Source organism: Streptomyces sp. MMBL 11-1 (genome assembly GCF_028622875.1).
In the GTDB taxonomy this organism is placed as follows: domain Bacteria; phylum Actinomycetota; class Actinomycetes; order Streptomycetales; family Streptomycetaceae; genus Streptomyces.
In genome coordinates, this window is record NZ_CP117709.1 from 6,434,357 (window position 1) to 6,547,197 (window position 112,841).

At 71.8% G+C, this 112,841-nt stretch carries 107 protein-coding genes (2 of these 107 running past the window's edge); 69 read left to right on the forward strand and 38 right to left on the reverse strand.

Annotated elements, in window-relative coordinates; genetic code table 11:
• The 6 genes from PSQ21_RS28585 to PSQ21_RS28610 all read left to right on the forward strand — a co-directional run.
• Nucleotides 1–1,088, forward strand: the 3' portion of a protein-coding gene (locus PSQ21_RS28585) for a beta-ketoacyl-[acyl-carrier-protein] synthase family protein (protein WP_274034158.1). It extends 178 nt beyond the left edge of the window; only the last 1,088 of its 1,266 coding nucleotides appear in the window; its start codon lies beyond the left edge, outside the window; it ends in the stop codon at nt 1,086–1,088.
• Nucleotides 1,085–2,329, forward strand: a complete 1,245-nt coding sequence (locus PSQ21_RS28590) for a ketosynthase chain-length factor (protein ID WP_274034160.1) — start codon at nt 1,085–1,087, stop codon at nt 2,327–2,329. Before PSQ21_RS28585 ends, PSQ21_RS28590 begins: the two co-directional genes overlap by 4 nt.
• A gap of 136 nt (nt 2,330–2,465) precedes the next feature.
• Entirely contained in the window at nt 2,466–2,738 is a 273-nt protein-coding gene (locus tag PSQ21_RS28595) for an acyl carrier protein (protein WP_097869479.1), read from the forward strand.
• An 85-nt stretch (nt 2,739–2,823) separates the two neighbouring features.
• Entirely contained in the window at nt 2,824–3,936 is a 1,113-nt protein-coding gene (locus PSQ21_RS28600) for an acyltransferase domain-containing protein (protein ID WP_274034161.1), read from the forward strand.
• Entirely contained in the window at nt 3,933–5,417 is a 1,485-nt protein-coding gene (locus tag PSQ21_RS28605; RefSeq protein ID WP_274034162.1) for an NDP-hexose 2,3-dehydratase family protein, read from the forward strand. Before PSQ21_RS28600 ends, PSQ21_RS28605 begins: the two co-directional genes overlap by 4 nt.
• 10 nt (nt 5,418–5,427) lie before the next feature.
• The gene (locus tag PSQ21_RS28610) at nt 5,428–5,754 is read left to right on the forward strand and encodes an antibiotic biosynthesis monooxygenase family protein (RefSeq protein WP_274034163.1); all 327 of its coding nucleotides are present in this window, start codon (nt 5,428–5,430) and stop codon (nt 5,752–5,754) included.
• 24 nt (nt 5,755–5,778) lie between these two features.
• On the opposite strand, the gene PSQ21_RS28615 is transcribed toward PSQ21_RS28610, so the two are convergent.
• From PSQ21_RS28615 to PSQ21_RS28630, 4 genes are all read right to left on the reverse strand, one after another.
• A complete protein-coding gene (locus PSQ21_RS28615) occupies nt 5,779–6,969 on the reverse strand; it encodes a cytochrome P450 family protein (RefSeq protein WP_274035991.1) in 1,191 nt (396 codons plus the stop codon).
• Nucleotides 6,966–8,156: an MAB_1171c family putative transporter gene (locus tag PSQ21_RS28620; RefSeq protein WP_274034164.1), complete on the reverse strand. Its 1,191-nt coding sequence runs from the start codon at nt 8,154–8,156 to the stop codon at nt 6,966–6,968. Before PSQ21_RS28620 ends, PSQ21_RS28615 begins: the two co-directional genes overlap by 4 nt.
• Nucleotides 8,153–8,680, reverse strand: coding sequence for a regulator component (locus PSQ21_RS28625; protein ID WP_274034165.1), 528 nt, complete (start codon nt 8,678–8,680; stop codon nt 8,153–8,155). The genes PSQ21_RS28620 and PSQ21_RS28625 overlap by 4 nt, the downstream gene beginning before the upstream one ends.
• Before the next feature lie 158 nt (nt 8,681–8,838).
• Nucleotides 8,839–9,294 carry a helix-turn-helix domain-containing protein gene (locus PSQ21_RS28630; RefSeq protein ID WP_274034166.1) on the reverse strand — a complete coding sequence of 152 codons (456 nt, stop codon included), beginning with the start codon at nt 9,292–9,294 and terminating at the stop codon, nt 8,839–8,841.
• A gap of 529 nt (nt 9,295–9,823) precedes the next feature.
• Between PSQ21_RS28630 and PSQ21_RS28635 the strand changes: the two genes are divergently transcribed.
• Nucleotides 9,824–10,873: a polyprenyl synthetase family protein gene (locus PSQ21_RS28635; protein ID WP_274034167.1), complete on the forward strand. Its 1,050-nt coding sequence runs from the start codon at nt 9,824–9,826 to the stop codon at nt 10,871–10,873.
• 157 nt (nt 10,874–11,030) lie between these two features.
• On the opposite strand, the gene PSQ21_RS28640 is transcribed toward PSQ21_RS28635, so the two are convergent.
• From PSQ21_RS28640 to PSQ21_RS28715, 16 genes are read right to left on the reverse strand one after another with little or no spacing between them, the layout of a single operon-like run.
• On the reverse strand, nt 11,031–11,246 hold the full coding sequence (locus PSQ21_RS28640; protein ID WP_274034168.1) for an MbtH family protein: 216 nt from the start codon (nt 11,244–11,246) through the stop codon (nt 11,031–11,033).
• 53 nt (nt 11,247–11,299) lie between these two features.
• Complete coding sequence (locus tag PSQ21_RS28645) at nt 11,300–12,022, reverse strand: 2-hydroxychromene-2-carboxylate isomerase (protein WP_274034169.1); 723 nt, start codon at nt 12,020–12,022, stop codon at nt 11,300–11,302.
• 35 nt (nt 12,023–12,057) lie between these two features.
• Nucleotides 12,058–12,804: a 3-oxoacyl-[acyl-carrier-protein] reductase gene (fabG, locus tag PSQ21_RS28650; protein WP_274034170.1), complete on the reverse strand. Its 747-nt coding sequence runs from the start codon at nt 12,802–12,804 to the stop codon at nt 12,058–12,060.
• A 57-nt stretch (nt 12,805–12,861) separates the two neighbouring features.
• Nucleotides 12,862–13,359 (reverse strand): 3-hydroxyacyl-ACP dehydratase FabZ family protein, encoded by a 498-nt coding sequence (locus PSQ21_RS28655; protein WP_274034171.1) that lies wholly within the window; start codon nt 13,357–13,359, stop codon nt 12,862–12,864.
• Nucleotides 13,356–13,763, reverse strand: coding sequence for a 3-hydroxyacyl-ACP dehydratase FabZ family protein (locus tag PSQ21_RS28660; RefSeq protein WP_274034172.1), 408 nt, complete (start codon nt 13,761–13,763; stop codon nt 13,356–13,358). Before PSQ21_RS28660 ends, PSQ21_RS28655 begins: the two co-directional genes overlap by 4 nt.
• A complete protein-coding gene (locus PSQ21_RS28665; protein WP_274034173.1) occupies nt 13,760–14,038 on the reverse strand; it encodes an acyl carrier protein in 279 nt (92 codons plus the stop codon). Before PSQ21_RS28665 ends, PSQ21_RS28660 begins: the two co-directional genes overlap by 4 nt.
• 34 nt (nt 14,039–14,072) lie before the next feature.
• Nucleotides 14,073–15,182: a beta-ketoacyl synthase N-terminal-like domain-containing protein gene (locus PSQ21_RS28670; protein WP_274034174.1), complete on the reverse strand. Its 1,110-nt coding sequence runs from the start codon at nt 15,180–15,182 to the stop codon at nt 14,073–14,075.
• A gap of 17 nt (nt 15,183–15,199) precedes the next feature.
• Nucleotides 15,200–15,616 (reverse strand): hypothetical protein, encoded by a 417-nt coding sequence (locus PSQ21_RS28675; protein ID WP_274034175.1) that lies wholly within the window; start codon nt 15,614–15,616, stop codon nt 15,200–15,202.
• Between the two features lies 1 nt (nt 15,617).
• On the reverse strand, nt 15,618–16,025 hold the full coding sequence (locus tag PSQ21_RS28680) for a hypothetical protein (RefSeq protein WP_274034176.1): 408 nt from the start codon (nt 16,023–16,025) through the stop codon (nt 15,618–15,620).
• Nucleotides 16,025–16,378, reverse strand: coding sequence for a DsrE family protein (locus PSQ21_RS28685; protein ID WP_274034177.1), 354 nt, complete (start codon nt 16,376–16,378; stop codon nt 16,025–16,027). Before PSQ21_RS28685 ends, PSQ21_RS28680 begins: the two co-directional genes overlap by 1 nt.
• Nucleotides 16,379–16,382: 4 nt before the next feature.
• Nucleotides 16,383–17,402, reverse strand: a complete 1,020-nt coding sequence (locus tag PSQ21_RS28690; protein ID WP_274034179.1) for a hypothetical protein — start codon at nt 17,400–17,402, stop codon at nt 16,383–16,385.
• A complete protein-coding gene (locus tag PSQ21_RS28695) occupies nt 17,399–18,307 on the reverse strand; it encodes an alpha/beta fold hydrolase (protein ID WP_274034181.1) in 909 nt (302 codons plus the stop codon). The genes PSQ21_RS28690 and PSQ21_RS28695 overlap by 4 nt, the downstream gene beginning before the upstream one ends.
• On the reverse strand, nt 18,307–19,248 hold the full coding sequence (locus tag PSQ21_RS28700; RefSeq protein ID WP_274034182.1) for a beta-ketoacyl synthase N-terminal-like domain-containing protein: 942 nt from the start codon (nt 19,246–19,248) through the stop codon (nt 18,307–18,309). The genes PSQ21_RS28695 and PSQ21_RS28700 overlap by 1 nt, the downstream gene beginning before the upstream one ends.
• On the reverse strand, nt 19,245–20,384 hold the full coding sequence (locus PSQ21_RS28705; protein ID WP_274034183.1) for a beta-ketoacyl-[acyl-carrier-protein] synthase family protein: 1,140 nt from the start codon (nt 20,382–20,384) through the stop codon (nt 19,245–19,247). Before PSQ21_RS28705 ends, PSQ21_RS28700 begins: the two co-directional genes overlap by 4 nt.
• Nucleotides 20,381–21,622 (reverse strand): beta-ketoacyl-[acyl-carrier-protein] synthase family protein, encoded by a 1,242-nt coding sequence (locus PSQ21_RS28710; RefSeq protein WP_274034184.1) that lies wholly within the window; start codon nt 21,620–21,622, stop codon nt 20,381–20,383. The genes PSQ21_RS28705 and PSQ21_RS28710 overlap by 4 nt, the downstream gene beginning before the upstream one ends.
• Before the next feature lie 58 nt (nt 21,623–21,680).
• Nucleotides 21,681–21,932, reverse strand: a complete 252-nt coding sequence (locus PSQ21_RS28715; RefSeq protein ID WP_274035992.1) for an acyl carrier protein — start codon at nt 21,930–21,932, stop codon at nt 21,681–21,683.
• A 771-nt stretch (nt 21,933–22,703) separates the two neighbouring features.
• On the opposite strand from PSQ21_RS28715, the gene PSQ21_RS28720 reads away from it, so the two are divergent.
• From PSQ21_RS28720 to PSQ21_RS28760, 9 genes are all read left to right on the forward strand, one after another.
• Nucleotides 22,704–23,426, forward strand: coding sequence for an IclR family transcriptional regulator (locus PSQ21_RS28720; protein WP_274034185.1), 723 nt, complete (start codon nt 22,704–22,706; stop codon nt 23,424–23,426).
• Nucleotides 23,427–23,509: 83 nt separating this feature from the next.
• Nucleotides 23,510–24,256, forward strand: a complete 747-nt coding sequence (locus PSQ21_RS28725; RefSeq protein ID WP_274034186.1) for a thioesterase II family protein — start codon at nt 23,510–23,512, stop codon at nt 24,254–24,256.
• Nucleotides 24,257–24,427: 171 nt separating this feature from the next.
• Nucleotides 24,428–25,201: an ABC transporter ATP-binding protein gene (locus tag PSQ21_RS28730; protein ID WP_274034187.1), complete on the forward strand. Its 774-nt coding sequence runs from the start codon at nt 24,428–24,430 to the stop codon at nt 25,199–25,201.
• The gene (locus tag PSQ21_RS28735; protein WP_274034188.1) at nt 25,201–27,747 is read left to right on the forward strand and encodes an ABC transporter permease; all 2,547 of its coding nucleotides are present in this window, start codon (nt 25,201–25,203) and stop codon (nt 27,745–27,747) included. Before PSQ21_RS28730 ends, PSQ21_RS28735 begins: the two co-directional genes overlap by 1 nt.
• Before the next feature lie 222 nt (nt 27,748–27,969).
• The gene (locus PSQ21_RS28740) at nt 27,970–30,042 is read left to right on the forward strand and encodes an ABC1 kinase family protein (protein ID WP_274034189.1); all 2,073 of its coding nucleotides are present in this window, start codon (nt 27,970–27,972) and stop codon (nt 30,040–30,042) included.
• 341 nt (nt 30,043–30,383) lie between these two features.
• Nucleotides 30,384–30,638, forward strand: coding sequence for a LysR family transcriptional regulator (locus tag PSQ21_RS28745; protein ID WP_274034190.1), 255 nt, complete (start codon nt 30,384–30,386; stop codon nt 30,636–30,638).
• A gap of 183 nt (nt 30,639–30,821) precedes the next feature.
• Complete coding sequence (locus PSQ21_RS28750; RefSeq protein WP_274034191.1) at nt 30,822–32,378, forward strand: acyl-CoA carboxylase subunit beta; 1,557 nt, start codon at nt 30,822–30,824, stop codon at nt 32,376–32,378.
• Entirely contained in the window at nt 32,375–32,605 is a 231-nt protein-coding gene (locus tag PSQ21_RS28755; protein ID WP_274034192.1) for an acyl-CoA carboxylase epsilon subunit, read from the forward strand. Before PSQ21_RS28750 ends, PSQ21_RS28755 begins: the two co-directional genes overlap by 4 nt.
• Nucleotides 32,606–32,684: 79 nt before the next feature.
• Nucleotides 32,685–33,125 (forward strand): hypothetical protein, encoded by a 441-nt coding sequence (locus PSQ21_RS28760; RefSeq protein ID WP_274034194.1) that lies wholly within the window; start codon nt 32,685–32,687, stop codon nt 33,123–33,125.
• Nucleotides 33,126–33,175: 50 nt separating this feature from the next.
• Here PSQ21_RS28760 and PSQ21_RS28765 read toward each other — a convergent pair whose 3' ends face one another.
• Genes PSQ21_RS28765 through PSQ21_RS28780 form a run of 4 tightly spaced genes read right to left on the reverse strand, consistent with a single transcriptional unit; the run spans nt 33,176 to nt 38,378 of the window.
• Complete coding sequence (locus tag PSQ21_RS28765) at nt 33,176–33,658, reverse strand: nuclear transport factor 2 family protein (RefSeq protein WP_274034195.1); 483 nt, start codon at nt 33,656–33,658, stop codon at nt 33,176–33,178.
• A 16-nt stretch (nt 33,659–33,674) separates the two neighbouring features.
• Nucleotides 33,675–34,628 carry an NAD-dependent epimerase/dehydratase family protein gene (locus PSQ21_RS28770; protein WP_274034196.1) on the reverse strand — a complete coding sequence of 318 codons (954 nt, stop codon included), beginning with the start codon at nt 34,626–34,628 and terminating at the stop codon, nt 33,675–33,677.
• A complete protein-coding gene (locus PSQ21_RS28775; RefSeq protein ID WP_274034197.1) occupies nt 34,615–37,488 on the reverse strand; it encodes a non-ribosomal peptide synthetase in 2,874 nt (957 codons plus the stop codon). The genes PSQ21_RS28770 and PSQ21_RS28775 overlap by 14 nt, the downstream gene beginning before the upstream one ends.
• A 50-nt stretch (nt 37,489–37,538) precedes the next feature.
• A complete protein-coding gene (locus PSQ21_RS28780; protein ID WP_274034198.1) occupies nt 37,539–38,378 on the reverse strand; it encodes a 4'-phosphopantetheinyl transferase family protein in 840 nt (279 codons plus the stop codon).
• 760 nt (nt 38,379–39,138) lie between these two features.
• On the opposite strand from PSQ21_RS28780, the gene PSQ21_RS28785 reads away from it, so the two are divergent.
• On the forward strand, nt 39,139–39,900 hold the full coding sequence (locus PSQ21_RS28785; RefSeq protein WP_274034199.1) for a helix-turn-helix transcriptional regulator: 762 nt from the start codon (nt 39,139–39,141) through the stop codon (nt 39,898–39,900).
• A 299-nt stretch (nt 39,901–40,199) separates the two neighbouring features.
• Nucleotides 40,200–41,111 carry a TrmB family transcriptional regulator sugar-binding domain-containing protein gene (locus tag PSQ21_RS28790; protein ID WP_274034200.1) on the forward strand — a complete coding sequence of 304 codons (912 nt, stop codon included), beginning with the start codon at nt 40,200–40,202 and terminating at the stop codon, nt 41,109–41,111.
• A gap of 87 nt (nt 41,112–41,198) precedes the next feature.
• On the opposite strand, the gene PSQ21_RS28795 is transcribed toward PSQ21_RS28790, so the two are convergent.
• Both PSQ21_RS28795 and PSQ21_RS28800 read right to left on the reverse strand, forming a co-directional pair.
• A complete protein-coding gene (locus PSQ21_RS28795) occupies nt 41,199–41,417 on the reverse strand; it encodes a DUF6269 family protein (protein ID WP_274034201.1) in 219 nt (72 codons plus the stop codon).
• Between the two features lie 171 nt (nt 41,418–41,588).
• The gene (locus tag PSQ21_RS28800; protein WP_274034202.1) at nt 41,589–42,242 is read right to left on the reverse strand and encodes a TetR/AcrR family transcriptional regulator; all 654 of its coding nucleotides are present in this window, start codon (nt 42,240–42,242) and stop codon (nt 41,589–41,591) included.
• A 124-nt stretch (nt 42,243–42,366) separates the two neighbouring features.
• On the opposite strand from PSQ21_RS28800, the gene PSQ21_RS28805 reads away from it, so the two are divergent.
• A complete protein-coding gene (locus tag PSQ21_RS28805) occupies nt 42,367–43,764 on the forward strand; it encodes an MFS transporter (protein ID WP_274034203.1) in 1,398 nt (465 codons plus the stop codon).
• A complete protein-coding gene (locus PSQ21_RS28810) occupies nt 43,761–44,987 on the forward strand; it encodes an FAD-dependent monooxygenase (protein WP_274034204.1) in 1,227 nt (408 codons plus the stop codon). The genes PSQ21_RS28805 and PSQ21_RS28810 overlap by 4 nt, the downstream gene beginning before the upstream one ends.
• Here the strand turns inward: PSQ21_RS28810 and PSQ21_RS28815 are convergent.
• On the reverse strand, nt 44,971–46,605 hold the full coding sequence (locus tag PSQ21_RS28815) for an aldehyde dehydrogenase (NADP(+)) (RefSeq protein ID WP_274034205.1): 1,635 nt from the start codon (nt 46,603–46,605) through the stop codon (nt 44,971–44,973). The genes PSQ21_RS28810 and PSQ21_RS28815 overlap by 17 nt on opposite strands.
• A gap of 146 nt (nt 46,606–46,751) precedes the next feature.
• Here PSQ21_RS28815 and PSQ21_RS28820 point away from each other — a divergent pair, with 146 nt between their 5' ends.
• Genes PSQ21_RS28820 through PSQ21_RS28850 form a run of 7 tightly spaced genes read left to right on the forward strand, consistent with a single transcriptional unit; the run spans nt 46,752 to nt 52,888 of the window.
• Nucleotides 46,752–47,912, forward strand: a complete 1,161-nt coding sequence (locus PSQ21_RS28820; RefSeq protein ID WP_274034206.1) for an NAD(P)/FAD-dependent oxidoreductase — start codon at nt 46,752–46,754, stop codon at nt 47,910–47,912.
• A gap of 14 nt (nt 47,913–47,926) precedes the next feature.
• The gene (locus tag PSQ21_RS28825) at nt 47,927–48,181 is read left to right on the forward strand and encodes a (2Fe-2S)-binding protein (RefSeq protein WP_274035993.1); all 255 of its coding nucleotides are present in this window, start codon (nt 47,927–47,929) and stop codon (nt 48,179–48,181) included.
• The gene (locus tag PSQ21_RS28830) at nt 48,174–49,670 is read left to right on the forward strand and encodes an FAD/NAD(P)-dependent oxidoreductase (protein WP_274034207.1); all 1,497 of its coding nucleotides are present in this window, start codon (nt 48,174–48,176) and stop codon (nt 49,668–49,670) included. The genes PSQ21_RS28825 and PSQ21_RS28830 overlap by 8 nt, the downstream gene beginning before the upstream one ends.
• Before the next feature lie 9 nt (nt 49,671–49,679).
• Nucleotides 49,680–50,594: a dihydrodipicolinate synthase family protein gene (locus PSQ21_RS28835; RefSeq protein WP_274034208.1), complete on the forward strand. Its 915-nt coding sequence runs from the start codon at nt 49,680–49,682 to the stop codon at nt 50,592–50,594.
• A 1-nt stretch (nt 50,595) separates the two neighbouring features.
• Nucleotides 50,596–51,597, forward strand: coding sequence for a proline racemase family protein (locus PSQ21_RS28840; RefSeq protein ID WP_274034209.1), 1,002 nt, complete (start codon nt 50,596–50,598; stop codon nt 51,595–51,597).
• Nucleotides 51,594–51,932: a proline racemase family protein gene (locus PSQ21_RS28845; protein WP_274034210.1), complete on the forward strand. Its 339-nt coding sequence runs from the start codon at nt 51,594–51,596 to the stop codon at nt 51,930–51,932. The genes PSQ21_RS28840 and PSQ21_RS28845 overlap by 4 nt, the downstream gene beginning before the upstream one ends.
• A complete protein-coding gene (locus PSQ21_RS28850) occupies nt 51,929–52,888 on the forward strand; it encodes an ornithine cyclodeaminase family protein (RefSeq protein ID WP_274034211.1) in 960 nt (319 codons plus the stop codon). Before PSQ21_RS28845 ends, PSQ21_RS28850 begins: the two co-directional genes overlap by 4 nt.
• 233 nt (nt 52,889–53,121) lie before the next feature.
• On the opposite strand, the gene PSQ21_RS28855 is transcribed toward PSQ21_RS28850, so the two are convergent.
• Nucleotides 53,122–53,832, reverse strand: a complete 711-nt coding sequence (locus PSQ21_RS28855; RefSeq protein ID WP_274034212.1) for a GntR family transcriptional regulator — start codon at nt 53,830–53,832, stop codon at nt 53,122–53,124.
• Between the two features lie 574 nt (nt 53,833–54,406).
• Here PSQ21_RS28855 and PSQ21_RS28860 point away from each other — a divergent pair.
• From PSQ21_RS28860 to PSQ21_RS28890, 7 genes are all read left to right on the forward strand, one after another.
• Complete coding sequence (locus PSQ21_RS28860) at nt 54,407–56,152, forward strand: ABC transporter substrate-binding protein (RefSeq protein ID WP_274034213.1); 1,746 nt, start codon at nt 54,407–54,409, stop codon at nt 56,150–56,152.
• Between the two features lie 20 nt (nt 56,153–56,172).
• Complete coding sequence (locus PSQ21_RS28865; RefSeq protein ID WP_274034214.1) at nt 56,173–57,144, forward strand: ABC transporter permease; 972 nt, start codon at nt 56,173–56,175, stop codon at nt 57,142–57,144.
• The gene (locus PSQ21_RS28870) at nt 57,141–58,127 is read left to right on the forward strand and encodes an ABC transporter permease (protein ID WP_274034215.1); all 987 of its coding nucleotides are present in this window, start codon (nt 57,141–57,143) and stop codon (nt 58,125–58,127) included. Before PSQ21_RS28865 ends, PSQ21_RS28870 begins: the two co-directional genes overlap by 4 nt.
• 1 nt (nt 58,128) lies before the next feature.
• On the forward strand, nt 58,129–59,202 hold the full coding sequence (locus tag PSQ21_RS28875) for an ABC transporter ATP-binding protein (protein WP_274034217.1): 1,074 nt from the start codon (nt 58,129–58,131) through the stop codon (nt 59,200–59,202).
• Nucleotides 59,199–60,230: an ABC transporter ATP-binding protein gene (locus tag PSQ21_RS28880; protein ID WP_274034218.1), complete on the forward strand. Its 1,032-nt coding sequence runs from the start codon at nt 59,199–59,201 to the stop codon at nt 60,228–60,230. The genes PSQ21_RS28875 and PSQ21_RS28880 overlap by 4 nt, the downstream gene beginning before the upstream one ends.
• A 370-nt stretch (nt 60,231–60,600) precedes the next feature.
• Complete coding sequence (locus tag PSQ21_RS28885) at nt 60,601–63,114, forward strand: collagenase (RefSeq protein WP_274035995.1); 2,514 nt, start codon at nt 60,601–60,603, stop codon at nt 63,112–63,114.
• Between the two features lie 225 nt (nt 63,115–63,339).
• A complete protein-coding gene (locus tag PSQ21_RS28890; protein WP_097869783.1) occupies nt 63,340–64,398 on the forward strand; it encodes a vWA domain-containing protein in 1,059 nt (352 codons plus the stop codon).
• A gap of 26 nt (nt 64,399–64,424) precedes the next feature.
• On the opposite strand, the gene PSQ21_RS28895 is transcribed toward PSQ21_RS28890, so the two are convergent.
• On the reverse strand, nt 64,425–65,075 hold the full coding sequence (locus PSQ21_RS28895; RefSeq protein WP_274034219.1) for a LysE family translocator: 651 nt from the start codon (nt 65,073–65,075) through the stop codon (nt 64,425–64,427).
• A gap of 170 nt (nt 65,076–65,245) precedes the next feature.
• Here PSQ21_RS28895 and PSQ21_RS28900 point away from each other — a divergent pair, with 170 nt between their 5' ends.
• Nucleotides 65,246–66,589: an aminotransferase-like domain-containing protein gene (locus tag PSQ21_RS28900; protein WP_274034221.1), complete on the forward strand. Its 1,344-nt coding sequence runs from the start codon at nt 65,246–65,248 to the stop codon at nt 66,587–66,589.
• A 25-nt stretch (nt 66,590–66,614) separates the two neighbouring features.
• On the opposite strand, the gene PSQ21_RS28905 is transcribed toward PSQ21_RS28900, so the two are convergent.
• A complete protein-coding gene (locus PSQ21_RS28905; protein ID WP_274034223.1) occupies nt 66,615–67,049 on the reverse strand; it encodes a hypothetical protein in 435 nt (144 codons plus the stop codon).
• 116 nt (nt 67,050–67,165) lie between these two features.
• Between PSQ21_RS28905 and PSQ21_RS28910 the strand changes: the two genes are divergently transcribed.
• The 6 genes from PSQ21_RS28910 to PSQ21_RS28935 all read left to right on the forward strand — a co-directional run bounded on the left by PSQ21_RS28910 (nt 67,166) and on the right by PSQ21_RS28935 (nt 73,467).
• Nucleotides 67,166–67,981, forward strand: coding sequence for a helix-turn-helix transcriptional regulator (locus PSQ21_RS28910; protein ID WP_274034225.1), 816 nt, complete (start codon nt 67,166–67,168; stop codon nt 67,979–67,981).
• A gap of 378 nt (nt 67,982–68,359) precedes the next feature.
• A complete protein-coding gene (locus PSQ21_RS28915; RefSeq protein ID WP_274034227.1) occupies nt 68,360–69,331 on the forward strand; it encodes a hypothetical protein in 972 nt (323 codons plus the stop codon).
• 289 nt (nt 69,332–69,620) lie between these two features.
• The gene (locus tag PSQ21_RS28920) at nt 69,621–70,670 is read left to right on the forward strand and encodes an iron-siderophore ABC transporter substrate-binding protein (protein ID WP_274034229.1); all 1,050 of its coding nucleotides are present in this window, start codon (nt 69,621–69,623) and stop codon (nt 70,668–70,670) included.
• A 50-nt stretch (nt 70,671–70,720) separates the two neighbouring features.
• Complete coding sequence (locus tag PSQ21_RS28925; RefSeq protein WP_274034230.1) at nt 70,721–71,767, forward strand: FecCD family ABC transporter permease; 1,047 nt, start codon at nt 70,721–70,723, stop codon at nt 71,765–71,767.
• A complete protein-coding gene (locus PSQ21_RS28930; RefSeq protein ID WP_274034231.1) occupies nt 71,764–72,840 on the forward strand; it encodes a FecCD family ABC transporter permease in 1,077 nt (358 codons plus the stop codon). The genes PSQ21_RS28925 and PSQ21_RS28930 overlap by 4 nt, the downstream gene beginning before the upstream one ends.
• 57 nt (nt 72,841–72,897) lie before the next feature.
• Entirely contained in the window at nt 72,898–73,467 is a 570-nt protein-coding gene (locus tag PSQ21_RS28935) for a hypothetical protein (protein ID WP_274034233.1), read from the forward strand.
• Nucleotides 73,468–73,703: 236 nt separating this feature from the next.
• On the opposite strand, the gene PSQ21_RS28940 is transcribed toward PSQ21_RS28935, so the two are convergent.
• The gene (locus PSQ21_RS28940; protein ID WP_274034235.1) at nt 73,704–74,369 is read right to left on the reverse strand and encodes a DedA family protein; all 666 of its coding nucleotides are present in this window, start codon (nt 74,367–74,369) and stop codon (nt 73,704–73,706) included.
• Nucleotides 74,370–74,383: 14 nt separating this feature from the next.
• Nucleotides 74,384–75,271: an SIS domain-containing protein gene (locus PSQ21_RS28945; protein WP_274034237.1), complete on the reverse strand. Its 888-nt coding sequence runs from the start codon at nt 75,269–75,271 to the stop codon at nt 74,384–74,386.
• Between the two features lie 229 nt (nt 75,272–75,500).
• On the opposite strand from PSQ21_RS28945, the gene PSQ21_RS28950 reads away from it, so the two are divergent.
• The 11 genes from PSQ21_RS28950 to PSQ21_RS29000 all read left to right on the forward strand — a co-directional run bounded on the left by PSQ21_RS28950 (nt 75,501) and on the right by PSQ21_RS29000 (nt 88,511).
• Entirely contained in the window at nt 75,501–76,298 is a 798-nt protein-coding gene (locus tag PSQ21_RS28950; RefSeq protein WP_274034239.1) for a DeoR/GlpR family DNA-binding transcription regulator, read from the forward strand.
• Nucleotides 76,299–76,494: 196 nt separating this feature from the next.
• Entirely contained in the window at nt 76,495–76,899 is a 405-nt protein-coding gene (locus tag PSQ21_RS28955; RefSeq protein ID WP_006128240.1) for a cell division protein SepF, read from the forward strand.
• A gap of 187 nt (nt 76,900–77,086) precedes the next feature.
• Complete coding sequence (locus tag PSQ21_RS28960; protein ID WP_274034242.1) at nt 77,087–77,446, forward strand: nucleotide pyrophosphohydrolase; 360 nt, start codon at nt 77,087–77,089, stop codon at nt 77,444–77,446.
• A gap of 124 nt (nt 77,447–77,570) precedes the next feature.
• Nucleotides 77,571–78,071, forward strand: coding sequence for a DUF6099 family protein (locus tag PSQ21_RS28965; RefSeq protein WP_274034244.1), 501 nt, complete (start codon nt 77,571–77,573; stop codon nt 78,069–78,071).
• Nucleotides 78,072–78,309: 238 nt separating this feature from the next.
• Complete coding sequence (locus PSQ21_RS28970; RefSeq protein WP_274034246.1) at nt 78,310–79,233, forward strand: LLM class F420-dependent oxidoreductase; 924 nt, start codon at nt 78,310–78,312, stop codon at nt 79,231–79,233.
• A gap of 57 nt (nt 79,234–79,290) precedes the next feature.
• The gene (mmuM, locus tag PSQ21_RS28975) at nt 79,291–80,220 is read left to right on the forward strand and encodes a homocysteine S-methyltransferase (RefSeq protein ID WP_274034248.1); all 930 of its coding nucleotides are present in this window, start codon (nt 79,291–79,293) and stop codon (nt 80,218–80,220) included.
• A 95-nt stretch (nt 80,221–80,315) separates the two neighbouring features.
• Nucleotides 80,316–81,824 carry a 3' terminal RNA ribose 2'-O-methyltransferase Hen1 gene (locus PSQ21_RS28980; protein WP_274034250.1) on the forward strand — a complete coding sequence of 503 codons (1,509 nt, stop codon included), beginning with the start codon at nt 80,316–80,318 and terminating at the stop codon, nt 81,822–81,824.
• A complete protein-coding gene (locus PSQ21_RS28985; RefSeq protein WP_274034251.1) occupies nt 81,821–84,403 on the forward strand; it encodes a polynucleotide kinase-phosphatase in 2,583 nt (860 codons plus the stop codon). Before PSQ21_RS28980 ends, PSQ21_RS28985 begins: the two co-directional genes overlap by 4 nt.
• A 63-nt stretch (nt 84,404–84,466) precedes the next feature.
• Nucleotides 84,467–85,702, forward strand: a complete 1,236-nt coding sequence (locus tag PSQ21_RS28990) for an arginine deiminase (protein ID WP_274034252.1) — start codon at nt 84,467–84,469, stop codon at nt 85,700–85,702.
• A gap of 113 nt (nt 85,703–85,815) precedes the next feature.
• Entirely contained in the window at nt 85,816–86,820 is a 1,005-nt protein-coding gene (argF, locus tag PSQ21_RS28995; RefSeq protein ID WP_274034254.1) for an ornithine carbamoyltransferase, read from the forward strand.
• A gap of 203 nt (nt 86,821–87,023) precedes the next feature.
• Nucleotides 87,024–88,511 (forward strand): amino acid permease, encoded by a 1,488-nt coding sequence (locus PSQ21_RS29000; protein ID WP_274034256.1) that lies wholly within the window; start codon nt 87,024–87,026, stop codon nt 88,509–88,511.
• Here the strand turns inward: PSQ21_RS29000 and PSQ21_RS29005 are convergent.
• Nucleotides 88,462–88,911 (reverse strand): ATP-binding protein, encoded by a 450-nt coding sequence (locus PSQ21_RS29005; RefSeq protein ID WP_097867015.1) that lies wholly within the window; start codon nt 88,909–88,911, stop codon nt 88,462–88,464. The two genes, PSQ21_RS29000 and PSQ21_RS29005, sit on opposite strands and share 50 nt — an antisense overlap.
• Before the next feature lie 282 nt (nt 88,912–89,193).
• Between PSQ21_RS29005 and PSQ21_RS29010 the strand changes: the two genes are divergently transcribed.
• Together PSQ21_RS29010 and PSQ21_RS29015 are read left to right on the forward strand one after the other, a co-directional pair.
• Nucleotides 89,194–90,021 carry an enoyl-CoA hydratase family protein gene (locus PSQ21_RS29010; protein ID WP_274034258.1) on the forward strand — a complete coding sequence of 276 codons (828 nt, stop codon included), beginning with the start codon at nt 89,194–89,196 and terminating at the stop codon, nt 90,019–90,021.
• 5 nt (nt 90,022–90,026) lie between these two features.
• Nucleotides 90,027–92,363, forward strand: a complete 2,337-nt coding sequence (locus PSQ21_RS29015) for a bifunctional salicylyl-CoA 5-hydroxylase/oxidoreductase (RefSeq protein ID WP_397988685.1) — start codon at nt 90,027–90,029, stop codon at nt 92,361–92,363.
• Here the strand turns inward: PSQ21_RS29015 and PSQ21_RS29020 are convergent.
• The 3 genes from PSQ21_RS29020 to PSQ21_RS29030 form a co-directional block, all read right to left on the reverse strand.
• Nucleotides 92,350–92,814 (reverse strand): hypothetical protein, encoded by a 465-nt coding sequence (locus PSQ21_RS29020; RefSeq protein ID WP_274034259.1) that lies wholly within the window; start codon nt 92,812–92,814, stop codon nt 92,350–92,352. The two genes, PSQ21_RS29015 and PSQ21_RS29020, sit on opposite strands and share 14 nt — an antisense overlap.
• A gap of 132 nt (nt 92,815–92,946) precedes the next feature.
• Nucleotides 92,947–93,768: a PaaX family transcriptional regulator gene (locus PSQ21_RS29025; protein ID WP_274034260.1), complete on the reverse strand. Its 822-nt coding sequence runs from the start codon at nt 93,766–93,768 to the stop codon at nt 92,947–92,949.
• A 9-nt stretch (nt 93,769–93,777) separates the two neighbouring features.
• Nucleotides 93,778–95,466: an AMP-binding protein gene (locus tag PSQ21_RS29030; RefSeq protein WP_274034261.1), complete on the reverse strand. Its 1,689-nt coding sequence runs from the start codon at nt 95,464–95,466 to the stop codon at nt 93,778–93,780.
• A gap of 145 nt (nt 95,467–95,611) precedes the next feature.
• On the opposite strand from PSQ21_RS29030, the gene PSQ21_RS29035 reads away from it, so the two are divergent.
• The 11 genes from PSQ21_RS29035 (at nt 95,612) to PSQ21_RS29085 (ending at nt 105,812) form a co-directional block, all read left to right on the forward strand.
• The gene (locus PSQ21_RS29035; RefSeq protein ID WP_274034262.1) at nt 95,612–96,841 is read left to right on the forward strand and encodes an acyl-CoA dehydrogenase family protein; all 1,230 of its coding nucleotides are present in this window, start codon (nt 95,612–95,614) and stop codon (nt 96,839–96,841) included.
• Entirely contained in the window at nt 96,838–97,239 is a 402-nt protein-coding gene (locus PSQ21_RS29040; protein ID WP_274034263.1) for a RidA family protein, read from the forward strand. The genes PSQ21_RS29035 and PSQ21_RS29040 overlap by 4 nt, the downstream gene beginning before the upstream one ends.
• 57 nt (nt 97,240–97,296) lie before the next feature.
• Nucleotides 97,297–97,755, forward strand: coding sequence for a (4Fe-4S)-binding protein (locus PSQ21_RS29045; protein ID WP_274034264.1), 459 nt, complete (start codon nt 97,297–97,299; stop codon nt 97,753–97,755).
• Nucleotides 97,756–97,882: 127 nt separating this feature from the next.
• Nucleotides 97,883–100,786, forward strand: a complete 2,904-nt coding sequence (locus tag PSQ21_RS29050; RefSeq protein WP_274034265.1) for a Na+/H+ antiporter subunit A — start codon at nt 97,883–97,885, stop codon at nt 100,784–100,786.
• Nucleotides 100,783–101,400, forward strand: a complete 618-nt coding sequence (locus PSQ21_RS29055; protein WP_274034266.1) for a Na(+)/H(+) antiporter subunit C — start codon at nt 100,783–100,785, stop codon at nt 101,398–101,400. The genes PSQ21_RS29050 and PSQ21_RS29055 overlap by 4 nt, the downstream gene beginning before the upstream one ends.
• Complete coding sequence (locus PSQ21_RS29060) at nt 101,397–103,052, forward strand: Na+/H+ antiporter subunit D (protein ID WP_274034267.1); 1,656 nt, start codon at nt 101,397–101,399, stop codon at nt 103,050–103,052. Before PSQ21_RS29055 ends, PSQ21_RS29060 begins: the two co-directional genes overlap by 4 nt.
• Nucleotides 103,049–103,675 carry a Na+/H+ antiporter subunit E gene (locus PSQ21_RS29065; RefSeq protein ID WP_274034268.1) on the forward strand — a complete coding sequence of 209 codons (627 nt, stop codon included), beginning with the start codon at nt 103,049–103,051 and terminating at the stop codon, nt 103,673–103,675. Before PSQ21_RS29060 ends, PSQ21_RS29065 begins: the two co-directional genes overlap by 4 nt.
• Nucleotides 103,672–103,998 carry a monovalent cation/H+ antiporter complex subunit F gene (locus PSQ21_RS29070; RefSeq protein ID WP_274034269.1) on the forward strand — a complete coding sequence of 109 codons (327 nt, stop codon included), beginning with the start codon at nt 103,672–103,674 and terminating at the stop codon, nt 103,996–103,998. Before PSQ21_RS29065 ends, PSQ21_RS29070 begins: the two co-directional genes overlap by 4 nt.
• Nucleotides 103,995–104,348: a monovalent cation/H(+) antiporter subunit G gene (mnhG, locus tag PSQ21_RS29075; RefSeq protein ID WP_274034270.1), complete on the forward strand. Its 354-nt coding sequence runs from the start codon at nt 103,995–103,997 to the stop codon at nt 104,346–104,348. The genes PSQ21_RS29070 and mnhG overlap by 4 nt, the downstream gene beginning before the upstream one ends.
• A gap of 89 nt (nt 104,349–104,437) precedes the next feature.
• Entirely contained in the window at nt 104,438–104,983 is a 546-nt protein-coding gene (locus PSQ21_RS29080; RefSeq protein ID WP_274034271.1) for an MOSC domain-containing protein, read from the forward strand.
• Nucleotides 104,984–105,071: 88 nt separating this feature from the next.
• Entirely contained in the window at nt 105,072–105,812 is a 741-nt protein-coding gene (locus tag PSQ21_RS29085; protein WP_274034272.1) for a CDP-alcohol phosphatidyltransferase family protein, read from the forward strand.
• Here PSQ21_RS29085 and PSQ21_RS29090 read toward each other — a convergent pair.
• Nucleotides 105,781–106,230: an adenylyltransferase/cytidyltransferase family protein gene (locus PSQ21_RS29090; protein WP_274034273.1), complete on the reverse strand. Its 450-nt coding sequence runs from the start codon at nt 106,228–106,230 to the stop codon at nt 105,781–105,783. The genes PSQ21_RS29085 and PSQ21_RS29090 overlap by 32 nt on opposite strands.
• A gap of 150 nt (nt 106,231–106,380) precedes the next feature.
• Between PSQ21_RS29090 and PSQ21_RS29095 the strand changes: the two genes are divergently transcribed.
• Genes PSQ21_RS29095 through PSQ21_RS29105 form a run of 3 tightly spaced genes read left to right on the forward strand, consistent with a single transcriptional unit; the run spans nt 106,381 to nt 110,572 of the window.
• Nucleotides 106,381–107,643 (forward strand): glycosyltransferase, encoded by a 1,263-nt coding sequence (locus tag PSQ21_RS29095; protein WP_274034274.1) that lies wholly within the window; start codon nt 106,381–106,383, stop codon nt 107,641–107,643.
• Nucleotides 107,640–109,331, forward strand: a complete 1,692-nt coding sequence (locus tag PSQ21_RS29100) for a tyrosine-protein kinase domain-containing protein (RefSeq protein WP_274034275.1) — start codon at nt 107,640–107,642, stop codon at nt 109,329–109,331. The genes PSQ21_RS29095 and PSQ21_RS29100 overlap by 4 nt, the downstream gene beginning before the upstream one ends.
• On the forward strand, nt 109,328–110,572 hold the full coding sequence (locus tag PSQ21_RS29105; RefSeq protein ID WP_274034276.1) for a hypothetical protein: 1,245 nt from the start codon (nt 109,328–109,330) through the stop codon (nt 110,570–110,572). The genes PSQ21_RS29100 and PSQ21_RS29105 overlap by 4 nt, the downstream gene beginning before the upstream one ends.
• Here PSQ21_RS29105 and PSQ21_RS29110 read toward each other — a convergent pair.
• Nucleotides 110,541–112,046, reverse strand: a complete 1,506-nt coding sequence (locus tag PSQ21_RS29110) for a hypothetical protein (RefSeq protein ID WP_274034277.1) — start codon at nt 112,044–112,046, stop codon at nt 110,541–110,543. The genes PSQ21_RS29105 and PSQ21_RS29110 overlap by 32 nt on opposite strands.
• A 105-nt stretch (nt 112,047–112,151) precedes the next feature.
• Between PSQ21_RS29110 and PSQ21_RS29115 the strand changes: the two genes are divergently transcribed.
• A protein-coding gene (locus PSQ21_RS29115; protein ID WP_274034278.1) for a glycosyltransferase crosses the window boundary here: on the forward strand, nt 112,152–112,841 show its 5' portion. 474 nt of this gene lie beyond the right edge of the window; 690 of the gene's 1,164 nt are visible here — the first part of the coding sequence; it begins with the start codon at nt 112,152–112,154; the stop codon falls past the right edge of the window.

Consider the following 112,841-nt stretch of genomic DNA (forward strand, 5'->3'; position numbering starts at 1 on the left):
GGCTCCGCCCGCAGGAGATCCGCCGGCTCGACCGCGCGGCGCAGTTCGCGGTCGTCTCGGCCCGCGAGGCCATGGCCGACAGCGGGCTCGACACGGGCGCTCTGGACCCCGGCCGGATCGCCACCGTTCTCGGCAGCGCCGTCGGCTGCACCACCTCCCTGGAGCGGGAGTACGTCGTCGCCAGCGACGGCGGCCGCTCCTGGAACCTCGACCACTCCTACGTCATCCCCGAGCTGTACGGACACTTCGTCCCCAGCTCCATGGCCGCCGAGGTCGGCCGCGACGCGGGCGCCGAGGGCCCCGCCGCGGTGGTCTCCACCGGGTGCACCTCCGGCCTCGACGCACTGGGCCACGCCGCCGAGCTGATCTGCGAGGGTTCGGCCGACGTGGTGGTCGCGGGCGCCACCGAAGCACCCCTGTCGCCCATCACCTCGGCCTGCTTCGACGCCATCCAGGCCACCTCCCCGCGCAACGACACCCCGGAGAGCGCCTGCCGGCCCTTCGACCGCACCCGCAGCGGACTCGTCCTCGGCGAGGGCGCGGCCGTCGTCATCCTGGAGGAGCTGGAGGCCGCCCGGGCCCGGGGAGCCCATGTCTACGCCGAGATCGCCGGCTTCGCCTCCCGCGCCAACGCCTTCCACATGACCGGGCTCAAGCCCGAGGGCGTCGAGATGGCCGCCGCGATCGACGCGGCGCTCGCCGAGGCCCGACTCGCCCCCGACGCCCTCGACTACGTCAACGCCCACGGGTCCGGCACCAAGATGAACGACCGCCACGAGACCGGCGCGTTCAAACGGAGCCTGGGCGCCCACGCCTACGAGGTGCCGGTCAGCTCCATCAAGTCCATGATCGGCCATTCGCTCGGCGCCATCGGCTCCCTGGAGATCGTCGCCTGCGCCCTCGCGATGGAGCACGGGGTGCTGCCGCCGACCGCCAACCTGCACGAGCCCGATCCCGAACTCGACCTGGACTACATCCCCCTGACCGCCCGTGAACAGCGCACCGACGCGGTGCTGAGCGTCGGAAGCGGCTTCGGCGGCTTCCAGAGCGCCATGGTGCTCGCCCGGCCCGAGAGGGGACGCCCATGACACCGACCACCGCCGCTCCGGCCGAGCCGCGCACCGCTGTCGTCACCGGGCTCGGCATCGTCGCCCCCAACGGCCTGGGCACGGAGGCGTTCTGGCGGGCCACCCTGGCCGGGGAGTCCGGGCTGGGCCCCGTCACCCGCTTCGACGCCTCCCGCTATCCGGCCACCGTGGCGGGCGAGATCCGTGACTACGACGACGAGAGTCTCATCCCCAGCAGACTCCTTCCGCAGACCGACCGGATGACCCGGCTGGCCCTCACCGCCGCCGACTGGGCGCTGCGCGACTCCGGACTGGACACGGACCGGCTCTCCGAGTACGGCGTCGGCGTCGTCACGGCCGCCTCCGGCGGAGCCGTCGAGTTCGGCCAGCGGGAGCTCCAGCAGCTGTGGGGCCGAGGCAAGGAATACGTCAGCGCCTACCAGTCCTTCGCGTGGTTCTACGCCGTCAACACCGGCCAGATATCCATCCAGCAAGGCCTGCGCGGCCCCAGCAGTGTGCTCCTCACCGAGCAGACGGGCGGCATCGACGCGCTGGGCCAGGCCCGCCGCCACATCCGCAAGGGCACTCCCGCCATGGTGTCCGGCGGCGTCGACGCGATGCTCTGCCCCTGGGGCTGGCTTCCCCAGCTGGCCACCGGCCTGATGAGCACCGAGGCGGATCCGGCCCGCGCCTACCTGCCGTTCTCGGCCGACGCCCGGGGCCACACCCCGGGGGAGGGCGGCGCCATCCTCCTCGTCGAGGACGCGGTCCACGCCCGCGACCGCGGGGCCACACCGTACGGGCGGATCGCCGGTTACGCCGCCACGCTCGACCCCGCTCCCGGCTCCGGCCGCCCTCCGGGGCTGCGCCGGGCCCTCGAAGAGGCGCTGCGCGACGCCCGGCTCACCCCGGCCGACGTGGACGTCGTCCTCGCCGACGCCGCGGGCTCGCCCGAAGCGGACCGAGCCGAGGCCGAGGCGCTGAACGCGGTGTTCGGACATCGCGGGGTGCCCGTGACCGCGCCCAAGACACTCACCGGGCGGCTCCTCGCGGGCGGGGCGGCCCTGGACGTCGCCACCGCGCTGCTGTCGCTGCGCGACGGGGTGATCCCCCCGACCGCCGCCACCGTACGGCCCGACCCCGCCCTCGGCCTCGACCTCGTGACCGGGAGCCCCCGGGAGACCGGACCCCGCACCGCCCTGGTGCTGGCCCGGGGCCACGGCGGCTTCAACGCGGCCCTCGTGGTGCGACGCGACACCTGAACCGGCCCCGCCTCCCGGCTCTCCCGCTCCTGAACCGGCCCCGCCTCCCCGACTCTTCCGATTCTGTCCGGCCCCGCCTCCCGACTCTCCCGATCCTGTCCCGCCCCGTCCGATCCCCCGAAAGGTAGGCCCAGCCATGACCGCCAAGACCGGCCCGGTGACCCTGACCGATCTCACCCGCATGCTGCGCGAGAGCGCCGGCGAGGAGGAGGGGGTCGACCTGGAGGGGGGCATTCTCGACACCCCCTTCATCGACCTCGGCTACGACTCGCTGGCGCTGCTCCAGGTCATCGGCCTGGTCCAGCGCGAGTACGGGGTCAGCGTTCCCGACGGCGCCGTCGCCGACGCGGAGACGCCCCGGGCCCTGCTCGACGTGATCAACACCAGCCCGGCGGTTCCCGCGGCCTGAGAGGCCGACCGACCTCGTCCGCCCCGCGGCAGACCCTTCGCGCCCGGGGCGGACCCCCGCCGACCGTCGTATGCCAGGAGGCCCCATGCTCCCCGCAACCGCTCGGGACCACAGCTACCGGACGACCCGCAGGCCCCGGCCCGTGGCGCTCCTCCTGCCGGGCCAGGGCGCCCAGCACCCCGGCATGGCGGCCGGGCTCTACCGGCACGACCCGGAGTTCACCGCCGCCGTCGACGAGGTGCTCGAACACTTCGGTGCGGAGGGCGCGCGCATCCGGGCCGACTGGACCGGGGAGGGCCCGCCGTCGGTGCCCCTCGACGACGTCCGCCGCGCGCAGCCGCTGCTGTTCGCCGTCGACTACGGCCTGGCCCGGATGGTGCTGGGCTGGGGCGTCCGCCCCACCGCCCTGCTCGGCCACAGCGCCGGCGAACTCGTCGCGGCGGCTCTCGCCGGTGTCGTCCCGCTGCCCGAGGCCGTCGCGATGGTACGGGAGCGGGTCCGCGCCGCGGTGCGGATTCCGGCGGGCGGCATGCTCGCCGTGGGACTCGCCGCCGACCGGCTCGCGCCGTACGTCACCGATGACGTCGCCGTCGCCGCCGTCAACGCCAACCAGCAGACCATGCTGGCCGGTTCGAAGGCCCCGCTCGCGGCCGTGCTGGAGCGGCTGCGGCACGACGGCCACGCCGTCATGGTCGTGCCCGCGACCAGCCCCTTCCACTCCCCGGCGATGGAGCCGGCCGCGAAGGAGGTCGAGGCCGCCTACCGTTCGATGGCGTTCCGTCCGCCCGACCTCGCCCTCTACTCCGGCTACACCGGCTCCCTCATGACCCCCGAGGAGGCGTGCAGTCCGCGCTTCTGGGCCCGGCAGATCACGGACACCGTCCACTTCGCGGACGCGCTCGAATCGCTGCTCGCCGTCGAGGACATGCTCCTGCTGGAGGCCGGGCCGCGTCAGACGCTCACGGCTTTCGCCCGCCGCCACCGCGCGGTGCGGCACGGCGCCAGCATCGCGGTGCCCCTGCTGCCCGCCCGGCCCGGCACCCCGGACCGGGACCGGGCAGCCGTCCGCGCGGCGGCGGACGCCCTGGCGGAGGAGGGGCACGAGCTGGCGTGGGCCGCGGTGGGAACCCGGGCCGTACCGAGCCCGGTGGCCGATCGTGGGCGGGGCGTCGGCCACACCCCTCGGGGGTCGTCTTGACCACATGGCCGCGGACGCCACGGGCCGGGGCCCCGGCCTCGTACGACGCACCCCACCTGCGGATCGCCCGATCGGTGGTGGCGGACCCCGGGACCGGTGGCGCGGCCCGGTTCCACCGCTGGCTCGCCGCGCAGAGGGAGCACGCCGACATGCGGGTCCGGCAGGTCCCGCTGGAGGACCTCGCCGGCTGGCGCACCGACCCCGCCACCGGGAACCTCGTCCACGAGACGGGCCGCTTCTACTCCGTCGAGGGCCTCGACGCGCACCTGCCCGGCGCGCCGGTCGAACGGTGGCAGCAGCCGATCATCAACCAGCCGGAGGTGGGCATCCTGGGCATCCTGGTCAAGGAGTTCGACGGTGTCCTCCACTGCCTGATGCAGGCGAAGATCGAGCCGGGCAACCACAACGGTCTCCAGCTGTCGCCCACCGTCCAGGCCACACGCAGCAACTACACCCGGGTGCACCGGGGGGCCGAGGTACCCTACCTGCGTCACTTCCGCGACACCTCGCGTCACCGGGTGCTCGCCGACGTACGCCAGTCCGAACAGGGCGCCTGGTTCTTCCGCAAACGCAACCGCAACATGGTGGTCCAGGCGACCGAGGACATCGAGACGCGCCCGGGGTTCATCTGGTTGACGCTCCGTCAGCTGCACGAGCTGCTCAGGCTCGACGACCTGGTGAACATGGACGCCCGCTCGGTCCTGGCCTGCCTGCCCTTCACCGGGCCCGGTCTGCCGCACGTCCTGGGCGCGCCCGGGGACGACTTCACGGCCGCGCTCGTCCGCTCCTGCGACGGGCGCGCCGACGCCCCCGAGGAGCTGGCCGGCGTACTGCACTGGATCACCGAGGCCCGTACCCGCCGCGAGGCGGCCGCCGAACGGGTCCCGCTCCGGGCGCTGGCCGCCTGGCGCAGGGAGGACGGCCGGATCGCGCACGAGAGCGGCCGGTTCTTCCGGGTCTCGGGGGTCGACGTCACCGCCGTCGGCCGCGAGGTCGGCGCCTGGGCCCAGCCCATGATCGAACCCCGTGGCCAGGGCGTGATCGCCTTCCTCGCCCGCAGGATCGACGGCGTCCTGCACCTGCTCGTCCACGCCGCCACGGAACCGGGGTACGTGGACGTCGTCGAGCTGGCCCCGACCGTGCAGTGCACCCCGGACAGCCTCGCCGCGCTGCCGGCCGGGGCCCGCCCGCCCCACCTGGACGCGGTGCTGAACGCGGACCCCGAGCGGATTCGCTTCGACGCGGTGCACTCCGAGGAGGGCGGCCGCTTCTACCACGCCCGCAACCGCTATCTGATCGTGGAGACCGACGAGGACCACGGAGCGGCCGGCCCGGACCACCGCTGGCTCACGGTCTCCCAGCTGGTCGCCCTGGTACGGCACAGCCACTACGTGAACGTGCAGGCGCGCTGCCTGCTCGCCTGCCTCCACGGCCTGACCGCCCGGCCCGGCCCCGTACAGCCTTCCGCAGCCCTGTCGTAAGGAGAGCACCATGGCCCAGCAGGACATGCCACAGCCCCAGGTCACCTTCGTGAACCGGTTCACGGTCTCCGGGAGCCCCCAGGAGTTCGAGGACGCCTTCGCACGCGTCGCGGCCTTCATGAAGGAGCAGCCGGGCATCATCGGCTACACCTTGTCCCAGGACGTGAAGGACCCTCAGCGGTACGTGAACATCGCCCGCTGGGAGCACGCCGGGGCGCTGCGCGCGGCCGTCGGCCACCCCGACTTCCAGAGCCACGTCGAGGAGCTGCGGCGGCTCGCGCGGAGCGAGTCCGGTCTGTACGCGGAACGGCACCGCTATCTCGACCGCACCGGGTGAGCCGCTGAGCCCGGTCGCGGTCGGTCAGCCGAGGGTGAGGGGCAGGGCGGACAGGCCGCGGGTGAGGCGCGTCCGGCGCCAGGTCAAGGATTCCACGGGGACGGCCGGGCGGGTGTTCGGGAACCGGGTCACCAGGGTGCGGAGGAAGATCTCCGCCTCGGCCCGGGCCAGCGGGGCGCCCGGGCAGCGGTGGATGCCGTGGCCGAAGGCGAGGTGGCCGCCGGCGTCGCGGTCGAGGTCGAGGCGGTGCGGGTCGGGGAAGACCGCGGGGTCCCGGTTCGCGGCGCCGGGCGCGATGAGCACCGGGAAGCCCGCCGGGATGTCGGCCTCTCCGACGCTCAGGTCCTCCGTGCTGTGACGGAAGGTGGCCACGCTCACCGGGGAGTCGAAGCGGAGCAGTTCGTCGAGGGAGCCGGGGATCAGGTCCGGGTCCCGGCACAGCCGGGCGAAGGCCTCCGGGTGCCGCAGCAGGGCCAGGACGGCGTTGCCGATGAAGTGGGTGGTGGTCTCGTGCCCGGCGACCAGGAGGAGGGCGGCCAGCGAGATGGTCTCGTCCCGGTCGAGCCGGCCCTCGTCGCAGTCGCCCAGGAAGGAGAGGAGCGCGCCGTCGCCGGAGCCGGCGCGGGCCGTGTCGACGAGGTGGGTCAGGTACGCACCGATCCGGTGCGACGCGGCGTCGACACGGTCGGAGTCGGTCGCGTCGAAGAGCTGGTGGGACCAGCGGGCGAGCTCGTGCCGGTCGGACTCCGGCACCCCCAGCAGCTCGCAGACGACGGTGACCGGCAGGGGCACCGCCAGCTCCGCCACCAGGTCGACCTCCGTGCCCGGTCGCCACGTGGCGACGAGGTCCTCGACGACCCGGGTGATGTACGGGCGCAGCTCCCGGACGCGTCCGGTGGTGAACAGCGGCGTCGCCACCCGCCTCTGGCGGGTGTGCGCGGGAGGATCGCTCGCCAGCATGTTGCGGGAGATCGCCGGGTGCAGATCGCGGTCCGAGGGACGGCCGGCGTAGAACCGGGCCGTGTCCTTGGACAGGCGCGGGTCGGTGAACGCCTCGCGGGCCTCGGCATGACCGGTGATCAGGTAGGCGTGGTGGCCACCGGAGCCGGTGGGGACCCGCCGCACCGGGCAGCCTTCGCGCAGCCGGTCGTAGGTGGGGTAGGGGTCGGCGAAGAAGCGGGGGTCGCGCAGGGGGTCCTGCCGGGGGGCGGTCACCGGGCCGCGCCCGCGTTCGAGGGTGCCGGGCGCCGCGCGCCGGCGGCCGCCACGAGCAGCAGCCACGCGGTCTCCGCCCGGAGGTCGCCCTCGCGGGTGGCGGTGCCGGCGGCGGGCGGGGCCTCCTCGCCTTCGGGGGTGGCTCCGGCGTGCTTGGCGGCGACCGCCGCGGCGATGACCGCTGCCTCCACCTCGGCGTCCCCCTCGGGGGTGCCGGCCGTGCCGCGGCGGGCGGCCTCGGCGGCCGCGGCGTCGCGCACCGACCCGGAGCGGTACCGGCGCAGGGCCAGGACGCAGTCGCTGATCTCGATGACCCGGCGGTGCAGGTGGAAGTCGAGGTCATGGGTGTCGGCTCCGGTGCTCCCCGGGTCGAGCACGACCTCGGGGACCGCTGCGGTGACCTCGCGCCACAGTGGTTCCAGCGCGGTGAACGAGTTCCGTTCCCAGCGCCGCCGCCGCAGTTGGCTGAGAGGCCACAGGAGGGCGGGGAGGGCGAGGCCGACGGTGATGAGGAGCACGGCGACGGCGGGCGCGGTCACGCTGAACGCGCAGCGGAAGGGCGTCAGCGGCGAAGAGCACCGGGCGTGGTCCGGGACGAGCCCGAGACCGAGGCCGATGGAGACCAGGGCGAAGAGCTTGTACGCGGCGTAGAGGAGGGCGAAGCCACAGCCGGCCGAGGTCGTGCGCAGGCCCCAGCGCTGACTGCGGCGGGTCGAGCGCTTGGACTGCGCCCAGGTCTGCAGCAGGAAGTCCTTGGCCGCGTACCCCAGGAAGGAGATGTAGATGAGCACGTAGCACGCGTACAACACCGGGTTTCGGCCGGTGAGTTGTTCGGCGAAGAAGAAGACGGTCATGCCGGCGACCGCGAGCGCGAGCGTGATGACGCGCAGCCGGATCTGCCGGTGGGCCCGTTCGCGATCCAGATTGAGCTGGAAGAGGAAGGCGAGGACCGAGGTGGCCGCCGTCAGGGTGAAGGTGTTGCTGAGGAGGCGGGCGACGTGGGGGACCAGCGATTCGACCGCGCGCTCCACGGCGGGGGCGTAGGAGGCGAAGGCGAGGGCGAACGAGGTCAGCAGGGACGCTATCGCCCAGGTGCCCGTCGGACGGTGCCCGCCGCGCCCGCGCACCCAGTAGGCGGCGAAGCACAGCAGCACGACGGCCGTGCCCGTGAAGAGGATGTTGATCATTTCGGGTGGCGCTTCTTCCTGTGCGGCTCGGCGAACAGCGCGTCCCAGCTCTCGGCGCCGCTGGCGGGCCGGGCCGGCGGATCCTCGCGGCCCCGGTACATGAGCTGCCGGATCACGCTGGCCATCACCTCGGCCTCGCGTTCGTCCTCGCTGGTGTAGCTGGTTCTGCCGGACAGGCGCTGGACGAGGGTGGGGGAGAAGCCGATCGCGCGGAGGGTGTCCGGCTCCAGCTCCAGGCTGCCCGGGTGGTCGCAGATGATGTGGCTGATCTCGTGGGCGAGGATGTGGTTCTGGTGGAGGGGGGAGGTGGCCTCCTCGTAGAACAACAGGTCGGCGTCCGGCGTCTCCAGGCGGATTCCGCACGGAGCGTCCGCGGCGCCCAGGGTGCTCAGCGGGCGCAGGAGGATGGGGCGTCCGCGTTGTCCGGCCACGGCGTCGCGGAGGTCGCGGGTGGTGAAGCGGTGCGGGAGCCGAAGCGCCTCGACGCGTGCCTCACACGCGGCGCGAAGCTGCTCGAGGTCCATGTCCTCACTCTGATGACGCCGGTCGGAGGGGCAGGCGGCCGGGTACGGACTGCTCCCCGGAAGCCTGTTGCGTGCGCCCTCATATTGGCATGTTCGCGCCTCCGCTGTGCGGGCGGGGCGAGGGCCGGTCGACCGCCGCCCGCCGCTCGCCGCGCGGCTCAGTCGTCGAGGTTGAGGTCCTGCGGGCCGTCGTCGGTGGCGAGCCCTTCGAGCTTCCGGGCCTGTTCGATCACGGTGGACAGCATCTTGAGGCTGTCGACGCTCAGGCCGTTGGCGCGCAGGGCCACCTTGCGGACGCCCTGGTCGCGCATGGCCGCGAGGAGGCCGATCTCCGCCCTGGTGCGTTCGGCCGCCGCACTGTCGACGAAGTAGCCCGCCGGTACGCCGAAGAAGTCGGCCAGGGCCTTGATGGTGTGCCGCGTCGGGTTCCGCTTGGCGCCGGTGCGCAGCTGCTGGATGGCGCTCGCCGTCACGCCGCGCCCCTCCCCGGTCGCGGTCCTGCGGATCTCCTCGGCGACCTCCGCGTAGGTGTAGGGCCCCCGGGAAGGCGGGTGCACCTCGCGGAAGAGATGGTCCAGGAGCTCGGCGAAGGTGGGCGACTCGTCATCCTCCATGTACACAACCTCCTTGGCGTGATGCCGAGTCTTCGCCCACCACGGTGTTTCCCGAAGCCCGTCGAGCCGACGTCGGCGACGCTTTGGTTGACGCCGCACAGACACTCTGGTGTACGTTATCAACCCCCAGCCGCCACTGGAGTGTCGAGGGGGCGGCGGCACAGGCCGGGGCGGTGACGAGCTTCACGGGGGTGAGCTCAGCCGACGGCCCGGAGTGCTCCGGCCGTACCGGACGGGTTCGCCCGTCCGGTACGCGAAAAAGGAGCGGGCCCGCCGCCGTCCCGTCCACCGGATGACGCGATCGGCCGGGGGCGGGCCGCGAGCCGTGAACCCTTCCTTCCAGGCCGCTTCCCCCTTCCTCGCGATGCAGGAAAAGGACAGAGCCCGCTCCACGGAATTCGGCCGTGACATCTTCCTGTCACGCCGATGGCTGCGCCGCTGAAGCTGCTGCGACAGTGATATGGGCTGGAGCGGACGTTTCTCCCCTCGATCCGGCACGCAGAGGCGATGGGGAGATTCGATGGTGGCTATGAAGGCACTGACGGCGCTGAGCGGGAACTCGATGCCCGCCCGCCTGCGCAGGGCGGCTCTGGTCCGTCGGCTCACCATCGACCACCCGGGCCTCGAAGCGCGCCTGCGCGACGGCCTCGACGCGGTGGAGAAGCAACTGGTCATCGAGGCCGAGAGCGCCGTGGACCCGCGGATCGCCGATGTGACCCGCCACCTCGCGGCGGCCGGCGGCAAGCGGCTGCGCCCCCTGCTGGTACTCATCGGGGCCGAGTTCGGTGACCCCTGGAGGGACGGGCTCACCCAGGCCGCGGTCGTGGTGGAGCTGGTCCACATCTCGTCCCTCTACCATGACGACGTCATGGACAACGCCGCGACCAGGCACGGGACATCGAGCGCGAACGCCCGCTGGGGCGAGAGACTCGCCGTGCTGGCGGGCGACCTGCTGCTGGCGAAGGCCGCCCGGATCGCCGCCGAGCTCGGCCGGGAGGCCGCCGACCTGAACGCCGAGGTCGCGGGACAGCTCGTCGAGGGGCAACTGTGCGAACTCGTCGGGCCGGGCCCGGGCGAGGAGGCCATCAGCCACTACCTCCGAGTGGTGGCCGGCAAGACCGCGGCGCTGCTCGCCATGTCCCTGCGGATCGGCGCCCAGCAGGCGGGCGCGCCCGAGCCGGTCGTGGAGGCCCTGGGGAGGTACGCCGAACAGCTGGGCTTCGCCTTCCAGATAGCCGACGACCTGCTCGACATCAAGGCTCCGACCGCGGAGATGGGCAAGGAGCAGGGCAAGGACCTCACGGCCGGCGTCGCCAGCCTGCCGGTCCTCCTCGCGCTCGCCGACCGCACGCCGCGCGGCGCCGAACTGCGCGAACTCCTCGCCCACGGGCCGGTGGGACCCGCCGGACAGCGCCGGGCCCTCGCCCTCTTCCGCCGTTCCTCGGCGCTCGCCCAGGCGGAGGCCATGATGCACGAGCGGCTGGACCGGGCCCGCAGGGCGCTGGGGGCCCTTCCGCCCGGCCCGGGGGTCCGGACACTGGGCGCGCTCTGCGACTTCGTGGCCGACCGGACCGCCTGACCAGCGGCCTCATCCGTACCCGGTCCGTACGAGCGACGCTCCTGGCCGGTGCCGCCGGGTCGCCCCGCCCGCCCCGTACAGGACGATGCCCGGCGTCGCACAGGCGACACCGGGCATCGTCGGACCGACCGGCCTGCCACGGCCGGGGCGCACAGGCTCAGGCGGTTCCGCCCATGGCGTCGATCAGACTCTTGGGCCGCATGTCGGTCCAGTGGGTGTTGATGTAGTCGAGGCACGCCTGGCGGGTGTCCTGGCCGTGGACGATGGTCCAGCCCGCCGGAACCTCGGCGAAGGCCGGCCAGAGGGAGTGCTGCAGCTCGTCGTTGGCGAGCGCGTAGTACTGGCCTTCCTCGTCCTCAAAAGGGTTGCTCATGGTGGAGATCCTTCCTCTGCTGATCTGGTGTTCGAAGTGAGGGTGCGCAGGCCCTAACCGCATCCGCCGGCGTGACCCGCGTCGCCGGCGGGAACGAGCAGACCGGGCCGTACGGACTCGGCGCCGGGCTCGGGCGGGGACGGGGTCCGGGACGCCGCCGCCCTGGCCCGGACGCTCGCGATGAAGCCGGGCAGCCGGTCCGAACCCCAGAACTTGTCGTGCCGGTGGATGAAGAACGGCACCCCGAAGACGCCGTCACGGTCGACCGCCCGCAGGGCGTCGACACCCCGTCGGCGTATCTCCGGGTCATCGGCCGCATGGGCCAGCGCCTCCGGGTCCAGCCCCAACTCCTCGCCGATCGCGGCGATGGTCGCCCGGTCGGAGATGTCGAGGCCCTGTTCCCAGCGGGCCCGGTACACGGCGCCGATGAAGTCCACGCCCCGGCCGGCGTCCTGAGCCACCAGGTACGCCAGGTGGGAGACGTCCCAACAGGGTTCGGTGTCCACCGGCCAGGCCACCGAGAGCCCGCGCTCGGCGGCCAGCCGCTTGACGTCCTGGAGGATGTACAGGTGCTTCTCCTTGGACATGGGGACGTAGGGAAGCTGGTGGATCCCGGCCTCGGCCAGCAGCCGCGCGCTCACCTCGTCCGGCTCCCAGTACGGCCGCCATTCGATCGCTTCCGCCACATCCGGGGCGTTCTGGGTCAGCTCGCGGAAGGCGAGCCAGGAGTACGGGCTGCGCAGCGAGAAGTACCAGCGCGGGGGTTTGACAGCCATGGGGACCTCCGGAGTCGGTCTGGTGCGGGACAGCCTCAGATGGTGATGCCGCCGTCGATCTGTACGACGGCGCCGGTGACATAGGCGGCACGGTCCGAAACGAGGTACGAGACGAGGTCGGCGACCTCGTCGGCCTGCCCCAGCCGGCCCAGCGGAACCGACTCGAGCGCCTTCTCCTTCACCTTGCCGGTGAGCACGGACGTCATGTCCGTGTCGATGAAGCCGGGCGCGACCACGTTGGCCCGGATCCCGTAGCGCCCGACCTCCTTGGCCAGGGCGCGGGAGAACCCGATGATCCCGGCCTTGGACGCCGAGTAGTTGGTCTGGGTGGCGTTGCCGTAGACCCCGGCCACCGAGGAGAGGTTGACGATGACACCGCGCTTGCGCTTCATCATGCCGAACACGACCGAACGGCAGACGTTGTAGACACCGTCCAGGTTGACGTCCAGCACCTGGTGCCACTCCTCGTCCTTCATGAGCAGCAGCGGGTTGTCCCGGGTGATTCCCGCGGCGGTCACCACGGCATCGATCGGGCCGAGCGTGTCCTCGGTCTCCGCGATCAGTACGCGTACCAGCTCGATGTCGCGGACATCGGCCTTGCGGCTCATCACCCGCACGCCGATCTCCGAGACCTCCTTCTCCAGTTCCAGGGCAGCTGCCTCGTTCGACTGGTAGCAGAAGGCGATGTCGAAACCGTCCCGGGCCAGACGCAGCACGGTGGCGCGGCCGATTCCCCGTGCACCGCCGGTGACGAGTGCCACTCGGGATTCGATCTCTGCCATGGATACTCCAAGCGTTGTGGTGGGCCGGAACAGACCTGTGGTTCTGCTGCCGGCCCGTCAGGAAGAAGTAGTGGGGTCCGTGTCGGCGGGGCGCAGTTCCTCGGCCGGACGGAAGGCCATCACCGCGCGTCCGACGGTCATGACGACATCACCGCCGACCGTGGACTCACCCTCCACGATCACGGTGTCCCCCAGCACCCGGGAGATGGACGCCCGGTGCTCCAGCACGTCCCCGGGCAGCACCGGGCGCAGGTACGCGACCTCGGAGACGCTGCCGAACAGCATGACCTTGCCCTCGAGCACGTCGGGGTCCGGCGACTCCCAGGAGGCCAGCAGGCCGGCCGACTGGCACCAGGACTCCGTCAACAGGACCCGGGGGTACGCGTAGTCCTGGGGGGCGGCGTCCGGACCGAGGTTCTGGTACCAGGGTTCGTTGCAGGTGACCGCCTTCAGGGCGGTGAGCCGTTCACCCGGTACGACGTCGAGCACCCGGTCGACGAGCAGCATGGGGAAGCGGTGCGGAAGCACCCTGCGGATCTCCGACTGGCCGATCACGCCGCCTCCTCGTCGAACCGCAGCCGGACCGTGGCGGCGGAGCCACGAACGGTGGCGACCGTGGCCGCGCACTTCCACGTCCCGTCCCCGCCCGTCCACGCCAGGCCGATCTCCAGCTGGTCGCCGGGGAAGACCGGGCTCAGGAACCGCGTCGTCTCCACTGCCGCCAGCTCCAGTCGCGGGGCACCGGGCGGCGGGGCCTGCAAGCCGCTGAGGTGCACACATTCGATCAGGCAGACGCCGGGGAATATGGGGAACCCCGGATAGTGCCCGGGGAACACCGCCTCATCCGCGCCGATGGTGACAGTCGTCGTGGCGCCCACGCGCCCGCCGTCGCCGGCGGACGGCGGGCGGAGCACCTCGATCCGGGCGCCGACGGGGCTGCACGGCCGTTCCCGTGTCATGCCGCCGGGAGCTTTCCGAGCAGCACGATGTAGGCGTTGTCCAAGGAGGTGATCTGCCGCAGCTCACGCTCCTCCAGCCGCAGTCCGTACTTCTTCTCCAGTACGACCACGACCTCCAGCGCCATCAGCGAGTCGACCTCGAGGTCTTCCGTGAAGCTCGCGTCGTCCGTCACCTCGTCGATGTCCAGGTCGAGCACTTCGGCGATCGTGGAGCGGAGCTCTTCCTTGTCCAGCAACGTGGAGGCGTCGAGGGAGTCGTTCTGAGTGATCGTCATAGCTGTGTCCGTTCGTAGCGTCGAGCGTCTGTGGTCAGCCGAGGCGGAGCAGGGCGCAGCCGACCGCTCCGTCGCGGTCGACGGAGGTGACCAGCGCGACCTGGCCCGCCGCGGCGGAGTCGCCATCGGCGTGCACCAGCACCCCGGCGATCTGGAACGCCGCCGTGGCCGCGCCGGTGTCCCCGATGAGTGAGGTCTGGGTGAGATGGGCCGGAGCCGCCCCGGCGGTGGCCTCGTCGACCGCGGCTCGTTCCTGCGTGCCGGCCGGGCCGGGCGCCTCGCTGGTCGAGACGGCCCAGATGTCCTCGGGTCGTACCCCCGCGCGCCGTATGGCCCGGTTCAGGCAGGAGACCAGGGCCTGACGGATCTCACCGTCCAGGGCGATCCCCATCTCGACCGCGAGGATCTCGGCCAGCACCGGCTGCTCGGCGTCGAGTGGCGTGCCCTGCTCGATCAGCAGCAGCCCGCAGCCCTCACCGGGCAGCACCGCCGCGCCGTCGGTCTCCGGGTCGTGGGTGTGCTTGTCCAGCCAGGACCGGGCGTGCGAGAACTCTTCCACACCGCCGCACAGGACGGTCTGCGCCCGGCCGAAGTTGAGCAGTCGGCGCGAGTAGTTCAGTGCGTAGAGCCCGGCGGCGTGGCCACCGGCGATCGTCGTGTTGGGGCCCTTGAGCTGGTGCCAGATGGCACTCTGGCCGGCGGCGCAGTTCATCACCGCGTTGGGGAAGCGCGCCGGGTCGACGAAGAACGGCCGTTCCCCGGTGAGCGAGTCCCGGGTGAAGTCCATCTGGCTCTGCACACTGCCGGTCGTCGTACCCAGGACGAGTGCGGCGTTCTCGCCGGTGGCCACCTGCCGGTTGCGCGGCGCGTCGTCGAGCAGGCGGCTCACGGTGGTGACCGCGAGGCCGGTGACCCGGTCCATGGACCGGGTGCCCTTCTTCCCGAGCACCTCACGGATATGGAAGTCCGGTACGAGGGAGGCACTCTCCCCGGCAGCGTGCCACTGGTCCTGGTCGAGCGGGGCGGCTGTGCGCCGGCGCTCCCTGAGCCCCTGCGCGAAGGCCGCCCTGCCGATACCGAAGGGGGACAACGCCGACCAGGCGGTGATGACCGGCCGATTCACCAGAGCCGTGGGCTCACTCATGTCTGCTCCGTCACTTCTCACAGGAAGCACACCACCCGGTAGTCGGACCACCGGGCGGCAGCTTCGTCCGCAGGGATTGGCTGCACGCCGTCGAGGAGTCGGCCTTCGCCGTCCAAGCCGTACGCGATCAGGTCGGACTCCTCGGCGTAGACGCGCAGCCCCAGGCCGAGCAGGCTCCGTACATCGGCGCGCGGATCGGTGAGGGTGTCGACCACCCGCTTGCCGAGCCGCAGCGACGGCATCCGGGCGTCGCGCGCCGCGTACGTCACGGCTTGGCCGCGCAGCAGGATGTCCATCCCTCCCAACTGCCGGTTCAGCTCGGCCGCCAGGTACAGGGAGTCGACGAACTGCTTCTCCAGGGCGCCCCGGTAGGCCCGCTCCACGATGGCCAGCACCTGAGCCTGCTCCGGTGCCGGGTTCTGCCGGTCCGCCATCTCAGATCACTCCGACCATCAGTGTCTTGGCGGCCGCCGCGCTGTTCGACGCGAACGCCGAAGGGCCGCGCATCACCACTTCGGGCACATGGGCCTGCGTGCCCCGGTCGTCGCTGCAGAACTGGCAGCCGTACCAGTAGAACTGGTCGGGGAAGGCCGCCAGCATCTCCTGTACGAGCACGGCCGTGGAGGGATAGGAGGTCCCCCAGGCGGCGAAGTTGCGCGGTTTCGCCTCGCCCAGCGACTGCTGGGTCAGCTGCGTGGCATTGCCGCACGCCCATACCTGGACACGGCCGCCGCGTTCGAGCATCGCCTGGACCAGGCGCAGCACGCTCGTTGTCTGATCCGACTCGTGCGGCGCTCCCATGAGGATCAACAGCACGTCGGTCGGCGGGATGTGACGCTTCATCAGTGCCACACCACCCTTACCGCCGGGTCAAGGACTGCTGCCGCCACCGCGTCCATGTCCGTGGTGAGCGCCGACGGCAGCAGTCCGGCTTCGCGGAGCCCGCGCTGGTCGAGGGAGAACCCGTCGACCCAGACGCGGCCCCCGGCCTGCAGCAGGGCCTCCAGTTCGGGCGCCCTGCCGGGAAGGGCCAGAGTCACGCCGTCCTGGATGAGGAACAGCACCACGGAGTGGCCCATCCGCGCCTGAGTGACCGCGTCGTGGCGAAAGCCGGCGCCGGCCGGCGCGGCGACGGCCTGGCTCTCGATCAGGAGGAACCGCAGGCGCTCGGCTTCCGGCTCGGATGCTGTTCTCATGGGGTCAGACCTCGCCGCGGAGCGCCTTGGAGACACGCTCGTCGAACGTGACGAGATTCCAGTCGCGCCGGCTCTCGATGAGGGCGTAGCCGTGGGTGACCTTGCCGGTCGCGGTCTGCACGAGCTTCCCGTCCCGCACCACGTAGCAGTCCATGCGTGAGGTGTACGTGAAGTCCTTGAAGATGTTCTCGACGGTGTAGACGGTGTAGAGGTCCTCCTCCATCAGCGCCTCGTCGAGGATCTGGATCCGGGAGTGCGGGCAGGCCGGGATCCACCGGCGCTCGTCCAGCAGGGTCTTCACCGAGATGCCGCGGTCGGCGAGGAAGAGGTCGACGACCTCCTCCATCTGCCGCAGGTAGCTGGACATCTGGAGCCGCTCGGAGAAGTGGCAGTACGGGTACGGGATGCGCCACTTCCAGCCGAAGGCGTTCTTGCCCGCGGTCAGCAGATCGAGCACCGGGTCGGGGCCGGTGGTGCCCCGGCCCGCCGACAGCGAGGTGTTGTCCGACGCCGCGACGATGCCGGAGAGGTCGGGCACCTCCGGCAGCCGGGGCGCGGACGTGCTCAGACGGTGGGTGACGAAGCGCGCGATCGGAGCCGGCGCCTCGCCGGCCTCCTCGACATAGCTGTCGGAACGCAGGACGGCCTTCGCCTTCGCGGTGATCGCCTTGGTGTCCGTGCCGTCCCGGTCGGCGTGCAGGGCCACCGTGAAGGAAATGAAGTCGTCGTCGTCCGCGGCGCTCGGGACGACCTTCGCGACGACGGTCTCGTCCATGAACAGCGCGGTCAGGATCCGGGTGTCGAGGTCGACCAGGTCGACACCGAGGCCGTGCTCGGCGTAGAGCACCCGGGCCGGGAGGCCGGCCTGCTCGAAGTGGAGCAGGATGGCTTCCTCAACCAGGTAGTTGATGTGCTTGAAGCCGATCCAGGTGCAGATGTTGGAGCCCTCGTAGCGCGTGCGCAGTGACGCGGTCGTCTCGCTGGTGAGGAGCGCCTTGACGGCGCTTTCGGTCACTGTGGTCATCGATCGTGCTCCCATGGTGGTCTGGGGCCGGGTCCGCCGTGCGGGCCTGCGGCCGAAGACGAGCTGACGAACTGAACGACCAGGTCGGCGAAGCGCCGCGCCTGCTCGATCATCAGGAAGTGCCCGCAGTCCTCCAGGAGACGGAAGTCCCCTGCGGGGAGGTCGGCCGCGAGCGCGCGTCCCTCCTCCGGAGGCGCGGCGAAGTCGTGCTCGCCCGCGATGACGAGGCAAGGCACGGTGAACAGTCCGGTCCGCAACCGGGGGGTCCCCAGATACGTCTCGAAGAACCGCATCCAGCCGTAGGCGCCGACCCGGTCCCGGACCCGTTCGCCCAGGCCGCGCAGGATGTCCTCCGGGAGCCGTCCCGCGGAGTGCACCCTGATGCCCTCGGTCATGATCCGGGCGAATCCGCCGACCGACGAGGCCACGCTCTGCCAGTCGAAGTCCTCTACCGAACGACGGTAGAAGGGCGATACCAGGACCAGGCCGCGGATGCCGAACTCGGTGAACGGATCGACGCCCTTCTCGAGTCGCCGGTTCAGGAACTCGAGCAGCACGTTGGCGCCCATGGAGTGGGCGACCACCACACCGGCACCGCCGGGCACCGCGCGCAGCGCGTCGGCCATGTACGGCACGACGTCACCCTGCGCGCTCAGCTCGAAGACGCTGTCGCCACGCCAGGGCAGCTCGGCCGTCCAGATCTCCGCGCCGCTCGCCTCCAGCCCGTGGTCGACGCAGGCGTCCCACAGGCTGGCGCTGTTGGCCAGACCGTGAAGCAGCAGCATCCGGCCCCGCCACGGGCTCCCCGGACTCCGCCGGCGGACCGCGACGGGATCGCGGTCGCCGGTGCCCGCGGAGGCCGCCGCTGCCCCTTCGGGAACGAGCGCGGTGCCGGTGACGGACATCAGACCGCCACCGGCCCGTACAGCGAGAGCCCGGCACTGGCGTCGTCGGCGTCGGTGCCCGCCGTGACGTACACCGGGCCGGCGCCGCCTCCCGCGAACCAGCCGACGGCCGCGGCGCACTGGAGTACGCCCAGGGCGCCGGATCCCACGCCGAAGTGAGCGCTGACGTCATACCGCGGCACACCGTCGAGCAGACCGTCCGCGAGCGTGGCCGCGGCCGGGACCTGCCAGAGCGCCGGCCGGCCGTCGCCGGAGGCCTCGAGCTCCTTGAGGCAGACCTCCAGGCCCGTCCTGCGGACGTAGCCGCCCAGCGTCGCCAGCGGGGTCACGCCCCGCTCGGCCGCCGACGCCCCGCTCTCCAGGACCAGCGCCACCGCTCCGTCGATGGTGCGTGAGCCACCGAGGAACGCGCGCACCGCCTCGTTGTCCGGCTCGACACCGAGCACCAGCACCCGCGACGCCCGACCGCCCTCGATCAAGGTCAGTGCCCAGTGGACGGCGTCCAGTCCGGAGGTCGCGCCGTTGCACAGCATCAGGTTGGGACCGCGCAGACCGAAGCGGATGGCCACGGACGCCGCGACGACGTTGCTGGAGGCGTTCGGAAGGTCCATGGGACTGCCGGCCGCCGAGGTCTCCCTGGTGATGGTGTCCATCGCCCGGACGACCGTGTCGAGGTTTCCGTAGTTGGAGCTGGCGACCACAGCGACGGACGGAGCCGGTACGCACAGTCCGTCCTCGCCCACCAGCCCGGCGTCCCGCAGGGCCGCGTCCGCCGCGCAGTACGCGAGCTGGGTGGCCCGGTCCTTGTAGCGAAGGCCCTTCTTGCCGACGAGATCCCTGGGCTCCACCGGCGGGGCGTCGGCCGGTCCCGGAGCCATCAGCTCAGCGGCCGAGCCCGCTCGGGGGAGTACGACGCCGACCCCGCTCACCACCGCGTTCATCCGGCCGCCTCCACGATCGCGACGGCGTTGATGCCGCCGAAGCCGAATGCGTTCAACTGCGCGACGGCCAGCGGACCGTGCGCGACCTCACCGGTGACGAAGCGGAAATCGGCCGCCTCGTCCACCGGGTCCTCCAGACCGACGGTCGGCGGCACCCGGCCCTCGGCCAGCGCCCGCAGGGCGACGACCAGGCCGAGCAGGCCGGACGCGCCCGACGTGTGACCGGTCATGGACTTGATCGCCGTCATCAACGGCTTGTCGATGTCCTGGCCGAACACGTCGCTCAGAGCGAGCGCCTCGGCCTCGTCGTTGAGCAGCGTTCCCGTGCCGTGCACCATCACCAGGTCGATGTCCTTCGGCTTCACACCGCCCCGGGTGTGCGCCTCCCTGATGGCCTCGGCGATGCCGGCGGGGTCGGGCGCGGTGGCATGGTAGGCGTCGCAGTTGACCGCGACGTCCCTCACCAGTCCGTGCACCGGCTGTCCGGTGCCCGCGTTGCGGCGCAGGACGACGGCGGCCGCGCCTTCGCCCATGAGCACGCCGACCCGGTTGCGGTCGAACGGCCGTACCCTCTGAGGCGGTTCCGGCTGGACCCGCTCCAGCAGGCCGTACATGCTCTCGGTCAGCACGTCGACACCTGCCACGATGACGGTGTCCGTGGTGCCCTGGGTCAACAGGTCGGAGGCGAGAGCGAGCGCGTACAGCCCGGCCGAGCAGGCGTTGGAGAACGTATGGGTGTCGTCGGCGTTGAACGCCTCGCGCAGCGCGGTGCCGAAGTGCAGCGCCTCCGGGGCCAGGTCGATGCCGTCGCGCTGCCACAGCTCTACCGAACGCAGCTCCCTCAGTCCGGTACCGACCAGCACGGGGACACCGCTGAGGTCGTCGGTGTCGAGTCCGGCGTCCCGGGCCGCCTGGCCGACCGCGTCGATCAGCAGTCCGGTCGCCCGCCCGGCCACATCGGCGCCGGGCTCCGGCCGGTTGTCCACCTCGTACGCATGGCGTGCGGTGTGCCGGCTGAGGTCGAAGCCACGCAGCTCACCGACGCCGGAGACGCCCGAGCACAGATTGGTGAAGAGTTCGTCGACCGAGTCGCCGACGCAGGCCACGGCGCCCATACCGGTCACGGGCCAGCTCATGCCGACGCTCCGTGATACCGGCCGAGCAGCACGACGGCGTTGTTGCCGCCGAAGGCCAGCCCGTTGTTCTGGACGATCTCGAGGTCCGCATCGACGGCCACGTTGGGTACGCAGTCCACGTCGCACTCCGGGTCCGTCGTGACGTGATTGATGGTCGGCGGTATGAAGCCGTTGATGATCGCCAGTGAGCAGCCGATGGCCGACAGCGCGCTCGCCGCGCCCATGGTGTGACCGATCATCGACTTCATCGAGATCGTCTTCGGCGGCTGAGTGCCGAACACCTCACGGATGGCGCGTGCCTCGGTGACGTCGTTGGCCTTGGTGCCGGTGCCGTGCGCCGAGATGAGGTCCACCTGTTCGGCCTTCACGCCGGCGTTCTCCAGGGCGAGCTGCATGGCCCGCCCCACACTTTCCTGATTCGGCGCGACCTGGTGGTAGGCGTCACAGTTCAGCCCGTAGCCGAGCACCTCGGCGTAGATCCGGGCACCGCGCGCGAGGGCGGAGTCCAGGCTCTCCAGCAGGAGCACGCCGGCGCCCTCGCCGGTGAGGATCCCCTTGCGGTCCACGTCGAAGGGCTGGCAGCGGTCGGGGGCGATGGTGCCCAACCGGTAGAATCCGGAGAACGTCTTCCGGCACATCGCGTCGGCGCCGCCGCACAACGCGTACTCCGCCTCACCGGAGCGGACCGCGTCGTAGCCGTAGCCGATGGCGTAGTTGCCCGCGGCGCAGGCGGTCGGAATGGTCACCGCCTCGACGTCGGTCAGCCGCAACTCCTGGGCGATGGCTGCCGAGAGGCGGCCGGCCGGAACACGACGGGCGAGTTCGGGCGCCATGTGCTCGGGCCCCCGGGTGACCTCCGCCTCGACCATGTGGTCGAGGTCGCGGGACTCACCGTCGGTGGTCCCGATGGAGATGACGCCGTGTTCCGACCGCCAGTCCTCGATGTCCAGGCGGGCGTCGTCGATCGCCATCCGGGCCGCGGCGACCGAGTACTGCGTCGCCCTGCCCAGCTGTTCCACCGGAAGCCGGCGTATCCACTGCTCGGGATCGAAGTGCGCTACCTCGCAACCGTTCGCGTGGTCGAATCCCTCGACGTCGAACACGGTGATCGGCTTGGCGCCACTGCTGCCGCTGCGCAGCCCCTGCAGGAATTCCTCGGCCCCCATGCCAATGCTGGAGACCACGCCGAGTCCGGTGATCACCACTCTCCGCAGGTTCGTGTGCCCCAGTTCTGCCATCCCGACCTCTCCGTCCGCTGTTCCGGCCGTGCCACGCTTGAGTGAGAGCGCCGCTGCTCTACCAGGAGGCAGACTCTGCGACTACCTCGTACACGCCCTTGAGGTGAACCATTCGGGGAAGCTCCGACTGGTCGATCGTGACGCTGAATTCCTTCTCGAGACCAGCGAGGATCTCGATGGAACGGAGCGAGTCCGCAGCGTGGTCCTCCTTGAAGAGGCTGGTCTCGGTGACCTCGTCCTCTTCGATCTCGAGAATGTCGCAGACGATTTCCTTGATCTTCTGCACTCGCTCGTCGTGAATTGAACTCATAGTGATGACACATTCCTTCGTCGAGGCGCGCTGGGTCACTGACTGGAGTATTCCTACGACACGCAGCGGAGCCGGGCAATGGCGACTGCATATAGCTGCCGTCTCCACTTCGGGGAAAGTCGTCCCGAAGGGAGCCGGGCTCTGCTGCGTCGCGGTCCACCGCATATTCATCCGTGAGCGCAGACGGTGCGCAACTACGGGTACAGGAAGCTGCCACGGCCATAGAAGACCTTGTACCGCCGCCTGCTCGCGGCAGCCGGTCCGCCGTGGGGAGCCGGCCGCGGGACGGCACCGGCGGTGGCCCCGGGCGGCCGGGCGGTCCGAGCGGATCGCTGCCCGGGGAGATCTCGCGGACCGTCGGTGTGCCGTCGGCGCCCGGCCGATGAGCGGGACCGCGGCCGGTCGACGCGGTCCGGCACAGAGCCCCGGCGGCAGCCGCACGCGGGCGTCGCGTCGCGCCCGGGGACGCGCGGTGCCCCGCACGCGATAACGGTTCGGTTCCGAAGGCGACTGGCATCTTGCTGTAAGCGAGTTGCCAGCATTCGGCCGAGCCGGTTAGACATGAGTCACAGCACTCATTCCGATGGTGCGTCCCCAGCAGGGAGCTCAATATCCGAGCTGCGCCAAGACGACCGGCGTTCTGAAAGGTGGATCCGTGAGCCTGGAAACGATCGGCCTCGTGTCTCCCGGTCCGGGAACGCGGCGTCGGAGGGCCGGTGAGCCGCTGCGGGAGAGTGCCGGGGCCGGGCGGACGGAGCGGATGCCGCTCTCATGAGCACCTCGACTCCGGAACGCGGACTGAGTGGGGTGGGCGTTCTCGACAAGGCGTCGCTGCTGCTCGATGTGGTCGGCACCGGTCCGACCTCGCTGGCCGGCCTGGTCGCGTTGACCGGTCTCAAGCGCCCCACGGTGCACCGGCTCGCACTCGCCCTCGAGCGCTTGCACCTGCTCGGCCGCGACGGGCGCGGCCGGTTCGTGCTGGGGTCGCGGCTGGGGGAACTGGCGGGCACGGCGTGGCAGGGGCAGTTGATGGCGCGGGCCGAACCGGTCCTGGTGCGGACACGGGATCTGACCGGCGCGAGTGTCCGGCTCTACCGGCGCGTGGGCGAGCTCCAGACCTGCGTGGTCTCCGCGGAGAGCGCGACGGACCCGAAGCCTTCTCCCCGCGTCGGAACGGCGTTCCCCATGAAGTCGGGCTCGGTCTCCCAGGTGCTGCTCGCCTGGGAGCGGGCCGATCGGCTGAGCCGGGCGCTGCGCGGCGCCAGGTTCAGCGCGACCACCCTGGCCAATGTGCGGCGCAAGGGGTGGGCCCAGAGTGCGGAGGGGGCGAGCCCGGGCATGATCTCGGTGTCGGCACCGGTCCGCGATGTGGAGAACAACGTGATCGCCGCGGTCTCGCTGTCCGGACCGCTCGGGCAGCTGTCCAGCAACCCGGGCCCCCGCTACAGCAAAGTCGTGCTTCATGCCGCCGCGCAGCTCAGTGGTCTGGGATGAGGACACGTCGGACGCGGGCTCGTCGGGTCGCCCCGACCGCGGGTGCGCCGAGGACTCCGGGGATTCAGCAGTGAGGGGAAGCCATGACCGTGACCGGTAGTGCCGGGACCAGATGGTTCCGCCGTCACCCGGCGGGTGGGACGGCACGGAAGAGGATCGTCTGCCTGCCTCACGCGGGGGGCGCCGCCAGCTTCTTCCATTCCTGGGGGAAGGCGTTCGGCGGCGGGATCGAGGTGATGGCAGCGTGCTATCCCGGGCGCCAGGAACGGATCGCGGAACCCTGCCTGGACAGCATGGCGCCGCTGGCGGACGCGATCGCCGAGGAGCTGATCCCGTTCCTGGACCTTCCGGTGGTGATCTTCGGGCACAGCATGGGGGCCTCGCTGGCCTACGAGGTCACCCTCCGGCTGCAGAACGAGTACGGCGACCGCATCGCCGGTCTTCTCGTCTCCGCCCGAGAAGCCCCGCACCGTACGGTTCCGAAGACCTTTCATCTCAGGGATGACGAAGGACTGATCGCCGAGGCGAAACGACTCGGTGGCACCGATTCGGCGTTGCTGGACGATCCTGGTCTCAGGGAACTCGTACTCCCGGCCCTGCGCTCCGACTTCCGTATTGCCGGTACCTATCGGGCACGTGAGCCTGTTCCTGTGCAATGTCCTGTCTTCGGATATGTGGGGGACCAGGACACGGTCACGGCGGCCGACATGCAGGAGTGGTCCCAAGTGAGCCCCGGCGGCTTTGGCCTGCGGGTGTTTCCGGGCGGGCACTTCTATCTGGTTGCCGAGAAGGACGAGCTGATCAAGGACATCGCCGGCCGGATCGGCTGACCCCGGGGGAGGGGCAGAGCGCCGGCGCCAGGCTGATTTTAGATCTTCTATATGGACTCGTGGTTTCCGCTCGGCCGGGAGGACAATCTGTGCCGTCGGTGGCCGTGGCGTTTCGAGCCCACCTTTCAGGCGTGCCGCTGAGCGTAGAGACGGAACTTTTACTTGAGGAGTGTGAGTCGTGTGACCGCGACTGTTTCGAAGCCGCAGCAGATTGCTGCCAGGGCGGTGGACGTGACGAAGCACTACGGAACGGGCGAGGCTCAGGTAGCGGCTCTGCGCGGGGTGAATGTCGAAATCATCGGTGGTGAGTTCACGGCGGTCATGGGCCCCTCGGGTTCGGGCAAGTCGACCCTCATGCACTGCCTGGCGGGTCTGGACCATGTGACGTCCGGAGAGGTGTACGTCGGTGACGCCCAGGTCAACGGTATGTCCGACAAGGAGCTGACCAAGCTTCGGCGAGGCCATATCGGGTTCATCTTCCAGCAGTTCAACCTCATCCCGACGCTCACCGCGGAGGAGAACATCCTCCTGCCGCTGAAGATCGCCGGTGGTACGCCGTCGAAGGACTGGTTCGACCGGGTCATCGACACGGTGGGCCTGGCCGGGCGGCTGCGTCATCGTCCGACCGAACTCTCCGGCGGGCAGCAGCAGCGGGTCGCCTGCGCTCGAGCGCTCATGGCTCAGCCCGATGTGATCTTCGCCGACGAGCCGACCGGCAACCTGGACTCCACCTCGGGCGCCGAGGTGCTCAAGTTCCTCCAGCACTCCGCCCGTTCACTCGGACAGACGATTGTCATGGTCACGCACGATCCGGTGGCGGCGGCCTATTCCGACCGCGTCATCTTCCTCGCCGACGGCCAGATCGTCGACGAGATCACCGAACCGACGGCAGAGGCCGTCCTGGCCATGATGGGCAAGATCGACGCCCAGGCACGGGTGGCGTGATGCTGACAGCTACCCTCAAGAGCCTTCTCTCCCGCAAGCTCCGGCTCCTGATGTCGGGTCTGGCCGTCGTCCTCGCCGTGATGTTCGTGTCCGGTTCCATGGTCATCAAGGACACTCTCGGCCGTTCCTTCGACGCCCAGTTCACCGGCGCCTACGAGGACCTCGACCTGCACGTCTCGCTCAAGCCCAAGGTCAAGGCCGAGGCGGGCGGGCCTGCCTCGGTGGTGCCGGCGCTGGACGCGGCGGCCGTGAAGCGGGTGGCCGCGGCCTCCGGAGTGGACAAGTCCCTCGGGATCGTCAAGGTCGAGGGCGCCCGCGTCCTCGGCAAGGACCACAAGCTGGTGCCGAGCACCGGCGGCCCCCGGTACGGCGAGGGCTGGCGTGGTGAGAGCGAGCTGCTCAGCCTGCGTTCCGGCCGCGGACCACGGGCCGCCGAAGAGGTCGCCATCAACGCCACACTGGCGGAGAAGGCCGGATTCAAGGCCGGGGACCGTATCGATGTGCTGACATCCGAGCCGAAGCAGTCCTTCACCGTCGTCGGCGTCTTCGGCTACTCCGAGGGCCGTGACTCCATCGGCGGCGAGCAGACGGTGGCGTTCACCGAGCCGGTCGCCCAGCAGCTCATGCTGGGGAAGACCGGCGCGTTCTCCGGTATCGGCGTCGTCACCGACTCCGGTGCTTCGGCCGCCTCCGTCAAGGGCGCGCTGGTCAAGGAGCTCGGAAACGACTACACGGTCGCCACGGGTGCGGAGTTCGCCAAGAAGGAGTCCGACAAGTCGAGCGCCATGCTCGACATGATCAGCCAGCTGCTCCTCGGGTTCGCCGGGATCGCGGTGTTCGTCAGCGTCTTCCTGATCGTCAACACCTTCTCGATCATCATCGCCCAGCGGCTTCGGGAGCTGGCCCTGCTGCGGGCCCTGGGCGCCAGCCGGCGACAGATGATCAACTCGGTGCTGCTGGAGTCGTTCGCGATCGGGCTGGTCTCCTCCGTGCTCGGTCTGGCCGCCGGTGTCGGAGTGGGCGCGCTCGGCTCCAGCCTCGCGGGCGGCTCGATCGAGGGCCTTGAGGTCGCCTCTCTCGGGGTACCCGCGAGCGCGGTGGTCACCTCCTTCGCGGTGGGCATCGTGGTGACCATGCTGGCCGCGCTCTTCCCGGCCCTGCGGGCCTCGCGGGTGGCGCCCATCGCGGTGATCCGGGCGGCCGCGACCCCGGATCACAAGGGACGCAAGCAGACCTGGACCGGTGCGGTACTCCTCGCGCTCGGCGTCGTCCTGGTGACGGTCGCTCTGGTCGGCTCCAGCGGAATGTCGACCATGCTGCCCGCGGTGATGCTGAGCTTCGTCGGCATCGCGCTGCTGGCGCCGCTGGTGAGCCGGCCCGCGGTGTGGGCGATCGGTGTGCTGTTCTCCCGGGCCCTTCCGGGGCAGCTCGGTCGCCGCAACGCGGCCCGCAACCCCCGCCGTACGGCGGTCACCGCCTCGGCCATCATGATCGGTGTCGCCCTGGTCACCGCGGTGAGCACGCTCGCCGCGTCGTTCGAGAGCAGCGTCACCGACGAGTTCAAGGAGACGCTCAAGTCGGACCTGGTGGCCAAGGGCGACGGCCCTTCGGCCCAAGGCGCGCCCATGGACCCGGACGCGCTGGCCCAGGCGGCCCGGGTGCCTGGAGTGAAGCAGATCGCGATCGCGATGCTCGACTCGGGAACGGTGGACGAGAAGGCCCAGAAGGTCACCTCCTGGCAGGACTGGGACAAGGCGCGTGACGTCCTCGGTGTGACCGCGAAGCAGGGATCGCTGCTCCCTCCGGCCGCCGGCAGCGTCGTCATGGACGAGGCCTCCGCGAAGGCCCACAGCGCCGAGGTCGGCGACAAGATCACCGTCCAGCTGCAACGCGGGGAGCCCCGCACCTACCAGGTCGCGGGCATCTTCGAGAACTCCACGTTCACCAACAGCATCGTGGTGCCCTGGGACGACGCCCGGACCGGCTTCGGCGGCAAACTGCCGTCGCAGGCCTTCTTCGAGCTGGAGGAGGGAACCGCCACGTCCGCGGTGGTGCCGCGGATCGACGAGCTGCTCAAGGACAGCAGCCCCGAGGCCAAGGTCATGACCAAGGCCGAGGTGAGGGACGAGTTCAGCAGTGCCTTCGCCCTTCAGGTCACCGTCGTGCAAGCGCTGCTGGGTGTGGCCATGCTCATCGCGGTGCTCGGCATCATCAACACGCTCGCCCTGTCCATCCTGGAGAGGACCGCGGAGCTGGGCGCGCTGCGCGCCATCGGCCTCGGCCGCGGACAGACCGTGCGCATGATCATGACCGAGTCGATGCTGATCTCGCTCTTCGGCGCGGTGCTCGGGCTGGCGGTCGGCAGCGTACTGGGCCTCGCGATGTCCCATGCCCTGGAGGATCAAGGCGTCAGCCATCTGGCGCTCCCCTGGTCGCAGATGCTGGCCTACCTGATCGGTGCCGCGGTCGTCGGCATCATCGCTTCGCTCGCCCCCGCACGGCGCGGCGCACGTCTCAACGTGCTGCACGCCATCAGCCACAGCTGATCGAGCCGCGCGCGAGGGCGGCGACATGACGGAGGGGTGGAGAGAAAGTGGCCCCCGCCTGGCTCTCCACCCCTCTTCTCTCCCTGGCCGCCACCGGACACCTCCGGGGAGAAGGCCGCAGGCCTCCGGCCGGCCTCGACGGCCCCACCGAGTGCTCCACCGCCAGGACCGCTGACTTCGTCCGGTCGGCCGCTTCCTGTCACCGACAGAGAGAACGTTCGCATGACCGTGCTGGCAGCCTTCAGCTTCGAACACACCTCCCGCTGGCTGCTGCTCCTGCTGTTGGCGGCGGCGCTGCTCGGAGTCATCGTGCTCGGGGTCTCGGCGGTCTCCCGGCGGCTTCTCGGCATACGGGTCGGCCCGCTGCGCGCTCTCTGCGCCGGCCTGGTGGGACTCGTCGTGATGACCGTCCTCGAGCAGATGATGCGGAACGACCAGGGCAGCGAGGCGCTGTACAGCGTACAGATCGCGCTGTCCGTCCTCGCCGCGATGGTCACCCTGGTCGTCATCGAGGTGTTCCTTCCCTACGGCAGCTGGTCGCGGTCCCTGCAGATCTGGCGGGCCATGGTGGGCCGGCTCAACCGGACGCGCCGCTACTCGCAGATCAGCCGGATCTTCATGCGGCACGGCCTCGGCGGAATGCTGCGCGGCCGGGGCAACTGGGACCGCGCCCTGCGGCCCGGCGTGTACGGCGAGCGGACGGCTCGGTCCCTGCGGCTCGCGCTGGAGGAGTGCGGTGGCGCCCTGATCAAACTGGGCCAGGCCCTTTCCACCCGTCGCGACATGCTCCCCCCGCACTTCATCGCCGAACTCAGCTGTCTCCAGAGCAGCGTGCCGGCCGCGCCCTGGCCGGAGGTCGAGGCGGTGCTCCACCGGGAGCTGGGCCGGCCCGTCGAAGAGGTCTTCGAGTGGATCGAGCATGTCCCGCTCGCGGCCGCGTCCATCGCCCAGGTGCACCGCGCCAGGCTCCACGGGGGCCCCGTGGTCATCGTCAAGGTGCAGCGCCCCGGCATCAGGGAAGCGGTCGAGCGTGATCTCGACATCGTCCTCGCCATCACCCACAGCCTCCAGCAGCGCGCCCGGGCCTCACGGGCGCTGGGCATGAAGGACCTGGGCGACGGATTCGCCAAGTCACTGCGTGAGGAGCTGGACTTCCGTATCGAGGCCCGCAACTCGACCGCGATCGCCGATTCGTGCGGAGCCCTGGAGGACGGCGCGTCGGTCCGCGTCCCCCGGGTGTACTGCGAGTTCACCACGGCCAGGGTCCTGGTCCAGGAGTGGCTGCGAGGGGTGACGTTCGACCGTGCGGGCGTGGTCGCCGACCGCAAGGGCCTGGACCGTCAGGAACTGGCCCGCACCGCCTTCGCGTCCATGCTGCATCAGATCCTGCGGGTGGGCGTTTTCCACGCCGACCCGCACCCGGGCAATCTGCTGCTGCTCGACGACGGGCGGATCGCCCTGCTCGACTTCGGATCGGTGGGGCGTATCGAGCCGTCGGTGCGCCTGGCCATCCAGGAGCTGCTGGTGGCCGTGGGCAGGGGAGACTCGGCCGGTCTGCACGACGCGCTGATCGCCATGCTGGGCACCCGGGCCACGGGTGGGGATCTCCTGCTCGACTCCCTGCTGCTGGAGCGCGAACTGGGGCAGTTCATGGCGCACCACCTCGGTGCCGGCGCCCAGCCGGACACGGAGATGTTCACCGCCCTCTTCCAGATCGTCACCCGGTTCGGACTGTCGGTGCCGCCCGAGGTCGCCGCGGTCTTCCGCGCCCTTGCCACGATCGACGGCACACTGGGCCAGCTCGCTCCCGGCTTCAACATGCTGGACGAGGGGCGGACGTTCGCCGCCGCGATACTCGCCGACCAGTTGGGGTTCCGCGGGGCGGGCGCGTGGCGGCGCGAAGGGGAGCGCGGGTTCGCGTCCGATTTCGCGTCCCTGATGAACGGCGCCGCCGAAGAGGTCTATTCGATCCTGCCGATGCTGCGCCGGCTGCCCAGACGGGTCGAGCGCATCGGCGCGTCACTGGAGGACGGACGGTTCGCGGTCCGGGTCAGGGTCCTCGCCCACGAGGGGGAACAGCGCTTCGTCTCCGGGCTGATCCACCAGATGACCGTCGCTCTGCTGGCGGCGTGCACCGGGCTGATGGGAGTGGTCCTGGTGGTGTTCGGTACCGGCCGCGGCCCGCGCGTCGCCGACCAGGTGGGGCTGTTCCCGCTGCTCGGGTACCAGTGCCTCGCGGTGAGCGCGATCCTGATGCTTCGGGCCCTGTACACCGCGATGCGACGGCCCGGCTGATCCGCCTCGGCTGACCCGCCTCGGCTCCTGTCGGGGCCGCACGAAGGGCCGTCCGGCGCCGACGAGCGCGTGTTCCCAGCGCGTGTTCCCCTACGCGAGGGGTCACCAGGGGTTCACAGCGGTGGCCCACGCCGTCACCAACCTGGCCCACGAATCGCCGCATCCCGCCCTTCCCGCCCGGGCCGCGCGCCCGGGAGGCACGCGTCTTGCAGCTTCCTGCCTCGTCCATTGCCCCTGTACTTCAGATGCCTTGATATGGACTGGAAGATATGGAGAGCCGGTGCTTCGGCGCCGGAGTCCAGTGAGGCCGCTCGCGGCACGCTGGTAGAACAGGGGGCGGTATGCACGAGCGTGAGTTCCGCGCTTTCGTGTCCGTGGCCGAATTCGGCCGCATGGATCAAGCTGCGAAGGAGCTGGGCTATTCGCAGCCCGCCATCAGCTACCAGATCAAGTGCCTTGAGCAGATGTTGGGTTCCAAGCTGTTCACCCGGGACTCGACGGGCGCGCGGCTCACCCGGGAGGGCCGCATGATCCTGCCCTCCGCCCGGGCGGTTCTGACCCTCATCGACAGCATGAAGGGTGTCTGCGCGGTATGAGCGGATGAGCTCCGGAGCCGGCCTCACGAGCCGGGTCCGGAGCCCTTGTCCGGCGGTCGGACCACTTCCCGAGAACCCGGTCAGGAGCCTCTGGCCGACGGGGGGTCTCCTGACGGGTCCGATCCAGCCGCGGCGTACAGGCGAACGGTCTTCGGCCACAAGTGACGGGGGAAGCTCATGAGGATGAACGGCGGGACCATGCGGGAGCGCACGGCCGAGCTGCTGGCGATACGCGCGGAGGTGCGGGAGGGCAACGCCCAGGGCACCGGACAACAGCACGCCAAGGGCAAGCTGACGGTGCGCGAACGCATCGAACTGCTCCTCGACGAGGGCTCGTTCAACGAGGTCGAGCCGTTGCGGAGGCACCGGGCCACCGGATTCGGCCTGGAGGACAGACGGCCGTACACCGACGGCGTGGTGACCGGCTGGGGAACGGTGCACGGGCGGACGGTCTTCGTGTACGCCCATGACTTCCGGATCTTCGGCGGTGCGCTGGGCGAGGCCCACGCCACGAAGATCCACAAGATCATGGACATGGCGCTGGCCGCCGGAGCCCCGCTGGTCAGCCTCAACGACGGTGCGGGCGCCCGTATCCAGGAGGGCGTCTCGGCGCTGGCCGGGTACGGCGGCATCTTCGAGCGCAACACCCGGGCGTCCGGGGTGATCCCGCAGATCAGTGTGATGCTCGGCCCGTGCGCGGGCGGCGCGGCCTACTCCCCAGCGCTCACCGACTTCGTGTTCATGGTCCGGGAGACCTCGCAGATGTTCGTCACCGGCCCGGACGTCGTGAAGGCGGTCACCGGCGAGGAGATCACCCAGAACGGCCTCGGCGGTGCCGATGTGCACGCCGAGGTGTCGGGCGTGGCGCACTTCGCCTACGACGACGAGCCCAGTTGCCTCGCCGACGTCCGCTTCCTGTTGTCGCTGCTGCCCGACAACAACCGGCAGGCCCCGCCGGCCGTCCCCGCTTCCGACCCGGCCGACCGCCGGTGCGAGGCACTCCACGACCTGGTGCCCACCGAGGGCAACCGCCCGTACGACATGCGCGAGGCGATCGAGGAGATCGTCGACGACGGCGAGCACATCGAGATCCACGAGCGCTGGGCCGTCAGCGTGATCTGCACGCTGGCCCGGCTTGACGGACAGGTGGTCGGCATCGTCGCCAACCAGCCGCAGTCCATGGCCGGGGTGCTCGACATCCACTCCTCGGAGAAGGCCGCGCGCTTCGTCCAGTTCTGCGACGCGTTCAACATCCCGCTGGTGACCCTCGTGGACGTGCCCGGCTTCCTGCCCGGTGTCGGGCAGGAGCACGGCGGACTGATCCGGCACGGGGCCAAGCTGTTGTACGCGTACTGCAACGCGACCGTGCCCCGTATCCAGGTCATCCTGCGCAAGGCGTACGGCGGGGCGTACATCGTGATGGACTCCCGGTCCATCGGCGCCGACCTCTCGTACGCCTGGCCGTCCAACGAGATCGCCGTCATGGGGGCCGAGGGCGCGGCCAACGTGGTCTTCCGCCGTCAGATCGCGGCGGCGGACGACCCGGCCGCCGTGCGCGGACAGCTGGTCAAGGAGTACCAGGCGGAGTTGATGCACCCCTACTACGCGGCGGAGCGGGGCCTGGTGGACGACGTCATCGACCCGTCCCGGACGCGCGGGATCCTCATCAGTTCCCTGGCGATGCTTCGCGAGAAGCACGCCTCCCTGCCGGTACGCAAGCACGGGAACCCGCCGGTATGACGGACACCGCGGGGACACCTCTGGACGGCCCCCTGGGGCCCGCGCTGATCAAGGTCATCCGGGGAAACCCGACGCGGGAGGAGCTGGCCGCGGTGGCCGCCCTGCTGCTGGCCCGAGACGAGGGCGCCGGCCGCCGGGCCCGCCGCGTCGCCCGTACGCGGGCCGCGCGCTGGTCCGCGTCACGGGCCGACGTCCGGTCGCCGCGGTCCTGGATGTCCGAGGAGTGAGCCGCCCGGACACGCGCCGGACGCCGCGCGCCCACCGCCTCGGAACCCGGGTTCGATCCTGGTGCGCCATGCTGGCCCCATGACACGTAAGGGGTGGGCCGTAGCAGCCATGGCCTGGGGCGTGATGGCGGTGCTGTTCATGGGGGCGACCCTCTGGGTGGGAGCGCTGGGAATCGTCCGGCTGGGACTGGCCGGGGACGAAGTGCGAATACGTCTCTCGCAATGCCGGCTCAAGGTCGAAGGTCGCGGGGGGAGCCACAACGTATGCGTGGGCACGCTCGCGGACGGCGCGAGCGTCGGCACGGTGAAGGCGGGACACGACGCCGAGGCGGGAGAGACCGTAGCGGCTGCCAGGACGCCGTTCGGGGGCTATGCGGTGATCGACACCAGTGTCACGTCATGGGGGGTGGGCGTCCTGTATCCGCTGCTGCCGCTCATGGCTGCGGGGCTGACTGGCTACCTCGCTGTTCGTGCGGCGCGCCGCTGCTTGAGGTGGAACGTGTCGAGCGCCGTGCCATGAGAGTGGTGGCAGCCCCGGTGATCGGGGTCTCGGAGTGCCGAATGAGCTGTTCACGGTCCCTGGCTCGGCGGCGGGCACGGGGCGGAAGCCTCCGCGGTGTCCTCGATCAGCCGCCGGAAGGCGACCGTGTCGAAGACGTCCTCCATCCGTACGGCCCGGCCGTCGCGCAGCGTCCACGAGTGGACGAACCGCAGCGTCGCCGTCCGGCCGTACAGCGACGTCACCTGCCGGGTGCCCAGCACGATGACGCGGTCGCCGGAGGCCACGAACTCCTGCGGCTCCAGGCGCATCCCGCCGATGACGCCCGGCACGTGCCGAAGGAAGGCCAGAACACCGGAGTGCCCGTGGCGGGTGCCGCCCAGGCCGTGATCGGCCATCCCCTCGGGGTGGACCCACTCGATGTCCGGTGCCAGGGTCTTCAGCAGCGCGTCCACGTCCTGGGAGTGAAAGGCACCGTAGGCGGCGCGGATCACGTCGACGTTCGCCGCGCCACCGGCTTCGCGGTTGTCCTGTTCGTACGTTTCCTGGTGCATCGGATGCCAACGCTCCTCAAGGACGGATCAGGTGCTCGGGATACAGCGCTTCCAGGGTGCGGCGGATGCCGTCGCGCCAGCCGACCCGGCAGGGGCCGGTCAGTTCCTGGCGCCTGGCCGGGTCGAAGCGGTAGGTCTCCCGCGTCACCTCGCTCGGCACGAGCTTCGCCTCGACGCCGGTGAGCTCCTCCAGGTGGCGTACGCAGTCGGTCATCCCGACCGACTCGTCGCCGCCCCAGTTCACCAGCGTCGCCGGCACGGAAGCGGACCGCCACAGGTGCGGCACGTGGGCCACCAGGTCATCGGTGTACAGAGGGGAGAGCCAGTTCTGACCGCTGACCGGCACGGGTATGGGCTCGCCCGCCAGCATGCGCTCGAAGTACAGCATCGGCACGCCGCCGTACCCCCCGGGTCCGTACGCGATGTTCAACCGGGCGATCGTGGTGGGCAGCTCCAGGACCTGGGCGAAGGCACGCACGGTTCCCTCGGTGGCGATCTTGCCGACGGGATAGGCGGGCAGCCAGTCGGCGACGCCGTCGACCGGGTCGGACTCCGTGTACAGGTGGTCCAGACCCTGACGGGCGTAGAGGGCGCCCGTGGAGACGTACAGGAACGCCTCCGCCGTCCAGCAGTGGGTCATCAGTCGCCCGGTCGCCGTGGAGTTGACCTCGATCGCGGCGTTGAAGTCGCCGTCCTCACCGCGACGGACCGCGGAGTGGATGACATGGGTGAAGTCGTCCGGGAGGCCCTTGAGGGCCTCGCCCGACAGGTCGTCCATGTCCCACTGCCAGGTCGTGATGCCCTTCTCGTTCAGCCGGCGCTCGACGCCCGGTGCGCCGAACCGGCCGAGGCACCAGACATCGTTGTGCTCCGCGAGGGACTCCGCCACCGGACGGGCGACCTGCCCGGTGCCCCCGGTCACCAGAATCTTCTTTCCGTACACCGCTACCACGTCCTCACTTGTCGTCATCGGTGACCGCGGTGCCCCGGGGCACGGGCCCGTCCGCCTCGGCCAGGGAGCGGGCGAGCTCCCGGCGCAGAACGGCCTGGAAGGCGTCCACGTGGCGGGGACCCATCAAGGTGTAGTGCTCACCCGGGACTTCGACATACCGGCTGGGCTCTCTCGTGTACGCGTCCCAGCGCCGCAGCTCGTCGTCCAGCCACTTCTGCCGGGTGCCCCGCAGCGGATGTGCGTGGAAGACCGTCATGGTGCGTACGGTGCCGCCGGGTTCGTAGCCGCGGCCGAGGTCGGTCAGGCGGTCGGCCAGCTCGGCCCAGGCGCTGAACCGCGGAAGATCCAGATCGAGTTCGGCCATCCGCTGTGCGGGGGCGATCTCCATCAGCAGGGTCAGCTGCTTCTCCCTGGGCAGGCCGCGCAGAGCCTTCGGCAGCTCCAGCGACCGCCGCTTGTCGATCAGGCCGAGGAAGAAGGCGAGATTCGTGGCGGTCTCGGCGAAGTCCAGCTCCTCCATGCGGTACTTGATGTGCGGCGGCAGATTGAACGAGCCCAGGAAGTCGACGCGCTCGCCGTCGCCCTCCAGAATCTTCGCCATCTCGAAGGCGACGGCGGCGCCGAAGGAGTAGCCGGCCAGGGCGTAGGGGCCGTGCGGCTGCCGCGCGCGGACGGCGTCCACATAGCCGCGCACCATTTCCTCGAAGGTCGTGAACGCCTTCTGGCCCTCGTCGAATCCGCGGGCTCGCAGCGCGTAGAAGGGCCGTTCCCCCACGAAGTATCTGGCGAGGTTGACGAAGACCAGAACCTCGCCGACGCCCGGGTGGACGCAGAACAGGGGCGTCCCGGCCCCCGTCGTCTGCAGGGGCACGACCGGGTCGTACTCCGTCTCGCGCAGGCTCGGCCGGCGGGCGGGAGCGGTCAGCCGGGCGGCGAGCGAGCGGACCGTGGGAGCCTTGAGGACGGCGGTGATCGGCAGATCCGCGACACCGAGTCGCCGGGTCACCCTGCTGCGCAGTTGGAGCACGTCCAGCGAGGTGCCGCCGAGGTCGAAGAAGCTCGCGGTGGCGCTGATCGAGCCCACCGGTGCGGCGAAGACGTCCGCGAATATCTCCGCGAGGACGCGTTCGGTCTCGCCCTCCGGCGCCGCGTGGCCGCCGAGCATGCGCACGCTCAGCTCGTCGCAGGTCCGTTCGACGTCACGGTACGCGCCGGCCTCCAGCCGTCCGCGCATCAAGCCGCGCTGGATCTTGCCCAGGCTGGTCTTGGGGAAGGCCTCCTTCGGCAGCGGCAGGAGGAGGCCCGGGCGGAAGCCGCAGTGCAGGATCACGCGGCTGCGCACGGCGGCCGTCACCCGGTGCAGTGCGACCTCGTCGTCCGCGGGGACGTCCGGATGGAAGGCGATCACGAGCTGCTCGGTGTCGCTGCCTTTCCGGCGGGTGGGGAACGCGGCCACGTACGACGCGCCCACCCCGTCGACCTGCTCCAGCGCGGTCTCGATCTCCTGGCTGTAGTAGTTGACGCCGTTCACGATGATGCTGTCCTTGCTGCGGCCGACCAGGCTCAGGCGGCCCTCCTGGTCGACGCTGCCCAGGTCGCCGCTGCGGAACCAGCCGTCCGTGGTGAACGCGTCACGCGTGGCCGTCTCGTCGCGGTGGTAGCCCGGGGTGATCACGGGCCCCTTGAGCTGGAGTTCGCCCACCTCGCCGACCGGGAGCTCGCGGTCCCCCCGGAGGTCCTCCGCGTCCGCGATCCGGATCCGCAGGCCGGGGACCGGGGTGCCCAGGGTGGCGAACTCCCGGCCGCGGTCGGCCTCGGGGAAGCCCTGGGAGTAGACGCTGCCCGCGCAGGTCTCGGTCATTCCGAAGGCGGGCCAGAGGGAACCGGGGCGCAGCCCGTACGGGGCGAAGCGGCGGAGGAACTCCTCTCCGGTCGCGGTGACCACGGCCTCCCCACCGCTGACGACGTGCCGCAGCCGGCCCAGGTCGAAGGCGTGCCCGGCGGATCCGGCCGGGGGCGGTCCGGCAGCCCCGGCAGGGGCGCGGTCGAGGTCTTCCGCCGCCGAGTTGAGCAGACCGAGGAGGAAGTTGGGCATGAAGGTGACCGTCACACCATGGCGCGAGACGAGCCGCAGGGACTCCAGGGGATCGCTCAGGACGACCGAGGCCTCGACGTGGACCTGGCGAGCGCCGTGGGTCAGCGGGAGCAGGTGGCACTCCAGCAGCGCGGCCACGTGGTCGAAGGAGACCCAGTTCAGGGTGGTGTCGTCGGTTGTCAGCCGGTGGTGGCCGTTCTTCGCCGCCATGGACGCGAGGAGATTCGCGTGGGTCAGCACGACCGCCTTGCCCGCGCCTGTCGAGCCGGAGGTCATGACGAGGACGGCAGGGTCGTCGGCGTGCGCCGACCAGGCCGGGTCCGCGTCGGGCCCCAGGTCCGCGTGCGTCGCGGCCAGCCGCTCGTATCCGGTGACGGCGAGGCCGGCCACCGGCGGCAGTTCCGCGGCCAGCGATTCCGTGGTGACGACCAGGGGGCCTTCCAGCAGGGCGTTCACATGGCTGAGGCGGGTGCTCCATTGCTCCGCGTCACTGCGCAACGGGGCCATGGGGCAGGGCACATAGCCGCCCAGGACCGCACCCCAGAAGGCGGTGATGAAGTCCCTCGGCCGTTCGAGCAGCAGGACAACCTTGTCCTTCGGCCTGAGGCCCCGGGCGGCCAGTCCCGCGCGGACGCGCTGAGCGTCGGCCAGCAACTCCGCCGGGCTCTGGTCGTGATAGGACGCCCGGGCCCCGCCGAGGCAGTAGCGGATGCCCGCCCCGGAGTGTTCGTCGACGGCGCGGAGCAGCAGATGGGCGATGGACTGTGAGCATGAGGCGTGCACAAGCTTCTCCGTTGCTCCGTCTGCGTGGCGAGTGGGAGTTTCTGCAGCCCTTACGAGGCCCGGCGAGAAATGAACGGCCGCGCGATGACATTCCTTCGGAGGCGACCGGAGATGTCCCCGGTCGATGTGCTGTTCGCTCCTTCGGCGACCGGGCCGGCCGGTTCGCCGGCCAGAGCGATGGAGGCCGTCCACCCGTCCGGCGCCCCGGCGTCGCCCACCCACCAGGTGGCCGGCGTCCCGGGCCAGGGAGCGGTCATCCGCGCGGGTCCGGGCTTCCAGGCGTGGCTCTCCAGCGCGCCGAGACCGGAGGTGATCCCGGTCCCGACGGCCTTGAGTGCCGCTTCCTTGCGCGTCCAGCAGAGCAGGAAAGCGCGGGACCGGCCCGGCTCGTCGGGCTGGGACAGCACGAAAGTGCGCTCACGGGACGTGAGCGCGGCATCGGTCAGCTCCCTGGCAATCGTACGGCCGTTTAGTTCCACATCAATTCCGACGTGGAATGGAGACAGGGCGAGCATCCCCAGTCCCTTTGCATGGGAGAGGCTGATATGTAAAGGGGTGCTCGGGTGAATTATGGCGGGCGGTCCGTGGTCGGCGTCTTCGTATTCCGCGCGGGGGCGTCGGCCGAGCACCAGCTCGTCTGCGGAAATCTGGAGGAAACCAGACAAGATGCGGCGCATGGCGGCCCGGCAGATGACGAACTCCGCGGCTTTGTCGGCAGACCTGAAACGTCGCGCCCGCACGCGCTCGCTGTCGCTGAGGAGAGTCAGGTCATCCGCCATGTCCGCATCGGCTGAGACCTTCCACCACCACACCAGGGCGTCCGCGGCCTCGAACCCGTCCGGCGTGAACATGCCGATGGGGCGCGTCGTGGCGGTACGGGCTGTAGTCACGAGTTCATCGTAAGAAGGGGGTCAGACAGTCCAGTCCAGATCTGTCCAGAAGTGGACAGCTGAGGATACGGCCTGCGGGGATATGGTCATGCTCGGCGAGATAACCGGAACCGGAATCTTCGATTTCGCCCTCTGGAGGCAGTTTCCTGTCGCCGGGATCGGCCGGTCGCCCGGTTCGGGGTCCAACCTTCGGCACGCCTCCGCCGGCGGTGTGCCGAAGGTTCGGGGCGAGGCCGCGCGGCACATGGGCCCCGGCGCTCGTCGGCTGGCTTCCCTCCGCGCGAAAAGGGGGCCGCTGAACGGGTCGAACCCGGCAAGGTGAGCGCCGATTGGTGTGTTCTGTCCGATTCTCAGGGCCTTTTGTGTGTCGTGGGTGCCCGAGCGAATGTGCACGACGGTCCGGTCCGTCTCATGACTGTTCGGCTGCTGTTGACTCATTGTCCGGATTTCAGCGAAAGAGTGGCCACTCCCTTGCTTCCCTCGACCCCGCCATGGCTCTGACCTGCTACGAGAAGATCGGGAAGTTGCCCATGTGAAACGCCATCTGATACTTGTTGACGTGATCTGATCGCTCGAACTAAGTTTGAGAACAGATCACTCGCCCAACCGTGGTGAGTTTGATGGTTCAACTAAATGGCTGTACTGGTCAGGAATTCGGGGGATTTCCATGGCGGTAAAATCCTGGAGTACGGGCGCGAGAGACGCGGCTGAGGGCGGGGCGGGGGACGGTGAGGCACCGGTCCGGGGCGCGAACTGGGACGTGCGCGATCTCGACGGTTCGGTGGAGGCCGAGACGAATACCCCGGCCGTCCACCTCGAACAGGCATTGCTGCAGGCCCATGCCCTGATCGAGTCGACCGTGACCCTTCATCGCCGGCAATCCGGGGTGACTCCGCGCGTCGTTCGCACGGATGCGTCGCCGTTCGGCGCTGTACTCGACGAGCTCACCCGCCAGGCCCGTCACTCGGTGTGCATCGTGCTGACCGGACCCGGCGAGCTGGCGGACATCGTGCCCCGGCTGCTGGCGTGCATTCCCGACCGCGCGATGGTCCGGGTGCTGTGCGCTGCCGACCCGGCATTGGAACCGACGCTCGCGGTACTGCGGCGCTCGCAGGCCACGGGGCTCGGTATCCGGACATCCGACAGCGATCTGCGCGAGACGGTCGTGGTCGACGGGACCGCGGCGTTCGTGCGCGCGGACGTCACGGCGGGAGGTCAGGCCTTCGTCGTGAACGACACGGCGACGGTCCGCACGTTGGAGCTGCTGTTCGCGGGCGCCTGGTCCCGTGGACGCAAGCTCGACAATCCGTTCACTGTCAGCCCGCGCCTGCGTACCGCACTCACCCACCGGATCCTGGAGCGGCTACGGGCGGGCGACACCGACGAGACCGCGGCGGGGGAGTTGAAGGTGTCCCTGCGCACCTACCGGAGGTACGTCGCGGAGATCATGCGGGAGCTCGATGCGAACTCCCGCTTCCAGGCCGGAGTCCGGGCTGTCGAAGTCGGCCTGCTGTCAGGCTAGGGCGCAGCCGAGGTCACCGAACCGGGGCCGGAACCTGAGCCAGGATCAGAGCCGTGGTGACGCATTGCGCGGACAGGCGGGAAAGATCGCGTACGTCATCCCCCTTCCGGAACGCGAGCCCGGGGGACGACGGAATGCCACCCCCGTCCCCACCGGCGGCGGGGCGCGGTCCCGGTGCCTGCGCATCAAGGTTTCGCGGGGACATCGCAGGCCTTTCCACGGCAGGCGCTCAGCCGCTTTCCCGGCCTGCTGCCCGTTTTTCTGGCCGATTGTGCGCAGCACCCTGATGCTGCTCGACCATGCCGATGTCACTGAAAAGAACGGACTTCCAAGCTTCCATGGGACAGGAAAGCGAACTGGGCCACGCTCTGCTGCAGGTGCAGGCACTCATCGAGTCAACCATCGCCATTCAGCGCGACAGGTCCACGAAGGAGCGCCTGATCACTTCGCTGGACGGTGACTACGAGGTCATACTCGACACCGCGGGCCAGTTGATCCGCAGCGCGACCAGGGGAATCGACATCCTGCACGCCCGCCCGCCGAGGCCCGGCGAACTGGATGAGATGAACAAGGGCCGTGGTGAGGAGCCGGAACGCGAGCTGATCTACGAGGCGAACGAGCGCGTCTCGGTACGACTGCTGACCACGCCGTCGATGCTTGACGAGGAATACGTACGCGAACAGCGCGACAAGGAGTATCCGGCAGCGATCCGGGTCGCTCGGTTACCACCGCTTCAGGCGCTGATCGTCGACGGCCGGACGGCCCTGGTCGTGGCCGATTCCGCGGCCGGCCGCTACGCCTCGTTGATCCGGCTGCCGGAAATGCTGAATACCCTGAGCATCCACTTCGAGAGCGTCTGGCGGAATGCCGCGCCCGCCTGGGAAAGGATCGCCTTCAACTCCTGGGGACGAGCCGAGCTCGCGCGGCGTATCCTCAGCGCGCTGCGCGCCGGGGTCACGGACGAGGTGGCCGCCCGTGAACTGAGCGTGTCGGTGAGGACGTACCGGCGCTACGTCGCGGAGATCATGGTGCTGCTCGGAGCCACTTCCCGCTTCCAGGCCGGCGTCCGCGCCGCCAAGTTGGGTCTGCTGCCCCCGCCGCCGTCCCGCTCGGACGCCGGCGGCGCACCGTATCCGGCGGACAGCCGCGAGGCTCACCGGCAGCTTCCTGAAACACATGTTGCGCCCGGTTGCCCTGGCAAAGCCGAGTAGGCGGAGCAGGCACGGAGGCCGGGGCGGGTCGCCGGGGCGACCCGCGAAGGGAAGCCGCGTATGTCCGGCGACCGCTTCCGGTCGGGCTCAGCTGCCTGAATGCCCGTCATCGGAGGACGAGGTTTCCGCCGGGTTGTCCGGTTCGGCGTCTTCCGTCACCAGTGCGGCCAGCGCGTCGACGTACTGGGTCAGCAGTTCGGACCACGGGGTTGCCCTGGCGCACAGCATGGCTTGCTGTTCTCGCACGTGCCGCTGGTCGATCTCGTCCAGCACATCCAGTGGGTGCGGCACGGGTGTCTCATTCATGATGTCTCCGATGAGTGGATTTCGGGGGCAGTTCAGGTCCCGCATTCACACACTCAGCCGGGCTTCTTTACCCGATCCCGCGTCAGTCTATGGCCCCCTGTACGGGTTTCGTCCAGGCCCGGTGCAGCATCCTGCGGCCCTGGGGCGCCCCGCAATCCTTCACCGCCCTCGTCAGATCGTGCCGCCCCCGCCCCGATCGCCCCGGTATGCCCGGAGGAACGTCCGTACCCCCTCGATGACGAGTGGACGTACGCGGGCGTCCTGTGCGGCGTTCGCGGAGCCGAGGCGGTCCAGAGCGACGCCGAAGGTCAGCGCGAGGAACTGATCGGCCGCCAGCCGGGGGTCCGGGGCGTCGAGCAGCCCGGCCTCGGCGAACGCGGCGAACCGCTCGGCGATCGCCTCGTCGGGGGTGTCCGCCATGGGGTTGTAGTCCTGTGGCGGCAGGTGGCCGGACTCCGTCCGGACCAGGCGCTGCAGCGTCGCGTATTCCGCCGAGCCGAGCATGTCGGTCGCGATGCGCAGCGCGAACGCGACCAGGGCGTCCTCCAGTTCGCCGGCCTCGGTGATGCCCGTGAGGGTGTCGTCGAGGGTGCGCCGGACCGTGGTGACCAGCGACTGGCCGACCGCGTCGACGACCGCCCGCAGCAGGCTCCGCTTGTCGCCGAAGTAGTCGTAGACCGTCCGCTTGGACACCTCCGCCCGGGCGGCGACCGCGTCGACGCTGGAGCGGTCGAAGCCGTCGGCGAGGAACAGTTCCCGGGCCGCCGACAGGATGGCGGCCCGCTTCCGTGTGGACCCCTCGCGCAGGGTCTTGGTGGTCGGCATGGGCTCATCCTAACCTTTCTACACTGCACGGTGTAGTGTAGTTCTGGCTCGGTGCGTTCCGTGCGCGTTCCTCCGTGTGCGGGCGACTTTGCCCGCCCGCCGGGCCGTGACGGAAAGGACCTCCATGACCACGACTCCGGCTCCCCCGCTCCGTATGGGGAAGGCCGCTCTCCGGGCCCTCGGCATCCTGGCGCCGGCCACCGGCGCCCTGGAATCGGTGGTGACGCCGACGCTCCCGCTGCTGCGGCGCGAGCTGGACATGAGTCACGCCGAGGGGGCGCTGCTCAGCATCGTGCTCCTCGTCACCGGCGCGCTCATCACGCCGGTGGCAGGGAAGTTAGGCGACCGCTACGGCGGGAAACGGGTGCTCGTCCGGCTGATGGCGGTGGTCTGCGTCGGTGGCCTGGTGTCCGCCCTGGCGCCGAACCTGCCGGTGCTGCTGCTCGGTCAGATACTGCAGGGAGCGATGGTGGGCGCGCTGCCCCTGTCGTTCATCCTGGTGCGCGAACACCTCCCCGAGGGGGAGTCCAAGGTGGCCATCGGGGTGGTCAGTGGGCTGTTCGTGGGGGGCACGACGGCCGGAACACTGGCGGCCGGACCTGTGGCCGAAGGGCTGTCCCGGCACTGGATGTTCGCGCTGCCGACGTTCGCGGTCATCGGAGCCACGGTGCTGGTGCACAGGACGATGCCGCAGGATCCGCCGCGCCGGTCGGACGGCGGCGGGCTCGACTGGCCCGGCCTGGCCCTCCTGAGCGGAACGCTGGTCACGCTCATGCTCGCCCTCGCGCTGGCGCCCGGCCTCACCGCGCGGCCCCTCGTGCTCGTCGCCCTCCTCGTGGCACCGGCCGCCTTCGCGGCCGGATGGGTGGCGGTCGAACGCCGCGCGCCCGCGCCGATGATCGATCCGCGCATGCTGGGACGCCCGGAGGTGTGGAAGGCGTGCGTGCTGACGTTCATGATCTGCGTCGGTACGTCCGTGGCGGCCTATCTCGTCCCCGCGCTGTTCGCGGTGTCCGCCGACGCGTACGGGTTCGGGGCGAGCGCCACCCAGATCGGCCTCTTCCTGCTGCCCGGCGCCGTCGCGGCGTCGCTGGCCGGGCCGGCCGGCGGGTTCGGGGCGCGGCGGTTCGGTTCGCGTGCCGTGGCCGCCGCCGGGGTCCTCGTCATGGCCGTCGGCCTGCTCGGCCTGGCGGCCGTGCACACCGAGGTCTGGCACCTCGTCCTCGGCAAGGCGCTGATCGCGCTCGCCAACGGCCTCTGTGTCACGGCGACGGTGACCAGTACCGCCACCTCCGTGGACCGCGGCGACACCGGCGTCGCCACCGGCCTGGTCCTGGTGACGCGCGTGATCGGCTTCGCCGTGGGGGTCCAGATCAGCGGCGCGATCCTCACCGCCGGAACACCCGCGGGGTCGGATCTCCCGGCCGAATCTGCCTTCGTCGCCGGCTTCGTCCTGGCCGGCGCCGTCACGGCGCTGTCCCTGCTCGTCGTCCGCACCCTGAACAGAGGAGCCAAGGAATGACCCGCACCGATCAGTTGGCGAACGCCTCCGCCGCACGCGGACGTACGGTCCTGATATCCGGGGCCAGCATCGCGGGGCCCGCCCTCGCGTACTGGCTGAACCGCTACGGATTCGCGGTCACGGTGGTCGAGAGGGCGGGCACGGTCCGCGACGGCGGCTATCCCGTCGACGTGCGCGGCACCGCACTCGACGTCGTGCGGCGGATGGGGATCCTGCCGCGGCTGCGGGACGCGCACATCGGTCTCCGCCGGCTGACCTTCCTCGACGAGGACGGCGCCGAGGTGGCCTCGGTGGACCCGCACGCCGTCACCGGCGGGGTCGCGGGAAGAGACCTGGAGGTGCGGCGCGGGGTGCTGGCCGGCGCCATCCACGACGCGGTCCGGGACGACGTGGAGTTCCTGTTCGGCGACTCCATCGACACCCTCGACCAGCACCGCCACGGGGTCGACGTCACCTTCCGCGGGGGCGCCCGCCGCACGTTCGACCTGGTGCTGGGGGCGGACGGGCTGCACTCGCACACCCGCGCCCTCCTGTTCGGACCCGAGGAGCGGTTCCACCGCTATCTCGGTTACTGCTTCGCCGGGTTCACCCTGCGCAACACCTTCGGGCTCGTCCGTGAGACCACGATGTGGAACGCCCCGGGCCGCGCGGCCGTGCTGTACGCCGCGGGCGACGACGACGATGTGCACGGCTTCCTCAACTTCGCCCGCGCGGAACCGCCGTTCGACGCCTTCCGCGACCCGCAGGCCCAACGGGACCTGGTGGCCGAGGTCTTCGACGGCGCGGGGTGGGAGGTCCCGGGCCTGCTCGCCGCCCTGCGCGACGCGGACGACCTGTTCTTCGACGTGGTCAGCCAGATCCGCATGGACCGCTGGTCCAGCGGCAGGGTCGCGCTGGTGGGCGACGCCGCGTACGCGCCCTCCTTCCTCACCGGCCAGGGCTCCAGCCTCGCCCTGGTCGGCGCGTACATGCTGGCCGGCTCCCTGGCGGCCGAGCGGGGCCATGCCGCGGGCTTCGCCGCCTACGAGCGTGACACCCGTGGGTTCGTGACCCTGAACCAGGACCAGGTCGGCAGGGGCGAGGCCGCCCTCTTCCCGGTCACGGCCCGGGCGCTGGAGCGGCGCAACGCCATGCTGCGCTCGCTGGGCTCCATGCCGCCCCCGGCGGAGGGGCGGCCGGCCCACGAGGCGTTGGTGCTGCCGGAGTTCAGGCTCCCGGGGTGAGCGCCGCCCCGGTCCGCCGGGGGACCCGCAGGGGGTTGCCGTCGCGGAGTTCGGGGGGCAGGAGGGCGTCGGGGAAGGACTGGTAGCAGACCGGGCGCAGCCAGCGTTCGACGGCGAGGGTGCCCACGCTCGTCGTCGAGGGCGAACTCGTCGCCGGCCACGGCCCCCCGTGCACCATCGCGTGGCACACCTCGACGCCGGTGGGCCAGCCGCCCCACAGAACGCGGCCGGCCCGTTCCTCCAGCACCGGCAGCAGCCCGAGGGCCGTCGCCCGGTCGGTGTCCGCCGCGTGCAGGGTGGCCGTCAGCTGACCGTCCAACTCGGCCAGCAGATGCAGGAGTTCGTCCGTGCCCGACCAGCGCACGACGAGCCCGGCCGCGCCGAAGACTTCGCCGGAGAGGTCCCCGTGCGCGGTGTACGTGGCCGCGTCGCACGCCAGGACGACGGCGGCCGGTGCGTGCGGGCCGGCCCCGGCCGCGCCCCGCGCCACCTCCCGTACGCCCGGTACGTCCTCCCACCGCCGTACGCCCTCGGTGTAAGCCCGGGCGATGTCCGGGGTGAGCATGGTCTGCCCCTCCGTGGCCTTCACGGCCCGGGCGGCGGCGGAGAGGAAGGCGTCGCCCGCCGGCCCGGCGGGCAGCAGCAGGAGGCCGGGGTTGGTGCAGAACTGCCCGGCGCCGGCCGTCAGCGACGCCACGTACGCGTCGGCCGCCCGCCCCGGCTCCGCGAGGGCCCCGTCGAGCATGATCACGGGATTGACCGCGGACATCTCGGCGTGGACCGGGATGGGCGTCGGGCGCGACCGCCCGGCGGCGATCAGCGCCAGCCCGCCGGCCCGGGAGCCGGTGAACCCCACCGCGGTGATCCGCGGATCGCCGACCAGGGCGAGTCCGACGTCGTGACCCCGGCCCACCAGCAGGGAGAACACACCGGCCGGCATGCCGGTGCGCGCGGCGGCGGCCGTGACGGCGCGGGCCACCGCCTCCCCGGTGCCCGGGTGCGCGGGGTGCGCCTTGACCACCACGGGGCAGCCGGCGGCCAGCGCGGACGCGGTGTCGCCGCCCGCGACCGAGAAGGCCAGCGGGAAGTTGCTCGCACCGAACACGGCCACCGGGCCGAGGGGGACGCGCCGGAGCCGTACGTCCGTGCCCGAGGGGCCGGAGTCGATCCGGGCGCCGAGGGCGCTCCCGCTCCTGACGAGATCGGCGAAGAGGCGCAACTGCCGACAGGTGCGCCCTCGTTCACTTATCAGCCGGGCCCGAGGGAGCCCGGTCTCCCGGGCGGTGAGTGCTAGCAGGGCGTCCCCGAGGGCCTCGATCTCCTCCGCGCAGGCGTCGAGGAAGGCCGCCCGCCGCTCGGGCGGCAGGGCGCGGAAGGCGCGGGCGTCCGCCGCGGCGAGCCGGGCCGCCTCGGCCACCTGCTCCGTCGAGGCGTCCCGGAGCGGGGGGCCGAACGGTACGCCGGTCGCGGCGGTGACCGCGTACCAGGCGTCCCCGGGGCCGGGTACCTCGCGACCGGCCAGGAGCGAGTGCCCGGTCAGGAGCGAGTGCCCGGTCAGGGTCGCGTTGTCGAACGGGGGCGCGTTCTCGGTCAGGGGCGGGTTTCCGGTCGGGTTCACAGCGATGCGTCTCCCTGTGCGCACCGGTGGGCGGCGCGCCGTCGTCGGGTGCCCGGGTGAAAGTCACCGGGGCGGTGGCGTTGTCCTCGGGTCGTCCGGATGTATAGCCTAAGCAATGGCATGTGACATTGCACTAAGGAGCGGCCATGAAAGTCGTCGTCGTCGGAGCGGGCATCGTGGGCGCCGCGTGCGCGTTCCACGCCGCCGCGGCGGGGCTCGACGTCACGGTCCTCGACCGTGGTCCCGTCGGCGCGGGCACGACCAGCCGGGGGGAGGGCAACATCCTTCTCTCCGACAAGGAGCCAGGCCCCGAACTGGAGCTGGCCCGGCTCAGCCGTGACCTCTGGGACGAGGCCGGTGAGGAACTCGGCCCGGAAAAGGTCGAGTTCGAGACCAAGGGCGGCCTCGTCGTCGCGAGCACCCCCGAAGCCCTCACCGCCCTGCACGCGTTCGCCGCGCGCCAGGCGGCAGCGGGTGTCCGCACCGAAGCCGTCGAACACGTCGGCGAACTCGAACCCCACTGCGCGCCCGGCCTCCCCGGCGGTGTCCACTATCCGCAGGACGCCCAGGTGCAGCCCGTTCTCGCGGCGGCCGCACTGCTGAGCGCCGCGGTCCGGGGCGGAGCCCGGACGCACACCGGCGAGGCCGTGGCCGCGGTCACCGGGGCCGACGGCAGGATCACCGGAGTGCGCACCGCCGACGGTACGGTGCTGCCCGCCGACGCCGTGGTCAACGCCGCCGGCACCTGGGGCGGCGAGGTCGGCCGCCGCCTCGGCGCACCCGTCGAGATCCTGCCCCGCCGGGGCTTCGTCCTCGTCACCGAGCCGCTGCCGCCGATGATCCGGCACAAGGTCTACTCCGCCGACTACGTGGCCAACGTCGCCTCCAGCGACGAGGGTCTGGAGACCTCGTGCGTCGTCGAGGGCACCCGCGCGGGCACGATCCTGATCGGCGCCAGCCGCGAACGTGTCGGCTTCGACACCGCGATGAACCCGGCCGTGGTGGCCACGCTCGCCGCCCAGGCATGCCGCCTCTTCCCGTTCCTGCGCGGCGTCCACCTGATCCGCGCCTACCGGGGTTTCCGGCCGTACTGCCCGGACCACCTGCCGGTCATCGGCCCCGACCCACGGGTCCCCGGCGTCGTCCACGCGTGCGGCCACGAGGGCGCCGGGATCGGTCTCGCCCCCGGGACCGGCGCCCTGGTCACCTCCCAGCTCCTCGGCCGCCCGTGGCGCGGTGCCGATCCGGCCGCCCACACCGGCCTCCTGCCCGACCGATTCCTCACCCCCGGAGGTGTGCCGAAGTGACCGGAGCGAGCGAAGTGACCGCGTTCACCGTGGACGGCGAACCGTTGCCGTTCGTACCGGGACAGACCCTGGCCGCCGCGCTCGTCGCCTCGGGCCGGGTCGCCTGGCGGACCACCCGGGGCGGGCAACGGCCCCGGGGGATCTTCTGCGGGATCGGCGTCTGTTACGACTGCCTGGTGACGGTCGACGGAACGGGCGGGCAGCGCGCCTGCCTGGTGCAGGCCCGCGCGGGCATGGCCGTCACGACCGGGGAGACCGACGATGAGTGAGGCCCGCGACCTCGGGATGACGAGCGAGCCCCGCGACCCCGTTGCGTCGAGCGGGTCCGGTGACCTCGTGGTGGTGGGCGCGGGCCCGGCCGGCATGGCCGCCGCCGCCACCGCCCTGGACGGCGGGCTGCGGGTCACTCTCGTCGACTCGGGCGCAGCCCCGGGCGGACAGTTCTGGCGCCATCCCCCGCTCTTCGCGCGGGAAACCGTTCCGACCGCCGATCTGCACCACGGGCTGAGCACCTACCGCGCGCTGTGCGCCACCCTCTCCGCCCACGAGCGCACCGGACGGCTCACGCTGCTGCTGAACCACCACGTGTGGACCACGGCCCGCGACGGGGACGGCTTCACCGTCCACGCCGTGGACCGCGGCCGGGCACCCGAAGAGCGGACCGTCGTGCTGCGCGCACCGGCCCTGCTGGTGGCGACCGGCGCCTACGACCGCCAACTCCCCTTCCCCGGCTGGGACCTGCCCGGGGTGCTCACCGCCGGCGGGCTCCAGTCGCTGCTCAAGGGCGGCGGAGTCGTCGCCGGCCGCCGGGTGGTCCTCGGCGGCACGGGCCCCTTCCTGCTGCCGGTCGCCGCATCCCTCGCCGCCCGTGGGGCGAAGGTCGTCGCCGTGTGCGAGGCGGCGGCGCCCTCTGCCTGGCTGCGCCACCCCGGGGCCCTGCTGCGCAACCCTGCCAAGTGGGCGGAGGGCGCCCGGTACGCGGGCACCCTCGCCCGGCACCGCGTCCCGGTCCGCACCCGCACCGCGATCGTCGGCGCCGAAGGAGCGCAGGGGCGGGTCGCCGTCGTGCGCACCGCCTCCCTGGACGCCGACGGGCGCCCGCTCCCGGGCACCGAGCGCCGGATCGAGGCCGACACCGTGGGCGTCGGCTGGGGCTTCGTCCCCCAGCTCGACCTGCTCCTCCCGCTCGGCTGCGACCTCACCGACGCGGGCGACGGCACCATGGCCGCCGCCGTCGACGACGGACAGCGCACCACGGTGCCAAGGCTCTACACGGCGGGCGAGACCTGCGGGGTGGGCGGGGCCGCGCTCGCGGTGAGCGAGGGCCGCCTCGCCGCCGTCTCGGTGCTCAGCGACCTCGCCGCCCCCGGCCGGCCCGGCACCCGCCGCCCGGCCGCGGAGCGCAGGGCAGTGGCCAGGCACCGCGCCTTCGCACGGGCGATGGCACAGGCACACCCCCTGCCCCCGGCCTGGCCCGCGTGGCTGACCGACGACACCCCGGTCTGCCGGTGCGAAGAGGTCACCGCGGGGGCGGTGCGGTCCGCCCGCGCCGACGGTGCGGCAGCCGACCACCGGCAGGTCAAACAGCTGACCAGAGCCGGTATGGGCTGGTGCCAGGGCCGCATGTGCGGGCCCGCCGTCCACTGCCTCGTCTCCGCCCGCCACCAGCCGTACGCCCCCGCCGAGCGGCTGATCGCGACCCCCGTCACCCTCGGTGCGCTCGCCGATTCCGTCGAGCCCACTTCCGACCCCAGCTGAGGAGTTCCCATGAACCCGGACCGCACCTCCCTCCCCGCCCGCATGCCCTGGCACGGCGTCATCGTCGCGACGAGCCTCCCGTTCGACCAGGACCTCGCCGTCGACCACGGCGCGTACGGGGACAACGTCGCCTGGCTCGCCGAACAGGGCCTGCACGGCGTCGCCCCGAACGGCTCGCTGGGCGAATACCAGACCCTGACGTACGAGGAGCGCGACCGCGTCGTGGAGACCGCCGTCGCCAACGCCCCCGAGGGCTTCACCGTGATGCCGGGCGTCGGAGCGTACGGCGCGATCGAGGCGAGGCGGCACGCGCGGTTCGCCAAGGACGCCGGCTGCCAGGCCGTCATGTGCCTGCCGCCCAACGCCTACCGGGCCGACGACCGCGCCGTCCTGGAGCACTACGCGATGGTCGCCTCCGCCGGCCTCCCCGTCACCGCCTACAACAACCCCATCGACACCAAGGTCGACCTGCGCCCGGAGCTGCTGGCCAAGCTGCACGCCGAAGGGTTCATCGTGGGCGTGAAGGAGTTCTCCGGTGACGTCCGCCGGTGCTACGCCATCAACGAACTCGCCCCCGGACTCGACCTGATCATCGGCACCGACGACACCCTCCTGGAGGTCGGCGTCGCGGGCGCCAAGGGCTGGGTCGCCGGCTACCCCCAGGTCTTCCCGCGCGCCTGCCTCGACCTGTACAACGCCTCCCTCGCCGGCGATCTCGACACCGCGCTTCCGCTCTACCGACAGCTCCACTCCGTACTGCGCTGGGACAGCAGGACCGAGTTCGTCCAGGCGATCAAGCTCGGCCAGGACATGATCGGCCGGACCGGCGGCGGCTGCCGTCCGCCCCGGCAGACCCTGGCCCCGGAGACCGAGGCCGTTGTTCGCGCCGCCACCCAGGCCCTCATCGACGCGGGGGTGAACTGACGTGCGTTCCAAGGTCTGTTACCACGCGGTCGACTCGCACACCGAGGGCATGCCGACCCGGGTCATCACCGGCGGGGTGGGCGTCCTGCCCGGCGCCACGATGGCCGAGCGACGGCAGCGGTTCATGGCGGAGCGGGACGGGCTGCGCACCCTGCTCATGTGCGAGCCGCGCGGACACGGGGCCATGTCCGGAGCGATCCTCCAGCCCCCGACCCGGCCGGACGCCGACTTCGGCGTGCTGTTCATCGAGGTCTCCGGCTGCCTGCCCATGTGCGGCCACGGCACCATCGGCGTGGCGACGGTCCTGGTGGAGACGGGCATGGTCGAGGTGGTCGAACCGGAGACCCTCATCCGCCTCGACACCCCCGCCGGCCTCGTCACGGCACGGGTCGCCGTGCGCGACGGCCGTGCCGAGTCCGTCACCCTGGAGAACGTCGCCTCCTACAGCCACGCGCTGGACCAGGCCGTCGAGGTCGAGGGGTTCGGCCCGGTCCGCTACGACATGGCGTACGGCGGCAACTTCTACGCCATCGTGCGCACCGAGGACCTCGGCATCCCCTTCGACCGGGCGGAGAAGGGGCGGCTGCTGGAGGCGGGCCTGGCCGTCATGGGGGCGATCAACGAGCGGAACCCGGTGGTCCATCCGGAGAACCCCGCGATCGACGTCTGCCACCACGTCTACCTGGAGGCGCCCGGCTCGACCGCCGAACACTCGCGGCACGCCATGGCGATCCACCCCGGCTGGTTCGACCGCTCGCCCTGCGGGACGGGGACCAGCGCCCGGATGGCCCAACTGCACGCGCGGGGACAGCTGAAGGCGGGACAGGACTTCGTCAACGAGTCCTTCATCGGCTCCCGCTTCACGGGCCGGATCCTGGCGGAGACCACGGTCGGCGGCAGACCCGCCGTACTGCCCTCCGTCACCGGCCGCGCCTGGATCACCGGGACCGCGCAGTACCTGCTCGACCCCACGGACCCCTATCCGACGGGATTCACCGTATGACGGCCGACCCGAACACCATGCCGATCGGGACGGCGTGCACCGAGCCGAACGGGGCGGCGTGCGCCGGGCCGATCGCCACGGTTGACTGGCGCACCGGGGGTGAACCGTTCCGGATCGTGCCCAAGCCCCCGTCACACCCCGGGGACGCCCGGCTGTCCGGCGTCTACGGGACGGTGTTCACCGAGGAGGCAGCCGCCCCGGTCGAACGGTCCGCCACGGTCCAGGGCCGCCCCGCGGTCGCCCCGGCCGTCACGGGAACCGCCTACGCCACCGGAGCGAGCCGCTTCACCGTCGATCCCGACGACACCCTCGTACCCGGGTTCGTGCCGCGATGACGGTGACGCTCGACGCCGCGGACGTGTTCGCGCTCGGCCCGGCCGGGGCCGTCGCCGCGATCCGGGCGGCGCTGGCCGGGGGGCTCGAACCGGACGGCGACGTGACCCGGGCGATCGTGCCGCTGGCCCACGGCCAGGGGCTGCTCATGCCCTCGGAGCACGACGGCTGGTACGGAGTGAAGGTCGCCACCGTCGCGCCCGGCAACGCCGCGCGCGGGCTGCGGCGGGTCAACGCCACGTATCTGCTGCACGACAGCGCCACCCTGACACCGGTGGCGCTGCTGGACGGGGTGGCGCTGACGACCCTGCGCACCCCCGCCGTCTCGGTCGCGGCCTGCCTGGACCGGCTGCGCGCGCTCGCCGACGGGAGCGGGGGGCTGCGCCTGGTGGTCTTCGGCGCCGGCCCCCAGGGCGAGGGGCACGTCGCCGCGGTACGGGCCCACGTACCGGTGGCCGACGTCACGGTCGTCACCCGGCGCGGGGGGCCCGTGCCCGGCTGGGCGGACCGGAGGCTGACGGCGGGCGGCGGGGGAGTGGCGGCCGCGGTGCGGCGCGCGGACATCGTCGTCACCGCGACGTCCGCGCGCGAACCGGTGGTCGACGGACGGCTGGTGCGTGACGGCGCGGTGGTGCTGGCGGTCGGCTCGCACGAACCGGACGCGCGGGAGCTCGACAGCGTGCTGATGGGGCGTGCCACCGTCCTGGTGGAGAGCCGCGCGACCGCCCTCCGCGAGGCGGGCGACGTCGTCATGGCGGTCCACGAGGGCACGCTCGCCCCGGGCGACCTCGTCACCCTGGCGGACCTGAACGGCTCTACGGGCGACGTCCCGGCGGATCGCCCACTGGTCGTGAAGACGTGCGGGATGGGCTGGCAGGACCTGGTCGTCGCCGTCGCGGCCCACCGGCGGAAGGAGGGGATGGAGGCGAGGGAGGCGATGCCGGGGGAGCGGGGCTGAGAGTCCTGCCGACGCCGGCACCCATCCGTGCCCCTCGCGGGGTCGTTACGTCAACGCGCGCCGCCTCGCGCGGACTTCGGTGTCACCATGCGCGGCGTTCCGCGGGACCCTGGCGAAGCCACGTCATGCCGCCTCGCGTGGGCCGCTGCCGCAACGCACGTCACTCCGCAGCGATTTCGGCGTCACCATGCGCGGCCCTGCGTCAACATGCCCGGTCCCGGCCGCTCTTCGCGTCAGCGTGCGCCGAGTTTGCGCGGCGGCGTGGCGCGTTCGGCTTCCCGCTTCCGGTCCGCCCACAGGGTCCGCACATGCGCGAGATGGCGGCGCATGTGCTCCTCGGCCCCCTCCGCGTCCCCCGCGATCATGATGTCCAGGAGTGCGGTGTGCTCCCGCGCCGAACCCACCAGCGACCCCTCCTGGGACAGGTCGGTGAGCCCGTAGAGCCGGGAGCGCTTGCGCAGGTCGGCCACGGTCTCCACCAGGCGCGCGTTCCCGGCGAGGGCGAGCAGGTCGAGATGGAAACGGCGGTCCGACTCCAGGTAGGCGATCAGGTCGCCGTCCTGCGCGGCGGTCACGATCTCCTCGGCCACCGGACGCACCGCCTCCAACTGCTCGCGGGAGGCGGTGCGGGTCACGCGGCCGATGGTGGGGATCTCGATGAGGGCACGGATCTCGGTGTACTCGTCCAGGTCACGCTCGGAGAGTTCGGTGACGCGGAACCCCTTGTTGCGCACCGCCTCGACCAGGCCCTCGCGGGCCAGATCCAGCATGGCCTCGCGCACGGGCGTGGCGGAGACGCCGTACTCGGCGGCGAGCGTGGGCGCCGAGTAGATCACGCCGGGCTGGAGTTCCCCCGCGATCAGCGCGGCACGCAGAGCGTTGGCGACCTGGTCGCGCAGATGCTCCTGCACCGAGATGAGTTTGCGGGACTTCAGCTCACTCATGCGTTCCCCTTCAATGATGTGGCACCGCACTATACAATGTCACGTTGCGCGGCGCCTCATCGGTCATCCGAGGTCAGCGCTGTCAGCTGCCCAACAGGCGGGCCTTCCACGCCTCGACGCCGTCGATCACGTCTCCTTCGAGGGTCTTCGGGGCGAGGGGGGATGCCGTGGCGGCGGGCGGCTGAGCATCCGTCAGCCCTCGTACCGCTGGTGCTTTCGTACCGCTGGGCGGTTCACGTCGTGGACACGTTTCGGTAACGGGATGACGCACCGCTTGGCTGTGCAATTTCACATTACTATGTTACGGGTCACACCACATGGATGTGGGCGCGATCTTCCCGGCCCACTCCGCTCCCACTCCACTCCGCTTCGCTTTCCGCAAGCAGTCGCCCGCCGGGCCGCTCGGCCGCCCGGATCACCGGGCCCCTCCCGGGCCGCTCCTTTCCTCCCGGCCTGTCCCCGCGTTCGTCCTCCCGGCCCGTTCCCGCTTCTGCCCCCCCGGCCCGTTCCCGCTTCAGTCCTCCGGCCCGATACCGCTTCTGCCGCGACCCTTCCCCGTACGAGGAGTGCACCCATGTCCCGTCGCACCCGGATGCTGTCCGCATCCCTGAGCACCTCGCTCGCCCTGGCCCTGCTGGGCGCCTGCACCACCCAGGGAGCTGACGACCGAGACCCGGACGAGCGACAGCCCGGTGTGGCGACCGGCACCGTCATCGGCGGCACGCCGAAACGGGGCGGCACCCTGACCGTGCTGTCCAACCAGGACTTCGCCCACCTGGACCCGGCCCGCAACTGGGTCATGCCGACGATGGACTTCGGCACCCGGCTGATCTACCGCACCCTGACCACCTTCCGCGCCGAACCCGGGAAGAAGGGCAGCGAGATCGTCCCCGACCTCGCCACCGACCTCGGCAGATCCTCCGACGGTGGCCGCACCTGGACCTTCACCCTCAAGCCCGGCCTCGTCTACGAGGACGGCACCCCGATCCGGGCCCGCGACATCAAGTACAACGTCGAGCGGTCCTTCGCCCCCGACCTCGCCGGCGGACCCGACTACGCCCAGCGCTATCTGGCCGGCACCGAGGGGTACGCCGGCCCGCTGGACGGCAAGCACCTCGACTCGATCCGTACCCCCGACGACCGGACCATCGTCTTCTCGCTGCGCAGACCCGTCGCCGAGTTCTCCTACACGGTCACGCTGCCCACCTTCTCGCCCGTGCCCGCCTCCCGCGAGAAGGGTGTCCAGTACGACCTGCGGCCCTTCTCCTCCGGCCCGTACCGCATCGAGAGCTACGCACGCGGCAAGAAGCTGGTGCTGGGCCGCAACACCCACTGGGACGCGGCGACCGACCCGGTGCGCAAGGCCTACCCCGACCGCATCGTCGTGATCCAGGGACTGAAGGGCGGCCAGATCGACGACCGGATCATCGAGAGCGCGGGCGCCGACGCCTCCGCGGTCGAGTGGTCCGACCTCCAGCCCTCCAGCGTCGCCAAGGTCCTGCCGAAGCCGGAGATCCGGCAGCGGCTCTCCGCCGAGCGCACCGGCTGTACGGACATGCTCGCGCTGAACACCTCCCGGGCGCCGTTCGACGACCCGAAGCTCCGCCTCGCGATGCAGTACGCCGTCGACAAGGAGGCCCAGGTGACCGCCAACGGCGGCCCGGCCCTCAACGACGTCGCCACCGCCTATCTGCCGCCGTCCCTCACGGGCGGCCGTGCCGCCGCCCCGGTCCACGGCGGGCCGGCCACCGGTGATGTGAAGAAGGCCCGGAAGCTCCTGGCCGATGCCGGCAAGGGCGACGGCTTCGACACCACCATCACCGTGTCCACCGGGGACAAGACCCGCGCCGAGGCCCTCCAGCAGAGCCTGGCCCGGGTCGGCATACGCCTGCGGATCGAGACCGTCGACCCCTCCGTCTACTACGACACCATCGGGGACACCGCCAACGCCCCCGACATGGCCATCAGCGGCTGGTGCCCGGACTACCCGTCCGCCGCCACCTTCCTGCCGTTCGTCTTCGACGGCCGCACCATCAAGCCCAAGGGGAACCAGGGCAACGTCTCCCAGTTCCGCGACAAGACCGTCGAGCGCCGCATGGACGAGATCGCCGGGATGGCCGACGCGACCGCCGCCAACAAGGCGTGGACCGCGCTCGACCGGGAGATCCAGCGCACCTCCCCGGCCGTCCCCCTGCTCTGGGAGCGCAAACCGCTGCTCGTCGGCGACAACATCGCCGGGGCCTTCGGACACCCCTCCTGGACCGGCCAGTTCGACTTCGCCGTGATCGGTCTCAAGGACCCGTCCCGAAGCAAGGGCTGAGGGGACGAGGACGCATTCCCATGAGCATCGTCACCACCCCGGCCACCGGACCGGGCGACACCCCGACAGCCGGCGGACCCGGCTCACCCGCCCCGCCCGACGCCCTCTGGCGGACCACCTGGCGCCGCCTGTGGGGCGATCGGGGCAGCCGGACCGCCCTGCTCGCCGCCGCCCTGCTGATCCTGGTCGCCCTCACCGCGCCCCTGCTCAGCCGCATGGGCGGCTGGTCGCCCACCGCCTTCGACGCCGACGCCATCGACCCCTACCTCGGCGGCCTGCCCCACGGCGCCCTCGGCGGCATCAGCGCCGAACACTGGCTCGGCGTCGAACCGGTCACCGGCCGCGACCTGTTCGCCCGCGTCGTCCACGGCGCGCAGGTGTCCCTGCTGATCGCCTTCGCCGCCACCGCGATCGTCGTCGTCACCGGCACCGCCGCGGGCATCGCCGCCGGCTACTTCGGCGGGCGCGTCGACACCGTACTGAGCCGGCTGATGGACCTCACCATGTCCTTCCCCTCGCTCATCTTCATGATCGCCATGATGTCCGTGGCCCAGGACGTCAACCGGGTCGTGCTGATGACCGTCGTCATCGGCGTCTTCGGCTGGCCCGGCATCGCCCGCGTGGTGCGCGCCGAGGCGCTCTCCCTGCGCAACCGCGAGTTCGTCGAGGCCGCCCGCGCCTGCGGCAGCGGGCCCTGGCGCATCCTCACCCGGCAGGTGCTGCCCAACATCTCCGGACCCGTCATCGCGTACACCACGCTGCTGATCCCCGGAATGATCAGCACGGAGGCGGCGCTCAGCTTCCTCGGGGTGGGCGTGCGCCCGCCCACCCCCTCCTGGGGCCAGATGATCGCCGAGGCCGTCGCCTACTACGAGACGGACCCCATGTACTTCATCGTCCCCAGCGTCTTCCTCTTCGTCGCCGTCCTCGCCTTCACGGTCCTCGGTGACGCGCTGCGCGACATCCTCGACCCCCAGGGAGGACGCCCGTGATCGCCTACCTGGTCCGCAGACTCCTCGGCGTGGCCGGCGTCCTGCTCGCCATCTGCGCCGTCACCTTCGTGATCTTCTACCTGCTGCCCGCCGACCCCGCCTCGGCGGCCTGCGGCAAGACGTGCAGCCCCGAACGCCTCGCGGAAGTACGCCACTTCATGGGCCTCGACCAGCCCGTCTGGCGGCAGTTCGGCGACTACCTCATCGGGATCTTCGCCGGCCGCGAACTGGGCAGCGGCCCCCACGCGCTGCAATGCGGCTTCCCCTGCCTCGGCTACTCCTACGAGAACGCCCTGCCGGTGTGGGACCTGCTGATGGACCGCCTGCCCGTCTCCGTCTCCCTGGCCTTCGGCGCCGCCGGCCTGTGGCTGGTGCTCGGGCTGAGCGCCGGGGTGACGGCCGCCCTGCGCAAGGGCGGGCTGCTCGACCGCACCCTGATGGTCGGCGCGGTCGCCACCGCGTCCCTGCCCGTCTACTTCACCGCGGTGATGCTCCTGTACGGCCTGGTCCGGCTGACCGGTCTGCTGCCCTACCCCTCCTACGTCCCGCTCACCGACGACCCCCTCGCCTGGGCCGCCAACCTGCTGCTGCCCTGGATCGCCCTGGCCCTGCTCTACGCCGCCATGTACGCCCGCCAGAGCCGCAGTTCGATGATCGAGACGATGGCGCGGCCGTACATCAGGACCGCCCGCGCCAAGGGCCTGCCCGCCCGGTCCGTCGTGGTCAAACACGGACTGCGGTCCGCGATGATGCCGGTCCTCACGCTCTTCGGCATGGACCTCGGCGCCCTGCTGGCCGGAGCGGTCATCACCGAGTCCATCTTCGGCATCCCCGGCGTCGGCAGGCTCTTCTACGACGCCCTGCAACGCTCCGACCAGCCCGTCGTGCTCGGCGTCACCCTGCTCGCCGCCTTCTTCATCGTGGCGGCCAACGTCGTCATCGACCTCCTGTACGCCGTCGTCGACCCGAGGGTGAGGAACTGACGTGCCGCCCACCACCGAACCGGACCACCCCCTGCTGCGCGTCCACGACCTGCGGGTCGCCTTCGACACCCCCACCGGAACCGTCCAGGCCGTCGACGGGGTCTCCTTCACCGTGGAGGCCGGCCGCACCCTGGGTCTCGTCGGCGAATCCGGCTCCGGCAAGTCGGTCACCTCCCTCGCCGTGATGGGCCTGCACCGCCGGGCCCACGTGAGCGGATCGATCACCCTCGCCGGACAGGAGCTCATCGGCCTGACCGACCGCCGCTTCGGCCGGCTGCGCGGTCGCCGGATGGCCATGGTCTTCCAGGACCCGCTGTCCGCGCTGCACCCCGCGTACACCGTCGGCGAACAGATCGCGGAGGCCCACCGCCACCACTTCGGCAGCGGCCGGCGCGTCGCACGCAGACGAGCCGTGGAGATGCTCGGCGAGGTCGGCATCCCCGAACCGGCCCGCCGGGCGGGGGAGTACGCGCACCAGTTCTCCGGCGGCATGCGCCAGCGCGCCATGATCGCCATGGCCCTGTCCTGCGAACCCGAACTCCTCGTCGCCGACGAGCCGACCACCGCGCTGGACGTCACCGTCCAGGCGCAGATCCTCGAACTGATCGCCCGGCTCCAGCAGGAACGCGGACTCGGCGTCCTGATGATCACCCACGACCTGGGCGTGGTCGCCCGCGTCGCCCACGAGGTGCTCGTCATGTACGGCGGGCGCGGCGCCGAACAGGCCCCGGTGGACGAGCTGTTCCACAGCCCCGCGCACCCCTACACCCGTGGCCTCCTGGACTCCCTGCCCCGGCTGGACGACCCGGACGACGCACCGCTGCGCGCGATCCCCGGCTCCCCGCCGTCACCCGGCGAGCCGAGACCCGGCTGCCCCTTCGAGCCGCGCTGCCCCCGGGCGGCCGCCGCCACCGCCCCGGAGCGGGCCCGCTGTGCCGGGGAGAGCCCCCGTCCCGGGGCGGTGGCCGGCGGCGGCCGGCTGGTCGCCTGCCACCTGCCCCTGCCGGCCGCCCCGACCGCCCCGCACCCCGGTCCGCCCGGCGGGGCCCCCGTACCGGCCGAGGAGGCCCGATGAAACCCACGCTCTCCCAGTCCCCTCTCCCTACGGCGCGTTCCACGGAGGCTGGAGCCGCGCCCCTGCTGTCCGTACGCGGTCTGGTGAAGACGTTCCCCGGGCGCCGCGTCCTGGGCCGCGCCGCCGCTCCGGTCCGCGCGGTGGACGGCGTCGATCTGGAGCTGGGCGCCGGGGAGACCCTGGGGCTGGTCGGAGAGTCCGGCTGCGGCAAGTCCACCACGGGCCGGATGCTGGTCCGGCTCCTGGAACCCACCGCGGGAACCGTCGAGTTCGAGGGCCGCGACATCACGCATCTGTCCCAGCTCGAGCTGCGGCCGGTCCGGCAGCACCTCCAGATCATCTTCCAGGACCCCCACGCCTCCCTGAACCCCCGGCAGACCGTGGCCAGGATCATCTCCGAACCCCTGCTCGTACAGGGGGCCACGGTCGGGGCGGCCCGGGACCGGGCCGCCGAACTGCTCGACCTGGTGGGGCTGGGCTCCGAACACCTGGACCGGCACCCGTACCAGTTCTCCGGCGGCCAGGCCCAGCGCATCGGCATCGCCCGCGCCCTGGCGACCGGCCCCCGCCTGATCGTCGCCGACGAGCCGGTCTCCGCGCTCGACGTGTCCGTGCAGGCCCAGGTCGTCAACCTGATGGAGCGTCTGGGCGAGGAACTGGGCCTGTCGTTCCTCTTCATCGCCCACGACCTGTCCGTCGTGAAGCGGGTGTGCGACCGGGTGGCGGTGATGTACCTGGGCCGCATCGTCGAGATCGGCGACAAGCGCGAGCTGTACGACAGGCCGGCGCACCCCTATACCCGGGCGCTGCTCTCGGCCGTCCCCCTGCCCGACCCGGCGGCGGAGCGCCGCCGGGAGCGGATTCTCCTGCTCGGCGACCCGCCGAGCCCGGCGTCGCCGCCCAGCGGCTGCGGCTTCCATCCGCGCTGCCCCAAGGCGCAGGCCGTGTGCCGCACCGAGCGGCCGCTGCTCCAGGTCGTGGGCTCCGGCGCGCGTACGGCGGCCTGCCACTTCCCCGAAACGGGCTGAGAGGCTCCTGCGGCCCGTTCCACCCCCGGCGGGCCGCCTCCGCCCGCTGGGCCACCCCTCCCCGCCGGGTCGCGTTCACCTGAAAGTCGTATCGGATTCGGTCACATGACTTCCCAGTGGTGTGTGACCTGTGCCATTGTACATGTCACAGGGCGTGGGCATGTCAACTCCGGACATCGACCCCATTCCGTCCGGCCGACAGTGCGGCACGGCATGGCACGGCACGACAGCACCCCCTGTCCCACGCCCTGTACATCCCATCGGTCACGCATGCGCGTGCCTCCGATCCCTCATGGGAGGAAAAAACGTGAGAACCACACTCGTCCGCCGAGGTGTGGGTGCCGTTCTGCCCCTGGCTCTGGCCGGGGCGATGAGCGTCGCGCTGCTCGCGCAGCCGGCCCAGGCGCAGCCGAACACCCCTTCGGCCGCCACGGCATCGAACGCGTCCCAGCCGTCCCGCCCCGCCGGGTCGGCCGACCCCGCGCCGCAGGCGCAGCAGTCCCCCACCTCGGACACCGGCCACCAGGCCAAGGACCGGTTGAAGGCGTCCCAGCTCCCCCCGCTGAGCGCCGACAAGTCCCCCCTGAAGGAGGCCTACGGGGAGCACGACGCCCCGTCGAAGCAGAGTGCCGGCAAGACGTCCTCGGCGAAGGCGGCCGCCGCGTGCGACCCGGCCGACTTCACCGGACGCACCGGAAGCGAGCTGGTGCGCTTCATCAGGGCGTCCACCACGGACTGCGTGAACACCCTGTTCGGCCTGACCGGCAGCAACGCCCAACTGGCCTTCCGCGAAGCCCAGATGACCTCCGTGGCCTACGCGCTGCGCGACAACGCCGCCTACTACCCGGGTGACGGCAGCACCGGCATCCCGCAGCTCGTGCTGTACCTCCGCGCCGGGTACTACGTGCAGTGGTACAACCCGGACGTCGTCGGACCGTACGGGCCCACCCTCCGGACCGCCATCCGCTCGGGCCTCGACGCGTTCTTCGCCAGCCCCCGGTCGCGCGATGTCACCGACGACAACGGCGACACGCTCTCCGAGGCCGTCATCCTGATCGACAGCGCCCAGGAGAACGCCCGGTACATCGCCGTCGTCAAGCGGATGCTGGCCGCCTACGACTCCTCCTGGAACGCGTCCTCACGGATGCTCGCCGCGCTCAACAACGTGTACACGGTGACCTTCCGGGGCCACCAGGTGCCCGCGTTCGTCAGCGCCGTCGAGTCGGACCCGAGCCTCATCGACTCGCTGCACCGCTTCGCCGCCGACCACCTCACGCTGCTGGAGGGCGACCACGCGTACCTGACCTCCAACGCCGGACGGGAACTGGGCCGCTTCCTCCAGCACGCGAGCCTGCGGGGCAAGGTCCGGCCGCTGGCCACCGCCCTGCTCCGGGACACCTCCATCACCGGCCCCACCGCCCCGCTCTGGGTGGGCATAGCGGAGATGGCCGACTACTACGACAAGGCGAACTGCGCCACGTACGGCGTCTGCGACCTCCAGGAGCGCCTGAAGCGCGAGGTCCTGCCGGTCCGCCACACCTGTAGCCCCAGCATCCGCATCCTGGCCCAGCAGATGACGTCCGCCGAACTGAGCGCCAGCTGCACCAGCCTCATCGAGCAGGACGCCTACTTCCACCGGATCGCCAAGGACAACGGCCCGGTCGCCGACGACAACAACACCGCCATCGAGGTGATCGCCTACGACTCCAGCGCCGACTACCAGACCTACGCCGGCGCGATGTACGGGATCGACACCAACAACGGCGGCATGTACCTGGAGGGCGACCCCTCCGTCGTGGGCAACCAGCCCCGCTTCATCGCCTACGAGGCCGAATGGCTCCGGCCGGACTTCCACATCTGGAACCTCAACCACGAGTACACCCACTACCTCGACGGCCGCTACACCATGTACGGCGACTTCGCCGACAACATGACCACCCCCACCATCTGGTGGGTCGAGGGCTTCGCGGAGTACATCTCCTACCACTACCGCGAGGAGCCCTACACCGCGGCGATGACCGAGGCGGGCAAGGGCACCTACGCGCTGAGCACCCTGTTCAGCACCGACTACAGCCACGACACCACACGGGTGTACCGCTGGGGCTACCTCGCCGTGCGGTACATGCTGGAGAAGCGCCCCGCCGACCTGGACAAGGTGCTCGCCCACTACCGCGCCGGCGAGTGGAGCGCCGCCCGCACCTACCTCACCAGCACCATCGGCACCCGCTACGACAGCGACTGGAGGACCTGGCTCGCCGCCTGCGCCGCCGGTGACTGCGGTGGCGGCGGCCAGCCGGGCAACAAGGCCCCCACCGCCGAGTTCACCGCCGAGGTCAAGGACCTGACGGTCACCCTCACCGACCGCTCCACCGACGCCGACGGCACCATCGCCTCCCGCTCCTGGGACTTCGGCGACGGCACCACCTCCACGCAGACCAGCCCCGCCAAGACCTACCGCGCCGCGGGCAGCTACACCGTCCGCCTGACCGTGACCGACGACAAGGGCGCCACGGCCACCACCACCCGGACGGTCACCGTGACGGGCTCCACCGTCGGCGAGTGCACAGCCTCGGACATCCGCGTGCTGGGCAAGAACTGCCGCCGCAGCAACCTCTCCGCCACCACCGGCAACTACGCCTACCACTACCTCTACATCCCGGCCGGCACCACCCAGCTGAAGATCACCGTCAGCGGAGGCACCGGCGACGCCGACCTCTACTACAGCAACGCCAACTGGGCGACCACCGGCGCCCACACCAACCGGGCCACCGGTGCCGGCAACTCCCACACCCTGACCATCAGCAACCCGCCGTCCGGCGCCAACTACATCAGCCTCCACGCGGCGGCCGCCTTCAGCGGGGCCACCGTCACCACCGAGTACTGACCCGCCGCTTCATCCCCCGGCCGGGGTCGGCGCCATCGGCGCCGGCCCCGGCCCGGCCGTGTCTCCCGCGACCCGGACACGAGCCCGGCAGTGCTCGGCGGTGGACGTCCAACGGGTCCTGGGGGCGGGCGATCGTCGGCCGAAGGGCGTTGTCAGTGCCTCCCCATAGAGTCGGAAGCACCACTCGGGGGAGCACCGGGGAGCACTGGACGAAGGAGCAGAACCATGTCCGCCAACAGGATCCAGCACAAGGTGAATCACGTCGCTCTGGTCGTGGACGCCTCGGGTTCCATGTACCAGCACCAGAGTCAGCTCATCCGTGTCGTGGACGAGTTCGTGGCGGGGCTGAAGGCCGAGTCGGACAGCCTCGGCCATGAGACGCGGATCAGCCTCTACTCCTTCGACCACCGGGTGGAGAACCTGGTCTGGGACATGGACGTGAAGCACCTTCCGTCCATGCGAGGGCTCTACAAGGTCAACAACGGCGCCACCGCCCTCATCGAGGCCTCACTGAAGTCCCTGGACGACCTGGGGCACATCTGGGAGGAGTACGGCGAGCACAGCTTCCTCCAGATCGTCGTGACGGACGGCGAGGAGAACGCCTCGGGCGGGGACCGCAGGCACGACGGCGACATGACCATCCTCGGCCCCTGGCTCGACCGGATCACCGCGAAGATGAACGGGCTCCCGGGGCACTGGACCTCCGCGATCCTCGTTCCGAACTCCCTGGCGAAGCGCACCGCCCAGAACTACGGCTTCCCGGCCGGCAACATCGCCATCTGGGACGCGGACTCCCAGAAGGGCGTCGAGGACGCGATCGGCACCGTGCGCGCCGCCGCCACCAGCTTCCTGCGCGGTCGCGAGCAGGGCGTGCGCGGCACGAAGAACCTGTTCGCCGTCGGCCAGGACATATCGGTCGACGACGTGCGGGCCAACCTCGAACCGGTCGCGGCCGACAAGTACCGGCTGCTGAAGGTCGACAAGGAGATGGAGATCCGCGCCTTCGTCGACTCGCATCCGGGCGTCACCTACGAACGCGGCTCCTGCTACTACCAGTTGGGCACCCGGGTGCAGGTGCAGCCCGACAAGGAGGTCATCGTCGTCGAGAAGGACACCGACCGCGCCTATACGGGCGAGGCGGCGCGGAACCTGCTGTTCGGCGCCGGGGTCCGGGGGACCGTCTCCGTGAAGGCCGGCAACAACCCCAAGCTGGAGGTCTATGTGCAGAGCCGTTCGGTGAACAGGAAGCTCAAGGCCGATACGCGCCTGCTGATCATGCTCTGACCTCGTCCGGTGTCCCGGTCCGTGGTTCAGCCCGAGGCCGCCGGTGCGGAGGTGTCCGTCGCGACCGAAACGGCGAGCAGGCCCAGGGCGGTGCCCATCAGGTAGCGCTGGGCGCGGAGCCAGGAGGGGCGGCGGGCGAGGAAGACGGCGATGGCCCCCGCCGCCAGGACGATGCCCAGGTTGACGGTGAGCGCCACCGCGATCTGGACGGAGCCCAGCACGAAGCCCTGGAGGAGGATGTTTCCCGCCTCCAGGCTGATGAACTGCGGGATGAGGGAGAGGTACATGATGGCGATCTTCGGATTGAGCAGATTCGTCATCAGGCCCATCGTGAACAGCCTGCGCGGGGAGTCGCGCGGCATGTCCTCATCGGGGGCGAAGACGGACACGCCCCCGGGCCGCAGCGCGGCCCAGGCCAGATAGGCCAGATAGCCCGCGCCGGCCAGCTTCACGGCCACGTACAGCTCGGGCACCGCCAGGAAGACCACCGACAGGCCGAGATTCGTGGCCAGCAGATAGACCAGGAACCCCACGGCCACGCCGCCCAGGGACACCACTCCCGCACGCCGCCCCTGGGTGATGCTCCGGGAGACGAGATAGATCATGTTCGGACCCGGGGTGAGCACCATGCCCAGGGCAACCAGCGCGACCCCCAGCACCCCGCTCGGCTCAACCATGCTCGTCCGCCGCTCTGTTCCTGGGGCGCCGGATGGTCCGGCCGCCGCGTACCGATCGCTCGGCTCGGTGCAATCGGAGTCTAGGTTCGCCCTTCTTCTCGGTTCAATAGATGACATTGCACTCGGTGTAATGCTGTGCTTCGATGCCGTTCACCAGGGAGGTGGAGCCCGTGAAGGATTTCCGGTCCGTCGCCGACGCCGTGGCGGCGGAGATCGCGGCCGGTCGGCTCCGGGAGGGGGAACGGCTGCCTCCGCAGCGGGAGTTCGCCCGGCGGCACGCCATCGCCGACTCCACCGCCGCCCGCGTCTACCGCGAACTGGCCCGCCGGGGCCTCACCGTCGGCCAGGTCGGCCGAGGCACGTTCGTCAGGGAAGCGCCCGGCGCTCCCGCCCCCGCGCCCGCGCTGTCCGAGCCCGCGGACAGCCGGGTCGACCTGGAGCTCAACCACCCCGTCGTCCCCGAGCAGGCCGGGCTGCTCGCCGCCGGCCTGGAGAAGCTGGTGCGCTCCGGCCATCTGGAGTCGGTGCTCCGCCCGGTCGGGGCCGCCGGTACCCCCGCCGCCCGCGAGGCGGCCGCCGACCTCCTCACGCGCGGGCGATGGCGGCCCGACCCGGAGCGGATCCTGTTCGCCGGGAACGGCCGGCAGGCCCTCTCCGCTGCCGTCGCCGCGCTGACCCGGCCGGGCGCCCGGCTGGGTGTCGAGGAGTTCACCTATCCGGTGCTGAAGTCCATCGCCGCCCGGCTCGGCGTCACCCTCGTTCCCCTGGCCATTGACGAGGACGGCCTGGTCCCGGAGGCGGTGGAGGAGGCGCACCGGGCGGATCCGCTGCACGCCGTCTACGTACAGCCGGTCCTCCACAACCCGCTGTCCCTCACCATGCCCGCGCGGCGGCTCGACCACCTGGCCGATGTACTGCTGACCTCCGGTATCTCTGCGGTCGAGGACGCCGTCTGGGCCTTCCTGAGGGACGATCTGCCGCCGCTCGCCTCGCGGGCCGCCGAGCGGACCGTCCTCGTCGACAGCCTCTCCAAACGTCTCTCCCCGGGGCTGTCCCTCGGGTTCGCCGTCGCCCCCGAGGCGATGGCGGGCCGGGTCGCGGGCGCCCTGCGCTCCGGAGGGTGGACGCCCATGAGGTTTCCCCTGGAGGCGATGGTGCGGTGGCAGGAGGACGGGGTCGTCGCCACGCTCGTACGGGCGAAGCAGCGGGAGGCCGGGGCGCGGCAGGAGCTCGCCCACCGCCACCTCGGCGACTTCCGCACCCGCGGCGCCCCCTCCTCGTACTACCGCTGGTGGGAGCTGCCCAGCCCTTGGCGCGCGGACACCTTCGTCGCCGCCGCCGCACGGCACGGCATCGCGGTGACCCCGGCAGCGGCGTTCTCCGCGGGCCGCCCCCGGGGCCCGCAGGCGGTCCGCCTCGGCCTGGCCTCACCCACTCGGGAGGTCCTCTCCCGGGCCCTCGCGACCCTCGCCGACCTCGCCCGGTCGGCGCCGGACGAGTTCGCGGGGGAGTGAGGGGGCGGCCCCCGACGGCGTCCGGTCAGGCAGTCGACGCCGTCATTCGCCGCAGCCCCGTGTACTGGAGCGCGGTGTAGACCGTCACGATCAGGGCGCCGATCAGCAGGAACACCACCCCGAACCCGTTGAGCGGCACGAAGTCGGCGAAGGCCGTCACCACGCACCCGACCGCGCACAGGGCGTTCACCGCGACGACGGTCCTGGCCAGGGCGGGCGGGATCACCGGGTAGCCGGCGATCAGGGCGAGGCAGGCCGCCCCGCCGATCTGGAAGATTCCGAACGCCACGGCGAAGGACACCGGCATCCCCGTCGCGGAGCCGAGCGGCCCGGCGGCAGCGACCAGCACGACGCCCATCACGGCGGTGCTCACGCTGTCGACGCGCAGCACCAGGCGGAGGAACCGGTCGGCGTCCCGCGCGGGGGCCACTGTCGCGGACGGGGTGAGGGTGTACGTCATCTCGGATCTCCTTCGGCCGGTGGGGTCGGTGACACCGTGCCACGCCCAGGGGGCCGTACTCCATGACCTCCCAGGTCATGGACGCGTGGCCGGCGGCCCGCGGATACGGTGAGGTCATGGAGACCGAAGAACCGCCCCGGGTAGGCCTGTTGCTCCGGGAGTGGCGCCGCCGCCGCAAGCTCAGCCAGCTCGACCTGGCGCTGCGGGCCGATTCCTCGACCCGGCACCTGTCCTGCGTGGAGACGGGCCGTGCCCGGCCGAGCCGGGAGATGGTCCTCCGGCTCGCCGAGCACCTCGACGTCCCGCTGCGGGACCGCAACGGCCTGCTGGTGGCCGCCGGTTACGCACCCGCGTACCGGGAGTCGCCGCTCGACAGCGAGCGGATGGCCATGGTCCGCTCCGCTGTCCGGGCGATGCTGGCCGGCCACGAGCCGTACCCCGCCGCCGCGATCGACCGGATCTGGAACATCGTCGACCGCAACGACGCGATGTCCCTCCTGCTCGGCACCGTACCGCCGCATCTGACGGAGTCGGGCGGCAACGTGATGCGGCTGATCCTCCACCCGGAGGGCCTCGCCTCCCAGTGCCTGAACTTCGCCCAGGTCCGTGCCCATGCCCTCGGTAGGCTGCGGCACCAGGTCGACACCACCGGCCACCGCGATCTGCGGGAGCTGTACGAGGAGGTGTCCGCCTACCCGGCCCCGCCGGACCTCGACGCCGACCCCGGCCCGGTGGACCCGACGGGCATCGTCGTGCCGTTGCGTATCCGCACGCCGCTCGGCGACATGGCGTTCTTCAGCACGATCGCCACCTTCGGGGCGCCCGCCGACGTGACTCTCTCGGAACTCGCCGTGGAGTCGTTCTTCCCGATGGACGAGCAGACGGACACCTTGCTGCGTGCCCTGGCGGCGATGGGTGGCGAGGGTCAGTGACGGGACGCTCCCGAGCCTGAGCGAGGCCCTCCGTGCGGGTGAGCGCGGAAGGCCCGGCCGTCGGTCCGCATCTGCTGTGCCCGCAACCGGCCCGCCTGCTCGATCAGCAGCCCGTCCGCGTTCTCGGTGGGTCCGCGACGCCCGCGCCGGACCAGCACCACCGCGCACCACACGGCCGCCCCGCCCAGTCCAGCCATCAGTGCGACGAACGCCCCCATGGAATCCCGCTCTCATCCGCTTCGGTCGGACCCGTGCGTGTGATTCTTTCTGTCCTCGTTCCCCTGCCGCAAGGCCGCCCCTCGGTTGACTTCATACCCCTGGGGGGTATCTTGGGTGGTGAGTGGTCGCGCCTCGGCGACCTCGACGAGGGAGTGGGTCATGCAAACCGGTCTCAAGATCACGGCCTTCGCCGCAGGGCTCGCGGCGACCTTCGGGTCGGCGTACGCGGTGGGCGGGGCGCTGGATCCCGCCGTCGCCGCCAAGGAGTCGTCCCATCAGGACGGTCATGGCGCGAAGGACCGCCCGGCCATGGAGAAGGGGGCGGAGCGGAAGGGTGCGGGGGAGGACCCGGAGCTGCCCGGCGGTCTGCAGATCTCCCAGGGGGGCTACACCCTCGATCTCGCCACCCCGCGCGTGGAGGCGGGCGAGCCCGCCGAGCTGCGCTTCGCCGTCGTGGACGAGGGCACCTCCCGCAAGGTGACGGCGTTCCGCCGTGAGCACGACAAGGAACTGCACCTGATCGTGGCGTCGAGCGATCTCACCATCTACCGGCACCTGCACCCCGAGCGGGCCGCCGACGGCACCTGGGCCACCCCCGTCGAGCTCCCCGAGGCCGGCGGCTACCGGATCTTCGCCGACTTCACCCCGGACGTGAAGAACGCCGAGGGCATCACCCTGGGCGCGGACCTCGCCGTATCGGGCGACGCGCGCCCCGAGGCGCTGCCGGACGCCGAGCGGACGGTGACCGTCGACGGGTACGAGGTGACGCTCGACGGTGCGCTGCGCTCCGGCGCGGGCAGCGAGCTCAAGCTGGAGGTCGAGAAGGACGGCAAGCCGGTCACCGACCTCCAGCCCTACCTCGGCGCGTACGGCCACCTCGTCGCGCTGCGCGCCGGTGACCTGGCATATCTCCACGTCCACCCGAACGGCGAGCCGGGCGACGGGCGGACGAAGCCCGGGCCCGAGGTCTCCTTCACCGCGACGGCCCCGAGCAAGGGGGCCTACCGCCTCTTCCTCGACTTCCGGCACGAGGGGAAGGTCCGTACGGCCGCCTTCACCGTGCACGCCGGGGGAGCGGCGGCCGGGGAGCCCGTGCCGGAGGGCGAGGAGTCCGCCGAGCACGGGCACTGAGCGCGGCCTGTCCGTCCCGGGCGGGCCGCATAACGATCGGCACACGGGCGGAGCCCGTACGGGCGGGAGGGGTCCACCGGCGGTCCCGGCGAGCAACAGCCCTGTCCCCGGGGGCAGTCCACGGATCTGCTCCGCCCCGGGGCGGCGTGCCGAGGAGGGGCGTGAGGCCCGCCGGGCCCGCTGCGCGGCCCTGGTGACCCGTGCTGCGGGAGGGGGGCTTGTTGAGACGGCGAGACCTCTGGCTTAGGCTTGCCTAACCTTCATTGCCCGGTCAACCTGAGGACCCTCCATGCTCGGCTTCACCCGCGTGCGCCGCCACACCCTCGCCGCCACGGCCACCACCGTCGCGCTCGCCGTCACCCTGGTCGGCTGCTCCTCGGACGGCGACGGCGACAAGGACGGGGCGAAGGACTCGGCCAAGAGCAGCGGCGCCTTCCCCGTCTCGATCAAGAGCTCGCTCGGCACCGCGAAGATCGAGGAGAAGCCCGAACGCATCGTCACCCTCGGCCAGGGTTCCGCCGAGACCGCGATAGCCCTTGGTCAGACCCCGGTCGGCATCGAGAGCTACCCCTGGGGCAGCGACAAGTCCGGCTACCTCCCGTGGATCAACGAGGCGGTCAAGAAGTCCGGCGACGAACTCCCCAAGCAGTTCACGGGCGGCGAGGAGATCGACTTCGAGGCGATCACCGAGCTGGAGCCGGACGTCATCCTCGCCCCCTGGTCGGGCATCACGCAGAAGCAGTACGACGTCCTCAAGGACATCGCCCCCACGGTCGCCTACCCCGAGCAGGCGTGGAGCACCGACTGGGACCAGCAGATCGACATCATCGGCAAGGCGCTCGGCCGGACCGAGGACACGGACGGTCTCAAGACGAAGATCGAGAAGCAGCTCGCCGACGCCGCGGCCACCCGGCCGAACTACAAGGACGTCACCTTCTCGTACATCTACAACTCCGGCCCCGGCACCCTCGGCGTCTTCAAGCCCGAGGAGCAGCGCGTCAAGATGGTCTCCTCGCTCGGCCTGAAGGTCGACCCGGTCGTCAACGGCTTCAAGGAGACCCCCGGCACCGACTCCGCCCTGATCGGCCTGGAGAACGCCGAGAAGCTCAAGGACAGCGACCTCGTCTTCACGTTCTACACGGACGAGAAGAACCGCAAGGAGATCGAGGGCCAGAAGCTGTACGGCGCGATCCCCGCGATCAAGAAGGGCGCCGTCGTCGCGAGCAACGACAACTCCTTCGTCACCGCCTCCTCGATCATCAACCCGCTGACCGTGCCCTGGACGATCGAGCGCTACCTGCCGATCATCGACGAGGCCATCAAGGCCGCCGGCAAGTAAACTCCCGCCCGGTATCCGAACCGCCGAGCCCACGAGGCACACTCCACCCCATGGCAACCACCACGGTCGCACCGCCGAGCGGCGCCGGTACCTCCCGTACCGGCGCCGCTCGGCCGGCGTTTCTCCTGCTCCTCGGCCTGGCCGCGCTGACGGCGCTGGCCCTCGCCCTCTGCGCGAGCGTCATGTTCGGCAGTCGCAGCACCTCGCTCGGTGATGTCGTCGATGTCCTCAAGGGCACCGCCGACCCCAACATCACCGTCATCATCGAGAGCCGCTACCCCCGGACCGTCCTCGGCGTCCTCGCCGGACTCTGCCTCGCGGTCGCGGGCACCCTCATGCAGGGCGTCTCGCGCAATCCGCTGGCCGAACCGGGCCTCCTCGGCATCAACGCCGGCGCCTCCGCGAGCATCGTCGCCGCGACCGCCTGGCTCGGGGCCTCCGGCGCCACCGACACGATGTGGTGGGCGTTGCCCGGAGCGCTGGTCGCCGGCGTCCTCGTCCACGTCATCGGCTCCGCCGGTACGGGGACGAGCGTGGTGCGCCTGGTGCTCGCCGGAGCCGTGCTCACCGCCGTGCTCATGGCGTTCATCCAGGCGGTGACCCTCAGCAAACCGCAGGTGTTCGACAGCTACCGCTACTGGGTCGTCGGAGCGCTCGGCGGCCGGGACTTCGACGTCTTCTGGTCCGTCCTGCCCTTCGCGGCGCTCGGTTTCCTGCTCGCTCTCGTCCTCGGCCCCGGCCTCAACGCCCTGGCCCTCGGCGACGCCACCGCCATCGCCCTCGGTTCGCACCCCGGGCGGACCCGGGGCGGCGGACTGCTCGCCGCCACCCTGCTCAGCGCCGCCGCGACCGCGGCCGTCGGTCCGATCGCCTTCGTCGGCCTCGCCGTCCCGCATGTCGTACGCGCCCTGGTCGGCGTCGACTTCCGCGCCCAGATCCTCTTCTCCGCCCTGCTCGGCCCCACCCTCCTGCTCCTCGCGGACGTGGTGGGCCGGGTCGTCATGCGCCCCACCGAACTCATGGTCGGCGTCGTCACCGCCTTCATCGGCGCGCCCGCGCTGCTCATCGCCGTACGCAGGATGCGGGGCACCTCATGACCGTCACCGGACAGACCGCCCCCGCACGCAAGGCTCCCCGGGCCCCCCGCGGCTATCTGGTCGTCGGCCGCACCGTGGCCATACCCATGCGCCGGGCCTCCGTGTTCGCGGGCGCCGGGCTCTTCGTCCTCCTTCTCGCGGCCGCCGTCACGACGCTGGCCTGGGGGCGCCTCGGCATCGACCTCGCCGACCTGCCCGCCGCGCTCGTCGGTGATGCCGAGGGCAAGGACCGGTTCGTCTTCAACCGGCTGCGCGGGCCCCGCCTCACCGTCGCCATCGGGGTCGGCGCGGCGCTCGGCGTCTCCGGCGCGCTGTTCCAGTCCGTCACCCGCAACCCGCTCGGCAGCCCGGACGTCATCGGGCTCTCCGCCGGAGCCGGCGCGGGCGCCGCGATCTGCGCCCTGATGTTCCCCGACACCGTCCCCGTCGCCATCGGGGCGCTCCTCGGCGCGATCCTCGCGATGGCCCTCGTGTACGTCTCCACCGGCACCGGCTTCCGCAACCCCGCCCGGCTCGTCATCGCCGGGATCGGCGTCGCCGCGATGGGCGCGGCCGTCACCCAGTACGTCGTCTACGCCCTCGAACGCGACAAGGCCTCCGTCCTCACCGCCTACGTCAACGGCAGCCTGACGGCCCGCTCCTGGACCGACGCCACCACCATCTGGCTGGTCCTGCTGGCCGCTGCCCCGCTGACCGCGCTGATCTCCCGGCGGCTCGACATCGGCGAGATGGGCGACGACATCGCCGAGGGGCTCGGCTCCGAGCCGAAGAAGGCCAAGACCCTCGCCGTGGTCCTGGCCATCGCCCTCTCGGCCGCCGCGGTCAGCGTCTCGGGCCCCATCGCCTTCATCGCCCTGACCGCGCCCCAGATCGCCAAACGCCTCACCCGTGGCTCCGGCCCGCACCTGCTGCTCTCCGCCCTCACCGGCGGCCTGCTGCTGGTGCTCGCGGACCTCTGCTCCCAGCAGCTGGTGCTCTTCGACGACCTGCCGGTCGGCATCTACACCATGGCGATCGGCGGCGCGTACCTCGGCTATCTGCTGGTACGGGAATGGCGCAAGGGCGTGCTCTGAGTGGCGCGGGACGGTGACGACTGGTCACGTACAGGTTCGTCGACCATACTGCCCGCCGTGGAGCAGAGCATAGATTCGAACAAGAAGCCCGAGTTCGCCGCAGGCACCGACCCGGCGTTCATCCCCCTGCCCGGACTGGCGGCACCCGTCGCGACCCGGAAGCCCGAACCGGAATCGGAGGCCGGTCCACAGGACGCTGCTCCGGATCCGGGGTCGGACACAGAGACGGAGCGCGACGACGAGATTCTGGCGGCGGCTGCGGAGGCCGACGCCGACCGGGAACCGGAAGCGGAGGCGGACGCCGCCGAGGAGGCCGCGCGCGGGGCCGAGGGCGTTGCCGTCGAGGACGGCCCCGTCTTCGAGATCAGCGACCGGCGCGGTTCGATCCGGGTGGCCGGGGAAGGTATCCGCTTCACGCTGGACGACCAGGAGGCCGAGTTCCACTGGGACGAGATCGGCGCGGTGGAGACCACCCCGGCGCGCTTCGGCCGCCGGTTCACGGTGACCGTCCACCTGTCGAGCCGCCGCTGGTTCAACGCCGAGGTCGAGGCGGCGAGCCGCGCCGAGCTCAAGGGCTGGCCGGCCGAGCTGGACACCGTCCTGGACGCCTACTTCGAGGGGTCCTGAACCGGCGGCCGCGAGGCACCCCCGTGGGGACGGGCCGATGAGACCGCAGGGCCGGACGGCGGTTCCGGCCGCGCGGCGCTGAGGCGCGCGTCCGGAGTCCTGCCGTACGGGGGTCCGCGTCGGACCGCACAGGCCCGCGTCGTGCGGAGTCGCACCCTCGATGCCCCTTCGATGCCCCTTCGGCGTCCCTTCGGCTTTTCTCCCGCCGCGTCGGCCCTCGCCCGGTCGCGTTGGCGTCAGGGCCGCCCGCGGCGGCGGCCCCGGACGCGCATCGCGACGTAACCGACCAGGGCGACGGCGGCCAGCGCGAGCACGATCCTGGACACGACGCCGACGTACGCCCCGACCACCTCCCACTGGTCGCCGAGCCAGTATCCGGCCATCACGAGCACGGTGTTCCACACCAGGCTGCCCGCCGTCGTCAGCCCGACGAACACCGGCAGCGGCATGCGCTCCACGCCCGCGGGCACCGAGATCAGGCTCCGGAACACCGGCACCATGCGGCCCAGCAGCACGGCCTTGGTGCCGTGCCGGGCGAACCACTCCTCCGTCCGCACCAGGTCGGAGGCCTTGACCAGGGGGAGCTTCGCCCACCAGGCGTGCATCCGTTCCCGGCCGAACACGGCGCCGATGCCGTACAGGACCACCGCGCCGACGACCGAGCCGAGCGTCGTCCAGAACAGGGCCGAAGCGACGCTGAGCACCCCCTGCGAGGCGGCGAACCCGGTCAGCGGCAGGATGACCTCGCTGGGCAGCGGCGGGAACACGTTCTCCAGCGCGATGGCCGCGCCCGCGCCGGGACCGCCGAACGTCTCGACCAGCCCGGTGGCCCAGCCGACGACACCCCCCTGCGGCTCCGGGGCCGCGAGCGGTTGCCGGGCGGCTGACAGGGGCAGGTGCATGTGTCCATGGTCTCTCAGGCGCCGTCGAGCACCACCGAACGGCTCAGATGGCGCGGCAGGTCGGGATCGAGTCCCCGCGCGGCCGCACGGGCGAGGGCGAGGCGCTGTACGCGGACGAGATCGGCCAGCGGGTCGAGGGGGCTGTCCACCCACTGGGCGCCCGTCGCGCGCACCTGCTCGGGCAGACCCTCGGGGGCCTCGCCGAACATCCAGGTCGCGGTGGAGACGGTGGAGATGCTGATGGGACCGTGGCGGTACTCCATGGCGGGATAGGACTCGGTCCAGGACAGCGACGCCTCCTTCATCTTCAGCGCCGCCTCGTGGGCCAGCCCGACCGTCCACCCCCTCCCGAGGAAGGAGAACTGCGTGCTCCGCAGCAGCCCGTCGAGCAGTGGCTCGGTCAGCGCGCTCTCCGCGTCGGCGACCACGGCCTCGGAGTGGAGGCCGAGGTGGGCCCGCAGCAGGGTGAGGGCGGTCGTGGCGAAGCGCGTCTGGACGACGGACCGTTCGTCGGCGAAGTCCAGGACGACGAGATCGTCGGCCGCCGCCCTGACCGGGGTCTGCGGGTCCGCCGTGACGGCCACCGTGCGGGAGGTGCCGCGCAGCCGCCGCAACAGCTCCAGTACCTCGGTCGTGGTCCCCGAGCGGGTCAGCGCGACGACGCGGTCGTAGCCGCGGCCGAAGGGGAACTCGGAGGCGGCGAAGGCGTCCGACTCGCCCTGGCCGGAACCCTCGCGGAGCCCGGCGTAGGCCTGCGCCATGTAGAAGGAGGTACCGCAGCCGACGACCGCGATCCGCTCGCCCGCGACGGGCAGGGCGGCGGCCTCGGGGCCACCCGCCAGGGCGGCGGCGCGCCGCCAGCAGGCGGGCTGACTGGCTGTCTCGGTCTCGGCATACGACACGTCTGCACTCCACGGGAACGAAATGGACCACGGGAACGGGGCTGAGCGGCACTGATCGCCCGCATGTAGAATTCTGCACGCTACATGCACTTATTGAGCAAAAACAAGCAAGGTGTCAGGTGGGTGAAGAGCTCCCCGGGCACCCTGTGCGACGCTTGCGGCGGTCCGGCCACCGGCGACCGCGTTCCCGCGAAACGCGGTGCCCGCGCCGGACGGTGAGGAGACGCTCTTGTCCAGGGACGCCCGGTGGGACGCGCTGCTGGAACTGGTCGGCAAGCACGGCAGGGTGGACGTCGAGGAGGCGGCGACGGCGCTCGACGTCTCGGCCGCGACCATCCGCCGTGACCTGGACCAGCTGGCGGAACAGCACCTGCTCACCCGGACCAGGGGCGGCGCGGTGGCGCACGGGGTCTCCTACGAACTGGCGCTCCGCTACAAGACGGGCCGTCACGCGCCGGAGAAGCAGGCCATCGGCCGCGCGGTGTCCGCTCTCGTGGCCGTCGGCGAAGTCGTCGGCCTGACCGGTGGGACGACCGTGACCGAGGTCGCCAGGGCTCTGGCGGTACGCCCGGACATCGTGGGCGAGACGGCGGCGGCGGGCGGGCAGCCGACGCTGACCGTGGTGACCAACGCCCTCAACATCGCGAGTGAGCTGGCGATCCGGCCGCAGATCAAGATGGTCGTGACGGGCGGGGTGGCGAGGCCCCAGTCGTACGAGCTGACGGGCCCGCTCGCCGTCGGCGTGATGAACGAGATCACCCTGGACGTCGCCGTCCTCGGCGTGAACGCCATCGACATCGAACGCGGTGCGTACGTCCATCACGAGGGCGAGGCCAGCGTCAACCGGCTGCTGGCGGAGCGGGCCCAGCGGGTGGTGGTGGCGGCCGACTCGTCGAAGATCGGCAAGCGGGCGTTCGCCCGGGTCTGCGACCTCGGACGGGTCGACGTTCTGGTCACCGACTCCCACATCTGCGCGGAGGCGAAGGGCCGGTTCGGCGAGGCGGGCGTCCAGGTCATCACGGTCTGATCCGCGTGGTGCGGCTCACCGCCGTCCGAACGGCGCGGGACGTAATGAACCGATGTCCGTCGGGTACCGGAAGCGACACGGACGGAGACTTCACCGTGTCGTTGGTACGCCGAACGGGTGAGGGGCGAGAGGATTGCCCGATGAACAGTGAGTGCAGCCGGCGGGAACCCGACCGGCTCGATGACGGGGTGGCCCTGTGAGCAGGTACGACAGGTATGACAGATACGACGCCACCGACGAACAGTGGGAGGGGCTCGCGCAGGTCGTACCGCTGCGCGGCCGCGACGAGTGGCCGTCGCGGATCGACCATCGCACCGTCCCGGACGAGCGCGCGGCCGAACAGCGGCGCCTCGTCGTGCTGCGGGTGCAGGTCTTCGCGGACGCGCGCGAGGTCGCCGAGTACCTGGTCGCCCAAGTGCCGGTGCTGCTCGACCTGACGGCGGCGGAAACGGACGTGGCGAAGCGGATCCTCGACTTCAGCAGCGGTGTGGTCTTCGGCCTCGGCAGCGGCATGCACCGCGTCGACCGCAATGTCTTCCTGCTCGCGCCGGTCGGCATGGAGGTCGAGGGGGTCACGCCCGCGGGCCTCGCCCAGTCGTAGGAAGCGGCAGTCGGGGCGGCAGCCGGACCGGACCGCCGCCCCCGGCCGCGCCGCCTCCCGTGTTCCGGGCCGTCTCCGCCTTCCGCGCCGTCGCCGTTCCGCGCGTCGGACCGTCCCCTCGTGCGGAGGGGCGTGCGGAGTGGCGCGAGGGGAGGCGCTGTCGGTGGCCGGTGATAGACCTGAGGCCGTGACAGACATCGATGTGGCAGAACTCCAGCGGCGGCTGGCCGCGTTCGCGGCGGCGCGCGACTGGGGGCGGTACCACACCCCGAAGAACCTGGCGGCCGCGCTCAGCGTCGAGGCCTCGGAACTGCTGGAGATCTTCCAGTGGCTGACGCCCGAACAGTCGGCCGCGATCATGGAGAGCCCCGAATCGGCCCACCGGGTCGCCGACGAGGTGGCGGATGTGCTCGCCTACCTCCTGCAGTTCTGCGAGGTCCTGGGCATCGATCCGACGGCGGCGCTGGCGGCCAAGTTGGAGCGGAACGAGAAGCGCTTCCCCGTGCCGAGCGCTCCAGAACCTCACGATCGTCACTCTTCGGAGTGAGTGAGATATCCACAGTCGACTTCCTGTCCACAGATTTCCGATTTCCTCTGGCTTTACGGTGCTGTCTACCTCACTGTGGGTAATGAATGAGGTGAGCGGGTTTTCGTACGGACGGGGGAGACACATGGAAGCGGAGCGACTCATCGAGGCGGGACGGCGGGCTCTGGCGGACAGCCGGGGTGCGCTGGACGTCATGGCGGAGGCCTGGCAGGCGCAGGCGGTCGCCCGGGCGGTCGGCAGTCGGCTGGCGCTGTACGGCCCGGTGGAATTACGGAGCGAGGCGCGGGCGCTGGGGGAGATCGGCGCCGGATGCTCGGCGCTGAATCACCCGACGGTGCTCTCCGGCGGGGCCAGGGCGGCCCAGTTGTCCGGGATCGCCGCTGTGCGGCCGGCGCTGGCCGGGCTGGCGCTGCTGCTCAGTGAGGCCGGGATCGCCCTGGTCGGAGTGGCCTGCGACACGGGGGAGGACGGTCTGTACTGGCAGTGCATCGAGGCCATGGACGCGGCCGACGAATCGCTGGACCGCGTGCACGGGATGCTGAGACGACTGGCGGAGCGGGAGAGGGAGCGCGACGGTCCCTACGGCGGTATACGCGGCCCCGCGGCATCGGCGGCGGGTCCCTGATGAGGGGAGGCGGAGGGCCGCCGCGAGGGGCTACGGCCGCCTGAGGGGAGGCGGCGGGGGCGCCAAGAGGGGGGTACGGACGGCTGAGGGGAGGCGGCGGGGGCGCCGAAGAGGGGTCGGGCAGCACTGACGGGAGCCGGTGGCCGGGGGAGTCGGAGAGCGGGACAGGGGCAGACGCGGGGGAGGTCCGGCCTGGCTGGTGGGCGTGAGCGGGCGCCGGAGAGGCAGGATGGAGGGCATGGATCTCCGCATCTTCACCGAGCCCCAGCAAGGGGCCGACTACGACACCCTGCTCACCGTCGCCAAGGCCGCCGAGGACCTGGGCTTCGACGCCTTCTACCGCTCCGACCACTATCTCCGCATGGGCTCCGGCGACGGGCTGCCCGGACCGACGGACGCCTGGATCACCCTGGCCGGACTGGCGCGCGAGACCCGGCGGATCCGGCTCGGCACGCTGATGACCGCCGGCACGTTCCGGCTGCCGGGCGTGCTGGCCATTCAGGTGGCCCAGGTCGACCAGATGTCCGGCGGCCGGGTCGAACTCGGCCTGGGGGCAGGTTGGTTCGAGGAGGAACACAAGGCCTACGGCATTCCGTTCCCGAAGGAGAAGTTCGGCCGCCTGGAGGAGCAGCTCGCGATCATCACGGGTCTGTGGGCGACAGAGGTCGGCAAGACCTTCAGCTATGACGGGACGTACTACCAGCTCACCGATTCGCCCGCGCTGCCCAAGCCCGCCCAGGCCAAGGTGCCCGTACTGATCGGCGGCCACGGTGCGACGCGCACCCCGCGGCTCGCCGCGCAGTACGCGGACGAGTTCAACATCCCGTTCGCCTCGCTGGAGGACAGCGAGAGGCAGTTCGGCCGGGTCAGGGCCGCCGCGCAGGCGTACGGGCGCGCGCCGGACGACCTCGTGTACTCCAACGCGCTGATCGTCTGCACGGGCAAGGACGACGCGGAGGTCGCCCGGCGCGCGGCGGCCATCGGCCGGGACGTGGAGGAGCTCAAGGCGAACGGGCTGGCGGGATCGCCCGCGGAGGTGGTCGACAAGATCGGCAGCTACGGGGCGATCGGCTCGTCGAGGATCTACCTCCAGGTCCTCGATCTGGACGACCTGGACCATCTGGAACTGATCTCCTCGCAGATCCAGTCCCAGCTGACCTGACCTGACCTGACCTGACCTGACCTGCCCCGACCTGACGACGAGGAGGAGGAGGCGGCTGTGAGCACCGGCACCACGCTCGCCGACGCGCTGGACGCCGGGCCCGTCCTGCTGGACGGTGGACTCTCCAACCAACTGGAGGCGCAGGGCTGCGATCTGTCCGACGAGCTGTGGTCGGCCCGGTTGCTGGCCGACGCGCCGGAACAGATCGAGGCCGCTCACCTCGCCTACCTCCGGGCGGGCGCGCGGGTGCTCATCACGGCCAGCTATCAGGCCACCTTCGAGGGATTCGGACGGTACGGGCTCGACCGGGCCGGGACAGAGGCTCTGCTCGCCCGCAGCGTGGAGCTGGCCCGGGGCGCCGCCGACGCGGCGCACCGGGCGGACCCCGGGCGGCGGACCTGGGTCGCGGCGTCGGTCGGACCGTACGGGGCGATGCTCGCGGACGGCAGTGAGTACCGGGGCCGTTACGGGCTGAGCGTCCGGGAGCTGGAGCGCTTCCACCGCCCCCGGGTGGCGGCGCTGGCCGCTGCCGGGCCGGACGCCCTGGCCCTGGAGACGGTGCCGGACCTGGACGAGGCCGAAGCCCTGGTCCGGGTGGCCGAGGAGACCGGGCTGCCGTACTGGCTCTCGTACAGCGTGGCGGGCGGCCGGACCCGGGCCGGTCAGCCGCTGGAGGAGGCGTTCGCGGTGGCGGCGGGGCGGGACTCCGCCCTCGCGGTCGGGGTCAACTGCTGCGATCCGGAGGAGGCGCGGGCGGCGGTGGAGCAGGCGGTGGCGGTCACGGGCAGGCCCGCCGTGGTCTACCCGAACAGCGGGGAGGGGTGGGACGCCGGAGCGCGGGGATGGACCGGGTGCGGCACCTTCGACCCCGGGCGGGTGCGGGCCTGGACGCGGGCCGGGGCCAGGCTCGTCGGAGGCTGCTGCCGGGTGGGGCCGGACCTCGTCGCGGAGCTGGCGGGGAGGCTGGAGGGACACGGGCCGCCGTAGAGCTGTCGCCGGGACCGCCCCGGCGAACATCCCCGTCCCGGGACGGGGATGAAAATACCTGGTGGGGGCGGGGGGCGAGGATCATACTCGGACAGGTGTTCCTGACAATCGGTACGACCGGCACCCGTGAACGTCCCGCCACGGACCTGGGCTTCCTGCTGCACAAGCATCCCGACAAGGCACAGACGTTCTCCACTTCGCACGGCTCCGCGCACGTCTTCTATCCCGAGGCGTCCCCCGAGCGCTGCACGGCCGCACTCCTGCTGGAGGTGGATCCGGTGGCGCTGGTGCGGCGCGGCAAGGGCAAGGGCCGGGGAGGCGCACCCGACGCGGCGCTCGCGCAGTACGTCAACGACCGCCCCTACGCGGCGTCCTCGCTGTTGTCGGTCGCCCTCGCCGCCGTGTTCAAGTCCGCGCTCGGCGGTGTCTGCCGGGCCATGCCCGAGCGGGCCGGGAGCCCGTTGCCGCTGCGGATCGAGGTGCCCGCCCTGCCCGCCAGGGGCGGCGCCGAGCTGGTGCGCAAGCTGTTCGCGCCGCTCGGCTGGTCGGGTGTCGACGTCACGGCCGTACCGCTGGACGAGGAGTTCCCCGCGTGGGGCGACTCCCGGTACGTACGGCTGGTGCTGGAGGGCGAGTTGCGGCTCGCCGACGCGCTGCGGCAGCTCTACGTCCTGCTTCCGGTGCTCGACGACGCCAAGCACTACTGGGTCGCGCCCGACGAGGTGGACAAGCTGCTGCGCGCGGGGGAGGGCTGGCTGGCCGACCACCCCGAGCGGCCACTGATCACCCGGCGCTATCTGTCCCACCGCTGGGGGCTCACCCGCCAGGCCGACCAGGCCCTGGAGCTGGTGCGGCTCGCCGAGTCGGACGACCTCGACGTGGGATGCGTCGACAACGCCGTGGACGAGAGCACCGACACCGAGGAGAAGCCTGTTCCGCTCGCCGAGCACCGGCGCACCGCGATCCTCGACGCGCTGCGCGCCGCCGGGGCGCGCCGGGTGCTCGACCTCGGCTGCGGACAGGGCCAGTTGGTGCAGGCCCTCCTCAAGGACGTGCGCTTCACCGAGATCGTGGGCGTCGACGTCTCGATGCGGGCCCTCACCATCGCCTCGCGGCGGCTGAAGCTGGACCGGATGGGGGAGCGCCAGGCCGACCGGGTCACCCTGCGGCAGGGGTCGCTGACCTATACGGACAAGCGGCTGGCGGGATACGACGCCGCCGTGCTCAGCGAGGTCGTCGAGCACCTCGACCTGCCCCGGCTGCCCGCCCTGGAGTACGCGGTGTTCGGCGCGGCGCGCCCTGGGACGGTGCTCGTGACCACGCCGAACGTCGAGTACAACGTCCGCTGGGAGACCCTCCCGGCCGGGCACGTCCGGCACGGGGACCACCGCTTCGAGTGGACCCGGGCCGAATTCCGGGACTGGGCCGGGCAGGTCGCGGAGCGGCACGGATACACCGTCCGGTACGTGCCGGTCGGGCCGGACGACCCCGAGGTGGGACCGCCGACCCAGATGGCCGTGTTCACCCGGGCCACCGAAACCACCGGCAGCCGCGACAGGCACACCGAGAAGACGACCGACACGAAGGAGGCGGAAGCCGCGTGAACAGCGACCACAGCACCACCGGCGCGGAAACCGCCACGACCGCAGCCGCGCGCGTCCTGCCGGTGACCGACCTCTCCCTCGTCGTCCTCATCGGCGCCAGCGGATCGGGCAAGTCCACCTTCGCCCGCAAGCACTTCAAGCCGACCGAGGTCATCTCCTCGGACTTCTGCCGGGGCCTGGTCGCCGACGACGAGAACGACCAGAGCGCCAGCCGCGACGCCTTCGACGTGCTGCACCACATCGCGGGCAAGCGCCTGGAGGCCGGGCGGCTCACCGTGATCGACGCCACCAGCGTCCAGTCCGAGAGCCGCAAGCAGCTCGTCCAGCTGGCCCGCAAGCACGACGTCCTGCCCATCGCCATCGTCCTCGACCTCCCCGAAGAGGTCTGCGCCGCCCGCAACGCGGCCCGCCCGGACCGTGCCTCCATGCCGCGCCACGTCATCCAGCGGCACCGCCGCGAGCTGCGGCGTTCCCTGCGCGGCCTGGAGCGCGAGGGCTTCCGCAAGGTGCACGTCCTGCGCACCGAGGAGGAGGCCGAGAGCGCGACGGTGGTCCTGGAGCGCCGCTACAACGACCTGCGCCACCTCACCGGCCCGTTCGACATCATCGGGGACATCCACGGCTGCCGCTCCGAGCTGGACACCCTGCTCGGCAAGCTCGGCTATGTGGACGGCGCCCACCCCGAGGGGCGCACCGCCGTGTTCGTCGGCGACCTCGTCGACCGGGGTCCCGACAGCCCCGGCGTGCTGCGCCGCGTGATGTCCATGGTGGCGTCGGGCACCGCCCTGTGCGTGCCCGGCAACCACGAGAACAAGCTCGGCCGCTATCTCGCGGGCCGCAAGGTCCAGCTCACCCACGGGCTCGCCGAGACCGTCGAGCAGCTGGAGCGCGAGGACGCCGAGCACCCCGAGTTCCGGTGGCAGGTACGCGAGTTCATCGACGGGCTGGTCAGCCACTACGTCCTGGACGGCGGCAAGCTGGTGGTCTGCCACGCCGGGCTGCCCGAGAAGTACCACGGCCGCACCTCCGGCCGGGTCCGCTCGCACGCGCTGTACGGGGACACGACGGGGGAGACCGACGAGTTCGGTCTGCCCGTGCGCTATCCGTGGGCCGAGGAGTACCGGGGCCGCGCCACCGTGGTCTACGGCCACACCCCCGTCCCCACCACCTCCTGGATCAACAACACCATCTGCCTGGACACCGGGGCCGTCTTCGGCGGGAAGATGACCGCGCTGCGCTGGCCGGAGCGCGAACTCGTGGACGTACCCGCCGAGAAGGTCTGGTACGAGCCCGTCAAACCGCTGACCACCGAGGCACCCGGGGGAAGGGAAGGCCGGCCGCTGGACATCGCCGACGTCCAGGGCCGCCGGATCGTGGAGACCCGGCACCTGGGCCGCGTCGCCGTGCGCGAGGAGAACGCCGCCGCCGCGCTCGAGGTCATGAGCCGGTTCGCCGTCGACCCACAGCTCCTCGCCTACCTCCCGCCGACCATGGCGCCCACCGCCACCTCCCGCGAGGACGGCTTCCTGGAGCACCCGGCCGAGGCCTTCGCGCAGTACGCCGCCGACGGTGTCGAGCGGGTCGTGTGCGAGGAGAAGCACATGGGCTCCCGGGCCGTCGCCCTGGTCTGCAAGGACGCCGGAGCCGCGACCGCGCGCTTCGGCACGGCGGGGCCCACCGGTGCGCTGTACACCCGCACCGGACGCCCGTTCCTGGACGACACGGCCATGACCGAGGCGGTCCTGGGCCGGCTCCGCACCGCCCTCACCGCCGCCGGGCTCTGGGAGGAGTGGGACACCGACTGGGTGCTCCTGGACGCCGAACTGATGCCGTGGTCGCTCAAGGCCGGCGGGCTGCTGCGCTCGCAGTACGCCGCCGTCGGCGCCGCGTCCGGCGCGGTCTTCCCGCCGGCCGTCGCCGCCCTGGACCAGGCGGTCGCCCGGGGCGTCGAGGTGGCGGGCCTCGCCGGACTCCAGCGGGCCCGCGCCAGGGACGCGGCCGCGTTCACCGAGGCGTACCGGCGCTACTGCTGGCCCACCGAGGGGCTGGACGGGGTGCGGCTCGCGCCGTTCCAGATCCTCGCCGTCCAGGGCCGCTCCCTGGCCTCCGTGCCGCACGACGAGCAGCTCGCCTGGCTGGACCGGCTCGTGGAGCACGACCCGACCGGGCTCCTCCGGATCACCCGCCGGCTCGTCGTCGACACCGGGGACGAGGCCTCCGTGCGCGCGGGCGTGGACTGGTGGCTGGAGATGACCGGGCGGGGCGGCGAGGGCATGGTCGTCAAGCCGCTCGGCGCCCTCGTCCGGGACGCCGGGGGCCGGCTCGTCCAGCCCGGCGTCAAGGTGCGCGGCCGGGAGTATCTCCGTATCGTCTACGGCCCCGAGTACACCCGCCCGGAGAACCTGGAGCGCCTGCGCTCCCGGTTCCTCGGCCACAAGCGCTCGCTGGCGCTGCGGGAGTACGCGCTCGGCCTGGAGGCCCTGGACCGGCTGGCGGATGGCGAGCCGCTCTGGCGGGTCCACGAGGCGGTGTTCGCCGTCCTCGCCCTGGAGTCGGAGCCGGTGGACCCCCGCCTCTGAGAGCCGTCCAACCCGTGGGCGATTCGCGGGGTGAACAGCGCTCCGCGCGGTGAGGATGAAGGCATGGGATTCCACGTCGACTCCGAAGCCGGGCGGCTGCGCCGCGTCATACTGCACCGCCCCGATCTGGAGCTGAAGCGGCTCACCCCCAGGAACAAGGACGCGCTCCTGTTCGACGACGTCCTGTGGGTGCGCCGCGCCCGGGAGGAGCACGACGGCTTCGCCGATGTGCTGCGCGACCGAGGTGTCGCCGTGCACCTCTTCGGCGATCTCCTGCGCGAGTCCCTCGACATCCCGGTCGCCCGGCGGATCGTGCTCGACCGGGTCTTCGACGAGAAGGAGTACGGTCCGCTCGCCACCGAGCATCTGCGGGCCGCCTTCGAGGAGTTGTCCTCCGAGGAGCTGGCGGAGGCGCTGGTCGGCGGCATGACCAAGCGGGAGTTCCTGGAGCGGCACAACGAGCCGACCTCCGTCCGCTTCCACGTGATGGACCTGGACGACTTCCTGCTCGGCCCGCTGCCCAACCACCTCTTCACCCGGGACACCTCGGCATGGATCTACGACGGGGTCTCCATCAACGCGATGCGCTGGCCCGCCCGGCAGCGCGAGACCGTCCACTTCGAGGCGATCTACCGGCACCACCCCCTGTTCACCGGCCCGGAGGCGGGCGTCTTCCACCACTGGTCGGAGGGGCAGGACGACTACCCCTCCACCATCGAGGGCGGTGACGTCCTGGTCATCGGGGAGGGAGCGGTCCTCATCGGGATGAGCGAGCGCACCACACCGCAGGCCGTGGAGATGCTGGCGCGGGGCCTTTTCGACGCCGGCTCGGCGCGCACCATCGTGGCGCTCGACATGCCCAAGGGGCGGGCGTTCATGCACCTGGACACGGTGATGACGATGATCGACGGCGACACGTTCACCCAGTACGCCGGTCTCGGCATGCTCCGCTCGTACACCATCGAGCCCGGCTGCGGCCCCCGTGAGCTGAAGGTCACCGACCATCCGCCCGAGCACATGCACCGCGCCATCGCCGCCGCCCTCGGCCTCGACTCCATCCGGGTGCTCACCGCCACCCAGGACGTGCACGCGGCCGAGCGTGAGCAGTGGGACGACGGCTGCAACGTGCTCGCGGTCGAGCCCGGGGTCGTCGTCGCGTACGAGCGCAACGCGACGACCAACACCTATCTGCGCAAGCAGGGCATCGAGGTGATCGAGATCCGGGGCAGCGAGCTGGGCCGGGGACGGGGCGGGCCGCGCTGTATGAGCTGCCCGGTGGAGCGGGGCCCCGTGGCCTGAGAGGCGTGCGACCGCCACCCCGTCCCTGTATAGGAATGCGGGCCATCGTATAGACTTCCGGTTCTGCCCGCGGGCAGTGCGCCGATCCCCGTCCGACCCCAGGAGCAGTCATCATGGCCATAGACCTCACCGGCCGCCACTTCCTCAAGGAGCTGGACTTCACCTCCGAGGAGTTTCTCGGCCTGGTCGCCCTGGCCGCCGAGCTCAAGGCGGCCAAGAAGACCGGGGCCGAGGTCCAGCGGCTGCGCGGGAAGAACATCGCGCTGATCTTCGAGAAGACCTCGACCCGTACGCGCTGCGCGTTCGAGGTCGCCGCCGCCGACCAGGGCGCCTTCACCACCTACCTCGACCCGTCGGGCTCCCAGATGGGCCACAAGGAGTCCGTGAAGGACACCGCCCGGGTGCTCGGCCGGATGTTCGACGGGATCGAGTACCGGGGCGACAGTCAGCAGGCCGTCGAGGAGCTGGCCGCGTACGGCGGGGTGCCGGTCTTCAACGGGCTCACGGACGACTGGCACCCCACCCAGATGCTCGCCGACGTGCTCACCATCACCGAGTTCCGCGAGGGCCCCGTCACGGGGACGGCCCTCGCCTACCTCGGCGACGCCCGCTTCAACATGGGCAACTCCTATCTGATCACCGGCGCCCTGCTCGGCCTGGACGTCAGGATCGTCGCCCCCGAGGCGTACTGGCCGGACGAGGCCGTCGTGGCGCGGGCCCGGGAGCTCGCCGAGGTCAGCGGCGCGACGATCACCCTCACCGGCGATGTCGCGGAGGGCGTGCGGGGCGCCGAATTCGTCGCCACCGACGTCTGGGTCTCCATGGGGGAGCCCAAGGAGGTGTGGGCCGAGCGCATCGCCGCCCTCGGGCCCTACGCCGTGACGATGGACGTCCTGCGGGCCACCGGCAACCCGGACGTGAGGTTCCTGCACTGCCTGCCCGCCTTCCACGACCTCGGCACCCAGGTGGGCCGGGACATCCACGCCCGGTACGGGCTGACCGAGCTGGAGGTCAGCGACGAGGTCTTCGAGTCCGCGCACTCGATCGTCTTCGACCAGGCGGAGAACCGGATGCACACGATCAAGGCCGTGCTGGTGGCGACGCTGGCCGGGAAGTAGCCCGGGGACGGGTTCGGACGCTTCGCATGCTCATGCACCCGATTGGGTGAACATGCGTGATGGTGGCTACGATGTCGCCTCTTGGTGGGGTTCGGGTTCACGATGCCCGGACCCCCTTCCCATGCGCCGCTCGCGGTCCCCACGGCCGCCGTGCACACCGGGAAACACCCCCCACTGCACCACCAGAGATGAGAACGTCCCGCATGAGTCCCGGTATGCCGCGTTCCGGCACCCCGCAGCACCCCGCCCCCTCGAAGCCGGGCCTGCGCCGCAAGAGCCCCGATCAGCTCATCGCCGAGTCCGGCGGCGACCTGGAGGGCCACGGCCTCAAGCGCACGATGGGCCTCTTCCAGCTCGTCTGCTTCGGGGTCGGCGCGATCGTCGGCACCGGCATCTTCGTCGGGCTGTCCGACAGCGTCGCCGAGGCCGGTCCCGCCGTCGTGATCTCGTATCTCCTCGCGGCGGTCACCTGCATCTTCACCGCCCTGTCCTTCGCGGAGCTCGGCAGCGCCATCCCGGTCTCCGGAAGCTCGTACTCCTTCGCGTACGCCGCCCTCGGCGAGCGCACCGCCTTCCTCGTCGGCTGGTGCCTGCTGCTGGAGTACGGCGTCTCGGTCTCCGCCGTCGCGGTGGGCTGGAGCCAGTACGTCAACGAGCTGCTGAACAGCCTGTTCGGCTGGGAGCTGCCCGCCGCCCTGTCCGCCGGGCCCGGTGACGGCGGTGTGGTCAACCTGCCCGCCGTCGTCGTGATCGCCATGGCCGCCACCCTGCTGGTGCGCGGCGTCCGCGAGAGCGCCACGGCCACCGCCGCCATGGCCGTCCTCAAGATCGGCATCCTGGTCGCGTTCTGCGCGGTGGCGTTCAGCGCCTTCCAGGACGACAACCTCATGCCGTTCGCGACCCACGGGCTCGGCGGCGTCACCGCGGGCGCGTCGCTCGCGTTCTTCTCCTACATCGGCTTCGACGCCATCACCACCGCCGGCGAGGAGGTCAAGAACCCCCGCCGCAACATCCCCGCAGCCATCCTGATCTGCATCGGCGTCGTCACCCTGCTCTACTGCGCCGTGGCGCTCTCCGCCATCGGCGCGATCGGCTCGGACGACGTGGCGAACAAGAGCGCCGCTCTCTCGATCGCCGTCAACGAGGTCACCGGCTCCTCGGTGGGCGGCGGCATCATCGCCTTCGGCGCGGTCGTCGCCATCGCCTCGGTGGTGCTCGCCGTGATGTACGGACAGACCCGCATCCTGATGTCGATGTCCCGCGACGGGCTCATCCCGCGCGTCTTCGAACGGGTCTCGCCCAGGACCCACACTCCGGTCGCCAACACCTGGATCGTCGCCTGCGTCTTCGCGGTCCCGGCCGCGTTCGTCCCGCTCGACGTCGTCGTGAACCTGACGACCATCGGCACACTCGCCACGATGGTCGCCGTCAACGTCGCGGTGGTGGTGCTCCGGCGGCGCAACCCCGAGCTGAAGCGGACCTTCCGGGTGCCGCTCCACCCGGTGAGCCCGCTGCTGGGCGTCGCCTTCTGCCTGTATCTGATGTACGGGACCGGCTGGACGACCTGGGTCCAGTTCGCGGTCTTCCTCGCCGTCGGCTCGCTGCTGTACGCCGGTTACGGGCGCAAGCGCTCCCGGCTGGTCAGCTCCCAGGGGACGGACCCGGCTGCGCCGGTATCGCCGGAAGCGTGAACCACACGGCCTTGCCGTGCTCCGTGGTGCGGTGACCGCAGGCGGAGCTGAGGGTCCGGATCAGCAGCAGGCCGCGGCCGTGCTCCTGCCAGGGATCGACCTCACAGCCCGGCTGCGGCCGCGACAGATCGCCCGGCGGGGCGGGGTCGCGGTCGTGCACCTCGACCTGGCATCCGGTGGGCAGCAGCTCCACGACCAGCTCGATGGGCTCACCGCCCAGCGTGTGCTCGACGGCGTTGGCCACCAGCTCGGCGGTCAGCAGCTCGGCGGTGTCGCTGTCGGCCGGGGCGTCGATGTCCGACAGCGCCGTACGGATGAGAGCGCGGGCGATCGGCACGGCCGCGGTGGAGTGCGGCAGGGCGATGCGCCAGGAGGCGGGGACGGGGACGTCGGGCGGCACGGCGGGGTTTCCGTTCGGGAGCGGGTCTTCCTCGAAGCGGGAGGTCTCGACTTCTGGGGTTCACGCGGTACTGGTGTCGGGACTTCCTGGTTTCCACCTTACGAACCGCTCCGGGCCGGCCATAGAGGCGGTCGGCCGGAGCAAAGGGGACTTTCGCCACAACGGTCTCACGGAGCTGTATGGCGATCTCGTGACGGCGGTCACGTAAGGGTGATAACTTCGAAGGCGGAACGCGACCCGCGCACGGCCGACGCCGGCCCGATCGCCGAAGGGGACCCCTCCATGAGCCCGTTTCCCAGCTCGGCCCCGAGCACCGAGGAATGGCGTCATCTGCGGCTGACCCGGGACGACGGTGTGGCCACTGTCACATTCGCCCGCCCCGAGAAACTCAACGCGCTCACCTTCGGCGCCTACGCCGATCTCCGCGACCTCCTCGCCGAGCTCTCCCGGGAACGTTCCGTCCGCGCCCTGGTCCTCGCCGGCGAGGGGCGCGGCTTCTGCTCCGGCGGCGACGTCGACGAGATCATCGGCGCCACCCTGGCCATGGACACCGCGCAGCTCCTCGACTTCAACCGGATGACCGGCCAGGTCGTCCGGGCCCTGCGGGAGTGCCCCTTCCCGGTCGTCGCCGCCGTCCATGGCGTCGCCGCCGGAGCCGGTGCCGTGCTGGCCCTGGCGGCGGACTTCCGGATCGCCGACCCGTCGGCCCGCTTCTCCTTCCTCTTCACCCGGGTCGGCCTCTCCGGCGGGGACATGGGCGCGGCCTACCTGCTGCCCCGGGTCGTCGGCCTCGGCCACGCCACCCGGCTCCTGATGCTCGGGGACGCCGTCCGCGCCCCCGAGGCGGAGCGGATCGGGCTGATCAGCGAGCTGGCCGAGGAAGGGCAGGCGGACGAGTGCGCCGCCGAGCTGGCCCGCCGCCTCGCCGACGGCCCGGCCCTCGCGCTCGCCCAGACCAAGGCGCTGCTCACCGCCGAGCTGGACATGCCGCTGGCCGCCTCCGTCGAGCTGGACGCCAACACCCAGGCCCTCCTGATGCACGGCGAGGACTACGCCGAGTTCCACGCCGCCTTCACCGAGAAGCGCCCCCCGAAGTGGCAGGGGAGGTAGCCGCCGTGCCGGCCCCCGAAGCCGTCCCGCACCCGGACGCGGCGACCGCCCCGCGCCGGGGCCCCTCGTCCGTGCGTCGGATCGCGGTCATCGGCGGCGGCCCCGGCGGGCTCTTCGCCGCGGCCCTCCTCAAACGGCTCGACCCGGACCGCACGGTCACCGTCTTCGAGCGCAACGCCCCCGACGACACCTTCGGCTTCGGCGTCGTCCTCTCCGACGAGACCCTCGGTGGCATCGAACACGCCGACCCCGAGGTCCACCGTGCCCTCGTCCGTGAGTTCGTCCGCTGGGACACCATCGACATCGTCCACCGGGGCCGGACCCACACCTCCGGCGGCCACGGCTTCGCCGCCCTCGGCCGCCGCCGGCTCCTGGAGATCCTGCACGCGCGCTGCGCCGGCCTCGGCGTCGACCTCCGCTTCCGCACCCCGGCCCCGCCCGCCGCCGAGCTCGCCGCCCACCACGACCTGGTCATCGCCGCCGACGGGGTGCACAGCGCCACCCGTGCCGCGCACGCCGACGCCTTCGGACCGGACATCACCGAACACCGCAACCGCTACATCTGGCTCGCCGCCGACTTCGCACTCGACGCCTTCCGCTTCGAGATCGCCGAAACCCCGTACGGCGTCATGCAGTTGCACGGATACCCGTACGCGGCGGACGCCTCCACCGTCATCGTCGAGATGCGCGAGGAGGTCTGGCGCGCCGCGGGGCTCGACACCTGCGACCCGGCCGAATCCACCGCCCGCTGCGCCAAGTTCTTCACCGAAGCCCTCGACGGCCGCCCCCTGCGCTCCAACCGGTCCTCCTGGCTCGCCTTCCGCACGGTCACCAACTCCCGCTGGTCGCACGGCAACACCGTGCTCATCGGCGACGCCGCCCACACCGCCCACTTCTCCATCGGCTCCGGCACCAAGCTCGCCGTCGAGGACGCCCTCGCGCTGGCCGCCTGCGTCGAGGAACAGCCGGACCTGCCGACGGCCCTCGCCGCGTACGAGGCCGAGCGCCGCCCGGTCGTCGCCTCCACCCAGCGCGCCGCCGCCGCCAGTCTGCGCTGGTTCGAGGAGCTGGCCACCTACGTGGACCAGCCGCCCCGGCGCTTCGCGTTCAACCTGCTCACCCGCAGCCGCCGGGTCACCCACGACAACCTCCGCCTGCGCGACGGCTCGTTCACCGCCGCCGTCGAGGAGGAGTTCGGCTGCCCGCCGGACACCCCGCCGATGTTCACCCCGCTGCGCCTGCGCGGCCTCGAACTGCGCAACCGCGTCGTCGTCTCACCCATGGACATGTACTCCGCCACCGGCGGGCTGCCCGCCGACTTCCACCTCGTCCACCTCGGGGCCCGCGCACTCGGCGGCGCCGGACTCACCATGACCGAGATGGTCTGCGTCAGCCCCGAAGGCCGCATCACCCCCGGCTGCACCGGCCTGTGGAACGACGAACAGGCCACCGCCTGGCGGCGGATCACCGACTTCGTCCACACCTCCGCGCCCGGCGCCGCCATCGGCGTGCAGCTCGGCCACTCCGGCCGCAAGGGCTCCACGAAGCTAATGTGGGAAGGCATCGACCAGCCTCTGGAGACCGGCAACTGGCCGCTGACGGCCGCCTCCCCGCTCCCGTACGAGCCCGGCGTCAGCCAGGTCCCGACGGAGCTGGACCGAACCGGAATGCTCACCGTACGCGAGCAGTTCGTGTCGGCCGCCCGGCGTGCCGCCGACAGCGGCTTCGATCTCCTCGAACTCCACTGCGCCCACGGCTACCTGCTCTCCGGCTTCCTCTCCCCGCTCACCAACCGCCGCACCGACGCGCACGGCGGATCACCGGAGGCGAGACTCCGCTTCCCCCTCGAAGTCTTCGACGCCGTACGCGAAGTCTGGCCGCGGGAAAGGCCGATGACCGTGCGGATCTCCGCCACCGACTGGGCCGAGGGCGGCACCGACGCCGAGGACGCCGTCACGATCGCCCGCGCCTTCGCCGACCACGGGGCCGACGCCATCGACGTCTCCACCGGCCAGGTCGTGGCCGAGGAGCGCCCCGAGTACGGCCGCTCCTACCAGACCCCGTACGCCGACCGGATCCGCAACACCGTCGGCGTCCCCGTCATCGCGGTCGGCGCGATCTCCTCCTGGGACGACGTCAACTCCCTGCTGCTGGCGGGCCGCGCCGATCTCTGCGCCCTGGCCCGCCCCCATCTGTACGACCCGCACTGGACCCTGCACGCGGCGGCCGAACAGGGTTACACCGGCCCCGGCGCTCCCTGGCCCCTTCCGTACGGTGCGGGCAGCCGCCCCCCGCCCACCGGCCGCGCCGACGGACCGAAGCCCCGGCTCAGGCCGGGCTGAGGCAGTCGTGGCAGCGGCAGGGGACCGGGTGCGGCGCGTCGCGCCAGTGCTCCTGGCGGTACCGCGGGGCCAGGCGCCCGAGCAGCGCGGCCAGTTCCTCGGCCTGCTCCCGCGTGGCCCATGACCCGTCGACGCCCGCCGCCGTCACGCGGCGCAACACCGCCGGGCTGTACACCGCGACGGGCCGGAAGGTGTGGAGATTGCGGGTGGCCATGTCGATGGTGATGTACGCCCCGGTGTGCCGGCCGCGCCCGATGGTGGTCAACTGCTCGTGCCCCATGCCGCCATAGGTGCCGACGACGTGCACCTTCGACCCGCCCCGGTACGACTTGGTCCCCGGCCGCAGCTCCTGCCCGCCGTCCCCGTACCGCCGCCACCGCACCACGTTCGCGGCGACGAGCCACAGCGGCTCCGTGGCCGCGGGCTCCTCGGTCCCCGGTCGCTCGCTCATGGGTTCCATGATCACGGGCTCCGCCGTCACGGGCTCCTCCTCAGCAGTGGCCTGTCCGCGTGGAGTCAGGCCATGCTTCATCCTGCCCGTGGGCAGGGGGCCGGGGCACCTGGATTTCAGCCCCGGCGGGGGTCACGGCCGCACATAGCGCTCCCCGGCGTCCCGCAGCCGCTCGTGCAGCCGGCCGAACACCTCCGCCGACCGGCCGCCCGGCCAGTCCGCGGGCAGCAGCTCCGACGGCAGACCCGGGTCCGCGTACGGGAGTTGCCGCCACGAGTCCAGGGCCAGCAGATAGTCCCGGTAGGCGGTCTGCGGGCGGGGCGCGTCACCGGTGCCCCCGGACGTCTCCCAGTCCCGCAGCACCGGCTCGTGCAGTTCCAGGAACTCGTGGTGCAGGCGCGCCACCGCCGCCAGGTCCCACCAGCGGGCCACCGCCTCGCGGGTGGCGGCGAAACCGAGGTGCTTGCCGCGGAAGAGGTCCACGTACGGGGCGAGTCCGAGCCGCTCCAAGGTGTGCCGGGTCTCCTCGTACAGCCCCGCCGGCGCGATCCACACCCCGGGCGCGGCCGTGCCGAAGCCCAGCCGGGCCAGCCGGGAGCGCAGCAGATGGCGCTTGCTGCGCTCCGCCTCGGGCACGGAGAACACCGCGAGCACCCAGCCTTCGGAGAGCCGCGGCGCACGCCGCCGGTAGATCCGCCGGTCGCCGTCGTCCAGCAGTTGCCGGGCGTCCGGCGACAGCGCGTACCCCGCCGAACCGTCCGCCGCGCGGGCGGCCACCAGCAGCCCGCGCCGCTTCAGCCGCGAGACGCAGGAGCGTACGGAGGGGGCGTCGACGCCGACGGCGTGCAGCAGACGGATCAGCTCCGACACCGCGAACGGGGCGCCGTCCGCTGGGCGGCCGTAGGCGCCGTAGAGCGTGACGATCAGGGAACGGGGGGTGCGCAACTCGGCCACGTGATCACTCTAGGGGTGCTGGTCCCGTAGCAGGAACCGCTGGAGTTTGCCGGTGGCCGTGCGTGGCAGGGACTCCCGGAAGACGAAGACCCGCGGGCACTTGTGCGGCGCCAGGTGGGCCTTCATATGGGCGCGCAGCGCGTCCGCGGTCTGCTCCGAGCCCTCCCGCAGCACCACGTGCGCCACCACGATCTCGCCGCGCAGTTCGTCCGTCCGGCCCACCACGGCGGCCTCCGCGACCTCCGGATGACGCAGCAGGGCGTCCTCCACCTCGGGGCCCGCGATGTTGTAGCCGGAGGAGATGATCATGTCGTCGGCGCGGGCCACGTAGCGGAAGTAGCCGTCCGGTTCGCGGACGAAGGTGTCGCCGGTCATGTTCCAGCCGTTCCGGACGTACTCCGTCTGCCGCGGGTCGGAGAGGTAGCGGCAGCCGACCGGGCCGCGTACGGCCAGCAGCCCCGCCTCGCCGTCGGGCAGTTCGTCCCCGCGCTCGTCCACCACGCGGGCCTGCCAGCCCGGCACGGGCACCCCCGTCGTGCCCGGCCGGATCGCGTCGTCGGCGGCGGAGATGAAGATGTGGAGCAGTTCGGTGGCCCCGATGCCGTTGATGATGCGCAGGCCCGTCGCCTCGTACCAGGCCCGCCAGGTCGCCGCCGGCAGGTTCTCCCCCGCGGACACGCAGCGGCGCAGCGCCGAGAGGTCGTGGCCGTCCAGCTGCCCGAGCATCGTGCGGTAGGCCGTCGGCGCGGTGAACAGCACCGAGACCCGGTGCCGGACCAGGGCGGGCAGCAGCTGCCGGGGGCCCGCCTGCTCCATCAGCAGCGTCGAGGCCCCGGCCCGCAGCGGGAAGACCAGCAGCCCGCCCAGGCCGAACGTGAAGCCCAGCGGCGGACTGCCCGCGAACACGTCGTCGGCCGAGGGGCGCAGCACGTGCCGGGAGAAGGTGTCGGCGATGGCCAGGAGGTCCCGGTGCAGATGCATGCAGCCCTTGGGGCGTCCGGTGGTCCCCGAGGTGAACGCGATGAGCGCGACCTCGTCGGCGGCCGTGTCCACCGCCCGGTACGGACCGGTCCTGGACGCGGCCAGCCGGGTCAGGTCCCCGGGCGCGTCCTCGCCGAACAGGGTGGTCCGCAGGCCGTCCACGTCCGCCTCGGCCAGATCCCGCACCGAACGGGCGTCGCACAGCGCGTGGCTGATCCGCGCCAGTGAGCAGATGGTGGCCAGCTCCGTCGCGCGCGCCTGCGCCAGTACGGTGACGGCGACCGCGCCCGCCTTCATGACGGCGAGCCAGCAGGCGGCCAGCCAGGGAGTGGTCGGCCCGCGCAGCAGCACCCGGTTGCCCGGCACCACGCCCAGGTCCTCCGTCAGCACATGGGCGATGCGGTCCACCGTCTCCCGCAGTTCGCCGTAGCTCCAGACGCTTCCGTCGCCGGAGCGCAGCGCCGGGCGGTCGGCGCCCCGTGCCTCGACGGTGCGGTCGAGCAGTTCGTGCCCGCAGTTCAGCCGGTCGGGGTAGCGAGGCGCGGGGTCCTCCAGGAGGAGCTTCGGCCACTGTTCCGGCGGCGGGAGGTGGTCGCGCGTGAAGGTGTCGGCGTGGGCGCCCGCGGCGGGCCCGGACGGCTCGGGATGCGCGCCGGGGACGCGTACGGACGCGTCGGCGGCGGCAGTGGGCGTGTTCGGCGAGGAATTCGGCTCCATGAAGGATCGCCCCCTTGTCGCCTTTGGAGCGTATCGTTTGAGTGACGGTAGTCAACGGTCCGCGATAAGACATGACGTGCGATGCGACGAGATGTCACGCGACGCGACAGGGCACGCGACACGACGCGACAAGAGAGGCGCCGCCATGACGGCATTCTCCCTCGAACCGGAACAAACCGCCTGGTGCGAAGAGCTCCGCACCCTCGCCGTGCGGGAGCTGCGCCCGCTGGCGGAGAAAGGAGAGCCCGGGCGCGTCAACCGCCCGCTGCTGGCCGCTCTCGGCGAGTCGGGTCTCCTCGGCCGGATGCTGGGCTCCGGGGCGCTGGACCTGTGCCTGCTGCGCGAGTCCCTGGCCCGGGGCTGCACCGAGGCCGAGACCGCCCTCGCCCTCCAGGGGCTCGGTACCACCCCGGTCGTCCAGGCGGGCACCCCCGCCCACCGCGAGCGCTGGCTCCCCGAGGTGCGGGCCGGGCGGGCCGTCGCGGCGTTCGCCCTGAGCGAGCCGGGTGCGGGCTCCGACGCGGCGGCCCTGGGCCTGGCCGCCGAGCACACCCCGGCCGGCTGGGCGCTCACCGGCGAGAAGTGCTGGATCTCCAACGCCCCCGAGGCCGACTTCGCCGTGGTCTTCGCCCGCACGACCCCCGGCGCCGGGTCCCGCGGCATCACCGCGTTCCTGGTCCCGTCCGACCGCCCCGGACTCACCGGCTCCGCCCTCGACATGCTCTCGCCGCACCCCATCGGCACCCTGGAGTTCGACGGCGTACCGGTCACCGCCGACGATGTGCTCGGCGAGCCCGACCGGGGCTTCCGCGTCGCGATGAACACCCTCAACCTCTTCCGGCCCAGCGTCGGGGCGTTCGCCGTGGGGATGGCCCGCGCCGCCCTCGACGCGACCCTCGACCACACCGCCCACCGCACGGCGTTCGGCGGCCCGCTGAGCGACCTCCAGGCCGTCTCGCACCAGGTCGCGGAGATGGCCACCCGCACCGAGGCCGCCCGGCTCCTGGTGTACGCGGCGGCCGCGGCGTACGACGCGGGGGAGAGCGGCGTGCCGCGCCGGGCGGCGATGGCCAAGCTGTACGCCACCGAGACCGCACAGTACGTCGTCGACGCCGCCGTCCAGCTGCACGGCGCCCGGGCCCTGCGCCGGGGCCATCTGCTCGAACACCTCTACCGCGAGGTCCGCGCGCCGCGGATCTACGAGGGCGCGAGCGAGGTGCAGCGCGCCATCATCGCCAAGGAGCTGTACGCGAACGGCGCCCACCGGTCCGAGCCCGCCGCCGAGCAGCCCGCCGCTCAGCAGCCCGGCACCGGGCAGCCCGTGGCCCAGCAGCCCGTGGAGCCCGCGGGCCTCACCCAGGAGCCGCCCGCATGAGTCCGTCCCACCGGATCAACCCGGCCGAACTCTCCCCGCCCACCGGCTTCAGTCACGCGGTCGTCGCCACCGGCCGCCACCTGGTCTTCCTCGCCGGGCAGACCGCGCTCGACCCGGAAGGCAAGGTCGTGGGGGACACCCTGCCCGACCAGTTCGCCGTGGCGCTGGGCAATCTGCTCACCGCCCTCCACGCGGCCGGCGGCGCCCCCGCCGACCTCGCCCGGGTCACCGTCTACGCCACCGACGTCGCCGACTACCGGTCCCACGCCGCCGAGCTGGGCCGGATCTGGCGCAGGCTCGCCGGGCGCGACTACCCGGCGATGGCCGTCATCGGCGTCGCCCGGCTCTGGGACGAGCAGGCGATGGTCGAGATCGACGGGGTCGCGGTTCTCCCGTGAGAGCCCGGCCCCCGAGTAGCGGCGGCGGGGCACCGGGGCGAGGCTGAAGGGGTTCGGATGCCGAGCCGATCAGGAGAGTCAGCGGTGACCAGCCGGCCGCCCCCGCGCCCCGCCGCCAAGTCCTACGACGGCGAGGGCATCGTCGTCGGCTTCGACGCGCACCGCTGCCTGCACGCCGCCGAGTGCGTGCGCGGGCTCCGCGCCGTCTTCGACGTCGACCGCCGCCCGTGGGTCCGACCCGACAACGCCCCCGCCGACGAGGTCGCCGACGTCGTCCACCGCTGTCCGAGCGGCGCGCTCCAGTACCACCGCACCGACGGGATGCCCGACGAGGTCCCGGACGTCCCCACCCACGTCTCCCTCGGCGCCGACGGGGTGCTGCACCTGCGCGGGGACCTGGAGGTCGCCACCCCGTACGGTCCGCGCCGCGAGACCCGGGTGATGCTCTGCGGCTGCGGCGCCACCGCCAACACCCCGTACTGCGACCACAGCGGTCCCTGCGCCGGACACGGCTGAGGCGGCTCCCGGAGACAGTGGCCGAGAGGCGCGCGGCGCGCCGGGCGGGTGAATCGGCCCGAGCGATATATCTGTATTTAGTGCCTTTTCTTCCGGATGTTCCGTCGCCCGCACCGGACACCCGTCTGTGATCGCGCTCATCGTCGCCCACTTCGCCCTGGCGGCCTGCGCGGGCCCGCTGGTGCACCGGCTCGGCCGACGGGCCTTCGTCCTGCTGGCCCTGCCCCCGGCAGCGGCCACCGTCTGGGCGCTCACCCGCTGGAGCACCACCGCGTCCGGAGGCGCGGACACCTGGTCCTGGCAGTGGATCCCGGACTACGGCGTCGCCCTGGACCTGCGCCTGGACGCCCTGGCCGAACTGATGGTGCTGCTCGCCGCCGGGGTCGGCGCGCTCGTCCTGCTCTACTGCGCCTCCTACTTCACCGACGACACCCCACAGCTGGGCCGCTTCGCCGGGAACCTCCTCGCCTTCGCGGGCGCGATGCTCGCCCTCGTCCTTGCCGACGACCTGATCACGCTCTATGTTTTCTGGGAACTGACCACGGTCTTCTCCTACCTGCTCATCGGCCACGGCAGCGAACACCGGCACAGCCGCCGCTCCGCCCTCCAAGCCCTCGTCGTCACCACGTTCGGCGGCCTCGCCATGCTCGTCGGCTTCCTGATCCTCGGTCAGGCCGCCGGCACCTACCGGATCTCCGAGATCGTCGCCGACCCGCCCGGGACGACCCTCGCCGTGTCCGTCGCCGTCGTCCTCGTGCTGTGCGGGGCCCTGTCGAAGTCCGCGATCTGGCCGTTCTCCATGTGGCTGCCGAACGCCATGGCCGCGCCCACCCCCGTCAGCGCCTATCTGCACGCCGCCGCCATGGTCAAGGCCGGCGTCTACCTGGTCGCCCGGCTCGCCCCCGCCTTCGCCGACGTCCCCGTCTGGAAACCCGTCGTGCTCGTCCTCGGCGGCGCGACCATGCTGCTCGGCGGCTGGCGTGCGCTGCGCCTGAACGACCTCAAGCTCGTCCTCGCCTACGGGACCGTCAGCCAGCTCGGCTTCCTCACCCTGCTCGCCGGGACCGGCAACCGCGACGCCGCGCTCGCCGCCGCCGCGATGATCCTCGGACACGCCCTCTTCAAGGCCCCGCTGTTCCTCGTCACCGGCATCGTCGACCACGCCACCGGCACCCGCGACCTGCGCGAACTGTCCGGCGTCGGCCGCTCCCTGCCGTACGTCGCCGTCGTCGGCGCCCTCGCCGCCGCCTCCATGGCCGCGCTCCCACCGCTGCTCGGCTTCGCCGCGAAGGAGGCCGCCATCGAGGCGCTGCTGCACGGCTCCGCCGCCGACCGGTGGTCGCTGGCCGTCGTCGTCGCGGGCTCCGCGCTGACCACCGCGTACACCCTGCGCTTCGTCTGGGGCGCGTTCGCCCGCAAGCCCGGCCTCCCCGACACCCCCGCCCACCGCGTCGGGTGGGTCTTCCTCGGTCCGCCCGCCCTGCTCGCCGCCCTCGGCCTGGCCCTCGGCCCCGGCGTCGGCTGGACCGACCGGCTGCTGGGCGCGTACGCCGACACGTTCCCGGCCGAGGCGAAGCCGTACCACCTCGCCCTCTGGCACGGGCTCGGCCCCGCCCTGCTCCTGTCGGCCCTCGCCTGGGCCGCGGGCGCCGTGCTCTTCCTCGGCCGCAACCACGTCACCCGGCTCTCCCGCCGGATCGCCTGGCCCACCGCCGACAGCGTCTTCGGCCATCTGCTGCTCGGGCAGGAACGTCTCGCCCTCCAGGTCACCGGCTTCATCCAGCGCGGCTCCCTCTCCGTGTACCTGGCCACCACCCTGCTCGTCATGCTCGGCGGGCAACTCGCCGTCCTCATCGTCGACACCCCCTGGGACGGGGCGGTGCGACCCCGGCTCTGGGACAACCCGCTCCAGGGCGCGGTCGCCGCCCTCACCTGCGCCGCCGCCCTGCTGTGCCTGACCGTGCGACGGCGCATGAAAGCCGTCGTCCTGGCCGGCCTCACCGGATACGGCACCGCCCTGCTGTTCGTCGTCCAGGGAGCGCCCGACCTGGCGCTCACCCAGTTCTGCGTCGAGACCGTTTCGATGATCGTCTTCGTGCTGGTGCTGCGCCGGATGCCCGTCCACTTCCACGAGACCGTCAGCACCTGGCGGCGGGCCGCCCGGATCCCCATGGCCCTCGCGGCGGCCGCCACCGTCGGCGTCGGCATGTGGGTCGCCGCCGCCGCGCGCACGGCCGAACCGGCCGGCGCCGCCATGGTCCGGGAGGTCGCCGACCACGGGCTCAAGGACGTCGTGGCCACCATCCTCGTGGACCTGCGCGCCTGGGACACGATGGGGGAGTCCGCCGTCCTCGCCGCCGCCGCGGTCGGCGTCACCAGCCTCATCTACCTGCACCGCCGCAGCGAGGGCACCATGGCCCAGGAGGAGCTGCGGGGCCGCACCGCATGGTCCCTCTCGGCGCACCACGCCTCCAAACTGCCGCGGGGCGACGACGCGGCCCCCGAACGCGGCTGGCTGGCCGCCGGAGCCACCCTCGCCCCCGAGCACCGCTCGATCGTCTTCGAAGTGGTGGCCCGGCTGCTGTTCCACCCGATCCTCGTGCTCTCGGTCTACCTGCTGTTCTGCGCCGAGTCCCTGCCCGGCGGCGGGTTCGTCGCCGGGCTGGTCGCCGGACTCGCCCTGATCACCCGCTACCTGGCGGGCGGCCGCTTCGAACTCGCCGAGGCCGCCCCCCTGCAACCAGGACTCTTCACCGGACTCGGCCTCTTCATCTCCACCGGGGTGGGCCTCCTCGGACTCGTCGACGGCACCGTCCTGCACGCCTTCACGTACTACGGAGAGCTGCCGGTCTTCGGCACCTACCACCTGAGCACCTCGGTCCTCTTCGACTTCGGCGTCTACCTGCTGGTCCTCGGCGTCGTCCTGGACATCGTGCGGGCCCTCGGCGCCAAGATCGACCGGCAGATCGAACGGGCGGCGGGCGTCCTCACCCCCGAGGGCGGCCCCGAGGCGGGAGGGTCCCCCCGATGACCGTCAGCGCCTCGCTCCTCGCCACCGCCGTCGTGCTCTGCGCCGTCGGCGGCATCCTCATGCTCACCCGCCCGCTGACCCGCATCCTGCTCGGCGCCGTCGTCCTCGGCAACGGCATCAACCTGCTGGTCCTCTCCTCCACCGGCCGGGCCGGAGCGGCGCCCCTGCTCTACGGGGTGTCCCTGAGCCGGATCACCGACCCGCTGCCCCAGGCCATCGCGCTGACCGCCATCGTCATCACCCTGGCCACCACCGCCTTCCTGCTGGCCATGGCCTACCGCAGCCACCAGATCACCGGCACCGACGAGGTCCACGACGACCTGGAGGACCGCCGCATCGTGCTGCGCGCCGAAGTCCTCGGCGAACGCGCCCAGTTGCGCGAACAGTTCCGGTCGGGGGCCGAGCCCACCGCCGAGGAGCGCGAACACTACCGCGAGGAGCGCCGACGGCTCCGCGACCGGCTCCGCGCCGACCGCGCCCGCCAGGCCCGGGGCCGCGACGCCTCCGGCAACCTCTGGAACGACGTGCTGGGCGCGGACCCGGAGGACTACGCACGCGACGGCGACGCCAAGGCGGACGACCGCTACCCCCGCGACCGAGGAGCCGACGGATGAACGCGCTCGTCCCCCTGCCCGTGCTGCTGCCCCTGTGCGCCACCGGCCTCAGCCTCGCCTTCGGCACCCGCCTGGGGCGCTTCCAGCGCTTCATCAGCGTCGCCGTGCTGACCGCCGTACTCGCGCTCTCGGTGATCCTCATGATCGCCGCCGACCGGCAGGGCCCGCTCTCCGTCCACCTCGGGGACTTCGCCCCGCCGCTCGGCATCACCCTGGTCGCCGACCGGCTGTCCGGGCTGATGCTCACGGTCTCCTCGGCCATCACGCTCTGCGTGCTCGTCTACTCCCTCGGCCAGGGCATGACCGACCGGGACAAGGAGACCCCGCTCGCCGTCTTCCACCCCGCCTACCTGATCCTCGTCTCCGGTGTCTCCTGCACGTTCCTCTCGGGCGACCTCGTCAATCTCTTCGTCGGCTTCGAGATCATGCTGGTCGCCAGCTTCGTCCTGCTCACCCTCGGCGGCACCGGGCCCCGGATGCGGGCGGGCTCCACCTACGTGATCATCTCGCTGTTCTCCTCGATGCTCTTCCTCACCGCCATCGCCATGACGTACGCGGCCACCGGCACCGCCAACTTCGCCCAGCTCGCGGGGCGGCTGGCCGACCTCCCCATCGGCGTACAGACCCTGATCCAGGCGCTGCTGCTGACCGTCTTCGCGATCAAGGCGGCCGTCTTCCCGGTCGCCGCCTGGCTCCCCGACTCCTACCCGACCGCCCCGGCCCCCGTGACCGCCGTCTTCGCCGGACTGCTCACCAAGGTCGGCGTCTACTGCATGCTGCGCACCGAGACCCTGCTCTTCCCCGGCAACCGCCTCGGCGACCTCCTGATGGCCATCGCACTGGCCTCGATGGTCATCGGCATCCTCGGCGCGGTCGCCCAGACCGACCTGAAGCGGCTGCTCTCGTTCACCCTGATCAGCCACATCGGCTACATGGTCTTCGGGATCGGCCTCGCCACCCGAGAGGCGTACGGCGGGGCCATCGTGTACGTCGCCCACCACATCACCGTCCAGACGACCCTGTTCCTCGTCGCCGGGCTCCTCGAACGCCGGGGCGGCACCACGGAGCTGACCCGGCTCGGCGGGCTGGCCAGGGCCGCGCCGATGCTCGCCGCGCTGTTCTTCGTCCCCGCGATGAACCTCGCCGGGATCCCCCCGCTGTCCGGCTTCATCGGCAAGCTCGGCCTGATGCGCGCCGGCGTCGCCGACGGCGGCGGCTGGGCCTGGCTGCTGGTAGCGGGCTCGGCCGCCACCAGCCTGCTGACGCTGTACGTGGTCGCCAAGGTCTGGAACCTCGCCTTCTGGCGCGCCGCCCCGCCCGGCCAGGCCGCCGCCGGAACGGTCCTGGAGTCCGGCGACGACAGCGACGACGACCCGGACGCGGGCCCGGACCGGATCCGCGGCACCGGTGACGAGGGCATCGCACCGGCCCCCCGCCCGGCAGGGCGGGCGGCCGTAGCCGCGACCCTGCACGAACGGGCCGTCATCACCACCAGTCGACTGCCCCACCCGATGACCGCGGCCACCGCGGCGACCATCGCGATCGGCCTCGCGTTCACGGTGTTCGCCGGCCCGTTCACCGCCTTCACCGACCGCACGGCCGCCGAGATCCTCCGGCGGACCCCTTACGTCCAGGAGGTGCTGGGCCGGTGAAACGCATCCTGCGCCTCTCGTTCCGCAACGCCGACCTGCCGCCGCTGAGCTGCGAACTCGGCACCCGCCGACGGGTGCTGGACCTCCCGCTGATCGCCTGGCTCACCCTCATCTGGGTGCTGCTCTGGTCCACCCTCACCTGGGCCAACGTCCTCACCGGCCTGGTCGTCTCGGTCGCGGTCTGCCTCGCCTTCCCGCTGCCCCGGGTCGACCTCGGACTGCGGCTCCACCTCTGGGGCATCCTGCGCCTGGCCGGCTATCTCTTCTGCGACATGTACACCTCCGGGGTGAAGGTCACCCGGCAGACCTTCTTCGGCCTGCCGCACCGGGCCGCCGTGATCGGAGTGCCCCTGCGCTGCCGCGGCGACCTGATGCTCGCGGCCACCGCCGTCGCCGTCTCCAACGTCCCCGGCGGCTCCATCATCGAGATGCGCCGGGCCACCGCCACCGTCTTCCTGCACGTCCTGGACGCCGACCGGCCCGAGGAGCTCGAAGCCGCCCGGCGCCAGGTGTGGCGGATCGAGGAACTGACCGTACGGGCCTTCGGCACCCCCGACGAGATCGCCCGGGTCGCCGAACCCCCGCCACCGCCCCAGCTCGCCGCAGGGAGACCCGCACCATGACCGTGCCCGAACAGGTCGACCACGCCCTGCTGACCACCGCCGTCGTCCTGATCCTCCTCGCCGGGGCCCTGCTGCTGGCCCGGATCTGGCGCGGGCCCTCCATGCTGGACCGGGCGATCTCGCTGGATGTCTGCGCCGCCCTGATCATCGCCGGAATCGCCGCCAAGTCGGCGTTCGCCCGGGACCCGTTCTACTTCCCGATCATGCTGGTCCTGGCGTTCCTCGGGTTCACCGGCTCGGTGGGCATCGCCCGCTTCATCGCCGTACGCGACCGGCCCCGCCCCCCGCGCCCCGAAGACAACACCGAGGAGGGCCCGCGATGAGCGTCTGGCACCAGATCGCCGACACGGCCGGCGCCGCACTGCTCCTCGTCGGCGCCGCGATCTGTCTCCTCGGGGTGATCGGCATGATCCGCCTCCCGGACGTCCTCTCCCGCAGCCACGCGGCGACCAAGCCGCAGACCCTCGGCATGATCCTGGTCCTGGCCGGGGTCGCGCTACGGTTGCGCGGCGGCATGGAACTCGCCACCCTCGGTCTCATCGCCTTCTTCCAGATGCTCACCGGCCCGGTGGCCTCGCACCTGGTGGCACGTTCCGCGTACCGCACCGGCCAGATCGAACACGGTGATCTGCTCTTCGACGAACTCGACGAGCAGCTGACCGACGGCACGTGACCGCCGAACCCGGACCGGGCCGCGGTGCCCGCCGGGCGTAGGGTCGCGAGCGATGGCGCATCGCGCGTGCCGAGCGGGGACAGGGAGCCATGACGTACGGAACGGTCACGACGGTCAGCAGCAGCGGCGGGCACACCTTCGGCAAGGTGAACCGGGACAGCGTGACGCTGCTCGCCGGACTCGGGGTCGAGGGGGACGCCCACGCGGGCGAGCGGGTCAAGCACCGCTCCCGGGTCGCGCAGGACCCCACCCAGCCCAATCTGCGGCAGGTCCACCTGATCCACGAGGAGCTGTTCACCGAGCTGGCCGAGGCCGGTTTCACCGTGGCTCCCGGGGAGCTGGGCGAGAACCTCACCACCCGGGGCATCGACCTGCTCGCCCTCCCCACCGGCACGCGCTTGAGGATCGGCGACGCGGCGGTCGTCGAGGTCACCGGCCTGCGCAACCCCTGCCTCCAGATCGAGGCCTTCCAGGAGGGGCTGCTGAAGCAGGTCGTCGGCCGGGACGCGACGGGCGCGGTCGTGCGCAAGGCCGGTGTCATGAGCGTGGTCCGCCGGGGCGGTGTGGTCCGCCCCGGCGACACGATCGCCGCCGAACTCCCCGGGGGCCCGCACCGCCCGCTGGAACGCGTCTGAATTCCCTCGCCGCCCTGTCCCCGCCAAAGCGCCCACGGGCCGGTGTCCGCATGCCATGATGCGGGCAATGCCGGACGCTGGGGGGCGTATGGGAAGCACGGGCACAGTGCTGCGCGAATTGCGCGGCGCACAGAAGAGCGCCAAGGGCGTCTCGCTCTACTCGCGGTACGTGAACCGGCCCGCCGGGCGGATGCTCGCGGCCGGAGCGTACCGGGCGGGTATGACGCCCCATCAAGTGACGTTGGCCAGCGCGCTGTTCACCTACGGCGCAGTGGTGTCGGTCGCGCTCGTCGGGCCGTCCTGGACGCTCGGCGTGCTGGTCTGGGCGGCCCTCGCGGTCGGCTTCGCCCTCGACTCCGCCGACGGGCAGCTCGCCCGGCTCACCGGCCGGGGAGGCCCCGACGGGGAGTGGCTGGACCATGTCGTGGACTGCGGCAAGCTGCTGCTCGTCCATACCGCCGTCCTCATCTCCTTCTACCGCTTCGGGGAACTCCCTTCGGAGGCATGGCTGTTGCTCCCGCTGGGCTTCCAGCTGGCGGCGGTGGTGACCTTCTGCGCGGGCCTGCTGCGCGAGCAGCTCGGCAAGGCGGCGGCGAGTGCCCGGGGCCCGTCCTGGGCGGTGCCGGCTTCGGGGGCGAACGTCTCGCGGGTGCGGGCCGTGGCGCTGCTGCCCGCCGACTACGGGGTGTTCTGCCTGGTGTTCCTGCTGCTCGGCGCACCCGGGGCGTTCCGCGCCGGGTACGCCGCGCTCGCGGTGGTGCACACGCTGTTCCTGGCGGTCTTCCTCGCCAAGTGGTTCAGGGAGCTGAAAGCGCTCCGGGCCGGTTGACGAGCACGTCCAGTGCCCGGCGCAGCTGGGTGCTGGACGTGTGCACGGTGTACGGGAAGTAGACGACCTCCACGCCCACTTCGGCGAAGTCGCGTTCCAGCTTCTCCCCCTTCTCCGTGCCCCGCCAGTCGTCTCCCTTGAAGATCACGTCGAACCGGACCTGCTGCCAGGTCTCGACCTTGTCCGGCACGGTCTCCACGAACGCGGCGTCCACGAAGCGGACACTGCGGACGATCTCCAGTCGTTCGCGGAGCGGAATCATCGGCGTGTGGCCCTTGGCGAGGGCGGCCATCTCGTCCGACACGACCCCCGCGACCAGGTAGTCGCACTGACTGCGGGCGTGCCGCAGGATGTTGAGGTGCCCGACGTGGAACAGGTCGTACACCCCGGGTGCGTAACCCACCCTGTGCTGCACCATCCGTATCTCTCCCCCCACGGTGAACGTGATCCGGTGATGTTCCAACGACCTTACTGTGAAGAACACTTGTGCAAGCCGTGAACGGATAAGCTCGACAGGGGCTGTTCCCCGGTGGGGGCAGCGGTTGTCGTGGGGGAAGGCGATCGTCCGATGTCCGAAGAGTCAAGACCCGGCCCGTCGCGAGGCCGCCGACTTCTGGTGGTTTCGACCAACTACGCGCCGGAGCTCACGGGAATAGGCCCGTACGCCACCCAACTGGCCGAGCACTGGGCCGCGTCGGGCGCCCGGGTCCGGGCGCTCACCGGCATGCCGCACTACCCCTCCTGGCGGCTGGAGGAGGGGTACCGGGGCGTCTGGCGGACGGTGGAGATACGCGGCGGCGTCGGCGTGCACCGGCGCCGCCACTACGTACCGCGCCATCAGACCGCGCTCAGGCGTGCGGCGTTCGAGGCCAGCATCCTCGCCACCGGGCTCTTCGCCCCGCCGCCCGGCCGCCCGGACGCCGTCATCTCCCAGATGCCCAGCCTCGCCGGCGGCGTCATCGGAGCCCGGCTCGCCCGACGCCACGGCGTCCCCCACATCCCCGTCGTCCAGGACCTGATGGGCGCCGCGGCCGCGCAGAGCGGCATCCGGGGCGGCGGCAGGGCCGCCGCCGTCGCCGCGGCCGCCGAGCGGTACGCGCTGCGCGGGGCCGCCCTCGTCGGCGTCATCCACGAGAGCTTCGTCCCCGGCGTCACCGCGCTCGGCGTCGACCCCGGCCGCATCCGCACCGTCCCCAACTGGACCCATGTGCGCGGGCCCTCCGCCGACCGGGCCGCGACCCGCGCCCGGCTCGGCTGGCCCGAGGACACCCCGGTCGTCCTGCACTCCGGCAACATGGGCCTCAAGCAGGGTCTTGACGTCCTGGTGGACACCGCCCGCCTCGCCCCCGACGTCCGGATCGTCCTGATGGGCGACGGCAACCAGCGCGACGCCCTGCGCGCCCGCGCCGACGGGCTGCCCAACGTCGAGTTCCTGGAGCCCGCACGGGCCGAGGAGTTCACGGACGTGCTCGCCGCCGCCGACGTCCTCGCGGTCACCCAGCGCGCCTCGGTCCTCGACATGAGCGTCCCCTCCAAGCTCACCTCCTACTTCACCTCCGGACGCCCCGTGATCGCCTCGGTCGCCGACGAGGGCGGCACCGCCGACGAGGTCCGCCGCTCGGGGGCAGGGGTCCTCGTCGCTCCCGAGGACCCGGCCGCCCTGCTCGCGGCGTTGCGGAAGCTGGCCGCCGATCCGGCCGCCGCCGAGACCCTCGGGGCCGAGGGCCCGCGCTACGTCGCCCGCCACCTGAGCCGGGAGGCGGGCCTCGCCCGGTTCGACGCCCTGCTCGCCGAGGTCCTGCCGGACGCACAAGGGAGCCTTCGCCGATGACACCACATCACCGCGCCCCGGACGACCAGGACGAGCCGGCGCTCCTGCGCGACCAGTTCCGTCAACTCCTGCGCTACCGCTCCCTGCTGGCCTGCGGAGTCGTCGTCGGTCTGCTCGGCGGCGGCTATCTCGCCCTCGGCGGCGAGGACGCCTACACCGCCACCGGCGAGGTACTCGTCCGCTCCGCGATCTCCGACCCCTTCGCCGCCGGATCCACCGCGGACAAGGGCATCAACATCGGCTCCGAGCGTCAGACCGCCGTCAGCGACACGGTGGGCACCCTGGCCGCCGGAACCCTCCTCAAGGCGGGCGACGACGTCACCGCCCGCAAGCTGCTCGCCGGACTCCAGGTCACCAACCCGCCCAACACCCTCACCCTCCGCTTCTCCTACACCGGCGCCACCCCCGAGCAGTCCCGCGCCCGCGCCGAAGCCCTCGCCAACGCCTACCTGGCCCACCGCAAGGCGCGCACCGAGGAGAGCATCGAGAACATGGCCGGTGGCTACCGCGCCCAGCTGAAGCCACTGGAGGAGAAGCGCGACCTGCTGGAGGAACAGGCCGGAGCGGCGGCGGCCGAGGACGTCAGCAGCGCCCGCGCCAACATCATCGTCGCCATCTCCGAGCTGAGCCGGAAGATCTCCGAGCTGAAGGCCCTGGACACCACCCCCGGCTACCTCAACAAGAAGCCCGTCGCCCCCACGTCGCCCACCGGCCCCGGACTGCCCCTGCTCCTCGGGCTCGGCGGCGTCGTCGGCCTCGCGCTCGGGCTGCTGCTCTCCTGGGTGCGCCTCGTCTTCGACCCCGCCGTACGCTCCCCCCGCGAGCTGGTCCACTCGCTCGGCGCACCCCTGCTCGGCACCCTGCCCCGCGAACGCGCCGCCGCGGGCAGCCTGCTCGCCATCGGGCGCGGCACCTCCCGGCTGGCCGAGGAGTACCGCGCCGTCGCCTTCCGGCTCGCCTACGACCCGTCGTTCGCCGAGAGCCGTCGCCTGCTGGTCACCGCCCCGCGCGGCGACAGCACGGCGGCCGCCGCCGCTGCCGCCAACCTGGCCGCCGCCTTCGCCGAGATGGGCCGTGACGTCCTGCTCGTCGAGGCCGACCTGCGCACCCCCTCGCTCGCCCGCGCCCTGGGCTCCGCCGCCCACGAGGCGCGCCCGCCGCGCTGGGCCGCCGAGGAGGGCGGCGCCGGCTGGCCCACCGGCCGCCGCACCCATGTGGACGTGCCCGGGTCCGGGGCCTTCGCCCTGGTGCCCGGGACCACCGTCGACAACGTCCCGCGCGCCCTGACCTCCCCGCCCGTCGGCCGCATCGTCGCCGAGGCCGACCGGGCCGGCAACGTCGTCATCGTCCTCGCCCCGCCCGTCCTGTCCTACGCGGACGCGGTCGCCCTGGTCGACCGGGTGGAGGGCGTCATGATCGTCTGCGACCCGCGCGAGGTGCACCGCAGCGACCTGGAACGCATCCGCGAGATCATCGGAGCCTCCGGAGGCTCCGTGCTCGGCGCGTTGCTCCACCCGGGCCGGGGCCGGCTGCGCCGCGCGCGGCGAGGGCCGAAGCCGCCCCGACGACGGGGCGGTGGCGGCGGCGGGCCCGCCCCCACCGCCGAGCCGGACGCCCCCGGGATCACCGGCGACCCCGCCGACACCCTCGGTCTGCGGACCTTCACCCTGCCTGCCTCCCGCCGGTGAGAGCCCGCACCGCCGTCCTCTGCTCGGTCGCGGACCAGGGAGTGGCGGCGCTCACCAACATCCTGGTGCTTCTCGCCGCCGCCCGGCTCTCCACCCTCACCGACTTCGCCCGCTTCTCCGCGGTGTACCTGGTCTTCACGGTGCTCCTCGGCGTCTCGGGCGCGTACACCGGGCAGCCCCTCGTCCTCAAGCGCGGCACGGGGGAGGAGACCCGGTCCGCCTGCCGGTCCGCCGTCGCCTTCACCGTCCTCGCCTCGGCCGCCCTCGGCGCGCCGCTCGCGGCCGTCTGCGTCCTCGTCCCCGGCGACACCGCCCGCGCGCTGCTGATGCTCGGCCTCGTGCTCCCCGTGGTGCTGGGGCAGGACGCCGGACGGTACGCCTTCTCCACTCTCCAGCTGCCCCAACTGGCCCTGACAGGGGACCTGGTGCGGCTGGTCTGCGTGCTGGGGGCGCTCGCGGCACAGGACTACGGGGCGTCCCCGGCGCGCCTGATCGCCGTCTGGGGCCTGTCCGCCCTGCCCGCCCTCCTCGTGTCCGCCGCCCTCCTCCACCGGGCCACGGCACGGGCCCCGCTGCGACTGCGCCCGATGCTGCGGCGCGGCCACCTCGGGCAGCGCTTCACCGTCGAGTTCGGCGTGGGCAACGCGACCGGCCAGCTGTCCGTGCTCGGCCTCGGCGCGGTCGGCAACCCGCTCCTCGTCGGCGCGCTGCGCGGGGCGACCACCCTCTTCGGACCGCTCAACGTGCTCTACACCTCGGCCACGTCCTTCGGGCCCCCGCTGCTCGGCCGCATCGGCGATGAGCGCCGCCGGGTCCGGGCCCTCGCCGCCCTCGCCGCCGTCCTCGCGGCGACCGCCGGGCTCTGGGCCACCGTGCTCGTCCTGCTGCCCGAGCGCACCGGACGCGCTCTGCTCGGCGACACCTGGCCCACGGCCGCCGCCCTGCTCCCCGCCACGGGCAGCCAGTACGCGGCGATGGCCGTCGGCACCTGCGGGCTGCTCGCCCTGCGCATGCTCGACCCGCGCACCACGCTCTCCATCCAGGTCGTCTTCTCGCTCACCGCCGTGGCGTTCCTCGCGGGCGGTTACGCCGTCGGGGGCGTCCCGGGAGCCGCCTGGGGACTGGCCCTGGGGTCGCTCTGCAAGGCCGCCGCGACCTGGACCGCGGTGGCCCGGCTGCGCCGCCGGGGACCGGCGCCCGTGGAGCCGGTCAGCGCCGACGCCCTGCCCTCCGCTCCCTGAACGTGGTGATCAGCACCAGGCACAGGGCCGCTATGGCGAGCTTTCCCGCGGCCTGGAGCAGCGGGCCGCGCAGCAGGATGAAGGTGTACCCGGCGATCAGCGGCGCGGCGATGGCCAGCACGCTCCCGGGGCCGGGCCCCGCCCGGGTGACGGCGAGCGCGTACCGGCGGTCGGTGCGGGCCGCCGCGTAGCCGATCAGCGCCAGACCGCCCGCCATCCCGGCCGGGCCGAAATCGACCCAGAACTCCGTCCACAGCGGGGCCGAGAGGTTGGTCATCCGCAGCCCCATCCACTGCCCCACCCGGACCCCGGTGTCCTCCGGCTTCCCCTTCCACACCGCGCGCGGCACGAAGAACAGCGCGGAGCCCGCCAGTTGGCGGCCATAGGTGTGGCCCCGGGTGTCGACCCACGAGATGGTGTTGGCGAACATCACCATCTGGTCGTAGTCCTTGGTCACCAGCGGATCGAAGACCGAGGCCGACTGCACGGCCCGCTGCCCCCCTTCCTCGTACCGGAACCTGTCCGCGTACGGGAACACCACCAGCGCCCCGACCACCCCCGTCGTCAGCACCGTGCGGTAGAACGCCGCACTGCTCGGGAACGCGGTGAACACGAAGGCCATCAGCACGGTCAGGAACCAGTAACGGGCGTTGGAGACCGGGTTGTTCACCACGAGGTTCAGCGCCGCCAGCGCCACCCACACCAGGACCGTGGAGGGGGTGCGCCGGGCGCGGCGGGAGGTCGCCAGGCGACGGGTGTAGAACAGCAGCGCCAGCAGCGCCGGGACCTGGCCGAACCCCTTGATGAACGCCGAGCCCACCTGGGAACCCTCCGCCCCCACCCCGCTCGCCGCGACGGTCTCGTTGATCTCCTGCCGGCTGGAGAAGAAGACCGCGGGCCCGCCGAGCTTCAGCACGTAGAACGCGCTCGCCGCGAACGCCAGCAGCACCAGCAGCCGCAGCCGCAGCGGATGCGCCAGGGCCGGCTTCCTCCCGCCCGGGCCCCGCGCGGAGGGCGCCCGGCGCCGCAGCGGCCGCCGCGACGCCAGCAGCGCCCCCAGGTCGTAGGCGGCACACCCCACCAGGACCATCGCGATCGCGGTCACCAGGTCCTGGCGCGGCCCCACCATCGGCGTCGGCGTCTGCCCGATCACCACCTGGGCGAACGGCGCCACGCCCATCGCGATGTACACGAACATCCAGAAGACGCCCTGGAGCAGCCGCCGCCGGGTCGAGAGGATCATCGTCGCCAGCCGGGCCCCCGCATAGCAGGTCAGCACCAGCTGGAGCCAGTACGCCGTGTCCCGGACCCCGCTGCCGGGCTGGGCGGCGATCACCGCCGGCAGAAAGCACACCAGCCCCAGGGTGAGCGGCACGGACAGGGCCCGCGACAGCATCGCCCACGCGATCGGCGCGGGCGCGTCGGCGGCCTTCCCGCCGGTCGGCGTGCGCGCCGACGTGTGCACCGACGTCATGCGTCCCCCGATCAGTGAACCGCTGAACACTCTAACGAATCAGCCCACTTGAGGGGATGTGATGACTAGGCTGTGAACAGTCGGCCGAGGTTGAGGGGAACCCTGGTGAAAATCCTGCATGTTGTCACTCTTCACACTCCGGACCACGCCTTCGGCGGTCCGACCCGGGTGGCCTTCAACCTGTCCAGGGTCCAGCGGGCCGCCGGGGACGACGCCCGCGTCATGGCCCTCGGCGACGGCTTCCCCGGCGGCGAACTGCCCAGCCGGGTCGAGGGAGTTCCGGTCCACCTCTTCCAGGCGCGGCATCTGCTCCCGATGTTCGAGGTCAGCGGGATCACCTCCGCCGGGCTCCTGCGCACCGCACACCGCATGATGCGCGGCGCCGACCTCGTACACGTCCATCTGATGCGGGACCTGGTGACCCTGCCCGCCGCGCTCCTCGCGCTCGCTTCCCGGACGCCCCTGGTCGTCCAGACCCACGGCATGATCGACCCCACCGAGAAGAAGGTCGCCCAGCTCACCGACGTGCTCGGGGTCCGCAAGGTGCTGCGTGAGGCCGATGCCGTCCTGCACCTCACCGAGATGGAGCGGGTCGATGTGAACGCCGTCGCCGCCCCCGTCCCGCTCACCCGCACCGTACGGCTGGTCAACGGGGTGCGCCCGCAGGAGCGCAAGCCCGCCCGCGACCCCGGCCGCCCGCCCACCGTGCTCTTCCTCGCCCGGATCCAGGAGCGCAAGCGGCCGGAGGACTTCGTCGCCGCGATGCCGCACGTCCTCGCCCGCCACCCGGACGCC

Bases quoted from the DNA above. Each gene is read 5' to 3' on its own strand.
- PSQ21_RS28590 (WP_274034160.1), top strand. From the start codon at position 1,085: ATGACACCGACCACCGCCGCTCCGGCCGAGCCGCGCACCGCTGTCGTC.
- PSQ21_RS28595 (WP_097869479.1), top strand. From the start codon at position 2,466: ATGACCGCCAAGACCGGCCCGGTGACCCTGACCGATCTCACCCGCATG.
- PSQ21_RS28600 (WP_274034161.1), top strand. From the start codon at position 2,824: ATGCTCCCCGCAACCGCTCGGGACCACAGCTACCGGACGACCCGCAGG.
- PSQ21_RS28610 (WP_274034163.1), top strand. From the start codon at position 5,428: ATGGCCCAGCAGGACATGCCACAGCCCCAGGTCACCTTCGTGAACCGG.
- PSQ21_RS28620 (WP_274034164.1), bottom strand. From the start codon at position 8,156: ATGATCAACATCCTCTTCACGGGCACGGCCGTCGTGCTGCTGTGCTTC.
- PSQ21_RS28625 (WP_274034165.1), bottom strand. From the start codon at position 8,680: ATGGACCTCGAGCAGCTTCGCGCCGCGTGTGAGGCACGCGTCGAGGCG.
- PSQ21_RS28630 (WP_274034166.1), bottom strand. From the start codon at position 9,294: ATGGAGGATGACGAGTCGCCCACCTTCGCCGAGCTCCTGGACCATCTC.
- PSQ21_RS28635 (WP_274034167.1), top strand. From the start codon at position 9,824: ATGAAGGCACTGACGGCGCTGAGCGGGAACTCGATGCCCGCCCGCCTG.
- PSQ21_RS28640 (WP_274034168.1), bottom strand. From the start codon at position 11,246: ATGAGCAACCCTTTTGAGGACGAGGAAGGCCAGTACTACGCGCTCGCC.
- PSQ21_RS28645 (WP_274034169.1), bottom strand. From the start codon at position 12,022: ATGGCTGTCAAACCCCCGCGCTGGTACTTCTCGCTGCGCAGCCCGTAC.
- fabG (WP_274034170.1), bottom strand. From the start codon at position 12,804: ATGGCAGAGATCGAATCCCGAGTGGCACTCGTCACCGGCGGTGCACGG.
- PSQ21_RS28660 (WP_274034172.1), bottom strand. From the start codon at position 13,763: ATGACACGGGAACGGCCGTGCAGCCCCGTCGGCGCCCGGATCGAGGTG.
- PSQ21_RS28665 (WP_274034173.1), bottom strand. From the start codon at position 14,038: ATGACGATCACTCAGAACGACTCCCTCGACGCCTCCACGTTGCTGGAC.
- PSQ21_RS28670 (WP_274034174.1), bottom strand. From the start codon at position 15,182: ATGAGTGAGCCCACGGCTCTGGTGAATCGGCCGGTCATCACCGCCTGG.
- PSQ21_RS28675 (WP_274034175.1), bottom strand. From the start codon at position 15,616: ATGGCGGACCGGCAGAACCCGGCACCGGAGCAGGCTCAGGTGCTGGCC.
- PSQ21_RS28680 (WP_274034176.1), bottom strand. From the start codon at position 16,025: ATGAAGCGTCACATCCCGCCGACCGACGTGCTGTTGATCCTCATGGGA.
- PSQ21_RS28685 (WP_274034177.1), bottom strand. From the start codon at position 16,378: ATGAGAACAGCATCCGAGCCGGAAGCCGAGCGCCTGCGGTTCCTCCTG.
- PSQ21_RS28690 (WP_274034179.1), bottom strand. From the start codon at position 17,402: ATGACCACAGTGACCGAAAGCGCCGTCAAGGCGCTCCTCACCAGCGAG.
- PSQ21_RS28695 (WP_274034181.1), bottom strand. From the start codon at position 18,307: ATGTCCGTCACCGGCACCGCGCTCGTTCCCGAAGGGGCAGCGGCGGCC.
- PSQ21_RS28700 (WP_274034182.1), bottom strand. From the start codon at position 19,248: ATGAACGCGGTGGTGAGCGGGGTCGGCGTCGTACTCCCCCGAGCGGGC.
- PSQ21_RS28705 (WP_274034183.1), bottom strand. From the start codon at position 20,384: ATGAGCTGGCCCGTGACCGGTATGGGCGCCGTGGCCTGCGTCGGCGAC.
- PSQ21_RS28710 (WP_274034184.1), bottom strand. From the start codon at position 21,622: ATGGCAGAACTGGGGCACACGAACCTGCGGAGAGTGGTGATCACCGGA.
- PSQ21_RS28715 (WP_274035992.1), bottom strand. From the start codon at position 21,932: ATGAGTTCAATTCACGACGAGCGAGTGCAGAAGATCAAGGAAATCGTC.
- PSQ21_RS28720 (WP_274034185.1), top strand. From the start codon at position 22,704: ATGAGCACCTCGACTCCGGAACGCGGACTGAGTGGGGTGGGCGTTCTC.
- PSQ21_RS28725 (WP_274034186.1), top strand. From the start codon at position 23,510: ATGACCGTGACCGGTAGTGCCGGGACCAGATGGTTCCGCCGTCACCCG.
- PSQ21_RS28735 (WP_274034188.1), top strand. From the start codon at position 25,201: ATGCTGACAGCTACCCTCAAGAGCCTTCTCTCCCGCAAGCTCCGGCTC.
- PSQ21_RS28740 (WP_274034189.1), top strand. From the start codon at position 27,970: ATGACCGTGCTGGCAGCCTTCAGCTTCGAACACACCTCCCGCTGGCTG.
- PSQ21_RS28745 (WP_274034190.1), top strand. From the start codon at position 30,384: ATGCACGAGCGTGAGTTCCGCGCTTTCGTGTCCGTGGCCGAATTCGGC.
- PSQ21_RS28750 (WP_274034191.1), top strand. From the start codon at position 30,822: ATGAACGGCGGGACCATGCGGGAGCGCACGGCCGAGCTGCTGGCGATA.
- PSQ21_RS28755 (WP_274034192.1), top strand. From the start codon at position 32,375: ATGACGGACACCGCGGGGACACCTCTGGACGGCCCCCTGGGGCCCGCG.
- PSQ21_RS28760 (WP_274034194.1), top strand. From the start codon at position 32,685: ATGACACGTAAGGGGTGGGCCGTAGCAGCCATGGCCTGGGGCGTGATG.
- PSQ21_RS28765 (WP_274034195.1), bottom strand. From the start codon at position 33,658: ATGCACCAGGAAACGTACGAACAGGACAACCGCGAAGCCGGTGGCGCG.
- PSQ21_RS28770 (WP_274034196.1), bottom strand. From the start codon at position 34,628: ATGACGACAAGTGAGGACGTGGTAGCGGTGTACGGAAAGAAGATTCTG.
- PSQ21_RS28790 (WP_274034200.1), top strand. From the start codon at position 40,200: ATGCCGATGTCACTGAAAAGAACGGACTTCCAAGCTTCCATGGGACAG.
- PSQ21_RS28795 (WP_274034201.1), bottom strand. From the start codon at position 41,417: ATGAATGAGACACCCGTGCCGCACCCACTGGATGTGCTGGACGAGATC.
- PSQ21_RS28800 (WP_274034202.1), bottom strand. From the start codon at position 42,242: ATGCCGACCACCAAGACCCTGCGCGAGGGGTCCACACGGAAGCGGGCC.
- PSQ21_RS28805 (WP_274034203.1), top strand. From the start codon at position 42,367: ATGACCACGACTCCGGCTCCCCCGCTCCGTATGGGGAAGGCCGCTCTC.
- PSQ21_RS28810 (WP_274034204.1), top strand. From the start codon at position 43,761: ATGACCCGCACCGATCAGTTGGCGAACGCCTCCGCCGCACGCGGACGT.
- PSQ21_RS28820 (WP_274034206.1), top strand. From the start codon at position 46,752: ATGAAAGTCGTCGTCGTCGGAGCGGGCATCGTGGGCGCCGCGTGCGCG.
- PSQ21_RS28830 (WP_274034207.1), top strand. From the start codon at position 48,174: ATGAGTGAGGCCCGCGACCTCGGGATGACGAGCGAGCCCCGCGACCCC.
- PSQ21_RS28835 (WP_274034208.1), top strand. From the start codon at position 49,680: ATGAACCCGGACCGCACCTCCCTCCCCGCCCGCATGCCCTGGCACGGC.
- PSQ21_RS28845 (WP_274034210.1), top strand. From the start codon at position 51,594: ATGACGGCCGACCCGAACACCATGCCGATCGGGACGGCGTGCACCGAG.
- PSQ21_RS28850 (WP_274034211.1), top strand. From the start codon at position 51,929: ATGACGGTGACGCTCGACGCCGCGGACGTGTTCGCGCTCGGCCCGGCC.
- PSQ21_RS28855 (WP_274034212.1), bottom strand. From the start codon at position 53,832: ATGAGTGAGCTGAAGTCCCGCAAACTCATCTCGGTGCAGGAGCATCTG.
- PSQ21_RS28860 (WP_274034213.1), top strand. From the start codon at position 54,407: ATGTCCCGTCGCACCCGGATGCTGTCCGCATCCCTGAGCACCTCGCTC.
- PSQ21_RS28865 (WP_274034214.1), top strand. From the start codon at position 56,173: ATGAGCATCGTCACCACCCCGGCCACCGGACCGGGCGACACCCCGACA.
- PSQ21_RS28880 (WP_274034218.1), top strand. From the start codon at position 59,199: ATGAAACCCACGCTCTCCCAGTCCCCTCTCCCTACGGCGCGTTCCACG.
- PSQ21_RS28885 (WP_274035995.1), top strand. From the start codon at position 60,601: ATGAGCGTCGCGCTGCTCGCGCAGCCGGCCCAGGCGCAGCCGAACACC.
- PSQ21_RS28890 (WP_097869783.1), top strand. From the start codon at position 63,340: ATGTCCGCCAACAGGATCCAGCACAAGGTGAATCACGTCGCTCTGGTC.
- PSQ21_RS28895 (WP_274034219.1), bottom strand. From the start codon at position 65,075: ATGGTTGAGCCGAGCGGGGTGCTGGGGGTCGCGCTGGTTGCCCTGGGC.
- PSQ21_RS28905 (WP_274034223.1), bottom strand. From the start codon at position 67,049: ATGACGTACACCCTCACCCCGTCCGCGACAGTGGCCCCCGCGCGGGAC.
- PSQ21_RS28910 (WP_274034225.1), top strand. From the start codon at position 67,166: ATGGAGACCGAAGAACCGCCCCGGGTAGGCCTGTTGCTCCGGGAGTGG.
- PSQ21_RS28915 (WP_274034227.1), top strand. From the start codon at position 68,360: ATGCAAACCGGTCTCAAGATCACGGCCTTCGCCGCAGGGCTCGCGGCG.
- PSQ21_RS28920 (WP_274034229.1), top strand. From the start codon at position 69,621: ATGCTCGGCTTCACCCGCGTGCGCCGCCACACCCTCGCCGCCACGGCC.
- PSQ21_RS28925 (WP_274034230.1), top strand. From the start codon at position 70,721: ATGGCAACCACCACGGTCGCACCGCCGAGCGGCGCCGGTACCTCCCGT.
- PSQ21_RS28930 (WP_274034231.1), top strand. From the start codon at position 71,764: ATGACCGTCACCGGACAGACCGCCCCCGCACGCAAGGCTCCCCGGGCC.
- PSQ21_RS28940 (WP_274034235.1), bottom strand. From the start codon at position 74,369: ATGCACCTGCCCCTGTCAGCCGCCCGGCAACCGCTCGCGGCCCCGGAG.
- PSQ21_RS28965 (WP_274034244.1), top strand. From the start codon at position 77,571: ATGGAAGCGGAGCGACTCATCGAGGCGGGACGGCGGGCTCTGGCGGAC.
- PSQ21_RS28970 (WP_274034246.1), top strand. From the start codon at position 78,310: ATGGATCTCCGCATCTTCACCGAGCCCCAGCAAGGGGCCGACTACGAC.
- PSQ21_RS28990 (WP_274034252.1), top strand. From the start codon at position 84,467: ATGGGATTCCACGTCGACTCCGAAGCCGGGCGGCTGCGCCGCGTCATA.
- argF (WP_274034254.1), top strand. From the start codon at position 85,816: ATGGCCATAGACCTCACCGGCCGCCACTTCCTCAAGGAGCTGGACTTC.
- PSQ21_RS29000 (WP_274034256.1), top strand. From the start codon at position 87,024: ATGAGTCCCGGTATGCCGCGTTCCGGCACCCCGCAGCACCCCGCCCCC.
- PSQ21_RS29010 (WP_274034258.1), top strand. From the start codon at position 89,194: ATGAGCCCGTTTCCCAGCTCGGCCCCGAGCACCGAGGAATGGCGTCAT.
- PSQ21_RS29020 (WP_274034259.1), bottom strand. From the start codon at position 92,814: ATGAGCGAGCGACCGGGGACCGAGGAGCCCGCGGCCACGGAGCCGCTG.
- PSQ21_RS29030 (WP_274034261.1), bottom strand. From the start codon at position 95,466: ATGGAGCCGAATTCCTCGCCGAACACGCCCACTGCCGCCGCCGACGCG.
- PSQ21_RS29035 (WP_274034262.1), top strand. From the start codon at position 95,612: ATGACGGCATTCTCCCTCGAACCGGAACAAACCGCCTGGTGCGAAGAG.
- PSQ21_RS29040 (WP_274034263.1), top strand. From the start codon at position 96,838: ATGAGTCCGTCCCACCGGATCAACCCGGCCGAACTCTCCCCGCCCACC.
- PSQ21_RS29045 (WP_274034264.1), top strand. From the start codon at position 97,297: ATGCCGAGCCGATCAGGAGAGTCAGCGGTGACCAGCCGGCCGCCCCCG.
- PSQ21_RS29055 (WP_274034266.1), top strand. From the start codon at position 100,783: ATGACCGTCAGCGCCTCGCTCCTCGCCACCGCCGTCGTGCTCTGCGCC.
- PSQ21_RS29060 (WP_274034267.1), top strand. From the start codon at position 101,397: ATGAACGCGCTCGTCCCCCTGCCCGTGCTGCTGCCCCTGTGCGCCACC.
- PSQ21_RS29070 (WP_274034269.1), top strand. From the start codon at position 103,672: ATGACCGTGCCCGAACAGGTCGACCACGCCCTGCTGACCACCGCCGTC.
- mnhG (WP_274034270.1), top strand. From the start codon at position 103,995: ATGAGCGTCTGGCACCAGATCGCCGACACGGCCGGCGCCGCACTGCTC.
- PSQ21_RS29080 (WP_274034271.1), top strand. From the start codon at position 104,438: ATGACGTACGGAACGGTCACGACGGTCAGCAGCAGCGGCGGGCACACC.
- PSQ21_RS29085 (WP_274034272.1), top strand. From the start codon at position 105,072: ATGGGAAGCACGGGCACAGTGCTGCGCGAATTGCGCGGCGCACAGAAG.
- PSQ21_RS29090 (WP_274034273.1), bottom strand. From the start codon at position 106,230: ATGGTGCAGCACAGGGTGGGTTACGCACCCGGGGTGTACGACCTGTTC.
- PSQ21_RS29095 (WP_274034274.1), top strand. From the start codon at position 106,381: ATGTCCGAAGAGTCAAGACCCGGCCCGTCGCGAGGCCGCCGACTTCTG.
- PSQ21_RS29100 (WP_274034275.1), top strand. From the start codon at position 107,640: ATGACACCACATCACCGCGCCCCGGACGACCAGGACGAGCCGGCGCTC.
- PSQ21_RS29110 (WP_274034277.1), bottom strand. From the start codon at position 112,046: ATGACGTCGGTGCACACGTCGGCGCGCACGCCGACCGGCGGGAAGGCC.